The organism is Actinoplanes regularis (assembly GCF_900188005.1).
In the GTDB taxonomy this organism is placed as follows: Bacteria; Actinomycetota; Actinomycetes; order Mycobacteriales; family Micromonosporaceae; genus Actinoplanes; species Actinoplanes regularis.
The window spans coordinates 1-112,400 of sequence record NZ_FZNR01000020.1; the positions used below are offsets into that span (position 1 = coordinate 1).

Sequence of the window (112,400 nt, forward strand, 5' to 3'; positions counted from 1 at the left end):
GGGGCCCGGCCGCTGCGCCGCACGATCCAGCGGGAGCTGGAGGACACCCTGTCCGAGCAGATCCTCTTCAACGAGCTGCGCCCCGGCCAGATCGTCGTGGTGGACTGCGAGGGCGACCCGGCCAACGTCGAGAAGTCCAAGCTGGTCTTCCGCGGCGCCGAGAAGGCCAGTGCGGTGCCCGACGCGGTGCCGGCCGACCTGGGCGCGACCACCGGCGAGGAGTGACCCGTCGGCGGGCCGCGGTCCGCTGACAAGAACACCACGGAACGGTCCGGCTGCCGCGGCAGCCGGACCGTTCCGCGTCATGCCGTGGTGGGGTATATCGATCGCGGGATCGCCCGGCCACGGTCGATCATGTGGGGCATGCGCCAGATCCGGGCGGTCTACGACGCCCAGACCATCACCGTCTACCAGGCCTACTCGCCGGCCATCGCCGAGCCGGCGGTGCGTTCCGGGCGGTTCGTGCCGCCGTTCAAACGGGAGCGGATGACCTGGATCAAGCCGTCGTTCCTGTGGATGATGTACCGCTGCGGGTGGGCCGCGAAACCGGGCCAGGAGCGGGTGCTGGCGGTCTCGATCAGCCGGGACGGCTTCGAGTGGGCGCTGGAGCGGGCGGCGCTCAGCCACTACGTGCGCGGCGTGCACCCCGATCGGGTGGCCTGGCGGCGGGAGCTCAAGGCGGCGCCGACCCGGGTGCAGTGGGACCCGGAGCGGGATCTGCGGTTGCGGGAGCTGCCCTATCGGTCGCTGCAGGTGGGCATCGGGGGCGAGGCGACCTCCCGGTACGCGGACGAGTGGACCACCGGGATCGTGGACGTGACCGCGCTGGCACGGGAGATCCGCGGGCGGCTCGACGCGGGCGACGAGGCCGGGGCCGCCGCGCTGCTGCCCGTCGAACGGGTGTATCCGCTGCCGGCGGCGATCGGCGACCGGCTGGGCGCGACGGGCGGGGCGGTCGTGCAGGCGTAGGTCGTACCGTCAGAGGCTTTGAATCTCACCCTTCGGCGCGTCCCCGGCGAGGATGAAATCGCCGGAGCCGAAGCTCTCCACGAGGCCGTCGTCGACGAGCCCGGCGAGGGCGCGGGCGCGCTGCGGCTCGTCGGCCCAGACCAGGTCCAGGCGCTGGCGGGGGACCGGGCCGGTGGCGTGCCGGAGCACCTCCAGGAGCAGGCCACGGACCTGCCGGTCGGTGCCGGCGTAGCGCTGCGGTTTGCGGCTCGGGCCGGCCGGTAGCGGCTCTCCGGTCAGCCGCCAGGCGCAGGTCTCGTGGAACGGACAGTCCACGCACTTCGGGGAGCGCGCGGTACAGACGATCGCACCCAGCTCCATGAAGGCGATGCTGGCCCGGGCCGCGCGGGCCGGCTCCTCCGGCAGCAACTCCTCCATCGCGACCAGGTCGGCCGTGGTGGTGGCCGGGCCGGCGTCCGGCTTGCCCTCGACGACCCGGCAGACGACCCGGCGCACGTTGGTGTCCACCACCGGGTGCCGCTGGCCGTACGCGAAGGTCGCCACCGCCCGCCCGGTGTACGTCCCCACGCCGGGCAGCGCCAGCAACTGGTCGAGATCATCCGGCACCCGGCCGTCGTGCCGCTCGACGATCGCCACCGCGCAGGCGTGCAACCGCATCGCCCGCCGCGGGTAGCCCAGCCGACCCCACATCCGGACCGCCTCGGACTGCGGGTCGAGGGCGAGCGCGGCCGGCGTGGGCCAGCGGGTCATCCAGGAGCGCCAGGCGGGCTCCACCCGGACCACCGGGGTCTGCTGCAGCATCACCTCGCTGACCAGAACCCCCCAGGGGGTGGTTTCCGGCTGCCGCCAGGGCAGGTCGCGAGCGTTGCGGTCGTACCAGCTGATGGCTTCGTCGGCGAGAGTCATATCAGGACTTACTGTAAGCGAGTGCATGAGCTCGCCATCACCGTCATCGGCCCGGACCGGACCGGCATCGTCGCCGACGTGGCCGAGGCGCTCGCCGCCGTCGGCGCGAATCTCACCGATTCGACCATGACCCGGCTGCGCGGTCACTTCACGATGACCCTGATCTGCACCGGAGCGTCCGTCGATGAGGTCGAACGGGCGCTCTCGGCGCTGGGCGACGACGGGCTGCTCGCCACCGTGCGACAGGTCGAGGTCACCGCCGACTCGACCAGCGGAGAGCCCTACCTGGTCAGTGTGCACGGGGCGGACCGGCTCGGGATCGTCGCCGCGGTCACCCGGGTGGTGGCCGCCGCGGACGGCAACATCACCGACCTCACCACCCGGCTCTCCGGCCCGCTCTACCTGCTGGTCGCCGAGGTGGACCTGCCGCCCGGCCGGGCCGGCGAGCTGGCCGAGCGGCTCGCCGTGGCCGGTGCCGAGCTGGGCGTCGAGGTGAACCTGCGGCCCGCCGAGCCGGAGTTGCTGTGATCACCGTGGTGACCGCGCCGGCGGCCGTCCTGAGCACGGTCGCCGAGGAGGTCGACCCGACCGGCCCGGAGATCGTGCGGCTCGCCGCGGACCTGGTCGAGACGATGCGGGCCGCGCCGGGCTGTGTCGGCCTGGCCGCGCCGCAGATCGGCGTCTCCGCACAGGTGTTCTGTGTGGACGTGACCGGTCATCCCAAGGCGGTCACCACCCACGGCGCGTTCGTGCTCTGCAACGCCAAGATCGTTGAGGCGAGCCGGTGGCGGCCGGGGCGGGAGGGCTGCATGTCGGTGCCCGACCTGACCGGCGACGTGAAGCGGGCCGGCCGGATCGTGGTCGAGGGGCTGCGGCCGGGCACCGGGGAGGCGATCACTCTGGTCACGGACGCTTTCGAGGCCCGTGCCGTACAGCACGAAATCGATCACTGCGCCGGACGGCTGTTCCTCGATCGAGTGGCCGGCGCCCACGCGATTTTTCCGCGCAAGGTCTATCTCTAACGAGCGATCCGTGAGTTGGTGTCGGTTCTCCGGCGCGTCGCGCGCAATGATGGCGGCTGTCCGGGTTTACGGTGGGCCACATCATGCGTACGACGGTTGGTTCCCTCCCACCCGCGGTCTACTGGCGGCGGCGTGCGGTCGTGCTCGGCGCCCTGTTGCTGGGCATCATCGCGCTGTTCGTGGCGTGCTCCCACGACGACGACAACAAACCGAACACCAAGAACGCGTCGTCGCAGTACCCGACGCCCGGCCCGGCCTCGGCCGCCTCGACGCCGAGCGGCTCGCCGTCCCCCACCGACAACGGCCTGCTCGAATCGGCGCCGCCCGGTGGCCAGGCGTACCCGGACCCGGTGCAGTCGCAGCGGCCCGACGGGGACAGCGGCCTGCTGCCGACCAACGGCACCGGGACCGACACCAACGTCAACGGCCAGCCCGGCGGCGCCTGCACGGACAACGAGATCTCGGTGACGCCGGTCCCCGCCGCCACCTCGATCAAGCGCGGCGCGAACCTGCCGATCACGTTGCGGATCACGAACGTCGGCTCCCGTTCGTGTACGCGGGACGTCGGCGCCGACCCGCAGGAGCTGTACCTGGAGCAGGGCGCGCAGCGGTTCTGGTCGTCCGACAAGTGCAGCACCGCAGGGGGCAGCGACGTACGGACGTTCAAGCCGGGCGATCACCTCGACTTCAACGTCACCTGGAACGGCCGGCAGTCCACCGTGTGCGACGGGACGGCACCCTCCGGGCCCGCACCGGGAGCCGGGCAGTACGAGCTGCGCGGTCGGCTGGACAAGATCCGTAGCAACCCGGTCACCGTGACCCTTTCCTGAGATTGGTCGCGGCACTCGAGCTCTATCTGGACGTCGACGCCACGCGGCGGGTCCGGACGCTCTGGCGCGCCCTCGACTCGGAGGGGATCCCGACGCTCGGGTCGTTGCACCAGAAACACCGGCCGCACGTCTCGCTCGCGGCGGCGCGGACGATCGATCCGCACCTGGCGGCGGCAGCCCTGGAGGGCCTCGTCGTCGGGCGGGGCCTGACCCTGCGGCTGGATTTCGCCGGCCAGTTCGTCGGGCGGGTCCTCTGGCTCGGGGTGACCATGACTCCCGAGCTGATGGAGCACCACCGGTCGGTCCACGAACGGCTCTCGGCGGGCGGTGTGGAGGTCTGGGAGCACTACCGTCCGGGACTCTGGGTACCGCACTGCACGGTCTCGCTGCGGGTGCCGAACCCGATGATGGCTCCGGCGATCAGGCGGTGCCTGGAGATCCTGCCGCTCACCGCGACCGTGACCGGAGCCGCGATCGCCGACCACGCCAACGACATCGCCCACCCCCTCTGACTGCGGGCGGGGAGCGGGTCAGCTCAGACGTACCGCTCCAGGATCGAGGCCTCGGCCAGCCGGGACAGCCCCTCGCGCACCCCACGCGCCCGGGCGTCCCCGACCCCCTCGACGGCCTGAAGGTCCTCGACCGTCGCACCCAGCAGCCGCTGCAGGCTCCCGAAGTGGTCCACCAGCCGGTCCACGATCTGTCCCGGCAGCCGGGGCACCTTGGCCAGCAGGCGGAACCCGCGCGGGGACACCGCCGCGTCCAGCGCGTCGGAGGCGCCCTGGTAACCGATCGCCTTGGCGACCGCGACCAGGTCGATCATCTCGGTCGCGGTGAGCAGGTCGAGCTCGACCAGCGCCTCGTCCAGCGTGCGGGCCTTGCGACCGGTCGGCAGGTAGTCCCGGATCACCAGGGTGCGGTCCGAGTCGACGCCGGCCATCAGCTCGTCCAGCTGCAGGGCCAGCAGACGGCCGTCGGTGCCGAGCTCCACCACGTAACCCGAGATCTCGTCGGCGATCCGGCGGACCATCTCGAGCCGCTGCACCACCGCGACCGCGTCGCGGACGGTGACCAGGTCCTCGATCTCGAGCGCGGAGAGCGTGCCGGACACCTCGTCCAGCCGCAGCTTGTAACGCTCCAGCGTGGCCAATGCCTGGTTGGCCCGGGACAGGATGGCGGCCGAGTCGTCCAGGACGTGCCGCTGCCCGTTCACGTAGAGCCCGATGATGTGCATCGACTGGCTCACCGAGATCACCGGGAAGCCGGACTGCTTGGCCACCCGCTCGGCGGTGCGGTGCCGGGTGCCGGACTCCTCGGAGGGGATGGAGGGGTCGGGCATCAGGTGCACGGCGGCCCGGACGATCCGGGTGCCGTCGCTGGAGAGCAGCACGGCGCCGTCCATCTTGCACAGCTCACGCAGCCGGGTGGCGGAGAACTCCACGTCGAGCGGGAAGCCACCGGTGCAGATGGTCTCGACGACCGAGTCGTAGCCGAGGACGATCAGCGCACCGGTGCGGCCGCGGAGGATCCGCTCCAGCCCGTCGCGCAGGGCGGTGCCGGGCGCCATCAGGGCGAGGTTGGCGCGCAGCGGATCGCTGGCGAGGCCGGTGCCGCTCAACGGGGCCACCGCGCGGTTGCCCGCGCCGTTGACGCCGGGGCGCGGCGTTGAACTGGCGGCGGACTTGGAACCATCGCGGTCGAGCGGCACCGGTACAGTCTACGAACTGTCAAACGGAGCAACGAGGCATGGTTCGATGAATGCTCCGTAGCGTGATGATTCGTCACTCTGGGTTACTTTGTGCTGTGATCGGCCGAGGCCCGCGCCGCGCTCTGCAATGCCGACCGCAGGTCGCCGACCTCGATCACCTCCATGCCCTTGGGGAGGCTGACCTCGCCGTCGCGGCCGCTGCCCGGCGGCACCAGGGCCACCCGGAAACCCAGCCGCGCCGCCTCGGCCAGCCGCCGGTCGATCGCGCCCACCCGGCGGATCTCCCCGGTCAGCCCGACCTCGCCGATCGCCACCAGCGTCGGTGCCATCGCCAGGTCGAGCCCGCCGGACGCGACCGCGAGGGCCATCGCCAGGTCGGCGGAGGGCTCCACCAGCCGGATGCCGCCCACCGTCGCCGCGAACACCTCACGGTTGTAGAGCTTGATCTGCTTCGTCCGGCGCTCCAGCACCGCCAGGACCATGGCCAGGCGGGCGCTGTCGAGGCCGGAGACCGTCCGCCTCGGCGAGCCCTGCACCTCGGCCCCGATCAGCGCCTGCACCTCGGTGACCAGCGCCCGCCGGCCCTCCATCGCGACCGTCACACAGGTCCCGGGGACCGGCTCCTGATAGCGGGTGAGGAAGAGCCCGGACGGATCGGGCAGGCTGCTGATCCCGCCCTCGTGCATCTCGAAACAGCCCACCTCGTCGGCCGCGCCGAACCGGTTCTTCACCCCGCGGACCAGGCGCAGCGAGGAATGCTTGTCGCCCTCGAAGTGCAGGACCACGTCGACCAGGTGCTCCAGCACCCGCGGGCCGGCGACCTGACCGTCCTTGGTGACGTGGCCGACCAGGACGGTGGCGATGCCGCGCTCCTTGGCGATCGAGACAAGTGCCGCGGTCACCGCGCGGACCTGGGTCACCCCGCCGGGCACGCCCTCGGTGCCGGGCGCCGAGACGGTCTGCACCGAGTCGAGCACCAGCAGCCCGGGCTTGACCGCGTCGAGGTGGCCGATGACCGTACCCAGATCGTTCTCGGCGGCGAGGAAGAGTCGTTCGTGCAATGCGCCGAGGCGCTCCGCCCGCAGGCGGACCTGGCTCACCGACTCCTCGCCGCTGACCACCAGCGACGGGCTGCCGGCGCCGTTGGCCCACTGCTGGGCCACGTCGAGCAGCAGGGTCGACTTGCCCACCCCGGGCTCGCCGGCGAGCAGCACCACCGCGCCGGGGACCAGGCCGCCGCCGAGCACCCGGTCGAGCTCACCGACCCCGGTCGCCACGGCCCGCGCGGGCGCGGCGCTGATCTGCGAGATCGGGCGGGCCGGCTCGGCCGGCATCCGCGAGCTGACCACCCGGCCGGAGACTCCGACGGTCACCGTGGACTCGATGATCGAGCCCCACTCGCCGCACTCCGAGCAGCGGCCCAGCCATTTCGGCGGCTGGTGGCCGCAGGCGTCACAGACGTAAGCCGGCCGGGCTGCCTTGGAACTTGTCCGAGAGGTCGTCACCCGGCAAAGTTAGCCGCCGGGTACGACAACGTCACTCGTGCTCGCTGTCCTCAGCCGCATCGCCGGGCGCGCGGGACGCCGGCGACAGCGGGATCGCGACCGGCGCCTGGATGTTCAGGTCGGGCGCGCCGTTGCTGAACTTGAGCACCAGGTTGACCACCGTGCCCGGCTTCATGACGTCGCTCAGGCCGATGACCTGGAGCTGGTTGGCGTCGGTCGACCGGAACGTCGCCGAGCCGAACGGCTTGATCTTGATCTCCGCCGCGGTGACCGTGGGCGCCGCAGCGGTGGTGGCGGCCACCGTCGGGACCGCGCTGGACGCGCCGGCCTCCGGGGCCGACGCGGCGGCCGACGGCGTGGAGGTGGTGGCGGCCGGCGCCGTGGCGAGGAATCCGACCTGGCTCGCCGACACGACCTGCGGCCGGTCCGACTCCACCGGCGGCGTGACCGGCGTCGCGGGCAGCGGCCGAGCCGGTGCCGGCACGCTGGTGATCGAGACCGTGACCTCTTTTTCGGTCTGGTTGAAGAGGCTGAGCGTGAGCGGTGCGTTCGCGCCCTTCGCATACCCCTCGATGCCGTGGTACTCCACCTGGACGTCGCGCACGAGGACGCTGCCGTCGGCGGACTTGGCGTCCACACCGGCGATCGGCGTGTCCAGCAGGGCGGTCTCGGCGACCTGACCGGCCGAGCAGCCGGCCAGCGCGATGACCGCGGCCGTGGCGACACCCGTGACCAGGGCGGCGCGACGGGTTCCCAGCGTGCGCATCACGATCCTCCAAATAGCGACACCAAGGTGTGAGATCAGCCTAGTGGGCGGCAAACGGCCGCGTGCGCCGACCCATCCATCCGGCCTCCGGCGGTTCACACCGGTCCGCTGAAGATCAGCAAAAGGACGTCGATCAGGGCCACGACGATCACCGCGCGGAAGAGGGCGACCGGCCTCCCGCGGGCGCGCTGGGCCGCGTACCAGCCGATCGGCAAGACCACGACGGCGGCCGCGCCGGCCAGCCAACCGGACCACGACGGCGCTCCGGGCGGTCCGAGGACCAGGGCGGCCGTCGCGCCCAGCAGCAGCGCCGCGGCCGCGAGCCGGGAGTTGCCGGCACCGATCCGGTGCGGCAGCCCGCGCACCCCGGTCCTCGCGTCGTCGTCCAGATCGGGCAGCACGTTCGCGAAGTGCGCCCCGGCGCCGAGCAGGGCGGCCGCCGCGACCAGCCAGGCCGGCGGTGCGGGATGCGCGGGGAGCGCCACCACCACGAACACCGGCAGCAGCCCGAACGCCGCCAGGTAGGGCAGCACCGAGAACGGGGTGGACTTCAGTGGCCAGTCGTAGAGCAGGCCGCAGACCGCGGCCACGGCGATGGTCACGGTGGCGGCCGCGCCCAGCGGGAGGGCGGCCAGAGGCGCGGCCAGGGCCGCGAGCAAACCGGAGATCGCGACGGTACGGCGGGAGATCGCACCGTCGGCGATCGGCTTGTCCCGTCTGCCGGTGCGCCGGTCCCGATCCGCGTCGAGCCAGTCGTTCACCCAGCCGACGGCGAGCTGGGTGGCCGCCACGGCGAGGCCGACGCAGAGCAGGCGCCACCCGCGGTGCCCGGCGCCGAAAGCGAGCAGGGTCATCGCCAGCGTGACCGCGGCGCCCGGTTCCGGATGTGACGAGCGCAGCAGGGCGAGCGCACGGGACATGCCCAGCAGTCTGCAACTCCAGAGGCCGGCGTGCCAGGTGGTCGTCCACAGGGGCGGGTCGTCCACAGGCTGCGCGGTACCGGTGGTGGACGGGCGGCAACCGTGCCACGCTCGATCACATGTTGTCGATGCGGCGTAACGATCCGTGCCAGTACGACGACCTGGCCGGCGAGTGGTGGCGTCCGGGCGGCGGGTTCGAGCTGCTGCGCTGGCTGGCCGCCGCCCGTGCCGAGCTGATCCCACGGCCCGGCGAGCCCGGGCGGGTGCTGGTCGACGCGGGCTGCGGCGGCGGCCTGCTCGCGCCGCACGTCAGCGCCCTCGGTTACCAGCACGTCGGCGTCGACCTGCGTGCGTCCGGGCTGGTTCAGGCCGCTGAGCAGGGTGTCGTCCCGGTCGCCGCCGATGTGGCCGGGCTGCCGCTGGCCGATGGCTGCGCCGATGTCGTGGTGGCCGGGGAGATCCTGGAGCATGTTCCCGATCTGAGCGGCACCGTCGCCGAGCTCTGCCGGGTGCTGCGGCCCGGGGGCCGGGTGGTGCTGGACACGGTGAACAGCACCGCGCTCAGCCGGTTCGTCACGGTCACCCTCGGCGAGCGGCTGGGGGTCGCGCCGGTGGGGTTGCATGATCCGGCGCTGTTCGTGTCGCCGCGGCGGCTGCGGGCCGAGTTCGCCCGGCACGGTGTCCGGCTGGCGGTGCGAGGGGTCCGGCCGACTTTTTCGGGGCTGGTGCGGTGGCTCGTGGTGCGGCCCGCGTCCGATGGCCGGCCACTCGGCCAGATTGTTCCCACGTTCTCCACCGCCATCCTCTACCAGGGCATTGGCCACAAGGCCGCCGCGCCACCCTTCGCTGTTGGTCAGGTTGGTGCGTCGTCTTCCGGGAAGCGCGACGGTAGGTGACGGCCGTGACGGGGGCGGTGATGAGTGGGCTGGGCGTGGCGTTGCCGCCCTCCACGGTGCAGGACGAGCTCTGGGAGGGCTTCTTCGCCCACCACTACGCGGGCCGGCGGCGCGGACTGGCCCAGCGGATCTTCGCGAACTCCGGGGTGATCACTCGACAGGCCGCGGTGAGCCCGCTGCTCGAGGACGTGTCCGGCTGGTCCACCGAGCGCCGGATGCTCCGCTACCAGGCCGAGGCGGTGCCGCTGGGCAGCACCGCGGTGCGGCGGGCGCTGGCCGACGCCGGGCTCGCCGCGTCCGAGTTGGGACTTTTCGCAGTCTGTTCCTGCACCGGCTACGCGACACCCGGCCTCGACATCCTCCTCGCCCGCGACCTCGACATGTCCCCGGCCGTCCAGCGGCTCTTCGTCGGGCACATGGGTTGCTACGCCGCGTTGCCGGGACTGGGCGCGGCGAGTGACTTCGTGGTGGCCCGGGGCCGGCCCGCGCTGCTGCTCTGCACCGAGTTGACCAGTCTGCACATGCAGCCGGCCGGCACCGGCGGGCCGGACGTCCAGCAGATCGTCTCGCACGCGCTCTTCTCCGACGCGGCGGCCGCGGTGGTCCTCACCCCCAGGTCGAAATCCTTTCCGGGGTACGTGGTGAGGGAGGTCGCCGCGGTCACCGACACCACCACGGCCGGGCACATGACCTGGGAAGTCACCGATCTCGGGTTCCGGATGGGGCTGTCCCCGGAGGTGCCGTCGGTGCTCTCCGCACACGTCCGGGCGCTGGTCGGGGAGCTGCTCGGGCGGCACCGGCTGAGCATCGGCGAGGTGGACGGCTGGGCGGTGCACCCGGGCGGCCCGAAAATCCTCGACGTGGTGCGGGACCGGCTGGGCCTGGATGATCGGGCGCTCGCGGCGTCACGGGGCGTGCTCGCCGCGTACGGGAACTGCTCGTCGCCCACCGTGCTGCTGGTCCTGGACGCCCTGCGTCGTGAACCGCGGCCGCCCCGCCGGGTGGTGCTGCTGGCGTTCGGTCCCGGACTCACCCTCTACGGCGCGCTGCTCGAGTTCTCTACAGTCGCGGCGTGAACGAACGGGGACGTGGGGTGATCCTGCAGGGGTTGGCCGCCCTGCTCCTGGTGCTGGGCGGGGTCTGGTGGTGGCGGGCGGCGCCCCGCGACGACTCCGATCCGCGCCTGCTGGCCTGGCGGCTCACCGCCGAGCAGCTCCTGCCGGAGTCCGGTGATCAGGAGCTGGCGGACACCGTGGTGCTGCCCGCGGAAGGCGACTACGAGAAGGTCGCCGATCTGGACAGCGGCGTGTTCCAGGTCGCCGTGGTGTGCGCGGGGCCGGACAACAGCCGGGTCCGGATCAGCTTCGGCGAGGACGAATCGGGGCGGGGCCTGCCGTGTTCGGGAGAGCGCACGCCGGAGGTCTTCAGCGTCGGCGTGGGTACCCAGTTACGCCTGCGCATCGCGGCTGACGACCAGGGCCCGGTCATCTTCCGTTACGCCGTCCAGCGCGGTGCCTGATCCTGCGCGGTGCCTGATCCTGCGCGGTGCCTGATCCTGCGCGGTGCCTGAGCCTGCGCGGCGCCTGATCCTGCGTGGTGCATGGTCCAGCGTGGCGGCTGGTCCGCCGCAATGCTGGATTTGCCGTGGGCCTGGTCCGCCGTGGTGCCTGATCGGGGCGGTGCCTTGCCCTGCGTGGTGCATGGTCCAGCGCGGCGGCTGATCCGGCGGGGGACCCGCCGGTGTGAGGTCAGAGGCGTTGGAGGTCGGACAACATGGTCGTCGCCGACATGACGTGCTCGAACGTGCGCAGGATGGTGCCGGTCCGGCTGACCAGGATGGCGGCGGCGGTGCCGTCCTGAGCGGTGAGGCCGAGCTGCTCGCGGAGGGTGCCGGCCGGGTCGCGCAGGTGACGCACAGTCTTGCCGTCGGCCCGCGGGGTCTGGGCGGTGGTCAGCTGGCTGCGTGAGGTGGCGGTCGACGGTGTGGCGGTGGAGACGGCGTACACCGCGATCTCCGGCCGGGCCGCGGCGACCGTCTCCGCGACGAGATCGTCACAGTCGCAACCGTCGGTGAGCAGGACGACCAGCGGCAGCTGCCCACGCAGCGGCACGGCCGACCCGTCGGCGCCGACCAGCTCGAGCGCCGGAAGCGTCCTGCTCGGTGCCGGGGTGGAGCCGGAGGTGCGCTGGGTGGCCGCTTGCCGGGACGGCCCGGGCCACGCCGAGGCGAACAGGCTGGCCACGGTGACCATGATCGCCATCGAGACGATCAGAACCGGCGCACGCAGCATCAGGGTGCCCACCTTGCGCAGCCGCCGCATCGCGGGCCGGCGCGTGAAGCGTTGCCAGCGGGCCGCGGCCGGGGTCGGATGCAGCTCCGCGCGCACCGCCTCGACCTCGTCGGCCAATTCCGACAGGTCGTCGGGGATGACGATGACGCCCCACTCCTCAGGGAGGTCGGGCAGTTCATCCCAGGAACCGCCGTCGGGCGGCCAGCCGCCGTTGTCGCTCGCGCCTGCCATGACTCACCTCCCCCCTGGCCGACCAGATCTTGCTTCGGTCGGGGAACTTCCGTCCAGCGTCTCGCACGCTACGCCGCATCGCCAGTGATGGGGCGGCGTGGACCTCAGCGATACGCTTGATCTGGCAAAGCCATCAGGTCCGGAATTTCCGACTCATAGGCAAGAGCCGTAACGGCTCGGTCACTTTGTGTTACGCAGGCAGCTCGCTGCTCCGCTGTCAAGCGGTAGAAAGCCCCGTCACAGGGCCTCTGAGCTGCACTAACAGTAACCGCCAGGGCGAGACAGCGCCGCCTGAGCGTGTTACCCTAGACACAGCGAAAGGGGTTTCGAACCTATGGTTTTCAGTGTCGGCGAGACCGTTGTTTACCCCCACCACGGGGCCGCACTCATCGAGGCAATCGAGACTAGGGTCATCAAGGGCGTTGAAAGGCAGTATCTCGTTCTGCGTGTCGCCCAGGGCGATCTAACGGTCCGGGTGCCCGCTGAGAACGCCGAGGAAGTCGGCGTGCGCGAAGTGGTTGGCGAGGAAGGCCTGGGCAAGGTCTTCGACGTCCTCCGCGCCCCGCACACCGAGGAGCCGACCAACTGGTCGCGGCGCTACAAGGCCAACCTGGAGAAGCTCGCCTCCGGCAACCCGCTCAAGGTTGCCGAGGTCGTTCGTGACCTCTGGCGTCGCGAGCGGGAGCGTGGTCTCTCGGCGGGTGAGAAGCGCATGCTCGCGAAGGCCCGCGACATCCTGGTCGGCGAGGTGGCCCTCGCTGAGAAGAGCACCAAGGACGAGGCTGAGGTCCTGCTCGACAAGGTCCTTACCGAGGCCTGATCCAACCGACGCATCCCTCACATCACCGTGATCGCCGACCGCGACGTGACCGCGCAGCTTCATGCTCGCGGTGACGTCGCGGTCGTCGTTCCGGCTGCGGGCGCCGGTGTCCGGCTCGGGCCGGGTGGACCCAAGGCGCTGCGGTTGCTGGAGGGCGAGCCACTACTGGTCCACGCGGTGCGCCGACTCGCCGCGGCGCCCTCGGTCCGGCTGATCGTGGTGGCCGCCCCACCCGCTGACGTCGACGCGGTGCACGCCCTGCTCGCCCCGGTGGCCCCGGTCACCGTGGTGGCCGGCGGCGCGGAGCGGCAGGAGTCGGTGGCGGCCGCGCTCGCGGCCGTTCCCGAGGAGGTCGCGATCGTGCTGGTGCACGACGCGGCCCGCTGTCTCACCCCACCCTCCGTGATCGAGCGGGTCGCGGCGGCCGTCCGGGAGGGCGCCGACGCGGTGATCCCGGTCCTGCCGGTGGTCGACACGATCAAGGAAGTCGACGGCGACGACATCGTGCTCGGCACGGTCGACCGATCGGCGCTGCGTGCGGTCCAGACCCCACAGGGCTTCCGCGCGACGATGCTGCGCGCCGCCCACGCGGCCGCCGCCGACTCGCACACCGACGACGCCGGCGCTGTCGAAAAGCTCGGCATCCCGGTCCGCTGCGTCCCCGGTTCCGACCTGGCACTGAAGATCACCCGGCCTATCGACCTGGCACTCGCCACCCACCTCCTCGCCCTCCCCGACCCCGACCCCGACGCGGCCAGCGCCTGACGCGGCCAGCGCCCGCGTCTGCCGTCTCTGGCGCTCGTCCTGGCCGGGGGAACGCACCGGAGGGCGAAGCCGGTACCGGTGGGTCGTTAGGGTGACTGGGTGATCATTCCGAGGGTGGGTATCGGCACGGACGTGCACGCATTCGACGCTGAGCGGCCCTGCTGGGTAGCCGGACTGGAGTGGCCCGGTGAGCCGGGGCTGGCCGGCCATTCGGACGCCGACGTTGCCGCGCACGCCGCCTGCGATGCGCTTCTCTCCGCGGCCGGACTCGGCGATCTTGGCAGCAATTTCGGCACGAGCCGGCCGGAGTGGGCCGGCGCCGCCGGGGTCGCGCTGCTCGCGGAGACCGCCCGCCTGGTCCGGGCCGCCGGCTTTGCGATCGGCAATGTCTCGGTTCAGGTCATCGGGAACCACCCGAAGATCGGAAAACGCCGCGCAGAAGCCCAGGAGGTGCTCTCCGCCGCGATCGGCGCACCGGTGACGGTGTCCGGCACCACCACCGACGGGCTGGGGCTCACGGGGCGCGGTGAGGGGCTGGCCGGCATCGCGGTCGCCATGGTCCACAGCGCCACGACCGCTGGGTAACGCCCCGAAGGGCGGACCTGGATGTGCCGTTTTACCGCAGCCCATGTGATCTACAGCGTGATGACCGCCGAAGGGCGAGCCCGGATGGGCCGCTTTACTGCATCCATGTGATTTACAGTGCGACGGCCGCTGGGTGGTGGGTCGGAGGCGAGCCTGGGTGTGCTGATTCGCTGCAGCCCCTGTGGTCCACAGCACCACGGCCGCTGGGTAGCGGGCGTGGATGTGCTGTTTCGCTGCAGCCCGTGTGATCTACAGCGCGACGACCGCTGGACAGCGGGCCGGAGGGCGAGCCCGGGAGCTTCGCATCACCCCAGCCCATGTGATCTACAGGTAGACCGCCTACGCTCCGACTGTGCCCGCGCCTATGGAGCCTGACACCACGCCGGAGGAGCACCGCCAGCGTGCGCTGCTGCTCGCCGATCTCGGCCGCTACGACGAGGCCGCCGAGGAGATCGCGGCTGGCCTGAACGCCGGTCCCGAAGCCCCGCCCGGGCCGCTGACCGGCCCTGGGTCCGGGGCGCCGACTGGTTCTGGGCCCGGGGCTCCGACCGGCTCTGGGCCCGGGGCTTCGAGCGGCCCTGGGTCTGGGGCTCCGACCGGCTTTGAGTCCAGCGCTCCGACCGGCTTTGAGTCCAGTGCTCCGAGCGGCTCTGAGTCCAGCGCTCCGAGCGGCTCTGAGTCCGGGGCTTCGAGCGGCCCTGAGTCAGGGGCTCCGACCAGCTCTGGTTCGGGGACGCCGGGCGGCCCTAAGTCCGGGACGCCGAGCGGCACTGAGCCTGGGACGCCGGCCGGCCCTAAGTCCGGGACGCCGAGCGGCACTGAGCCTGGGATGCCGGGCGGCGCTGAGTCCGGGACGCCGGGCGGCGTTGAGCCCGGGTCCACGTCTGGTCTGGCGGGAGGCGCGAAACTCGGTCCCAAATCCGACGAGACCGCGCTTCTGGCCACGCTGGCCCGTATCCATCTGGCCGCCGACCAGCCGACCGAGGCGCTGGCCGCCGCCGACCGGGCCGCCGCGGCCGAGCCGGGCACGCTGCCGGCTCTGGTGGTGCGCGCGATGGCGCTGATCGACAGCCGACGGTTCGCGGAGGCCGCTCAGCTGGCCGGCGACATCCTGCGGGCGTGGCCGGAGGACGCGTACGCGCAACGCACCGGCGCCGCGCTCCTCAGCGAGTCCCGCAACGGTCAGGAGGCGCTGAACGCCGCGTGGAACGGGGTTCGGGTGGCGCCGGCCGAGGCCGAGGCGCACCTGGTGCTGGCCGTGGTCGCGGCCCGGCTGCGGCTGTTCGACCTGGCCCAGCGGGCGTACGCGGAGGCGCTGGATCTGGATCCGGCGATCGGCGACGCCGGTCAGGACGTCGGCGTTGTCCGGCTGGAGCGGCGCCGCTGGGCCCGCGCGCTGGAGGAGCTGGCCGAGGAGGCGTCGCTGGGGGTGCCCGCGGACGGACCGTCGCCGGAGGCCGCGCAACCGGAGCCGGCCGGGTCGAACTGGGCCGAGCCGCCGGCGGTCAGCCGCCCGCGTAAGCCGGTGCTGGACCTCTCCGCCGATTCGACCTCGGCGGTACTGGCGACGATCAGCTACGGCGCCAACGGGACCCTGATCGCCGCCGTGCTCACCGCCGGGATGAGCCTGATCAGCGCCGGCATCTCGCGAGCCTGGGCGGGCCTGATCGGCCTTCTGATCTTCGTCGCGGTGGTCTTCTGGTTCCGCAACCGCCTCTCCGAGCCGGTCGGGATCGTGCTGACCCGGCTCCGCTCCGGCAAGCGGGCGCTGGCCACCGCGGCCTACCTGACCTTCGCCGCGCCGCTCTTCCTGGTGGCCTACGCCGTGGTCGGCGGCCTGCCTACGCTCATCGCGGGCATGGTCCTGGCAGCCGTAGCCGAGATGGTGGTGCTGACCGGCCGCCGGTGATCTGGAGCGTTGGTGGTTCTGTCGCCTGCCGGTGATCCGGAGGGACGCTGATCGTGCGGGTCGCTGGTGATCCGGGGCGACGCTGATCGTGCTGGCCGCTGGTGATCCGGAGCGACGCTGATCCTGTTGGCCGCTGGTGATCCGGGGCGACGCTGATCCTGTTGGTCGCTGGTGACCCGAAGCGACGCCGATCCTGCCGCTCGCCCCAGCCCGCGCGATATATCTGCCCGGGCGGAAAACCGCTGCCCACCGGGCCTGACGGCCGAGACGGTGGTCCGGGTGGTTCAGGCACACTGTTGTCCGGCTCACACGTGGTCCGTTAGGTTCGGATCGTGTCGACGTTGGTGCCTCCGCTGTATGCCGGGCTGGTCGATGACGCGTCCCTACTGCCGCCCAGCCCGACCGGCCTGACCGAGGCCGAGACGAAATTCCGCGAGCACGCCGCCGCGTGGTACGCGGAGCTGATCGGTGCCCTGCTGGTCCCGGCCTCGGTGGTGGGCTCCGAGCCGGTGCTCAGGCTCGCGGCCGCGCTGATCGGCGACATCCCGGTCGGCGCGCTGTCGCCGACGGTGGAGAAGCTGCGCGCGGCCGGCATGGTGATCGAGCACGTGGAGGCCGCGGTGGCCCGGCGCGGCGAGGATCCACAGCCCGGCCTGGCGGTGCTGCGCACGTTCGCGCTGCACGAGGCCGGCCGGGAGTCGGGGACCCGGGTGTGGGCGGAGATCCCGCTGAGCTGGGGGCTGCTCGGCGCGCTGGACACGGTCGCCGAGGCGCGGCGGGAGGCGCTGCCGATCGCCCCGAAGTTCCGCATCGGTGGGCTCGCCGCCGAGCTCTTCCCGACGCCGGTCGAGCTCGCGGCGGTGATCTGTGCCTGTCGCGACCGTGAGTTGCCGTTCAAGCTTGCTGCCGGGCTGCGGCACGCCACCCGGCACACCGATCCGGAGACCGGGTTTACCCACCACGGTTTCCTCAACGTGCTGGTGGCCACGCTGCTGGCGGCGGACGGCGGCGAGGTGGCCGAGGTCGCCGAGGCGCTGGCCGCGACCCATCCGGTGCCGCTGGTCGAGCCGGCCCGGTCGCATCGGGACGATCCGCGCCCGCTCTTCGTCGGCTTCGGCGCCGCGAACGTGGTCGAACCGCTCACCGAGTTGGTCCGTCTCGGTCTGATCAACGGCGGGTACGAGTGATCGATCGGTACTGAGCCTGGAATACTTCCGGCCGTGACTCGGGTACTGCTGCGAGCCTCAGCGGTGGTGCTTCTGCTGCTGGCGACGCTTCTGGTCGGCTGGCGGATCTTGAAGCCGGCCGAGGTGCTGGCCACGTCGGACGAGCCCTATCCGCTGCTGGTGGTCTCCGCGCCCGGCGTGCTCGGGCGGATCAACCTCGCCCCACTGATCATCGAGGACCGGCTCCGGGTCTACGCGGCCAAGCACCAGATCCGCGCCGACGAGCCGGTCTACGGCAACTCCGTCTACACCACCCGCTGGTCGCTGCGGCGCTGGCCGGAGCAGCTCAGCGGGGTGGTGGCGAGCGGCGCCACGGTGATCAGCCGGTGGTCCGACGGCGAACTGGTGGCGGTCGACGGCCGTACCGGGAAGATCGTCTGGCGGCAGGAGAGCCTGGCGGCGCCGGACTACGCCGGGCACCGGACCGGCGCCGCGACGGTCTGGGATCCGCCGGGTCTGCGGATCGCCGCCGGCGCCGTCGTGGTCGCCGAGGGACAGACGCTTGCCGGGTACGACCTGAGCACCGGCGCCGAGCGCTGGCGCACCACGGTCGCGGCCGGTTGCACGGACGGCTTCACCACCATCGGTGGCGTGTACGTCTGCGCCACCGGCGCCTATGACGTGACCACCGGGCAGGCCGTGCCGAACTGGCCGGTCGGCCCGTTCACCGCCGTCGGCTGTTCGGTGGCGAACTCGGGCTGTGCCGGTTTCCGGGACGCCGCCGGCCGGGGCTGGTCGACCGCTTCGTCGTCGCCGCGCCGCACGTTCACGCTGGACCGGCCGGATTCCACGGTCGCGGACGGGCTGGTGGTGTCGACCGCGAACGGCGCGGTGACCGCTTACCGGGAGGACGGCACCGCGTTGTGGAGCCGGCCCGGCGAGGGGCGGGTGCTGGGCGGCGTGCCCGGGCGGGTGCTGGTGTTCACAGCGGATCACCATCTGGTCGGGCTGGCCACCGCCGACGGCCACGAGTTGTTCCGGTTCCGCCTCGCCTACAAGAAGGAGGACGACCTGTGGGACCTCGGCGGTCTCATGGTCTCCGACCACTATCTGGCGATCGAGCGGCGGCGCAAGGACGGACCCGACGATCCGGAGTCGCCGATCTACTACTACAACACCGACACGGTGCTGCTGGTCGGGCTGTAAAGCGGTCCGCGACGACGGCGACCGCCACCCGTTAGAGGGCAATATGCCTGCTCAGGGCGGGATCCGTGGGTTCGTACGGCTAACGTCTTCATCGGCCGCAAGGAGAGCCTGGCCGGACCGCGGCGGATTCGCGGACCGGCCAGGCTCGTAGCCGAGATCGAGCGGCTTGCGGATCAGGCGGCCAGCGCGGCCTCCGCCGCCGCCAGGAACGTGTCGTTCTCCTCCGGGGTGCCGATGGTGACGCGGACGCCGTCCGGGTGGAAGCCCCGCACGATCACCCCGCGGCTCTCGCAGGCCGCCGTGAACGCCGCGGTCCGGTCACCGAGCGGCAGCCAGACGAAGTTGGCCTGGCTGTCCGGAATGTCGATGGAGAGTTTCCGCAGCGCCTCGGTCACCCGCTCGCGCTCCGCGGTGACCAGGGCGCAACGCCGGACCACCTCCTGCTCCTGTGCCAGCGCGGCGAGCGCCGCGGCCTGCGCGACCAGGCTGGTGGAGAACGGAGTGACCACCTTGCGCACGGTGGCGGCCACCTCGGGCTGGGCGACCAGGTAGCCCATGCGCATGCCGGCCAGGCCCCAGGCCTTGCTCATGGTCCGCAGCACCACGATGTTGGCGCGGTCGCCGTAGGTCTCCAGGCCGTCCGGGACCGTCGGGTCGGTGACCAGCTCCCGGTACGCCTCGTCGAGCACCACCAGCACGTCCGACGGCACCGCCGCGAGGAACCGGTCCAGCTCCGGCCGGCGCAGCGCGGTGCCGGTCGGGTTGTTCGGGTTGCAGACGAAGATCAGCCGGGTGCGGTCGGTGATCGCCGCGGCCATGGCGGTGAGGTCGTGTCCGTGCGCCGCGGTGTTCGGAACCCGCACCGAGGCCGCGCCGGCCCCGGCCGCGATGATCGGGTACGCCTCGAACGAGCGCCACGAGAACATCACCTCGTCGCCCGGCAGGCAGGTCGCCTTGACCAGGGTCTCGGCGAGCGCGACCGAGCCGCAGCCGGTGACCACCCGGTCGGCGGCCACCCCGAAGCGCTCGGCAAGCGCGTCACGCAGCCTGAGCACGCCCATGTCCGGGTAGCGGTGCATCTCCCGGGCGGCCTCGGTGACCGCCTCGACCACGCCGGGCAGCGGCCCGTACGGCACCTCGTTGCTGGCCAGCTTGATCGCCTCGGCGATGCCCAGCTCCCGGGCCAGGTCGGCGACGTTGCGACCGGGCACGTAGGCGGGCAGTGCGTCCAGGTCGGCGCGGGTCAGCCGGGTCATTCTCGTCCTCCTGGGTTGTCGCCGCGGGGTGCGGCCTTGACGGTCGGTTGGGTGCCCGGCGGGACGGCGACGACGACGGTCCGTGCCACCTTGTCATGCCAGGCCTGCCGCAGGCGCGGATCGAAGGTGGGCGAGAGCGAGTCCAGGAGCTGGACCACGAATCCCACCAGGCACCACCACAGCAGCGTCCACGCGCCGAGCTGGGCCCAGCGGCCGAACGCGCGGCGGAAGCCGATCGGTTTGATGTTGTCCAGGTCGACCACCTTGATGCCCATCAGCATCTTGCCCAGGGTCTGCCCGCGGCCGGCGATCGCCGGGGCCTCGTAGAGCAGCCAGAGCAGGGTGGCGATCAGGATGATGGTCATCTGCAGGGACTGCATCCGCGGCGTCGGCTGCAGCATGTCCGGCTCGGTGCCGGCCATCACCTGGTCGAGATAGTGGCTGTACATCGGATAGAAGTCCTGCCACCACTGGTAGACGAACCAGCCGTTGATCACGACATTGAGCACCAGTACGACGGCGATGTCGATCAGCCGGGCGGCCAGGCGCTGGCCGAGGCCGGCGAGCGCCAGGCCGTGCGGGCGGGCCTCCGGCGTCGGGTACAGGTAGGCGTGCGGCGGCTGGGCCGTGGGCGGCGGTTGATACCAGTCCTGCGGGTGCTGGTGCCAGCCCGGTGCCGGCGGCTGCGTCCCCTGAGGCGGGGGCTGCTGCCAGCCGGGGTGCGGTTGCTGCCAGCCGGCCGGGGGCTGCGTCCCCTGGTGCGGGGGTTGTTGCCAGCCGGGGTGTGGCTGCTGCCATCCCGGCGGGGGTTGCTGCCAGCCGGCCGGAGGCTGAGCTCCCGGAGGAGCCCAGCCCGGGTGCGGCGTGGGTGGGGCGAAGGGCTGTGGCTGGGGTGCCGCGACCGGCGGCGCCGCCGTGGGTGGCTCCGCCTCCACCGGCGGCCCGTCCGGTGCGACCGCGTCAGCCGGGATGGCCTGGCCCAGCCAGCCCTCACCGTCCCAGTAGCGCTGGGTGCTGGTGTCGGCCGGGTCCTTGTACCAACCCGCGGGAAGGGAACTCATGCGCAAACCTTTACCACGAGTGTCTGACGGTTCCCTGCGCGCAGGTCACGTCACAGGTTGCCGCGCCGCTCCTGCTCCCGTTCGATGGCTTCGAAGAGGGCCTTGAAGTTGCCCTTGCCGAAACCGAGGGAGCCGTGCCGCTCGATCAACTCGAAGAATACGGTGGGTCGGTCCTGCACGGGAGCCGTGAAGATCTGCAGCAGGTATCCGTCCTCGTCGCGGTCGACCAGGATCTTACGCTTCTTCAGCTCCTCGATCGGCACCCGAACCTGGCCGATCCGGGCCCGCAGCTCGGGGTCGTCGTAGTACGAGTCCGGGGTGTTCAGGAACTCCACGCCCGCACCGCGCATCGCGTCGACCGTGGTCAGGATGTCGTTGGTGGCCAGCGCCACGTGCTGGGCGCCGGGGCCGCCGTAGAACTCCAGGTACTCGTCGATCTGCGACTTGCGGGCCGAGACGGCCGGCTCGTTCAGCGGGAACTTGACCTTGCGGGTGCCGTCCGCGACGACCTTGGACATCAGCGCGGAGTAGTCGGTGGCGATGTCGTCGCCGATGAACTCCGCCATGTTCGTGAAGCCCATGACCCGGCGGTAGAACTCCACCCACTCGTCCATCTTCCCCAGCTCCACGTTGCCGACCACGTGGTCGATGGCCTGGAAGAAGCGCTTCGGGCGGACCGCGACGATCGGGTCGCGGGCCACGAAGCCGGGCAGGAACGGGCCGTCGTAACCGGAGCGGTCGATCAGGGTGTGCACGGTGTCGCCGTACGACGCGATCGCCGCGAGCCGGACCGTGCCGTGCTCGTCCTTCAGGTCGTACGGCTCGGTCACGCCGCGCGCGCCGGCCTCGAGCGCGTGCTGGTACGCCGCGTCGACGTCCGGGACCTGCAGGGCGATGTCCGAGATGCCGTCGCCGTGCCGGGTCACGTGGTCGGCACCGGGCGCCCCGGCGTGCACCATGCCGGTCAGCACGAACTTCGCGCCCCCGCTGACCAGCACGTACTCGGCGTGATCGCGGAATCCCTGCTCGGGGCCGCGGTAGGCGACACACTTCATGCCGAACGCGGTGGAGTAGAAGTGCGCGGCCTGGCGGGCGTTGCCGACCAGGAAGCGCAGGTGGTCGACGCCTTTCACCGGGAAGACGTCTTTGGCTTCCGAAACCTCAGTGGGTTTCTCGGTTTCTGTGGCGAAGTCGCCGTGGAGGCTGGTCATGTGGCTGAGGATTGACCTTGATCACACCAGTGGGCAATAGTCGGAGTTTCGACTGGTCAATCTGTGCATTCAGTAGGGTGGTCAGCGGTTATGACTGAGCAAGGTGTCCAGCTCGACGAGCTCGACGCGAAGCTGATCGAGTTGCTGGAAGCCGAGCCCCGGATCGGGATCCTGGAGCTCTCCCGGCGCCTCGCGGTGGCCCGTGGCACGGTGCAGGCCCGGCTCGACAAGCTGACCACCCGGGGCGCGATCAAGGGCTTCGGGCCCGAGGTGGTGCCCGCCCGGATCGGCTTCGGAGTGATGAGCTTCGTGACCCTGGAGATCAGCCAGCGGTACGGGCACGACGCCGTCGCGAGCCATCTGGCCGAGATCCCCGAGGTTCTCGAGGCGCACACGATCACCGGCAGCGGCGACATCCTGTGCCGGATCGTGGCCCGTTCCAACGCCGACCTGCAGCGGGTAATCGACAAGATCGTCGGGTACGAGGGCATTCGCCGCGCCCACACGATCATCGCGCTGGCCGAGCTGATCCCGTACCGGACCGTGCCGCTGAGTCGGGCGGCAACTCGGGAATAACACCATGACACGGGCTTTCTACGCTCTCAGCTGTCCTGGATCGAGGTCACTAACCTGCCCGCATGGCGTCCTCGGGCACGTGGAAGGGAATCACGCTGGTCGCTGCCGTCACGGTCACCGTGCTGGCCTCGACCGGGGTGTGGAACCCGTTCCCGAAGCTCTGGGAGTGGGTCAACACGAGCGGGCCGGTCGCGCCCGGCACCCGCTGGCAGCAGCGCCTGGGCGGCACCCCGCAGAGCGTCTCGGTGATCGGCGAGTCGGTGATCGTCGAGTACCGCACGTCGGTGGAGGCGTACAACCTGACCACGGCGGTGAAGGTGTGGCAGTCCGACGCGGACTGGGCCACGATCGCCGGGCAGGGCGACGACGCCGTGGTGGTCACCGGCCGGCTGCTCACCAAGGGATACCAGGTGCTGGACGCGCGGACCGGCACGGTGCGCCGGGCCGACACCGAGGCGGGCGCGGTCTGGGCGTACCAGAACGGGATCGTCGATCTGCGCTGCTCGGGCGGTGACGACTGCCGGCTCACAGCATGGGAGCCGCGGCTCGGCTCACAGCTCTGGTCGGTCGCCACCGGCGGGATCGGCTTCGTGCTGCACGCCGCCAATCCGGATCTGCCGGACTCCCGCCGGCTTGGCACCGGGGACGTCGACGACGCCGCGAGCGGCCCGGCGATGATGCCCGGCCTGTTCGGGCTCCCGGACAACGGCCAGGTCCGGGTGATCGACACCGCCACCGGCCGCCTGGTGCAGACCGTGCGGGCCGGCCCGGAGCAGCGGATCGCGGTGGTCGGCGGGCGGGTGCTCACGATCACCGGGACGGCGCGGGACGGCACCTGCTACTACGGGGTGGTGGCCACCGCGCCGCCCGGCAACCGGACGGTGTGGAAGCGGGACGGCCTCAACCTGCGCACCGCGGAGAGCGACTGCAAGCAGGACCGGGACCCGGCCGGCGGGTACGACGTGGTGCTCGGCGTGGATCCGTACGGCCGGCAGGAGCTGATCAACGCCGCGGACGGGCGGAACCTCTGGTACGGCGACAAGACCGCCGAGGTGCTCTCGGTGGACGACCGATACGCGGTGATCCGCTCCGGGGACACGCTGCGCGGCTGGTCGTTCAGCCGGGGCAAGGCGGTGTGGCGGCAGAACGGGCGGGCCAAGGCGGGTGCGATGGTCACGCCGTACGCGGTGATCGTGGTCTCGTCCGGACGGGTGACGGCGCTGGCTCCGGAGAATGGGGCGGTACGTGCCGATGTGCGTACCGATGCGAAGGTCTTCGCCGCCACCTCGAAGGGTTTGATCTTGGTTTCCGGTCGGGACATGGCCTATTTGCCGTACGGCTGACACGCCCGCGAGCGCGTAGGCCGGGTGCCGGGTTCGCATCGGCCGCCCCCGCTGGCCTAGGCTTGCCGCTCATGAGCAGAGGCGCCGCTTTCACCTACTCGCCGCTCTTGCCCGCGGGCGACGACCTGACCGAATATCGCCTGGTCACGGACGAGGGCGTGGATGTCGTCGAGGGCCCGGGCGGGCGTCGTTTCCTGACCGTCGAGCGATCCGCGCTGACCATGCTCACGGCCGAGGCGATGCACGACATCGCCCACTACCTGCGCCCGGCGCACCTGGCTCAGCTGCGCTCGATCATCGATGACCCGAAGGCCTCGCCGAACGACCGCTTCGTCGCGCTCGACCTGCTGCGCAACGCGAACATCGCGGCCGGCGGCGTGCTGCCGATGTGTCAGGACACCGGCACCGCGATCGTGATGGGCAAGCGTGGCCGGCACGTGCTGACCGACGGGCTCGACGAGGAAGCCATCGCGCTCGGCGTGTACCAGGCGTACACGCGGCTCAACCTGCGCTACTCGCAGCTCGCCCCGCTCACCATGTGGGACGAGAAGAACACCGGGACCAACCTGCCGGCCCAGATCGAGCTGTACGCCGAGGACCCGAACGGGCACCCGGACGCCTACAAGTTCCTCTTCATGGCCAAGGGCGGCGGCTCGGCCAACAAGTCGTACCTGTACCAGGAGACGAAGGCGCTGCTCAACCCGCAGCGGATGATGCAGTTCCTGGACGAGAAGCTGCGCCTGATCGGCACCTCCGCCTGCCCGCCCTACCACCTGGCGATCGTGATCGGCGGGACCAGCGGCGAGCACGCGCTCAAGACCGCCAAGCTCGCCAGCGCGAAGTACCTGGACAACCTGCCCACCTCCGGCTCGATGCTGGCGCACGGCTTCCGTGACGTCGAACTGGAGGCCGCGGTCCTGGAGCTGACCCGGGACTTCGGGATCGGCGCCCAGTTCGGCGGGCGGTACTTCTGCCACGACGTGCGGGTGGTCCGGCTGCCCCGGCACGGCGCGTCCTGCCCGGTCGCGATCGCGGTCTCCTGCTCGGCCGACCGCCAGGCGGTCGCCAAGATCACGCCGTCCGGCGTCTGGCTGGAGCGGCTGGAGACCGACCCGGCCCGGTTCCTGCCCGACGTCACCGACGAGAACCTGGAGTCGGAGCAGGTCGTCCGGATCGACCTGAACCGGCCGATGGCCGAGATCCGGGCCGAGCTGAGCAAGTACCCGGTGAAGACCCGGCTGTCGCTGACCGGCCCGCTCGTCGTGGCCCGGGACATCGCCCACGCCAAGATCGCCGAGCGGCTGGACGCCGGCGAGCCGATGCCGCAGTACCTGAAGGACCACGCGGTCTACTACGCCGGTCCGGCGAAGACCCCGGAGGGCTACGCGTCCGGGTCGTTCGGGCCGACCACGGCCGGCCGGATGGACTCCTATGTGGAGAAGTTCCAGGCGGCCGGCGGGTCGATGGTGATGCTCGCCAAGGGAAACCGGTCGAAGCAGGTCACCGACGCGTGCAAGACCTACGGCGGTTTCTACCTCGGCTCGATCGGCGGGCCGGCGGCCCGGCTCGCCCAGGACTGCATCCGGCACGTCGAGGTGCTCGAGTTCCCGGAACTCGGCATGGAGGCGGTCTGGAAGATCGAGGTGGAGGACTTCCCGGCCTTCATCGTGGTCGACGACAAGGGCGAGGATTTCTTCGCCGAGGTGACGAAGCCCGTCCTGGGCATCGGCAAGCGGTAACGCCTGAAGAGGTCGGGAGCGGCCGGGTCCGGATCGCCGCTCCCGGCCCTCAGCCGCAGTAGCCGGCGACCGGGCTCATCCACTCCGCGAGCTGTGCCTTCAGGGTCTTGTCCAGATCCGCCGTGGTCTGGATCTTCTTGATGTACTTGTGGTCCTTCGCGCTCGCCTCGAACTTCTCCGCCGAGGTCGCCCCGGCCTCCTTCAGCTCGGGGTTCTGCGCGAGGGCGGTCTCCTGGCGGATCTGCGTGCCCGCAGACTGGAGCTCGGCCGCGGCCGACTTCTCGGCCTTGACGGCGTTCTCGGTCTGCTTGGCCTCCTTGTAGGCGATCATCTTGCCGATCGCGGTACCGAAGTCGTCCAGCTCGCCAGTGAAGATCTTGTCCAGCTTTCCGCAGACCTGCGCGGTGTCGGCCGAGTAGTCCGTCGGCGCGTCGGAGGCCGTGCTGGTGGCGGGGGCCGGCGCCTCGGCGTTGTAAACCTTCGCGTCGCTCTCGCAGGCGGCACCGGTCAGCAGCACGCCGCCGGCGAGCACGGCCAGGATGGCGGGTCGCATTCGTGGGTCCTCTTCGTCGGGAACAGGGCGAAACTTCGCCCGACGGTACGTTCCGTTTCCGGTCGCGTCCAACCGTGAGGGGCCGGCGAACTGCGAGCAGCCGGTGCCCGGTCCCCCCGATCCGCGGTGCGGACGTGGCGGCGCCGCTGATGAAACGGCGCTGAAGAGGACGCTCCGGCACCGTTTCCGCTCCACTGTGGATCAGCTGTCGGCGTAATCCGCGTCGATCGGCTGCTCGGGGTCACTGGACTCCGGGTTGTCGCCCGATCGGTGGAGCCCACGTGGCCGGCCGCGGACGGCGTTCCGGCGCCTCGCCTGTGATCCGGCCGGCCGTCTCCCGGATCACAGGCGAGGCGCCGCCGACCGGGAGAGGATGGTTCGGTGACGACCGATGAGAGTGGCTTCCGGATCGAACACGACACGATGGGCGAGGTGCGCGTCCCCGCCGAGGCCCTGTGGCGGGCGCAGACCCAGCGCGCGGTGGAGAACTTCCCGATCTCCGGGCGCGGCCTGGAACCGGCGCACATCCGCGCGCTGGCGCGGATCAAGGGCGCCGCGGCCCAGGTCAACGCGGATCTCGGGGTCCTGGACGGGGAACTGGCCGCCGCGATCGCGGTCGCGGCCGCGCACGTGGCCGACGGGGGTTACGACGACCAGTTCCCGGTCGACGTCTTCCAGACCGGCTCGGGCACCTCGTCGAACATGAACGCCAACGAGGTGATCGCCACCCTGGCGTCCCGTGCCCTGGACCGGCCGGTGCACCCGAACGACCACGTCAACGCGTCCCAGTCCAGCAACGATGTGTTCCCGTCCTCGATCCACCTGGCCGCCACGGAGGCGATCGACGCCGACCTGATTCCGGCGCTGGAGCACCTGGCCGGCGCCCTGCGGGCGAAGGCGCGGGACTGGTCCGGCGTGGTGAAGAGCGGCCGGACCCACCTGATGGACGCCACCCCGGTCACCCTGGGCCAGGAGTTCTCCGGGTACGCCCAGCAGGTCGCCAACGGCGCCGAGCGGCTCACGGCCACCCTGCCCCGGCTCGGCGAGCTGCCGCTGGGCGGCACCGCGGTGGGCACCGGAGTGAACACCCCGCCCGGCTTCGCCCCGGCGGTGATCGCCCTGTTGCGGGAGCGGACCGGCCTGCCGCTGAGCGAGGCCCGCGACCACTTCGAGGCGCAGGGCGCCCGGGACGCGCTGGTCGAGGCGTCCGGCCAGCTCCGGGTGGTGGCGGTGGGCCTCTACAAGATCGCCAATGACATCCGCTGGATGGGCTCCGGACCCCGGGCCGGGCTGCGCGAGCTGCGCCTGCCCGACCTGCAACCGGGCTCGTCGATCATGCCGGGCAAGGTGAACCCGGTGGTGCCGGAGGCGGTCCGGCAGGTCTGCGCCCAGGTGATCGGCAACGACGCGACCGTCGCCTTCGCCGGCACGCAGGGCGACTTCGAGCTGAACGTGATGCTCCCGGTGATGGCCCGCAACCTGCTGGAGTCGATCCGGCTGCTGGCCGCGGTCGCCCGCCTGCTCGCCGACCGCTGCGTGGCCGGCCTCGAGGCCGACGAGGAGATCACCCGGGGGTACGCCGAGGGTTCGCCGTCGATCGTGACCCCGCTCAATCGCGTTCTCGGCTACGACGAGGCGGCCGCGATCGCCAAGCAAGCGCTTTCCACTAATCGGACGATCCGTGAGGTGGTGATCGAACGCGGTCATGTGCGCGCGGGAACCCTATCGGAGCGGGAGCTGGACGAGGCGCTTGATGTTTTAAAGATGACAAGGCCGTGAAATAGGCAGTCCTTGACCTTGCTATTCGCGATCTTTCTCGATGAGATGCGGAGGACCATCTCCCAAAAGGAGCGCATTCCATGAGAAGACGTTTAACCGCCGGAGCCGTCGCCGCCGTGACGGGCCTGGCGTTGTTGACCGCGGCACCGGAATCCGCCGTGGCGGAGCCGACAGTCACGGTCGATTACACCGTGGTGGCCGCTGACGGAGTTTCCGCCGCGGACGCCACGGCCGCGATCAAGGCCGCCGGTGGCACCGTTGTCAGCGCCAACGATGCTGTCGGTGTGTACCGGGTGACCTCGACGGACGCCAAGTTCGAGAGCAAGGCGACCGCTTCCGCCGCGCTGATCGGGGCGAGCGAGCGCAAGGCCATCGGCTACGCGCCGAACGGCATGGAGAAGATCGAGCGGGGCCAGCGGTCCAAGGGTGGCAAGGGCCACGGCCCGGCCAAGGCCGACCCGCTGGACGACAAGCTCTGGGGCCTGGCCATGATCAAGGCTGACAAGGCTCGCAAGATCGAGTCGGGCGACAAGGGCGTCACGGTCGGGGTGCTGGACACCGGGCTGGACGCGTCGAACCCGGACCTCGCGCCGAACTACAACAGCAAGCTGTCCCGCAACTTCGCCCCGGACATCGTCGACATCGACGGCCCGTGCGAGGTGACGGGCTGCGTCGACCCGGCCGGCACCGACGACGGCGGGCACGGCACGCACGTGGCCGGCACCATCGGCGCCGCGCTCAACGGCAGCGGCGTCTCCGGCGTCGCGCCGAACGTGTCCCTGGTCGAGCTCAAGGGTGGCCAGGACTCCGGCTACTTCTTCCTCGACCCGGTGGTCAACGCGCTGACGTACGCCGGTGACAAGGGCATCGACGTGGTCAACATGTCGTTCTACGTCGACCCGTGGCTCTACAACTGCACGGCCAACGCGGCGGACAACCCCACCCAGCAGGCCGAGCAGCAGGCGATCATCACCGGCATGAAGCGGGCGCTGAACTACGCGCACGCCCGGGGCGTCACGCTCTTCGGCGCGCTCGGCAACAACCACGAGGACCTGGGCAAGCCCCGCACCGACATCTCCAGCCCGGACTACGGCAGCGACCCCTACTCGCGGCCGATCGACAACTCGTCCTGCTGGGACCTGCCGGTCGAGGGCCCGCACGTGATCGGCGTCTCGGCGGTCGGCCCGTCGACCCGTAAGGCGGACTTCTCCAACTACGGCCTGGAGCAGATCTCGGTCGCCGCTCCGGGTGGGTTCGCCCGGGACGGCTTCGGCACGGACACCTACAACACCGTGGGCAACCGCATCCTCTCCTCCTACCCGCTGAAGGTGCTGCAGGAGGAGGGCCTGGTCGACGCGGACGGCAACATCACCGCCGCCGGCACCGACACGGTTCTGAAGGACTGCACCAAGGCCGGCAAGTGCGGTTACTACACGTACCTGCAGGGCACCTCGATGGCCTCGCCGCACGCGGCCGGCGTCGGCGCCCTGATCGTCGGCCGGTACGGCGTGCCGGACTTCCGGCGCGGCGGCAAGACCCTGCTGCCCGCCGTCGTCGAGCAGATCCTGTACCGCACGGCGGCGAAGCACGCCTGCCCGACGCCGCGCCTGCAGAGCTACACGCAGGAGGGCCGCCCCGCCGAGTTCGACGCGCTCTGTGAGGGCGGGACGAACTTCAACGGGTTCTACGGCTATGGCATCGTCGACGCCTACGCGGCGGTCGGCGGTCGCTGACGTGTCGGACGACCGGGGCGGTCATCCGATCGCCCCGGTCGGTACCCTTGTACGGTGACCCTGCGCTTGTATGACACCGCGACCCGATCGGTCCGGGACTTCGTCCCGTCGACGCCCGGTCAGGTGGGGATCTACCTGTGTGGGCTCACCGTTCAGTCGTCACCACACATCGGCCACCTGCGTTCCGCGGTCAACTACGACGTGCTGCGCCGCTGGCTGCTGCACACCGGCCTGGACGTGACGTTCGTGCGCAACGTCACCGACGTCGACGACAAGATCCTCGAGAAGTCGGCCAAGCAGGGCCGCCCGTTCTGGGCCATCGCCTATGAGAACCGCCTGCTGCTGGACCGGGACTACCGCTCGCTGAACGTGCTGGCGCCCACCTATGAGCCGCTGGCCACCGGGCACATCACCGAGATGCACGCGCTGATCCAGAGTCTGATCGAGCGCGGCCACGCCTATCCCGCCGAATCCGGCAACGGCGACGTCTACTTCGACGTCCTCTCCTACCCGGAGTACGGCGCGCTCTCCGGCCAGAAGCCCGCCGACATGCGTGCTCCCGAGGACGCGCCGGTCTGGGACAAGCGTGACGGCCGCGACTTCGCCCTGTGGAAGGGCGTGAAAGAGACCGAGCCGACCGACGCGCACTGGTCCTCGCCGTGGGGCCGGGGCCGCCCCGGCTGGCACATCGAGTGCTCCGCGATGGCTCAGCGCTACCTCGGCGACGAGTTCGACATCCACGGCGGCGGCCTCGACCTGACCTTCCCGCACCACGAGAACGAGGTCGCCCAGTCGAAGGCCGCCGGGCTCGGCTTCGCCCGCTACTGGGTGCACCACGCGCTGCTCAACCTGGGTGAGTCCAAGATGAGCAAGTCGCTGGGCAACGTGATCGACCTGGACACGCTGGTCGAGGCCGGCATCCGCCCGGTCGAGGTGCGCTACTACCTGGCCAGCCCGCACTACCGCTCGCGGATCGACTACAGCGACGAGGCGCTGCGCGAGGCCGCCGTGGCGTACAAGCGGATCGAGGGCTTCGTGCGGCGGGCGGCCGAGTTGGTCGGCCCTGGCCGGCCCAAGGCGGTGCCGCCGGCGTTCGCCGACGCGATGAACGACGACCTGAACACCTCGGCGGCGCTCGCGGTCGTGCACGACACCATCCGGGAGGGCAACACCGCCCTGGCGGCCGGCGACGAGCCGGCCATCCGCGGCGCGCTGACCGCGGTCCGGGCCATGCTCGCGGTGCTCGGCATCGACCCGCTCGACACCGCCTGGGACGGCGGCGAGAGCGGCAACGACCTGAAGCCGGTGGTCGACTCGCTGGTCGCGCTGGCTCTGGAACAGCGGGCACAGGCCCGCGCACGTAAGGACTGGGCGGCCGCCGATCAGGTGCGGGACCAGCTCAAGAACGCGGGTATTCAGGTGGAGGACACTCCGGCCGGGCCGCGCTGGACGGTAGGAGAGCAGCACTGATGCCGGGTAATTCACAGAACGCGAGCAAGCGCGCGACCTCGAAGAAGGGCGCCGCCATGGGCTCCGGCGGCAAGAACCGCGCCGGGCTCAAGGGCCGGGGCAAGACCCTGCCGGCCGACGAGCGCCCCTGGCACAAGGGCTACTCGGGCACCGAGAAGCTGCCCGAGAAGACCGCTCGGAAGCAGGACAAGGAACGTCGCGCGGCGGCGGCCGAGGGCCGTGCGCCCAAGGTCGGCGTTCCCGGCAGCAAGGACACCACCTGGGGTCGCGGCGGTGGCCGCGGTGCCAGTGTCGGCCGGCCCGCCGCGCGTGGTGGCCGGGCGGCCGGCCCGCGTGGACCACGGGTCGCTCCCGGGCGTAAGTCGAACCCCACCAAGGAAGGGCCCGAGCTGCTGCTCGGGCGCAACCCGGTGGTCGAGGCGCTGCGCGCGCTGGTGCCGGCGACGGCGCTCTACGTGGCGCAGGGCATCGACATCGACGAGCGGGTCACCGAGATCGTCCGGACCGCCGGCGACCGGGCCATCCCGATCCTGGAGGTCAGCCGCAACGAGCTGGACCGGATGACCGGTGGCGTGCTGCACCAGGGCATCGGCCTGCAGGTGCCGCCGTTCGCGTACGAGGACTTCGACGACCTGGTCACGGCCGCGCTGGAGCAGACCGCGCCGCTGCTGGTCGCCCTGGACGGGATCACCGATCCGCGCAACGTGGGCGCGGTGATCCGGTCGGTGGCCGCGTTCGGCGGGCACGGCGTCTTCATGACCGAGCGGCGGGCCGCCGGCATCACCGCGACCGCCTGGCGCACCAGCGCCGGCGCGGCCGCCCGGGTGCCGGTTTCCCAGGTGGTCAACCTGACCCGGGCGATCAAGTCGGCGCAGAAGGCCGGCTTCACCGCGATCGGCCTGGACGCGGACGGCGAGACGGACCTCTACCAGTTGGAGGCCGCGATCGGTCCGCTGATCGTGGTGGTCGGCTCCGAGGGCCGGGGCCTGTCCCGCCTGGTCGGCGAGACCTGTGACCTGCGGGTCAGCATCCCGATGGCGTCCGACGTCGAGTCGCTGAACGCCAGCGTCGCGGCAGCGGTCACGCTCGCCGAGGTCGCCCGGCGGCGCTCGCAGGGCTAGTCGTCGTCATCGATCCGGCCGGTGCGGATGCCGGCCGGATCGATCGTTATCGCGTGTTCGTGCCACAGCTCTTCGTGTCGGATCCGCACGCCGCGACCGATCACTAACTTTCTCTCCAGTGGACGGGCGTCCACGCGGGACACGGGGAGAGAGTCATGAACACGAAGCTGCGCCGGGGCATTCTGGCCGCTGCGATCACGCTCGGGGCCACGCTCGGCGTCGCCTCCGCGGCCGCCGCGGTGACCGGGCCGGGCACCACGGCCGCGCCCGCGCCGGCGGCCGCCCAGCGGATCACAGTCGCCGAACCGGTCGCGCTGAACGCGTCCGTACCGGCTGAGCCGGCGGCCGCGGAGACCACCACCGAGGCGCCGGCGCCGGCCGGGACCGAAGCGGCGCCCGAGACCGCGGCCAGGCCCAACAAGGCCGTTCTCTCCGCCACCGCGACCGACCTGGTCTACGGACAGCCGGACGCCACCGGCCTGCGCGGCGGCAGCAACATCATCACGATCACCAACCGCGGCACCCAGCAGGTCGAGTTCCCCATGCTGACCTTCCCGGTGAACCAGCGCGACGTCCTGACCCAGAACGCGAACTGCACCTACATGGCCAAGCGGGGGACCGAGCTCACCTGCATCATCGACCCGCTGGCCGCCGGCGAGTCCCGGGAACTGGCCCTTCCGTGGCAGACCCGGCAGGAGTCCGGCCCTGTCGCCACCGTCCGGGCCCGGCTGCAGCAGGTCGCCGACCGTGAGGGCACCCCGATCGCCGGCACCGCGAGCAAGGTGAGCTGGAAGGTCTCGTTCGCCCAGCTGACCGGCATCTTCACGATCAAGGCGACGCCGCTGGCCTACAGCGCTCCGGACGAGGTCGGCGTCCGCCACGGCTCGACCCACGTCACGATCCGCAACGTGAGCACGGAGACCGTGCAGTTCCCGACGATCACCTTCCAGACCAACGGCGCCGCGGCCGTCTTCGCCGACTGGACCGGTTGCGTCCAGACGTTCAACGTGAGCTGGGACGCCGCCTGCGTCGAGGCGCCGTTGGCCCCGGGTGAGGAGCGCACCCTGGAGTTCCCGTTCCAGTCCGACGGACCGATGCTCGAGAACGACGCCTCGGTCCGGGTCGAAGCGGCCACCGACGTGAACGGCTCCGTGATCGCGGGCACCGCGGTCGGCACCACCTACCACGTCACCTCGCCCAGCGACAACTGATCCACGATCAAGCACGGCCGCCCTCCGCAGGGAGGGCGGCCGTCTTCGTATGCCCACGGGTCCTGCCTTGCGGGAGAGTGCCCGGCGACCCGTCGGGCAACAGAAGCCCGGACGGCCTCCCGGATTCGTGTCACCCATCGCCGAGGACCGTTCCGAGACCTGAGAATCTCTTAGGTTTCTCCCCCGTGGACAGCGGTCCACCACGGGGACATGGGGAGAGACCTATGAGCACGAAGCTTCGCAACGGCGTTCTGGTCGGCGTCGTCGCCGTCGGTGCCATCCTCGGCAGCGGTTCGGCCGCCACTGCGGCGGTCACCACCGGGACGGCCACGGGTGGCCTCGCCGGCGTCGCGACCAAGCTCGTCTACGGCCAGCCGGACCTCAACGGCTACCGCAGGGGCAGCAACGCCTTCACGATCACGAACAACGGGACCGAGGCGGTCGAGTTCCCGACGCTGACCTTCACATCGAACGGCCGCGACGACCTGATTCATGCCGAGGCGTCCGACTGCGAGCACATGCGAGGCAGCTCGACCTGGGTCAACTGCGTCCTCACGCCGCTGGCCGCGGGCGCGAGCCGGACCGTGTCGCTGCCCTGGGGGACCAAGTCGAGCGGCCCGGGCGGCACCGCTGAGGTGAGCCTGACGGAGTCCTCGGACGCCAGCGGCACGCCGGTCGAGGGCACCGAGAGCACGGTGCCCTGGAAGGTCAGGTTCGAGAAGCTCACCGGCACCTTCTCGATCAAGGCGACACCGCTCACCTACGGCCCGCTCGACGAAGCCGGCCTCTCACACGGCTTCACCAAGGTCACCGTCAAGAACCTGAGCTCCGCCACCGTGCAGTACCCACTGGTCACCTTCCCGTCCTACGACGGCACCGGCACCTACGCCAAGTGGAGCGGTTGCACCCAAATCATTCAGCACACCGACAACACCGCCTGCATCGAGCAGCCCCTCGCCGCCGGTGAGCAGCGCACCCTCAAGTTCTGGTTCGAGTCCGACTTCGTCCCGATCTGGGGCTTCGACGGCCACGTCCGCGTCGCCGCCGCCACCGACCCCTCCGGCACTGTGATCCCCAACACCGCCGCAGGCACGTCCTTCCCAATCCCCGGCACCGACGACTGACCTCCAAAACGCAGCCCGGCCACCCCTCCACCAAGAAGGCCCCGCCCCGCTCCACCACCACGGCCAAGCCGCAACCAACGCAACGCGGCAGCTCGGTGCTCCACCCCACCCGGCCCAGGAAGCACGCCCAGCCCGCGACCGAATGCAACGCGGCGGTTCGGGACTCCACTCCACCCGGCTTAGGAAGCACGCCAAGCCGCGACCGAATGCAACGCGGCAGTTCGGGGCTCCGCCCCGCCTGGCGCCAGCAACCACCACCAAACCGCGACCGAACGTAACGCGGGGGTCCGGGGGCTCGGCCCCCGGGCTAGCAAAGCGAGGAGGCCCAGTCCGCGCTCTCCGCGGACAGGACCTCCCCCGACGAGCCCCCGGTCGGACTCGAACCGACGACCTCGCGTTTACAAGACGCGTGCTCTAGCCATCTGAGCTACAGGGGCGATGGGGTCAGCATATCGTCCCGAATTGCGTTCGCCATCTTGGCAGGTGGGTCGAAACCAAATACGGTGGCGAGGCTGTTCCTTCTACTCGGATCGTCCGGCACGTTCCTGCCGGTGGAAAGGAAGTCGATTCACCATGGCTACCGTCACGTACGAGAAGGCCTCCCGGATCTATCCGGGTTCTGAGCGCCCCGCGGTCAACGAGCTCGAGCTCCAGATCGGCGACGGTGAGTTCCTCGTCCTGGTCGGCCCCTCCGGTTGTGGTAAGTCCACCAGCCTGCGCATGCTCGCCGGCCTGGAGGATGTCGACCGCGGTCGGATCCTGATCAACGACAAGGACGTCACCCACCTCCCGCCGAAGTCCCGCGACATCGCGATGGTGTTCCAGAACTACGCGCTGTACCCGCACATGACGGTGTACGAGAACATGGCGTTCGCCCTGAAGCTGCGCAAGACCCCGAAGGCGGAGATCGACCGCGCCGTCAAGGAGGCCGCCGCGCTGCTCCAGCTCGAGGAGTACCTGGCCCGTAAGCCGAAGGCGCTCTCCGGTGGTCAGCGCCAGCGTGTCGCGATGGGCCGCGCGATCGTCCGCCAGCCGCAGGTGTTCCTCATGGACGAGCCGCTGTCGAACCTCGACGCGAAGCTGCGTGTGCAGACCCGTTCGCAGATCGCCACCCTGCAGGCCAAGCTCGGCGTCACCACCGTCTACGTGACCCACGACCAGGTCGAGGCCATGACCATGGGTCACCGCGTCGCGGTCATGCTGGACGGCGTGCTGCAGCAGGTGGACACCCCGCGGGCGCTCTACGACACCCCCGGCAACGTCTTCGTCGCCGGCTTCATGGGCTCGCCGGCCATGAACATCAAGACCGTGAGCCTGACCGAGTCGGGTGCCACCTTCGGCGCGCTCAGCGTGCCGCTGACCCGTGAGCAGGTCGCGGCGGCGCAGGGCGGCGACGGCAAGGTCACCATCGGCTTCCGGCCGGAGGCCGCCACCGTCGTCACCGAGTCGGCCGACTCGCTGCCGATCGTCGTCGACCTGGTCGAGGACCTCGGCTCGGACGCGAACGTGTACGGCCACGCGGACCTGGGCGGCACCTCGGAGCGTTTCGTGGTGCGGACCGAGCGGCGCTACATGCCGCACATGGGCGAGACCGTCCACATCAAGCCGAACCCGGAGGCGATCCACGTCTTCCACGCCGGCACCGGCGTCCGGATCTGATCTGACGTTCAGTCGAATGGGCCGCCCGGCGACGGGCGGCCCGTTCGCGTTTTCGCGATCCTGGCCACGTCGGCGCTCACCCGCGCACGGATGTGAGCGATCAGTTTGAACAGGTCACGGCAGTAGACCGAGGGCGCGTCGAAGTCGCGGCCGGTGTAGCGATGCGGATAGTACCCAGCGCCACAAACCGCAACTAGCGGGCACTTACGGCAGGTAGCCGACAAATTCTTCAACCCGCCCTGCCGAGCACGGACCTCGGCGTGCCGGAGGGCGTCGTCGAAAGAGTTGTCGAAGACGTTCAGGGCGGTGTCGACGGCTCCGGCGTAAGTGGTGCGCAGCGCGTCGACCTGTTCGATCGCGCCGGACACGTCCACCACGATGACGCCGACCGGACTCAAGCCGATCGACTCGGAGCGACTGTCCCGCCCGAACAGTCCGAGAATGATCTCCTGGAAGAGCCGGATCGTGGTCTCCGCCCGGGGTGCCGAGTACCACCTCTCGAAGACCGCGATCAGCCAGTCCGCGTACGGCGTGCTGTCGTCGTTCGGGCGGCCCGGGGGCGGTGCCGCCCAGTTGCCGTGCGGAAGCAGGAGATCGAGGTGCGGCGGGGCGAACGCGATCAGTGATTCGTACGTCTCGACGGGGTCGTTCGCCAGATCGACGACGGCGAGGAGTCCGGCGTACATCTCCGGCTTCTCCCGCAGCAGGGCCAATCCGCGCGCGACGAGGTCGTGGCTGCCGCGCCCGCTGCGGAAGCGGCGGTGCCGGTCGTTCTGCTCGGCGCCGCCGTCAAGACTCACGCCGACCCGGATTCCGGCGCCGGCCAGGTGGGTCAGGGCCCGGTCGTCGAGGGCCAGCCCGTTGCTCTGGACGGTGAACTCCGGGTCCATGCCGGGGCCGAGTTCCCGGCGGATCAGCTCGGCGGCGCCGGCAAGCCGTGCCGGCCCGAAGAGCAGGGGCTCGCCGCCGTGGAAGACCACGCGGGGACGGGTGACGGCGTGCCGGTGCGCGTGCTCGGCGATGCGCCGGGCGGTCTGTTTCAGGACGGGCATCGGCATCGGCCGGGAGCGGGCGCTCCAGGCGTCGACGGACTGGTACATGAAGCAGTAATCGCAGGCCAGCTGACAGCCGCCGTGCACCTTGACCACGAACTCACGGAACGGTGCCGCCGCGGACTCGTCGTCCGCCGGTTGCCTGGCGACGAAAACGTCCACGGGGTGGCTTCCTCAGCGTAGGTTTCCCAGGTTCGGTATGACTCGGTCCGTGCGACCGTGCACAGTGGATCGCTGCTCTGGGCGGCAACCTACCGGCCGGCGGCGCGGCGCGGAAGTCCGCGCCGCGCCGGGCGGTCGGTTCGTGTGCCGAGCGGTCGGTTGCGCGTGCCAAGAGGACCAGCGATCGGTCGCGGTTGCCAAGAGGGCCAGCGGTCGGTTGCGGTTGCCAAGAGGGCCAGCGGTCGGTTGCGGTTGCCAAGAGGGCCAGCGGTCGGTTGCGGTTGCCAAGAGGGCCGACGGTCGGTTGCGCGTGCCGGGGTCAGCCGGCGAAGCGGGCGAGCACGAAGTCCTTGTCGGCCACGCAGGCCAGCACGGACGTGTTCCAGGAACAGGTGCCGCCACGCACGTCCTGGATCCGCCCGATCAGCGCCGGAGCGTCGCCCACGTGCACCCCGGTCAGGATCTGGTCGCCGGCCCCGGAGGAGAGCGGGTCCGAGAAACGCAGCACGTTGCCGCCGTCGAGCCGCACCGCGTCGCCCGGCTCGGACCACTGGGGCGTGCCGTCGCTCCCGAACAGCGTGGCCGATTTGCCGGTGGTGGCCAGCACCGCGTCACCGACCGGGATCAGCCGCTCGACCTGCGGTGCGGGCTTGCGCCACACCACTTTCCGCTCCTCCAGGTCGTAGGCGATGACCTCGGCCTTCTCGCGCTCGTAGCCGGGCGTCTCGACGAAGCAGATCCGGTCGTCGCCGCACGGCGCCAGGCCGCTCACGTCGGAGCCGTCCCGGGTCGTGTAGACCACCTCAGGCTCGGCGGTGTCGAAATTCTTCAGGTCGTAGGCGACCAGCCGGTCGGTGCTGGACTCCTCGACGAACAACCGGCCGTTGTGAGCCACCATCTCGTCGCTGGTGTAGGCGACGTTGCCGCGGGACTTGCCGGGCTTGCCGGTGGCCAGGTCGATGATCCGGGCCGACCGGTCGTTGGTGACCTGGACGATCCGGCCGTCGCCGGCCTCGGCCGCGAACGGCCACCCGTCGCCGTCGGCCGGCCCGGTCAGGCCGTCCGAGGTGGTGATGTCGAGGACGGTGCTGCCGGTCGAGCCGTCGGGGTTCGCGTTCCGCCACCGCTGTTTGCCGGTGGTCAGGTCCAGCCCGATCAGCTGTCCCGCCTTCCGGTCGACGATCAGCATCGTGCCGTTGCGGTAGAGCGCGGTGTCCGTACTGCCGAAGGGGTGTTCCCAGCGTTTGGTGCCGGTCTTTCCGTCCAGCACGACGAGACGGCCGGCGTCGGCGTCGTAGTCCGGGTCGGCGATCAGCGCCACCGCGCCCGGCAGGGCGGTCATCGAGCGCCAGCGCTTCTCGGCACCGGCCGCGTCGCTGCGCCAGATCTCCTCGCGGCTCGTTGTGTCGACCGCGACCACCCCGGCACGGCCCTGGTCGTCGACGGAGCCGAAGTAGGCCCGGTCGTCGAGGACCTCGGCGGCCGACCAGGTGTAGGAGACCGAGGTGACCGGCTTGAAGCGGGTCAACTGGTCCAGCGCGTGGTAGTCGAGGGCCGGGAAACCGGGCCGGAGCAGGATGGCGGCGGTCACCCCCAAGGCGACGGCCGCGGCCAGCGCCGCGCCACCCAGAATCCAGAACCCTTTCCGGTACGGCCTCCCGCCGCCGCCCGTCGTCGGGGTGACGGTCGTCGTCGGCGGCTCGACCTGGCCCGGCGTCGCGAACGAACTCGGTGCCGCGGGCGAACTCGGTGCCGCGGGTGAACCCGGTGCCGCGGGCGAGGCCGGCGGATAGACGGTGGAGTACGGCGACTGCCGGGCGGCCTCCGCCTCGGCGTCCGCCCACGGGTCGACCGGCGCCGAGAACCGGATCGACGGCTCGTCGGTGACCCGGCGCGCGCTCGACGCCCCGTCGACCGCGGTGTCGGTCCTGACCGGAGCCTCGTGCGGCGTGGTCGCCGGTGTCGCGGCGGCGCCCACGGCGTACCGCAAACTGTCTTGATCTTGATTTTGGGGGCGTGGAGCCGCCCCGGCGGCGTTTTCGGAGCCGTCATCCGGAGCTGGCATTTTGTCGCCTCCGCCGTCGTGGTTTCGGCCCGTCATTTTACCGAGCGCACGCGCGCCGTTCGCGCCGGTGGAAATCTGTCCGACTGGCAGAGATTGAATGCTGAAGCGTGACATGGCCGCCGCTAGGGTGGCGCCATGCGCATCGAACGCGTGACCTCTGCTGAGGAGATCAACCGCGGGGCCGACCTCTTCGACGCGCCGCCGATCCCCGAGGCGACCCACCGCTTCCTCGGCGAGCCCACCCACCATCTCCTGTTCGCTTACGACGACGCGGACTGCCCGGTCGGGATGATCTCCGGGGTCGAGACCACCCATCCGGACAAGGGCACCGAGATGCTCGTCTACGAGCTCGGGGTGGCGCCGATCGCCCGGCTGCAGGGGATCGGGAGCGCGCTGGTCACCGCGCTCGCCGAGCTGGCCCGCGACCGAGGCTGCTACGGCATGTGGGTGGCGACCGAGAACGACAACGCTGCCGCGCTGGCCACCTACCGGTCCGCCGGCGCGCTGGAGGAGACCACGTTCACGCTGTTGAGCTGGGATCTGCTGGCCGATTCGCCGACCGGCCCCGGACTGCTGGCCGACCGGTCCCGGACGGGACAGAAGTAATCGCTTGAAACGGCGGAGAGCGCGCACCGCGAGGGTGCGCGCTCTCCGGAGAACCGGGGGTCAGCGGCCGAGCGTCGAGCCGATCGGCTTCTCGAGCGTGCGCGGGCCGTTTCCCTTGGAGTAGGGGGCGACGGAGGCCGGCGCGGCCTTGGAGGGCGCGACGGCCGGAGCCGTCGCCGGGGCGAGACCCGGGCGGGCCGGGGCGCCGTACGGAGAGGTTGCCGGGGCCGGGTCGGAAGCCTCGGCGACCTGGCCGACGGGGGTGCTGGTCGGGCGCTCGTAGCGGGCGCCACCCAGCGCGGACACGTTCGTGATGCCGTCCGGCAGCAGTCCGCCGACCACGGAGAAGCCGCCGAGCAGCGGAAGGCTCCGCGTCAGGCCGGCGGCCGGGAGCCCGCCCGGGATGGTGCTCTCCTCGCGGCTCTCCCGGATGTTCCGGCGGAGCTCCGGCGGGCAGTCGTCCTGGTTGGACCCGGTCGGGAGGAAACGCCGCCCGCCCTGGCCGAGATCCAGCAGCGGCGGGTGGTCGATCAGGTCGATGCCGATCGGGTTGGCCTGGTGGAGGTCGTGCGCCTGGGACAGCACGTGGTCCAGGGGGTTCTCGCCGGCGACCGGCCCGACCCAGGTCAGGACGGGCAGGGCGGTGATGGCGGCGGGCTGGTTCGCCGCGGGCAGCGCCGGGATCGGGTTGTTCTGGGCCCCGGGGAGGTTCTGCTGGGGCACCAGGTCGTTGTTCTGGAGCCCGGGGGTGTTCTGCTGGGGCACCAGGTCGTTCTGCTGGGGCACCAGGTCGTTGTTCTGGAGCCCGGGGGTGTCGTTGTACTGGGGCAGCCAGTCGTTGTTCTGGAGCCCGGGGGTGTCGTTGTACTGCGGCAGCCAGTCGTTGTTCTGGATCCCGGTGTTGTTGAAGAGCGGGGACGGGTTGTCCTGCGCCCCGGGGATGTTCTGCAGCGGGGGAATGTTGTTCGGGGCCCCGGGGATGGTGTTCTGCGGGGACAGGTTGTTCTGGGTAACGGTCGTGTTGTGCTGCAGGTACCAGCTGTGCGGGGTCCCGACGCTGTGCGGGGACAGCAGGTCTTGCGAGTGGAACAGGTCGTGCAGGGGGTCGTGCATGGTTCCGCCGGTTCGCGCGGTGCCGCAGCACGTCCCTTCGGTGTTCCGGTTCGGCGACGCGACGTCGGCCTGGGCGGGTGCGGCCCCGGAGAGCATGAGCCCACCGGCGATCAGGCCGGCTCCGGCATACAAGAACTTACGCACTGAAAATTCTCCAGACCACTTCGGACGATGATGTTTATCTAATTTCTACCAATTCGGGCGAATGGTGTCGGATGAGGCAACGTGCGGCCCCATGGGCCGGTAACGGCTGGCTACGATTCCTGAACGTGAGCGCGGAAACCCCTTCAGGCCCCGATACCCGCCCCCACCTGGTCGTCTGTGGTTCCGACGCGCTGGTCTGGACGCTCGCCGACGAACTGGCGAATTCCCGTCATCGGATCCGGCTCACGGTGATCACCCCACGCGAGATCCGGCCGGACGTTCCCGATCTGCGGGTGCTCACGGAGCGCGGTGTCGAACTGAGACATGCCGATCGGCTGGACGAGCCGGCGTTCCGGGACGCGGGACTGGCCGGGGCCTCCGCCCTCGCCCTGGTGATGCCGGACGACATGGTCAACCTGCAGGCCGCCTTCTGCGCCCACGAGATCGAGGAGAAGCTGCGGGTGGTGGTCCGGATGTTCAATACCGGCCTGGCCGGCAGCGTGAGCCGGATCTTCCCGGACCACGTGGTGCTCTCCGACGCCGAGATGGCCGCGCCGGCGTTCGTCGCGGCGGCGCTCGGCGAGGTCGCGCCGACCCACTTCCGCCGCGGCGACCGTACGCTCTATGTCGCCCACCGTGCCGACGTGCCGGCCCGCAACGTGATGCTGAGCCTGGCCACCGAGGCCGAAGGCGAGGTGACGGTGCTGCCGCCGGAGCCCGCACCCGAGGCGGCCCGGCCGGACGACCTCGTGCTGGCCCAGGCGCTCGGCGGCTCGGCCGAGGGGGACGTGACCCGTCGGCTGCTGGCCCGGGCCGGCCGGCGGCGCCGCCCGCTGGCCGCCTTCGGCCGTGCGCTGCGCGCCGCGCTCAACCGCAAGCTCGGCATCGCGGTATTGATCACCATGATCACCACGGTGCTGGCCGGTGCGGTGCTGAACGCGTGGGACGAGACCGATCACAGTCTCTGGGAGTCGATCTACGTCACTCTGATGACCGCGGTCGGTGCGTCCGATGTGGAGGAGAAGCGCAACTCGATCGCCCAGGCCGCGCAGCTGGTGCTGACCATCGCCGGGCTGGCGCTGCTGCCGCTGATCACCGCGGCCGTGGTGGACGGCATGGTCAACGCCCGGCTGGCGCTCAGCCAGGGCCGGTTGGCCGGCGAGCTACGCGACCACATCGTGCTGGTCGGGCTCGGCAACGTCGGCACCCAGGTGCTGCGCCAACTGCACGATCTCGGGGTGCGGGTGGTCGCGATCGACCGGCACTCCGACGCCCGCGGCGTGAAGTCCGCCCAGCGACGCGGCATCCCGGTGATCGTCGGTGACGCCTCTCGTGAGGAGACCCTGCGAGCGGCCTCGATCGCCACCTGTCGCGCGTTGATCGTGGTCTCCACGAACGACCCGGTGAACCTGCAGGCCGCGCTGCACGCCCGGGCGATCCGGGAGGATCTGCGCGTGGTGCTGCGGCTCTTCGACGACGACTTCGCCCAGCGGTTCGGTACGGCGTTCGACATCAACGCGTCGCGCAGCGTTTCCCGGCTCTGCGCCCCGGCGTTCGCCGCCGCCCTGCTGGAGCGCAACGTGCACGCCAGCATCCCGGTCGATCGGCACGTCCTGCCGGTCGGCACGGTCACCGTGCAGGCCGGGTCCGAACTGGACGGTGTGCTGCTGAGCGAGATCGACCATCCGACGCAGGCCCGGGTGGTCGGCATGTCGTCCGCCGGGCAGGGGTGGATCGACTGGCGGCCGGATCCGCGCCGGGTGCTCACCGCCGGCGACGGGGTTCTGGTGGTCGCCCGTCAGCGGGCGCTCCGAGCCCTGGTGGAGCGCTCCAAGCCCTAGGGGACCAGCTCCTCCGCGTCGACGCCCAGCACGGCCTGCTCGTCCGGCTTGTTGACCAGCACCTCGGTCAGGTACGACTGCACGGCCGGGCCCATGCCCACGTCCCGCCCGGCCTTCTCGGAGAGCAGCCACTTGTGCTGGATGATCTGCGAGAAGATCTCCTGCGGCTCGAGCTTCCGGCGCAGGTTCACCGGGACGGCCCGGACCACCGGCTCGAAGACCTCGGTCAGCCAGCGGTGCGCGGCCTGCTGCTCCTCGATCAGCGCGCTCTCCGCGCGGTAGGCGTCCAGGTCGTTGAGGAGCTGGCGGGCCTGGTTCTCCTCGGCGTCCAGGCCGGTCAGGCGCATCAGGCGGCGGGTGTGGTACCCGGCGTCGACGACCTTCGGCCGCACCCGGTAGCCGCCGTCAACGGTGGACATCGACACCTCGGCGACGTCGAAGCCCATCTCGTTGAGCCGCCGCATCCGCCGCTCGATGTGGTGCCGGGCGTCCTTCGAGACCTCCTGCTCGTAGGTCACCTCGTGCCACAGCCGTTCATATCGGGCCACGATGTCGTCGACCACCGACTCCGGGTCGATCGATTCGTGCAGCAGCTCGGCGGCCTGCAGGTCGAGGCACTCGCCGAAGATGTTCAGCCGGAGGATCTCGATGTCCTCGCTGCGCTGCCCCTCGGACAGCTTCGGGTACAGATTGCCGGTCTCGGCGTCGACGAGATAGGCCGCGAACGCACCGGCGTCCCGGCGGAACAGCGTGTTGGAGAGCGAGCAGTCGCCCCAGGAGAACCCGGTCAGGTGCATCCGCACGATCAGCGCGGCCAGCGCGTCGAGCAGCCGGTTCATCGTGTCGGGGCGCAGCACGCGGGAGAAGAGGGCGCGGTAGGGCAGGGAGAACTGGAGGTGCCGGGTGACCAGCACGGTCTCCAGCGGCTCGCCGTCCGGCGTCTCCCGGTCGGTGGCGATGGCGACCGCCTGCACCGCCGGGAAGTCGATCCGCTCCAGCGCTCGGAGCAGGTCGTACTCCTTCTCGGCGATCCGCTCCCGGGTCTCCTTCATCGCGTAGACGACGTCGTTGAGCTTGACGAACCGCACCACGTGCCGCGAGATGCCCTGCGGCAGGGCGACCAGGTGATCGGCCGGCCACTCCTCGAGCGGCACGTGCCACGGCAGGTCCAGCAGCGCGGGGTCGATGAGGGCGGAGGTGATGCGCACCGACCAAGTGTGCCCGCTCGCCCTCCGCGTCGCGCTCGTACGTGGTTCGTTACACAGGTGCGAAAGCGCCGACGACGCACCGGGGAGTGGCATGCGACGTAAGACAGGATTGATCGTCGGAACGTGTGTCGCCCTCGTCCTGGCCGGAGCGGCCGGCTCGGCGGCGGCGACCGGTGGCGGCGATCATCCGGTCGGGACCTGGCATCCGGCGCCAGGGGTGTCGCGTACCCCGGTGGCGGTCGAGGGGACGCTGCCCGCCGCGACCACCGGCCCGTCCTCCCCGGGCGCCCCCGGTTCGGCGGCGACCTCGGCGGCACCGGCGGGCCCCGCGGCGAAGGCCGGCAGCGCGTCACCGGTGGCGGAGCCGCGGCGGGCCGGGCGCGCCCTGGAATCCGCCGCCGCACCGGGTCGCCAGCAGGTCGGCGTACTGCAGAACGTCGGCAAACTGCTCGGGTACCGGGCCGGGCCGCCCAAGGAGACCTTCCGATATCCCGGTGCCTCCTACGTCAAGCTGCACTTCTCCCGCATGGCGATGCTCCCCGGCGACTACCTGACCGTGTCGAACCCGGACCGCACCGAGTCGTACCGGTACGAGGCGGGCTCGAACAAGAAGTGGGCCATGTCGATCACCGGCGACACCGCGGTCGTCGAGGTGCACCGGGCGATCGACCCGTTCGGCGTGCGCTCGGCCCTCGACGGCCTGGGCGTCAACGTCGACCGGGCGGCCCGCGGGTTCAGCCGCGCCGAGCAGGCCAGGGTGCCCGAGCAGACGATGGTGCCGCCCGGCCGGACCGGCCGTGAGGAGTCGATCTGCGGCAAGGACAGCTCCGCCGACGCGATCTGCTACCAGTCGACCGACCCGGTCGCCTACGTCAAGTCGAAGGCGATCGCCCGGCTGCTGATCAACGGCACCGAGCTGTGCACCGGCTGGCGGGTCGGCTCGAACAACCGGATGCTCACCAACAACCACTGCCTGAGCACTTCGACCGAGGCGTACGAGACCGAGGCCTGGTTCAACTATCAGTGCGCCGCGTGCGGCGGCTACGACGTGTTCAAGCCGACCAAGGTCTGGGGCGACCAGGTCCTCTCCACCGACCACCTGCTCGACTACACGCTGTTCAGCGTCGAGGGTTTCGACTCGATCGGGAAGTTCGGGTACCTGACGCTGGACACCGCGCGCCCGGCCAAGGGCACGGAGCTCTACGTGCCGCAGCATCCGGCCGGTGAGCCGACGCGGATCGCCGGGGCCAAGGGGGACGAGGCCGGCAACTGCGTGGTCGACAACCCCGACTACACCGGCTACAGCGTGCACTCGGACGTCTCGTACCTCTGCGACACCGCGGGCGGCTCCTCCGGCTCCCCGGTGCTGTCCCGCAGGACCAACAAGGTGGTGGGGCTGCATCACTTCGGTGGCTGCCCGAACTCCGGGGTGCGGGGCGACCTGCTCGCCGCCAAGTTGCGCGCGTACCTCTAGTTTTGATGGATGACCCAGACGATCACCGTGCGCCGGACCCTGCCCTGGTGGCCTGATCTCCTGCTGCTCGCGGCGTTCGCGGCGCTCACGGTGGCGCTGATCAACGGCCACCTGCTGACGCTCGATCAGCGGGTGGCCGACTGGTCGTTCGGCCACCAGCCGCCGATCCCGTACTGGACCGCCCGGGTCTTCAACTATCTGGGCCAGGGCGGTCAGGTGCTGACGCCGATCGCCCTGATCCTGACGGCACTGCTGGTTTACCGCACCCGATCAGTGCGCGCCATCTTTCCCTTCATTGCCGCCTATATCGTGATGTATCTGACGATCGGCCCGATGAAGCTCTATTTCGACCGCGCCGCGCCGCGCTACAAGGGCCCGTTCAAGACCGAGATGTTCAACCCCGTCGCGAGCGGGGACGCGAGTCGCAGCTTCCCGTCCGGGCACGTGGGCAACTCGCTGGTCTGGTACGCCGTCCTCGGAATCCTGATCGCCGCACTGCTGCGCCGCGCGCTGACCCGGTGGGAGCTCTTCATGATCCGGGTCCTCCCGGTGGTGATCGTCTTCATCACGACGGTCTACACGGGCTTCCACTGGCTCACCGACTCGGTCGCCGGCCTCCTGCTCGGCCTCGTCCTCGCCCGCCTCGTCGAACGCGTCCCCTGGGACGCCATCCCGCTTCCCGCGCTACGCGGCTGGTCCCGCCCAGCCTTCCAGAATCAACCCCTTTAACCCCATTCGGCGGTACGACCTAGGAGTCCCGCCGACAGCCCTGCCGGGCCACGTCCCGTGCCGGGGAGCTCAGCTCACCCGGCCGCCGCCGCGAACGACGCCCTTGAGCCGCAGCTCGGCGTCGAGGACGACGAGATCGGCACGGAGGCCGGGGGACAGAGCACCACGATCGGCGAGGCCGAGCAGCCATGCCGGGGTGGTCGACGACATCGCCACCGCGTCCTGCAGCGGCAGCCCCGCCGCGACCGCGTTGCGCAGCGCGACGTCCATGGTCAGCGTGCTGCCCGCGATCGAGGAATCCCGAGTCAGCCGCGCCACCCGGTCCGTCACGACGACCGCCTGGCCGCCGAGCTCGTACTCCCCGTCCGGCATCCCGGTGGCGTCCATCGCGTCGGTGACCAGGATCGACCGCTCCGGACCGGCGCTGCGCGCGGCGAACGCCAGCATCCCCGGGTGCAGGTGGATGTTGTCCGCGATCAGCTCGACCGTCGCGGTGGAGGAGAGCAGGCCGACGACCGGCCCGGGCTCGCGGTGGTGGACCGGGCGCATCCCGTTGAACAGGTGGGTGGCCACGCTCGCACCGGCGGTCACCCCGGCGTGGGTCTGGTCGTAGGAGGCGTCGGTGTGCCCGATCGCCGCGAGCACCCCGGCGTCGCGCAGGATGGAGATCGCTTCCAGGGCTCCGTCCAGCTCCGGCGCGACGGTCATCATCCGTACCGCGCCCTCGCCGGTTCTGATCAGCTCGGTGATCTCGCCCGGAGCCGGGTCCCGCAGGTAGGCGGGGTTCTGCGCCCCGCACCGCACCGCGGAGAGATAGGGCCCCTCGAAGTGGATCCCGGCCAGCACCCCTTCGTCGACCAGCGGCCGGAACGCGAGGGTCGCCGACCGCATCAGCTCGAACGGCGAGCTGACCAGGCTGGCCAGCACGGTGGTGGTGCCGTGCGAGAGGTGGAACCCGGCCGCCCCGCGGGCCGCCTCCGGGTCACCGGTGGTGAACGTGTGCCCGCCGCCGCCGTGGCAGTGCAGGTCGACGAAGCCCGGCACGATCACGTCGTCGCCGGCGGCGCTGTCCGGGACGATCGCCGCGATGGTCGAGCCGTCGACGTCGAGGTGCCCGGTCACGATTCCGGATGGGGTGACGATCCGGCCGGAGATGCGCGTCATGCCAGGGTTCCCAGACAGTCGAGGGCGAGCAGTGCGGAGCCTAGGCAGCCGGCGGTATCGCCCAGCTCGGCCCGGACGATCTCGGGGGTGCGGTGGAAGGTGACCCGCCGGGCGAACGCCTCCCGGACCGGCGTCAGCAGCCCGTCGCGGGCCTCGGCCAGCCCGCCGCCGAGCACCACCACCCCGACGTCGTAGAGCGCCTGGGCGGTGAGCAGGCCGTCGGCGAGCGCCTCGATCGCGTCCCGCCACACCTGGGCGGCCAGCTGCTCGCCGGCCGCGGCTCGGGTCGCCACGTCGAAGGCGGTGGCGCCGGACTCGCCGGTTAGCTCGGCGTACCGTCGCCCGATCGCCCGGGCCGACGCCTCCGTCTCCAGGCAGCCACGCAGGCCGCAACCGCAGGGCTGCCCGCCGGGACGGACCGTCACGTGCCCGATCTCGCCGGCCGCGCCGTGCGCGCCGGAGTACCCGGCACCGTCCACCACCAGGCCGCTGGCGATGCCGGTGCCGATCGCGACGAAGAGCACGTGCCGGCGGCCGCGTCCGGCGCCGAGGCGGGCCTCGGCGAGGGCGCCGACGCGCACGTCGTGGCCGAGCGCCACCGGCAGTTCCAGGCGCCGTGCGGCCAGGTCGCGCAGCGGGACGTCGCGGAAGCCCACGTTCGACGACCAGACCGCGACACCGCTGGCCTCGTCGACCACCCCGGGCACCGCGATGCCGGCCGCGACCGGGGTGAGCCCGTCGGCGCGGGCCCGGCCGGCCAGCCCCTCGGCGATGCTCAGGATGTTCTCGGTGACCGTCTCCGGACCGCGCTCGGCCCGGGTCGGGTGCCGTTCCTCGTGGTGCACCGCGCCGTCCGGGCGGACCAGCGCGCACTTCATACCGGTGCCCCCGACGTCGAGGGCGATGACGACGGTTTCGCTCACGAGTGTTCGGGCAGCACGATCGAGCGGGGCAGGCCGCTCGGGTTGTCCGGGTCCATGCCCTGGGTGGTGGCCAGCAGCACGGCCACCCGCTGCGCGAGGACCAGGTCGGCCATCGGGTCGAGCGGGGCGCGGCCGCCGACCCAGCGCCCCAGGGAGGCGTACCCACCGTGGTGCCGGCTGTGCACGAACGCCGCGCCGCGGGCCTCCACCTCGTCGGCGAGGCCGGGCGGCACGTCACCGAACGCCCAGACCACCCGGCGCGGGCCGGCGATCGAGATCGGGCCGTGCCGGTAGTCCATGGCCGGGTACGACTCGGTCCAGAAGCCGGCCGTCTCCCGGCACTTCAGGGCGGCCTCCTCGGCCAGGCCGACGGTCCAGCCCCGGCCCAGGAACGTGATCTGATCGGTGAGCGCCGGGTGCACCGGCAGCGGGAGGCGGACCGCCACCTCGGCGTCCATCGCGGTGGCCTCGATGTCGTGGCCCAGGTGCGCCCGGAGCAGGGCCAGCACGCTGGTGGCGAAGCGGGTCTGCACCACCGACCTCTCGTCGGCGAAGTCCAGCACCACGGCGTGTCCGGCGATCTCCGCGGCCGGCTCGGCCGGGTCGGCGGTGAACACGGTGATCGGGGTCTCCGCGCGGACCGCCCGCATCACTTCGAGGGTCTCGGTGGTGGTGCCGGAGCGGGTGATCGCGAGGATGCGGTCGTAGCGGCGCCCGTACGGAAAGTCGGAGGACTGGAAGGCGTCGGTCTCACCGTGCCCGGCCTGCTCCCGCAGCACCGCGTAGGACTTCGCCATGAACCAGGAGGTGCCGCAGCCGATGACGGCCACCCGCTCCCCGTGGCTCGGAAGCCCGGGTGAGTCGGCCATTTTTGCCGCCTGCCGCCAGCAATCCGGTTGGCTGGCGATTTCCGCCTTTACGTGCGTCATGGCTCATCCTCAGCGGTTGTGCTGCGCATTCAAGCTCGGTACCCGGTTATTTCGCGCGTTATTGTGCTCACGACGCGAGCGCCGGGGCAAGTACCGCGCACGCGCCCTCTTTGCTTCATGGCCTTTCGCGCACTAATGTGCACACACTTATCATGGAACGTGCATCGGGGAGTGCGGGTGGACCGGTACGCGCGGTGGAATGCCCTGCTTGAGCTGCTCACGGACAGTGGCCGGGTGACCGTCGAGGAGGCTGCCGAGCGCCTGGACGTCTCCCAGGCGACCATCCGGCGTGACTTCGACCAGCTCGCACAGCAACAGATGATCACCCGAACCCGAGGCGGCGCGGTCGCCAACGGCGTCTCCTACGACCTTCCGCTACGGTACAAGAGCGCTAAGCACTCGGCCGAGAAACAGCGGATCGGTGAGGCCGCGGCGCGCCTGGTCACCCCCGGTACGGTCGTCGGGCTGAACGGCGGCACCACGATCACCGAGGTGGCCCGGGCCCTGGCGGTCCGCCCCGACCTGAACGTCGGCGGCGAGGGCTCCCAGCTGACGGTCGTCACCAACGCCCTGAACATCGCCAACGAACTTCTGGTCCGCTCCCGGATGAAGATCGTGGTGGCGGGTGGCGTGGTCCGCCCGCAGTCCTTCGAGGTGGTCGGCCCGCTCGGCGGGGCCCTCCTGAAGGAGGTCACGCTCGACATCGCGCTGCTCGGCGTCGACGCCCTCGACGTCGAGCTGGGCGCCGCCTCCCATCACGAGGGCGAGGCCGCCATGAACAGCCTGATGGTGGCGCGTGCCAAGCGCGTCGTGGTGATCGCCGACTCGTCCAAGCTGGGCAGCCACGCGTTCGCCCGGATCTGCCCGATCACCCAGATCGAAACGCTGGTCACCGACTCCGGGGCGCCGGCGTCCACGATCGCCGCGTTCCGGGAGGCCGGAGTCGATGTGATCTGCGCTTGACCTCCCGGGTTCGACGCTGATCACTTAAGGTGCGGCGATGACCGCCGTACTCGAGATATCAGGGCTGCGGAAGACGTATCGCGGCCGCAAGGGTGTCCGGAAGGCGCTGGACGGCTTCGACATGGTCGTGGAGGCCGGCCAGGTGCACGGCTTCCTCGGCCCGAACGGATCCGGCAAGACCACCACGCTGCGTACGCTGCTCGGCCTGATCAAGCCGAACGACGGCCGGATGACGATCCTCGGCCAGGAGGTCCCCCGCCACCTGCCGCAGGTCGCCGGACTCGTCGGCGCGATCGTGGAGAGCCCCCAGTTCTTCGGGAACTTCAGCGCCGAGACCACGCTGTCACTGCTGGCCGACGCCGGCGGGGTCAACCCGCACCGGGTGCCCGCGGTGCTCGAACTGGTCGGGCTGCGGGACCGGGCCAAGGACCGGGTGAAGACCTACTCGCTCGGCATGAAGCAGCGCCTTGCGGTGGCCTCCGCGCTGCTCAAGGAGCCGAAGCTGCTGATCCTGGACGAGCCGGCGAACGGTCTCGACCCGGGCGGCATCCGGGAGATGCGCACCCTGATGGCGGACCTGGCCGCGTCCGGGATGACCGTGCTGCTCTCCAGCCACATCCTCGGCGAGATCCAGCTGATCTGCGACTCGGTGACGATCATCTCGGCCGGTCGGCGGGTGGCCGCGGGCTCCGTCTCCGAGGTGCTGGCCAGCCACACCTCGGCCACCGTGAAGGTGCGCCTGGAGCCGGGGGTGGACCTGCCCGGTGCCGTGGCGATCCTGCGCGCGGCGGGCGCCGTGATCCCCTCCCTGGAGAAGGACCACTTCACCGTGGGAAACGCGACCAACCCGGCTCAGATCACCAAGCTGCTGGCCGAGAAGCAGATCTACGTCTCCGAGCTGACCCCGGTCTCGGCCGACCTGGAGGACGTGTTCCTCAAGCTCACCGGCACGGCGCCGGTCGACGGGGCGAACCGGCAGGTCGATCAGGTGGCGGCGGAGACGCAGGGCGGGTGGGGTCAGTGAGTCTCTACAGGGCGGAGACGCGCCGGCTCTCCAAGCGGCGGTTCACCAGGTTGTTCGTGGTGCTCGTGCTGCTTGTGCTGGGGCTGCTCGCGGCCGGCACGGCGTACAGCTACCAGAAGGTCACCCCGGCCGCGCTGGCCGCCGCACAGGCCGACGCCGAGCGCGACTTCCAGGAGCAGGTGAAGTTCGCCGAGCAGGAGAAGGAGCGGTGCGTCCAGGCACCGGCCGAGTTCGGCGGAAGCTGTGATGAGCTCTGGGTGCCGGTCCGGGAGGACTACCGGGCGGAGAACTACATGCCGTCGCCGTTCGACTTCCGGGAGAGCTTCCCGGACATGGTGATCACCTTCGCCGCACTGCTCGCGCTGGTCGCCTTCATTATCGGCGCGTCCTTCGTGGGGGCCGAGTGGAACAGCGGCGGCATGATGAACCTCCTGCTCTGGCGTCCACAACGGCTGCAGGTGCTCGCCACCAAGCTGTCCGCGCTGATTGTCTGGCTGTTCGGCCTGACCGTGCTCACCGGCGCGGCCTGGACCGGGCTGTTTTGGCTGATCGCGACGTTCCGCGGGACTACCGCCCGGATGACGCCCGGTGTCTGGCAGTCGATCGGCCTGACGGGTCTGCGCGGCCTGGGACTGGTGCTGGTGGCCGGCGCGATCGGGTTCGGTATCGCGTCGATAGGCCGGCACACCGCGGCGGCGCTGGGCGCGGTGCTCGCCGTGGCGGTGGTCTTCCAGTTCGGCCTGGGTGTGGTCCTGGAGCTGGCCAAGGTCAAATTCGCGCAGGCGTACCTGCTGCCGTACTGGATCCTGGCCTGGATGTACAAGTCGACGGAGGTCATCGACGACAATGCGCCGTGTGACTTCTCCGTCACCACCGGGTGCGAACAGCCGGTGTTCACCATTACCTGGCAGCTGGCCGGGGCGGTGTTCCTCTTGGTGACAACCATCATTGTGGGTGCCGCAATGTGGACGATCCGTAGGCGAGACATTACATGAGGTAGTTTACGCGGAGATCGCCGGCGGCGTTTAAGCTGGTGATCTCCGCGTATACATCCGTGCTCACGAATATCCTGCCGCCAGGGAGTGCCATGCAGCCCGCCGCCGAACCGACCGGTGACCAGCCGGTCGAGGAGCAGCAGCACATCCCCGTGCCCCGTGCCCCGGAGCCGGTCACCGACGAGGCCCCGGTGGAGGCGGCCACCGCCGAGGCTCCCGCGGAGCCGGCCCTGACCGAGCGGGACCAGCAGATCCTCGCCTTCGAGGCCAGGTGGTGGCGGCACGCCGGCGCCAAGGAGCAGGCGATCCGGGACACCTTCGACCTCTCCTCGACCCGCTACTACCAGCTTCTGAACACCCTGCTCGACAACCCCGCCGCGCTGGAACAGGATCCGGTGCTGATCGGCCGCCTGCGGCGGCTCCGATCGACGCGGGCCCGGACCCGCCGCCGCTAGGAACGACTCCGCGCGTACGCCTCCAGCCAGGCCACCTGGTCCGCGTCGAGAGAGGGCCGGACCCGCTCACGAGCGGCGTCCACGTTCGCCGCGGTGACCGTGGACGCGTCCAGCGAGTCGCGCATCGCGGCCAGCGCCGACTCCCGGATCAGTGCAGCGCAGTCCGCCGCCGAGAACCCCTCCAGCTCCGCCCCGAGCACGTCCAGATCGATCGCGTCGTCCAGCGGCACCGCCCGGGACGACGCACGCAGGATCGCCGTCCGCGCCGGACCGTCCGGCGGCGGCACGTAGATCAGGCGCTCCAGCCGGCCGGGCCGCAGCAGCGCCGGGTCGATCAGATCGGGCCGGTTCGTCGCCCCGATCACGACCACGTTGCGCAGGTCCTCCACCCCGTCCAACTCGGTCAGCAGCGCCGCCACCACCCGGTCGGTGACGCCGCCGTCGGTGCCCTGCCCGCGGGCCGGGGCCAGCGCGTCCACCTCGTCCAGGAAGACCAGGGTCGGCGCCGCCTCCCGGGCCCGGCGGAACAGCTCACGGACCGCCCGCTCGCTGTCACCCACCCACTTGCTGAGCAGCTCGGCGCCCTTGACCGAGAGCACGTTCGCCTTGCCCGTCCCGGCGATCGCCTTGACCAGGTACGTCTTGCCGCACCCGGGCGGACCGTAGAGCAGCACCCCACGCGGCGGGGAGACACCCAGCCGGGCGAAGGTGTCCGGATAGGTCAGCGGCCAGAGCACCGACTCGGTGAGCACCTGCTTCACCTCGGCCAGGTCACCGACATCGTCCAGGGTGACGGCGGCGACCTCCAGCGTGGAGTCGGCCATCGAGGTCGGCCGGACCACGTCGAGCGCCGCCTCGAAGTCGGCCATGGTCACGATCGGGGAGTCCGACTCCTTCTGCCGGAGCGCGGCGCGAACCCCGGCCTCACGCGCCAGCGCGCCGAGATCGGCCGCGACAAACCCGGGGGTGCGACCGGCCACGTCGTCCAGCCGCACGTCCTCGGCGAGCGGCATGCCACGGGTCAGCACGCTCAGCTGCTCACGGCGCATCGCGGCGTCCGGCAACGGCACGGTGAGCTGCACGGCGAGCAGGTCCGGTGCGCGCAGCGACGGGTCGACCGCCTCCGGCTTGCTGGTGGTGCAGACCACCGCCGCGCCGCCGGCCACCGTCTCGGCGAGCACCTGGCGGAACACGGTGGACAGCGGGCCCGGCTCGTCCCGGGGCGCGAGCGCCTCGACGTCCGAGACCAGCAGCACCGCGGGCCGGTCACCGCGCACCTCACTCGCCAGGGCACGCAGCCGCCGGGCCGCCGCGTCGTTGGTGAGGGCGGCCAGCTCCGGGGCCCAGACCGGGCGTACCTCCGCGCCGACGGTGGCCGCGACCGCCCGTACCAGCGCGGATTTGCCGGAACCGGATGGTCCGGAGAGCAGGATGCCGAGGCTCACCCTGGTGCCCAGCTTGGTCAGCACCTCGCGGTGGTGGAAGCCCAGGTCGAGCAGTTCCTCCAGCTCCTTGGCCTGGGCCCGGAGGCCGGGCAGGTCGTCGATGCTGGGCGGGGGCACCTCCGGATCGGTGGAGGCGGGCGCCTGCGGCGGCACGCCACGGACCGTGACCGTGCCGCCCGCCGCGGCCGCCACCGGCCCGTCCTGCCAGGCCACCACGGTGTCCATGGTCACCAGCGCGGTGGCCGCCTCCTCGACGGCGACGACGGCCAGTAGGGTGCTGGTCCAGGCGTAGCCGACCCGGTTGGCCAGGCTGCGCCGCGCCGCCTCGACCAGCGAGCGGTGCCCGGCCTCCGGCAGCACGTCCTGCGGCAGCAGCGACACATCGTCGCCGGCGGTCACCACCTTGCCGAGCAGCGCCAGTCGCAGCATCTCCGGGGAGACCACGGCGACGATCTCCGGAGCCCCGGAGAGGGTCACCCGCCGCGCCCCGGTGACCGCGATCGGGGTGACCGTGACCTGGCCACCGTCGCGCATGCCGAGGTTGCCGAGGGTTAGGTCGTCGGCGTAGAGCAGGGCCCGGCCGGCTCCGCCCTCGGCCCGGGCGACGATCCCGGCGGTGACCCGGGTCCCGGCCAGCCGCACCGGATCGCCGGGGTTCAGCGCGAGGGCCGCCATCACCTCCGGGTGCAGGCGGACGATGCCGCGCCGGGCGTCGAGGGCCGCCGGCCGCAGGGTCACGGTAAGCGTGAGTTCGTCTGCCACCGCGGATGCCTCCGATTGATCGTCTGGGGCGCTACGCCGTCCAAGCTATCCGCCACGGGGCAACCGGCAGGACCCCGGCGAGCGTGACCAAGCAGTTCAGCACCGGGCGGGGCTACCCGCGCGCCTTCACAGCCGCTGCTCAGGAGCGTCCGGCTAGGTTGTCGGCCATGTCTGCGTTCCCCCGGGTGACCCGGCGCCGGGCGGTCACCGCCGCGGTGGTGCTCGTGCTGATCATCGCTGCGGCGATCTGGGCGGTGCTGCCGGAGCGGGCCGACTGGACCGCGCAGGACCTGCGGATCACGGTGCGTTCCGGCCCCGGCGACGATCAGCCGGTCGATCTGGACGCCCGCTTCCTGCTGCCCGCGGGCCGCTCCGGCCGGGTGCCCGCGGTGCTGCTCGCACACGGGTTCGGTGGCACCAAGGACTCGGTCCGGTCGGACGCCGAGTCGCTCGCCGCCCGCGGCTACGCGGTGCTCACCTGGACCGCCCGGGGCTTCGGCCGCAGCACCGGTGAGATCCACCTGGACAGTCCCGACTACGAGGTCAAGGACGCCCAGCGCCTGCTCGACTGGCTGGCCCAGCGCCCCGAGGTGCGGACCGACGCGGCCGGCGACCCCCGGGTGGGCGTGGTCGGCGGCTCGTACGGCGGTGCCCTCGCCCTGCTGCTGGCCGGTCAGGACCGGCGGGTCGACGCGATCGTCCCGTCGATCACCTGGAACGACCTGAGCCGCTCCTTCCTCCCGCAGGCCGCGGAGACCGGCACCACCGGGGTGTTCAAGAAGAGCTGGGCCGGCCTCTTCTTCGGCAGCAGCTCCGGCGGTGACAACCCGGCCTGTGGGCGCTTCGCCGCCGACGTCTGCCAGGCGTACCTGTCGATGGCCACCACCGGCGTCCCCGACCAGGCCACCCTCGACCTGCTGCGGAAGTCCAGCCCGGCCACGGTGCTCGACCGGATCAAGGCACCGACGCTGCTGATCCAGGGCGCGGTGGACACGCTCTTCCCGCTCTCCGAGGCGGACGCCAACGCCAAGGGCATCGCGGCCGCCGGCACGCCGGTCCGGGTCGCCTGGTTCACCGGTGGGCACGACGGCGGCACCGGGCCGGGTTCCGACCAGGACCGGGTCAAGTACCTCACGATCCAGTGGCTCGACCACTACCTGAACGGGAAGGGCGCGGCGCCCGGCGACGACTTCACCTGGTCCCGGGTGGCCGGGTTCAGCGCGCTCGACCGGGACCTGGTCACCAACGGGTACTCGGCGACGGCGTACCCGGGAGTCACCGGAACCGGAAGCGCCCGCCTCGACCTCAGCGGAGCGGCGCAGCCGATCGCCAACCCGCCGAACGGCAACCCGGGTGCGATCTCCTCGCTGCCCGGCCTCGGCAGCCGGCTCACCTCTCTGCTCAGCGGCAACGTCGCCAGCGACATCCCGGGCCAGCACGCCACGTTCACCACCGCGCCGCTGGCCGCCGCGGTCGACGTGGCCGGTTCGCCCACGGTGCGGTTGCGGGCCGCCTCACCGACCGGCGAGGCGGTGCTCTTCGTCAAGCTCTACGACGTCGACCAGGGTGATGCGGCCACGCTCAGCGCCGGCCTGGTCGCCCCGGTCCGGCTCACCGGGCTGGCCAAGGACCTCAGCCAGGCGCAGCCGGTGACCGTCACGCTGCCGGCGATCGTCCGGCAACTCGCGGCCGGGCACACCCTGCGGGTCGTCGTCGCCACCTCGGACCAGGCGTTCCTCTCGCCGGCCGCCCCCGCCACCTACACCGTGGCGGTCGACGGGCAGCTGACGCTGCCGACCCTGGTGGGCAAGCCGATCGCCTCCCCAGCGGCGATCTGGTGGTACGTCCTCGGCGCGCTGATCCTGGTCGTGCTGCTCGGCCTCGCCGTGCTGCTGCTGGTGCGCCGGGCCCGCCGGCGTCGCCGGGTGACCACGGTGACCGCGGAGTACGCCGACACCCCGCTGGTCGTCACCGGCCTGCGCAAGGCGTACCAGGACGGGTTCGTCGCGGTCGAGGAGATCGGCTTCACCGTCGAGCGCGGCCAGGTCGTCGGCCTGCTCGGCCCGAACGGCGCCGGCAAGACCACGACGCTGCGGGTGCTGATGGGCCTGACCACCCCGACCGCCGGGGAGATCCACGTCTTCGGGCACCGGCTGGTCCCGGGCGCGCAGATCCTGTCCCGGGTCGGCGCGCTGGTCGAGGGCCCCGGCTTCCTGCCGCACCTGACCGGGCGGCAGAACCTGCGGGCGTACTGGCAGGCCACCGGCCGGCCGTGGGCCGACGCGCGCTTCGACGAGGCGCTGGAGATCGCGGGCCTGGGCGCCTCGGTGGACCGGAAGACCAAGAACTACAGCCACGGCATGCGCCAGCGGCTGGCCATCGCCCAGGCCATGCTCGGCCTGCCCGAACTGCTGGTGCTCGACGAGCCGACGGACGGCCTCGACCCGCCGCAGATCGCCGAGATGCGCCGGGTGCTCCAGCGGTACGCCACCGACGGCCGGGCCGTGCTGGTCTCCAGCCACCTGCTCGCCGAGGTGGAGCAGACCTGCACGCACGCGGTCGTGGTGAACAAGGGCCGGATCGTGGCGTCCGGCCCGGTCGACGAGATCGTCGGCGATTCGCCGACGGTGGCCATCGACGTCACCGACGTTTCGGCCGCCACCGACATCCTCACCGGCCTGGGCGTCCGCTCGGTCACCCCGGACGGTGCCACCGGCCTGATCGTGGACATGAACGGCACACCGCGTGCCGAAGTGGTGGCGTCCCTGGTCCGCGCCGGGGTCGGCGTGGACCGGGTGGTCCCGCGCCGCCGGCTGGAGGACGCGTTCCTGGCCCTGGTGGGCGACAACTCCCGGGGGAGTGGAGACCGATGACCGTAGGTTCCGCGGTGGGCTACCGACCCTCGCGCACGCTGCCGATCCGCGCGGAGATCCGCCGGCAGGCGTCCCGGCGCCGTACTCAGCTGGCGCTCGGCTTCATGGTGCTGCTGCCCCTGATCATCCTGCTCGCCTTCGAGTTCGGCGGCGGCGGTGACGACGACGACCGCAACCGCGGCACCGCCTTCAGCAGCCTGGTCGACCTGGCGACCTCGGGCGGACTCAACTTCGCCCTGTTCTGCCTGGCGGTGTCGGCCGGCTTCCTGCTCGTGGTGGTCTTCGCGCTCTTCGCCGGGGACACGGTGGCCAGCGAGGCGAGCTGGGGGAGCCTGCGCTACCTGCTGGCGATCCCGGTCCCGCGGGCCCGGCTGCTGGCGGTCAAGCTGGTGGTGGCGCTGGCGTACTCCTTCGTCGCGCTCTTCCTGCTCGCCGGGACGGGGCTGCTGGTCGGGACGCTGCGGTACGGCTGGCACCCGCTGGGCAGCACCATCGCCGCGCAGATCCCGCCCGGGCAGGGGGTGCTGCGCCTGCTCGGCATCCTCGCCTACCTCGCGGTGGTCCTGCTCGTGGTGGCCGGCCTGGCGTTCCTGCTGTCGGTGCTCACCGACGCCGCGCTGGGGGCGGTCGGCGGGGCCGTGCTGCTCTGGATCCTGTCCAGCATCCTGGACCAGATCACCGCCCTCGGGTCGATCCGGAACGCCCTTCCGACCCACTACAGCGACGCCTGGATGGGGCTGCTCTCCACCCCGATCCAGACCGAGGACCTGGCCAAGGGGGCGATCTCGGCGATCGTGTACGCGGTCGTGTTCTGGGGTTCGGCGTTTTTCCGCTTCACCCGTAAGGACGTCACGTCCTGACCGTCGTCGAACGCGTGCCGGAGAAGGAAGTCGCTCACACCTCGGGAACTCCATGCGGAGAAGCCGGAATCTCGTCGTAAGCTTCGGGAAACAACTGAATACCTCATCCAGAGGGGCAGAGGGAACGGCCCGATGAAGCCCCGGCAACCACCGCGCATGTCTCGATGACGAGGCCGCGTGCGGCAGGTGCTAATTCCGTCCCCCGTGGCAGGTCGCCGCCGGGGAAAGATGAGAGGGAAGGCCTCGATGACGACTACCGTCAGTGCACCCAGCGCTATCACCACCTCGCCCGCCCGCGGCCTGGTCTGCCGCGCCTGTGGCGCGGAATATCCGCTGGCCGCGCAGCACGCCTGTTACGAGTGTTTCGGCCCGCTCGAGGTGGCCTACGACGAGGCCGCCCTCGCGCGGGTGACCCGGGCCGAGATCGAGGCGGGCCCGCAGAACATCTGGCGCTACGCGGCGCTGCTTCCGGCCGGGCAGGACCCGGCGACCCGGGTGACCCTCGATCCGGGCCTGACTCCGCTGGTCAGCGCCCCGCTGCTGGCGGCGGAGCTGGGGATCACCGGGGCGCTCTGGATCAAGGACGACTCGCAGAACCCGACGCACTCGTTCAAGGACCGGGTGGTGTCGGTGGCGCTGACCGCGGCGAAGGAGCTGGGCTTCACCCGCTTCTCCTGCGCCTCGACCGGCAACCTGGCGAACTCGGTGGCCGCCCACGCGGCCCGGGCCGGCGTGCCCAGCATCGTCTTCATCCCGGCCGACCTGGAGCAGGGCAAGGTCGTGACGACCGCGGTCTACGGTGGCGAGCTGGTCGCCATCGAGGGGTCGTACGACGACGTGAACCGGCTCTGCAGCGAGCTGGTGGAGACCGACGAGTTCGAGGACACCGCATTCGTCAACGTGAACGTCCGGCCCTTCTACGCGGAGGGTTCGAAGACGCTCGGCTACGAGGTGGCCGAGCAGCTCGGCTGGCGGATCCCCGCGCAGGTGGTCATCCCGATGGCCTCCGGTGAGCTGCTCACCAAGGTGGACAAGGCGTTCAGCGAGCTGGTCGAGATCGGACTGGTCGAGGCGCCGGAGGACGGCTGGACGGTGTTCGGCGCGCAGTCGGCCGGCTGCAACCCGATCGCGGTCGCGCTGCACAACGACACCGACGTGATCACCCCGGTGAAGCCGACCGGCATCGCGAAGTCGCTGAACATCGGTGACCCGGCCGCCGGGCCGTACGCGATCGAGGCGGTCCGCCGGACCGGTGGCTGGATGGACTACGCGGACGACGCGGAGATCCGCGCCGGCATCCGGCTGCTCGCCGAGACCACCGGGATCTTCGCCGAGACGGCCGGCGGCACCACCATCGCGGTCCTGAAGAAGCTGGTGGAAAGCGGCAAACTGGACCCGGCCAAGGAGACGGTCGTCTACAACACGGGCGAGGGGCTGAAGACCCTCGACGCGGTCGCCGGCGAGGTCGGCCCGACACATCGGATCAAGCCCTCGCTGCGCGGCGCTCGCGAGGCTGGCCTGCTCGGATAACCCTTGGTAACCGGACATCTGCCGGTTGTCGAATATTCCTACCTCCGAGGACTTGCGCGCCGATCTCCGGATCGGCAGGATGCTTGTCGCGGGAGGACGCGACGCCGTACGAGGCCCCTCACCTGAGCTTGGCGACAATCTCCGAGGGACCCAACGACCCCATCGCTGACCCAATGGCTACGGCCGGAGGCGTTGTGCGTCCGTCCTCCCGACCAAATCATCGCCAGAGCCTTCCCAGCCAGGACCTCCGCAGCCACGGGCGCAGAGGCAGCTCCGGCGGATAACCTCCGTCCTCCAGCCCGGCGTGGCGTTCGAACCAGTTGTGGACGCCGTAGGACCCGGTCGCCAGGTAGGACCAGCCACAAGCGACCCAGTACGCCGGCCAGAAGAGCGGACCGAGCACCGCGTACTGCCCGGCGTGCCGGCTCTCGTGGGCGAACAGAACGGCCCGCTCCTCGGCCAGCAGCCACTCGGCGCTGCGCCGCGTGATGATCACCGAGCCGATCGTGAAGCAGGACGCCGGCGGCATGCGCAGCCGCCAGCCCTCGGCGATCAGCACCCCGTCGCGTCCACGCCGGATCCTCGTGCGGGTGACCAGTGCGAGCAGCAGCCCGGCGCAGGTGGTCCCGTTGGCGGCGGTGAGAACCGTCCGCGTGACGTGCCAGCGCCGGGGCGGCATCAGATCCGCCTGCGCATCCGCAACTCGGTGAGGACCGGCACCGTCGGGTGCGGCAGGCGCACGCCGGTGTCCTCGAAACCCAGCTTCTCGTACGCCCGGACGGCCCGCCCGTTGCCGGCCACGACCTCGAGCATCAACTCGTGCCGCCCGGCCGCGGTGGACCAGTCGGCGACCGCCTCGATCAGGCTGGCGAGCATCTTGCCGCCCCGGCACGCGGGCGTCAGGTAGACCGAGAAGACGACGGTGGCCAGCGGCTCGTCCGGGGCGACGGTGCCCCCGGCGTGCCCGAGCAGCGGTCCGTCGCCCGGATCGGCGACGAACTGGGCGAGCTCCGGGCCCTCCGCCGCCAGGCCGAGCCGTTGCCGGTATCCCTCGTGGGACCGGGCGGCCGCCTGGGCCAGCGTCTCGAGGAAGGCGAGGGGACTGTCGGCCAGCATCTCCAGCCGCAGGGCGCGCATCCGGCCGGCGTCTTTCGAGGTGATCCGGCGCACGGTCCAACTCTCCATGCCGTCCTCATTACTCGCCGGGGGCTGCGCGGGCAACCTTCTTGCCTCAAACGGGATCCGGCTCGCCGCCGGCGGGGGGTCCGGACGCCTGCCGCGAACGGGGTCCGGATGAGACGGGCGTGACTTCGCCCAGGGCTGAAGCCGGCCGTCCGTACCGCGCTGACCTGGGTGTTCAAGATCTTTTCGTCGGTTTCCGGGCCGGTATCGAGCTTTCGCGGGAAGATGGGGTTTCTTGCACTCGGTACCCGGGAGTGCTAAACAAGTGATTGGCACTCGCACCCTGTGAGTGCCAGCAGGTCGGGACGGTGGGGTTCCGGTCGCGGTGCCGCCATCGGTGCCGGGACACGAAACCGGTCGTCGCGGGCTATCCGGCTCGGCCTGAGGACGTCACATCGCCAGGTGGTGACGTCCACAGACTTCCTCAAATGTGCGGAGGGCGGGGCCGACGAGGCCCGGCACCGCGGATGTCCGGGAGGACAACGCCGTATGGCCAAGATCATCGCATTCGACGAGGAGGCTCGTCGGGGCCTCGAGCGGGGCATGAACCAGCTCGCCGACGCGGTCAAGGTGACCCTCGGCCCGAAGGGTCGTAACGTCGTTCTCGAGAAGAAGTGGGGCGCCCCCACGATCACCAACGATGGTGTATCCATCGCCAAGGAGATCGAGCTCGAGGACACCTTCGAGAAGATCGGCGCCGAGCTGGTCAAGGAGGTCGCCAAGAAGACCGACGACGTCGCCGGTGACGGCACGACGACGGCGACCGTCCTGGCGCAGGCGCTGGTCCGCGAGGGCCTGCGCAACGTTGCCGCCGGCGCGAACCCGATGGCCCTGAAGCGGGGCATCGAGGCCGCCGTGGCCAGCGTCTCCGAGGCCCTGCAGCAGCTGGCCAAGGACGTGGAGACCAAGGAGCAGATCGCCTCCACCGCGTCCATCTCGGCCGGTGACTCCACGGTCGGCGAGATCATCGCCGAGGCCATGGACAAGGTCGGCAAGGAAGGCGTCATCACCGTCGAGGAGAGCAACACCTTCGGGCTGGAGCTGGAGCTCACCGAGGGTATGCGCTTCGACAAGGGCTACATCTCGGCCTACTTCATGACCGACGCCGAGCGGATGGAGGCCGTCTTCGACGACCCCTACATCCTGATCGCCAACAGCAAGATCTCCGCGGTGAAGGACCTGCTCCCGATCCTCGAGAAGGTCATGCAGTCCGGCAAGCCGCTGGTCATCATCGCCGAGGACGTCGAGGGCGAGGCCCTGGCCACCCTGGTCGTGAACAAGGTCCGTGGCACCTTCAAGTCCGTCGCCGTCAAGGCTCCGGGCTTCGGTGACCGCCGCAAGGCCATGCTGGAGGACATCGCCATCCTCACCGGTGGCGCCGTCATCAGCGAAGAGGTCGGCCTCAAGCTGGACGCCGCCGACCTGACCCTGCTGGGCCAGGCTCGCAAGATCGTCATCACCAAGGACGAGACCACCATCGTCGACGGTTCCGGCAACGCCGAGCAGATCCAGGGCCGGGTCAACCAGATCCGCGCCGAGATCGAGCGCTCGGACTCCGACTACGACCGTGAGAAGCTGCAGGAGCGCCTGGCCAAGCTGGCCGGTGGCGTTGCGGTGATCAAGGTCGGCGCGGCCACCGAGGTCGAGCTGAAGGAGCGCAAGCACCGCATCGAGGACGCCGTTCGCAACGCGAAGGCGGCCGTCGAGGAGGGCATCGTCCCCGGTGGTGGCGTCGCGCTGGTGCAGGCCGGCAAGACCGCGTTCGACAAGCTGGACCTGGCCGGCGACGAGGCCACCGGTGCCAACATCGTCAAGGTCGCCCTGGACGCCCCGCTGCGCCAGATCGCCGTGAACGCCGGCCTCGAGGGCGGCGTCGTGGTGGAGAAGGTTCGCAACCTGGAGGCCGGTCACGGCCTGAACGCCGCGAACGGCGAGTACGTTGACCTGCTGGCCGCGGGCATCATCGACCCGGCCAAGGTCACCCGCTCGGCGCTGCAGAACGCCGCGTCGATCGCCGCGCTGTTCCTCACCACCGAGGCCGTCGTGGCCGACAAGCCGGAGAAGAACCCGGCCCCGGCCGGCGCCCCCGGCGGCGGCGACATGGACTTCTGAGTCCAGCCGTAACAAACAGAATCGGGCGGGTCGCTTTCGCGACCCGCCCGTTCCGTATTTTCCAGGCCCGTCCTGCCGCCCCGTGATCGGCAAGACAGGCCACGGCCTAAACCTTCTCGAGCACGGCCGGGACGTCGTCGGTGAGGTCGCGCAGGCCGCGAACCTTCGACGTCAGATAGATCACCGGCGAGATCGCGGTCAGCGCGCCGAAGAGCAGCAGCGTGGTGCGGGCGCCCAGCGGGCCGGCCAGCGCGCCCGCGATCAGGCCGCCGAGCGGGATCGCGCCCCAGGACACGAACTTCACCGTGGCGATCACCCGGGACAGCAGGTGCGGTGGGCTGGCCGTCATCCGGTACGTCCGGGTGGTCACGCTGAGCACCACCGTCGAGATCGCGAAGACGGTGTTCCCGGCGGCGAACGCGACGAACGCGGTCGTGCCGGTGCCCAACGGAATGATCAGTGCCCCGGCCACCCCGACGAACGCCGCGATGATCAGTGCCCGGGCGGTGCCGACCCGCCTGGTGAACCGGGTGGTCAGCATCGCGCCGACGAGCGTGCCGAGGCCGTCGGTGGCGATCAGCAGCCCGACCAGCCAGGGCGCCGCGTGCAGCTCGCGGAACAGGTAATACGGGAAGAGCGCGAGCATCGCGCCGCAGACCAGATTGGTCGCCGTGGCGTCCCACATGGCCGGCCCGATGATCGGGTGTCGGGTCACGTAGTGCCAGCCCTCGCGGATCAGCTCGGTCATCGGCGGCTGGTGACCGGCCGGCTCGGAGCGGCGTGCGGGCAGGGTGCGCAGCAGGGACGCCGAGAACAGGTAACTCGCCACGTCCACGAGCAGGGTCGGCACCGCCCCGAGCAGCTGTACGACCAGGCCACCCAGCGATGGTCCGCCGAGATCGTTGGCGGCGTGCGTACCGGAGATGAGGCTGTTGCGGGACTGGAGTTGCTCGGCCGGGACGATCTCCGGCAGGAAGGTCTGGTTCGCCACGTCGAACAGCACGTTGGCGAAGCTGATCACCAGGGCCACCACGAGCAGCTGCGCGATCGTCAGCAGCCCGGCCCACCAGGCCAGCGGGACCGAGGCCACCGCGAGCGCCCGGATCAGGTCGGCGCCGACCTGGATGCCGCGCAGCGGCAGGCGGTGCACGATCACCCCGGCCGGCAGGCTGATCAGCAGGTAGGCGAGGTAGGTCGCGGCGGTGATCAGACCCATCTCGAAGGCGGACGCGTGCAACACCGTGAGCGCGGTCAGCGGGAGCGCCATCCTGCCCACCGCCGAGCCGAGCTGACTGGTCGCACTCGCGGTCCACCAGCGCCAGAACGTAGTCAGTTTCATAATGGAACTGACTATAGTGGTGTTCGTGAGGCAGGTCGACCTGACGGACGTGGATTGCGGAATCACCCAGGCGCTGGGGGTGCTGACGGACTGGTGGACGTTCCTGATCGTCCGGGACGTCGCGGGCGGGGTGACCCGGTTCGACGCGCTGCAGAAAGAGCTCGGGATGAGCCGCCGCGCCCTGGCCGAGCGGCTCGCCGCCCTGGTCGAGCACGAGGTGCTGGAGCGGCGGCGGTACACGGACCGGCCACCGCGCCACGACTACGTGCTCACCGCCAAGGGCGAGGGGCTGCTCCCGGTGCTGCTCGCGCTGCAGGAGTGGGGTGACCGGTACGTGCTCGGCGACGGCTCGCTCACCGCCACCGCCGAGGCCGGGTCCGCCGAGCACCGCCGTGCCCACGCGCTGGTCGGCCGCCGACTCCCGGAGGTCACCCTGACCGGGCAGGACGGCGCGCCGGTGCGGCCCGCCGAGCCGGACCTCTGGACCGTGCTGTTCTGCTTCCCCGGCGCCTTCGCCCCACAGTCACAGGGCTATCCGCCCCGCTGGTCCGAGATTCCGGGCGCGCGCGGCTGCACCCTGGAGACGATGACCTATGCCGCCCGGGCCCACCTCTTCACCGCCGCCGGCGCCCGGATCCGTGGTGTCAGCACTCAGCGGCCGGACCAGCTCAGCGCCTTCGCCGAGCACGCCGGCGTGCCGTACGACCTGCTCTCCGACGCCGACGGCCGGCTCGCCACGGCGCTGCGCCTGCCCACCTTCCGGGCCGGCGGCGCGGACCGGCTCAAGCGGCTCACCATGCTGATCGACCCGGCCGGCACGATCCGCGAGGTCCAGTTTCCGGTGGCCGACCCGGCCGCCTCAGTCGACGAGATGCTGGCCTCGGTCCTCAGATCGAGTGGTCACACTTCCTCGACCAACGTCACCGGATAGCACAGCTAGCGCCGGTGGCGGGGCTGGTAGTGCCGTGCCGGGGCCGAGGTGCCGGTCCAGAGCAGGGCGCCGAGCATCGTGAGCAGAGCGGCGATGGCGAACAGCTTCGTCGAGGCCGCTCCGTACGGCAGGCCGGTCCTCGGCAGGGGCGGCGCGGGGCGTGCCGGGAGCGTGGGCGAACCGGGCGGTACCGCGGGCGACGGGGACGCGGGTGGCGGTTCCGGGGAACCCGGGAAGCCCGAGGTCGAGACGGTGATGAAGATCGTGCCCAGGGCGACGTTGCCGTCCGCGTCGACGATCTCGTAGTTGAACCGGTCCTCCCCGAGGAAACCCGGATCCGGCGTGTAGGTCACCGAGCCGTCCGCGTTGAGGCGGGCCGTCCCGTGCGACGGCTGGCTGATCCGGCGCTCCGCGACCGGCCGGCCGAGATCGTCCACACCCGGCAGCGGCAGCGAGACCGGCTGCCCGGGCCGCGTCTTCTCCGCCTTGTCCGGGACCGCCGGCGGGCTGCCGACGGTGATCGTCACGGTCGTCCCGGTACGGTTCCCGGCGTCGTCCACGGCGGTGTAGGTGAAGCGCGCGACGCCGGAGAAGCCGTCCGGCGGGGTGTAGGTGACCGTCCGCCCGGCGTGGATCACGGCAGTTCCGTGGTCCGGCGCGCCGACCGCGACGACCCGCAGGGAGCGGCTCGGATCGAGGTCGTTGGCGAGGACCGGGACGGTGATCGCCTTGAGGTACGGCGTGACCCGCGAGTCCGGCACGCCGCGCGGCGTGACGTCGTCGGTGACCGTCACCGTCACCGTCGTCCTGGCGGTGCCGCCCAGCGCGTCGAGCACGGTGTACCCGAAATCGACCCGGCCGGTCCAGGCGGCCGGAGCCGTGTACCGGATCGTGTCGCCCACCCGCGTCGCGGTGCCCCGCCCGGGCCTCCCCACCGAGCCGATCGTCAACCTGCCGGCGACCCGGCTGTCGTCGTTGGCCAGTACGTCCACGCCCACCGCCTGCCCGGTCAGCACGGCGGCGAAGTCCGGCCGGGCCACCGGGGCGTCCCGGACCAGCACCCTGACCCGGGCACGGGCGAGGTTCCCGAACGAGTCCCGCACGTCGTACGGGAACGTGTCGAACCCGGCGAAGCCGGCCGTGGGGACGTACCGGATCAGGCCGCCGGCCTGGAGCGACGCCGTGCCGTGCCCGGGCGGCCCGGCCGAGTGCACCGTCAGCGCGCCCCCGGCCGGGTCGGTGTCGTTCGCGGCCGCGTCGATCGTCACCGGGACACCCGACCCGGTCTCCGCGGTGTCGTCGACGGCGATCGGCGAGGCGCTCCGCACGACCACGGTGACGATCGCGGTGTCCGTCAGCGCGTGCGAGTCGGCGATCGTGTAGACGAACGTGTCGAGGCCGGTGAAGCCGGCAACCGGTGTGTAGACCACGGTGCCGGCCGGCCCGGCGGCGACCGTGCCGTGCACCGCCGTGCTCCAGGAGCGCAGGGTCAGCGGGTCGCCGTTGGGATCGTCGTCGTTTCCGGTCAGATCGATGGTGACCGGGGTGTTCATCGGGGTGGACGCGGTGTCCGGGCGGGCCGTCGGCGGCACGTTGGCCAGGCGGATCGTGACCGTCGCCCCGGACGTGCCGCCCCGCCCGTCGCTGATCGTGTAGTGCAGCGAGTCGGCGCCGGTGTATCCGGCGGCCGGCCGATAGGTGACCCGGCCGGCGGACACGGTCGCGGTGCCGTGCGACGGGGGCGTGCCGATGGTGACCGTGAGCGGGTCGCCGTTCGGGTCGTCGTCGTTGAGCAGCACGTCGATCGTCGAGGCCACGCCGGACGGCAGGGTCACCGCGTCGTCGCGGGCGGTCGGCGGCGCGTTCGCCACGACGATCGTGACCCTTCCGGTGTCGGTGCCGCCCTGCCCGTCGTCCAGCGTGTAGGTGAAGCCGTCCGTCCCGGACCAGCCGGCATCCGGGGTGTAGGTGAGCGTGCCGTCCGGGTTGCGCACCACGAGGCCGTGCGCCGGATCGCTCGCGCCGGTCACCCGCAGCACGTCGGCCGGGTTCGGGTCGGTCGCCCCGGCCAGCACGTCCACCCGCACCGGTGTCAGGTAGGGCGTGGTCGTCGAGACGTCCACCGCGGTCGGCGGCGCGTTCAGGACAGTGACGGTGACCTGCGCCGAGTCCTGTCCGCCGTGGCCGTCGTCGATCGTGTAGCCGAACAGGTCGGTGCCCGAGTACCCGGCTTCGGTCGCCTGATAGGTGACGACGCCGCCGGCGAGCGAGACGGTGCCGTGCGTGGCCGGGCCGGCCGCGACGACGGTCAGCGGGTCGTTGTTGATGTCCCGGTCGTTGGCGAGCACCGGGACGGTGACCGCGCCTCCGAAAGCCACGGTCACCTGGTCGTCGGCGGCGGTCGGGACGGCGTTCGCCACCACCACGGTCAGCGTGGCGGTGGCGGTGGCCTGGCCGTCGCTGACCGTGTAGGTGAAGGTGACCGGCCCGACGGTGGTGTTCAACGGGGTGAAGACGATCGAGTTGCCGACGATGGAGACGGCCCCGAGATGTGGGTCGCTGACCGCGGTCACGGTCAGCGGGTCGCCGTTCGGGTCGATGTCGTTGGCGGTGACCGGCACGGTGACGGTTCCGTTGGTCGCGACGGCCGCGGTGTCGTCGGCCGCGATCGGGGGAGCGTTCGGGGTGCGGACGGTCACCACCGCCCGGTCGCTGCCGCCGTCCGGGTCGGTGATCTCGTACGTGAACGTGTCGTCCCCGGCCCACCCCGGCGCCGGGGTGTACTCGATCGTCCCGTCCGCCAGCACGATCGCCGCCCCGTGCAGGGGCGGCGTCGGGATCGCGACGGTGAGCGCGGCGACCGTACCGTCCGGGTCGTCGTCGTTGGCCAGCACCGGGATGACCCCCGGCCCGGCCGTGTCCGCGACCGCGCGCGGCGCCGTGTTGACCGGGACGGTCACGCTGTCCGAATTGTTGCCGGGAACCGGATCGGGGTTCGTTCCGGAGGCCCGCAGGGTCGCGGGCCCGGCCACCGCCTGGACCGTCGCCGGGATCGTGACCGTGGCCCGGGTGTTCGCCAGCAGCGCGCCGAGCGGGCAGGTCACCACCGGGCCCCAGCCGGTGCAGCCGGCCGGCAGCGGGCCCGCGTCGATCCCGGGCGGCAGGGTCAACTCGGCCTGCGCGTCCGGTTCCAGGGCGCCGCCGTTGTTCGTCACGGTGGCCAGATAGGTGATCGCCGCGGGCAGTGCGGCCCGCTGCACCACAGCCGGCGACACCACGAGCGTGGCGGCCAGGTCGGACTGCGTCGGCGTCACCACGTTGACCAGCGTGCCGACCAGCCCGGAGATGTCGAAGCTGGTGGCGTGCGCGGTGTAGCTGAGACTGACCACGTCGGTGATCGCGGAGCCGGTCGGGGTGCCCGCGTCGATCCGCACGCGGAAGGTGAGGTAGGTGGATCCCTGGTACGGGATCTGTCCCAGCGCGACCTCGATCCGGTCGCCGGTGATCGAATCGGGGACGGACACCCCTTCGATCTGCATCGAACCGGGAATGTAGCTGGTGAAAGACGAGATCACGTTGGAGAGAACGGTGCTGTCCGCGGGGTCGTTGCCCTCGTTGCGGACCTCGATCCGGTACTCGAGGACGTCGCCCGGGGTCAGATCGCCGCCGTTCACGTCGGTGGTGTCGAGCGAGACGACCAGCTTCGGCGCGTAGAGGTCGATGGCGAACGTGACCACGCCCGGGTAGTAGGTGTCGCCGCTGGTCGTCAGGTGGAGGGTGGCCGAGGTGACCGCGTGGCCCAGCTTGTCGGTCGCGTCGAGCAGGTCGATGTCGACGCCGAACAGGTTCCGGAAACCGGGATTGCGGCCACCGACCGGCGCTCCGCCGCTGCTCACCGTGCTGTTGAAGAAGTTGTCCGCCGGGTTCTCGGCGTCCGACATCAGCTGGCCGTCGAGCCTCAGCGCGTCGCCCTTCTTGTTCAGGTCACCCTCGAACGTCACGGTGCCCACCTCGGCCCGCACCGGGCCCGAGTGCGGGGTCTCGAAGCCGCTCACCGGGATGTCCAGGGTGCCGGAGCCGCTGACCGAACCCAGCCCGTCGTAGACCCGCAGGGCGCGCAGCACCTCGGCCGGGTTCTGGTACGCCACCGCGAGCGCCCACCCGGCGTACCGGTCGACGCCGGTGCCGGCCTGGATGTCGGCGACCCCGTACACCCCGCTGCCGGAGCCCGCGACCAGCCCGGTCACGTCGGCGAAGCCCTGGTAGGGGGTGCCCGTGCCGTACACCGTGTCCGCGGTGATCGGCTGCCACGCCGTGCTCCCCGGGGTCTGGAACCGCACCTGGTTCCTGTTGGCCGGCGCGGGCGCCGCCGTCCCGCTGGCGCCGGCGCTGGTGTTGGCGCTCCAGTAGAGCCCGGCGAAGAGCACCGTGCTGCCCGGCGGCAGGGACATCGTGGCGGTGCTGTCGTCGACGGTCACCGGGTCGTTGTCCGCGTCCGCGTTGACCATGGCGAAGTCGTTGTTGTCCAGTTTGCCGCCGAGGCCGTTCCGGCCGTTGGAGCAATCGGTCACCGCGGGCGGGCAGACCAGGTTCGCGTTGCCGCGGATCAGGATCGAGCCGTTGGTGTTCGCTTCGAAACGGAGCCCGAACCCGGCCGAGGCGGCCACGCTCCGGTCGCCGGAACCGGCCATGAACAGGCCGGTGGTGATGACCAAGCACATCATCAGGACCGCGGCGGCGGTACGGTGCATGATCGCGACGCTAATGGCAGATGATGAGTCGTGTGGCCGGGACCACATTCCTCCGCATGGGTGACACCGGTGAGGACTAACCTGGGACGGGTGCGTGATCCCTCCGTCTCCCGCTACACGGCCGGCCGCCTCTCCCCGATCCGCCGCGCCGCCGATCTGCGGCGACTGCGTGACGAACAGTTCGATGTCCTGGTGATCGGCGGTGGGGTCACCGGCGCCGGCGCGGCGGTCGACGCCGCCTCCCGCGGCCTCAAGGTGGCCCTGGTCGAGGCGCGCGACCTGGCCGCCGGCACGTCCAGCCGATCCAGCAAGCTGATCCACGGTGGCCTGCGCTACCTGGAGCAGCTTGAGCTGCACCTGGTGCACGAGGCGCTCACCGAGCGCGGCCTGCTCGCCACCCGGATCGCCCCGCACCTGGTCCGCCCGGTGCCGATCCTGGTGCCGTTGCCGGCCGCCAACCCGGCGATGCGGGTCTGGCAGCGGGGTTACTACGGCCTCGGCGTCGCCGCCTACGACGCGTTCGCCGGCGTCTTCGGCGGCGGCCGCGGCATGCCGCTGCACCGGCACCTGAGCCGGGACGGCGCCCGGCACCTCTTCCCGAGCCTGCGCGCCGAGAAGATCACCGGCGCGATCCGCTACTACGACGGCCAGATGGACGACGCCCGCCTGGTGGTCAACCTGGCCCGGACCGCGGCGGCCCAGGGTGCCGCGGTGGTCACCAGCGCCCAGGTCACCGGCTTCCTGCGGGAGGCGCGCGAGGTGGTCGGCGTGCGGGTGCGCGACCTGGAGGCGCGCGGGTCCGAGGAGTTCGAGGTCCGCGCCCGTACGGTGGTCGCCGCCACCGGCGTGTGGAGCGACGACATGTCGGAGATGCTCCGCGACGTCGGCGTCCGCCCCGGCCTGCGGGTGCGGGCCTCCAAGGGCGTGCACCTGGTGGTGCCCCGCTCGGCGATCACCGGCGAGGCCGGGCTGATCCTGCGCACCGCCACCTCGGTGCTCTTCGTGCTGCCCTGGGGCGGGCACTGGATCATCGGGACCACGGACACCGACTGGCAGCTCGACCGGGCCCACCCGGCCGCCTCCGCCCGCGACATCCGTTACCTGCTGGACCAGGTCAACGAGGTGCTGGACCGGCCGCTGACCACCGACGACATCGAGGGCGTCTACGCCGGACTGCGCCCGCTGCTCTCCGGCGAGGCCGACTCCACCTCGAAACTCTCCCGCGAGCACGCCGTGGTCGAGCCGATGCTCGGGCTGCTGCTGGTGGCCGGTGGGAAGTACACGACGTACCGGGTGATGGCGGCGGACGTCGTCGACCAGGCGGTTCGTCGGCTGGGCGGCGAGTTCCGCGCGTCCCGGACCGACCAGCTGCCGCTGCTCGGCGCGGACGGCTACGCCGCCGCGTGGCGGGACCGGCAGGACATGGCCCGGCGGCACGGCGTCACCACCGGAGTGGTCGAGCACCTGCTGGAGAGGTACGGCACGCTCACCGTCCACCTGCTCGCGATGATGGCCGCCGACCCTGACCTGGCCGTCCCGCTCGAAGGTGCCCCGGAATACCTCGCGGCCGAGGTGGCGTACGCGGCGCTCGCCGAGGGCGCGCTGCACCTCGACGACGTGCTGACCCGGCGTACCCGGATCTCGATCGAGACCGCGCATCGCGGTGCCGAGTCGGCCGAGCACACCGCCCGGATCATGGGCGGGGTGCTCGGCTGGGACGAGACCGTCCGGGACAGTGAGGTGAAGCACTACCTCGCCCGGGTCACCGCCGAGCGGCAGTCCCAGACCATGCCGGACGACCTGGCCGCGGACGCCGCCCGGGTGGGCGCGCCGGACGTGCGCGGGCTGGCCGCCGACCGCCGCACCGCCGACCTGCTCGAAGCCGACCTCGGATCTCTGCCGAACCTTTGATACTCGTCGACGAACCGCGCTGGCCGGGTCGGGGCCGACTCTGGTCCCACCTGGTCAGCGACGTCTCCTATGCGGAGCTGCACGCCTTCGCGGAGATGCTCGGCGCGCCGCGACGCGCCTTCGAGCGGGACCACTACGACATCCCGGACGCCCGTTTCCGCACCGCGATCTGGCTGGGCGCGACCCTGGTCCCCTCCCGCGAGCTCGCGGCGCGCCTGCGGGCAGCCGGCCTGCGCCGCCCGAAACACCTCTCGCGCTAGGCCAGAATCTCGAGCTCCGTTTCGAGGTTGGCCCGGGCGCGGGCCTCCCACTGGTCGTGGATCGGCGCGAGACGGTAGATGGACGGAAGCTTCAGCAGCTCCTGGAGCACCCGGGTGCGGCCGGCCCGGAAGTCGCCGTCCGGCACGTGCGCGTACTCGCGGCGGATCGCGGCGCTGTACCGGGCGTAGCGTTCCTCGTCCGCGGCCAGGATCGCCAGGTCGGCGTCGCAGAGCAACTCGCCGTCCGGGTCGTTCTCCTCGGTCGCGTGCCCGGCGGTCAGCCCGACCAGTCGAGCCACCTCGGCCGCCACCTCGTCCGGCACGCCCAGCGTGTGCAGCAGCCCCTGGGCGAACTCGGCGCTGTCCCGCTCGTTCGCGTCACCGAGCGCCCGCGGGTCGTAGACCGCGTCGTGCATCCAGGCGGCCAGCCGGACCCGGTCCGGGTTCGGTGCCAGCTCCGCGAACCGATCCACCACCTCCAGTACCGCAGCGAGGTGGGTTACGTCGTGATAGTGGCGTTGCGGCTCGGTCCAGCGGCTGAGCAGGTAGTTTGCGGCGGAGTCGAGGTCGGCGTCGTCGGCGGTGGCGCCGGCGCCGCGCGCCGCCGCCCGGAACTGATCGGGCAGAACTGTCACGATGGACATCCTGGCACGAAGGGAACCCGCATGATCGGCGTCACGAGGGATCAGGTCGACGCCGTCGCGGCCCGGGCCAGGGCCGGCCTGATGCTCGCCGTGCAGGCCGGCCTCGCCGCCGGGCTGGCGTGGTACGTCGCCCACGACCTGAGCGGCCGCCCGATGCCGTTCTTCGCCCCGGTCGCCGCGGTGATCACCCTGGGCTCCTCGGTGGGTCAGCGGACGCGCCGCGTCGTCGAGCTGGTCTTCGGGGTCGCGGTCGGCATCGGCCTGGGCGACGTGCTGGTGGTGCTGATCGGCCGCGGCCCGGTGCAGATCGGGGTGATGGTGGTGGTCGCGGTGCTGGTCGCGACGACGCTGGGCGGCGGGGCCTCGCTGATCGTGCAGTCGGCCTCCTCGGCGGTGCTGGTCGCCACCCTCACCACGACCACCGGGCAGCCGTGGACCAGGTTCCTCGACGCGCTGGTGGGCGGCGGGATCGGGCTGGCGGTGATGACCGTGCTGCTGCCGCTCAACCCGCTCACCATGGTGCGGCGGGCCGCTGATCCGGCGCTGCGCGCCTTCACCGCCGGGCTGCACGAGGCCTCCCTCGGGCTCGCCGAGGGCGATCCCGATGTCATCCAGGCGGCCCTGACCAGGTTGCGGGAGGCGGAGGGGACGTTCACCGCCTTCGGTACGGCCATCGAAGCGGCCCGGGAGAACGTCGCGTTCGCCCCGGCGCGCTGGCGTAACCGTGGCGCCCTGGGTCAGTACGTCGGCGGCGCGCCCCAGCTCACCTACGCCCTGCGCAACGTGCGGGTGATGCTCCGCAGGGCACAGACCGCCCTGAACGACCGGGAGCGGGTGCCCGAGGTGCTGCCCGCCTCCATCCGGCACCTCGGGGACGCCGTCGACCTGCTCCGCCAGGAGTGGGCGCGCGGCGTCGAGCCGGTGGCCGCCCGAGAGCGGGCGCTGCGGGCCGCGGCCGAGTCGGGGCGGGCCTACGAGGCCGGCGTCGCGTACTCCGGCGGCGTGGTGGTGGCCCAGATCCGCACCTCGGTGGCCGACCTGCTGCGCGCCACCGGCGTCGAGTACGCCGAGGCCACCCGGCAGGTCCGGACCGCCGTGGGCTGGCACGGCCGGCCGCACGGCGCACGGCACCGGACCGCCCGCTCCCGCCCGGCGCCACCCCTGCCGCCGGTGGACCCGGCCTGATCGAGGGCGGCCTGATCGCTTCGGCGCTCCTCGGGCACGCCCCGCGTCGCTTCGATGACTACGCTGGCGGGCATGGTCGATGTTCCGCCGTCCGGGTCACCCGATCCGGTGTCACCCCCCGCCTCTTCTCCGCCGGCGCCGATCCCGGGTGCCCCGGAACAAGTGTCCGGCGGGGTGACGGCCGCAGAGGTCACGCCGGACGCCGTGCCGCCCTTCCCCGCCGAGCACGTGCAGACCGTCGCCCCGGTCCCGGGCCGCCGCTCCGCCCTGCGCCGCTGGCTCCCGCTCACCGGGGCGATCACGCTGATCGCGGCGGCCGCCATCGGCATGCTGGTCTTCCTGGGCTACAGCATGGGCCTGACCGGCCTGGCCATCGGGTTGACCGCGGCGATCCTCCCGGTCCCGCTGTTCGCCGGCGCGTTCGCCTGGCTCGACCGCTACGAGCCGGAGCCGGTGAAGTACCTGGTCTTCTGCTTCGCCTGGGGTGCGGCCGTCGCGACCGCGGTGGCGCTCGCGGTGAACACCGGCGCGTCCTGGCTGTTCGACCGCTTCGGCCTGCCCGAAGCGCTGGTCGCGGTCCTGGTCGCGCCGTTCATCGAGGAGTCGATGAAGGCGGCCGGCCCGATGCTGCTGTTCTGGCGGCGCCGCGCCGAGTGGTCCGGGATCACCGACGGCATCGTCTACTGCGGCCTCTCCGCGCTCGGCTTCGCCATGGTGGAGAACGTGCTCTACCTGGGCGGGCACGGCTACGCCGCGGGCGCCGAGGAGTACGGCCCGGCCACCGGCCTGACCAACGTCTTCATGATCTTCATCGTCCGGATCCTGTTCTCCGGCTTCGCCCACCCGCTCTTCACCGCGATGACCGGCATCGGCCTGGGCATCTCGGCGCGCTCCGCCGACCGGCACATGCGCTGGCTGGCCCCGATCGGCGGGCTGCTGCTCGCGATGATCCTGCACGGCACGTTCAACCTGCTGCCGACGCTCACCGAGGCCACCGGCGAATCGCTGATCATGCTGTACGGCTACCTCGGCTTCATGGTGCCGTTCTTCTTCGTCGTGGTCGGCTTCGCCATCGCGTTGCGCAGCTGGGAGGGGCGGCTGACCGAGCGGGTGCTGGACCTCTACGTGCGGACCGGCTGGTTCGCGCCGCCCGAGGTGGCGGCACTGGGCAGCCTGGGCCGGCGGCACTCGGCCCGGCAGTGGGCGAAGCGGGTCGCTGGTCCGGCCGGGGGCAAGGCGATGAGCAGCTTCCAGTTCGCCGCGACCCGGCTGGCCATCCTGCGGGACGGGATGCAGCGCGGGCTGGCCGGTGACCCACGGGAGATGGAGAAGGCGACGGTGGAGGAGCGCGAGCTGCTCGCCGCCGTCACCGGGTACCGCGCGGTCTTCGCCGGGCGCGACCCGCAGACCCCGCCGGCCTGGTGGGACGGGCAGATGTACCGGATCGCCTTCCCGGACGGGGTGGTGCACACGGTGGCGCCACCGGCCGAGCCGGTCATGCCGGTTCCGGTGCGGCTTCCGCCGCCGATGCCGGTGTACGCGGGTGTCTGGGGCCACCCCGGCTACGGCGCTCCGGGCGGCCCTTCCGGGTACGGCCAGCCGGGCGGACCGCCCGCTGGGCAGTCGCCTTACGGGCCGGTGCCGCCGCAGTACCCGGGGCCGCAGTACCCCGGGCACTACCCAGGTCAGCACTACCCCGGTCAGCAGTACCCGCCGCCGCCTCCGCCCTACAAGTAGAGGCCGGTGTCGTCCGGCTCGACCCGGTCGGCCGCGACCGCGTGCACGTCCCGCTCGCGGAGCAGCACGTAGTCCTTGCCGTGCAGCTCCACCTCGGAGCGGTCGTCCGGGTCGTAGAGGACCCGGTCGCCGACCACGATCGACCGGACGTTCGGGCCGACGCCCACTGCGGTGGCCCAGGAGAGCCGCCGCCCCATCGAGGCGGTGGCGGGGATGACGATGCCCGCGGTGGACCGGCGTTCTCCCTCTCCGCCGTCCTGACGGACGAGGACGCGGTCGTGCAGCATCCGGATCGGTAGTCCGGTGTCGGTGATACCGGCGGTGTCGCGACTCACGAACGCAGACGGTACGCCGCCTCCCGCCCGGCCGGTCCGAGTGGTCCGGATCGCGTCGGAGTGGGTCGAGGGGCGCGATTGCGGCGCGGGACCACTACCGTGATGGGCGCGTAACGCGACAGGGCGAGGGGGTAGGCGGTTGAACCGCTTCCAACGTGTCCAGGAGAACCTGCGAAAGGCCTACGACACGGGACGGGAGTCGGTCCGGATGGCGAGGGTCGAACGTCCACCGGAGCGCGAGCCGGAGGACGAGGAGTTCGTCCCGTCCGTTTCCGAGCCGGCTGTGGTGCACGGCTCGACGAGCAGCCTGGACGACGCTGACGTGCCACATTCGCTGCGGATCGCCGCGGCCTGGAGTTGGCGGCTGATCGTGGTCGGCCTGGTCGGCTACGCCGGGCTGCAGTTCATCGGCATGGTCAGCGTGGTGGTGATCCCGCTGGCCATCGCGCTGCTGCTCACCGCGCTGCTCGGGCCGGCGGTCGGCTGGCTGCTCAAGTTGCGCCTGCCGCGCTCGTTCGCCACCTTCCTGGTGCTGATCTGCGGGCTGGGCGCGGTGGCCGGCACGCTGACCCTGGTGGTCAACCAGTTCATCGACGGGCTGCCGCAGCTGACCGAGAAGGCCAGCGCCGGCGTCCGGCAGATCCAGGACTGGGCGCGGACCGGCCCGTTGCACCTGTCCGACAAGCAGGTCGACCATGCCATCGACTCGGCGCAGAACTGGGTGAACGACAACACCTCGGCGCTCACCTCGACCGGCATCTCCACCGCGGCGACCGTCTTCGAGGTGATCACCGGGCTGCTGCTGGTGCTCTTCGCGACCTTCTTCTTCCTGCGCGACGGGCGCAAGATCTGGCGGTTCATCGTCCGGCTGTTCCCGGTGAACGCGCGCTGGTCCCTGGCCGACGCCGGGGACGCGTCCTGGCGGACGCTGGGTGCATACGTGCGGGCGACCGTGCTGGTGGCGTTCATCGACGCGGTCGGCATCGGCCTCGCCCTGGTGATTCTGGACGTGCAGTTCCCGTTCCCGCTGGCCGCGCTGGTCTTCCTGGGGGCGTTCGTGCCGATCGTCGGGGCCAGCATCTCCGGGGCGGTGGCCGTGCTGGTCGCGCTGGTCGGGCAGGGCTGGGTGGTCGCGCTGATCACGCTGGGCGCGGTGGTCCTGGTCCAGCAACTGGAGGGCCATGTGCTCCAGCCGCTGATCATGGGCCGGGCGGTGGCGATACACCCACTGGCGGTGATCATCGGGATCGCCTGCGGCGTGGTGCTGGCCGGCATCATCGGGGCGCTGATCGCGGTTCCGCTGATCGCGGTCCTGAACACCGGTGTCCGGCGACTCTCCCGGCGACGGCCGGAGATCCCACCCGACGCCGTGGTGGTCACCGCCGGCGGTGAGACCTGACGTCTCCGCTGGTCACGGGGCTTGGCCCGAGAGGGCTGGGGGCGGGGCCCCACCGGTCGTACCGGAGAAAGGAATTTGATTTGCGGCAAATGAAAAGCGGGACCCCCGAAGGGGTCCCGCTTTCGCAACAGAGCGTGGGTCAGGCGGTGGCGACGCTGAGGGCGACCTCGTTGACGCCGCGAGCGGCGTCGACCGCGAGCTCGCCGTTGCCGAACCGGCTGAGCGCGCGCAGCGTCCAGGAGCCGGGGGCGGCGAAGAAGCGGAAGACGCCCTCGGGGGAGGTGACAACCTCGGCGGTGAACTCGCCGGAGGCGTCCAGCAGGCGGACGTAAGCGCCGCCCACCAGCTCACCCTCGGCGGTCGTCACGACGCCGGTGATGACGGTCTCCTTCTCCAGGTCCACGCTGGCGGGGAGGGGCGCGGACTGGTCCGGAGCGGCGCAGCCGGCCGCGATGTTGGAAGCAGAAGTCATGATCAGGCCTTTCCGGGCTCGTCGCCGAGGGCGATCGGCACGCCGATGAGCGAGCCGTACTCGGTCCAGGAACCGTCGTAGTTCTTCACGTTCTGCTGGCCGAGGAGCTCCTTGAGCACGAACCAGGTGTGCGAGGAGCGCTCGCCGATCCGGCAGTACGCGATGGTGTCCTTGCTGCCGTCCAGGCCGGCGTCGCCGTAGATCTTGGCGAGTTCCTCGTCGGACTTGAACGTGCCGTCCTCGTTGGCGGCCTTGCTCCACGGCACGCTGAGCGCGGTCGGGATGTGACCGGCCCGCTGCGACTGCTCCTGCGGCAGGTGCGCGGGGGCGAGCAGGCGGCCGGCGAACTCGTCGGGGCTGCGCACGTCGACCAGGTTCTTCACGCCGATGGCCGCGACGACCTCGTCACGGAAGGCGCGGATCTCCAGGTTGGGGGCCTTCGCCGCGTAGTTCGTCTTGGCGCGGGCGGGGACGTCCTTGGAGTAGACGCGGGCGTCCAGCTCCCACTTCTTGCGGCCGCCGTCGATCAGCTTGACCGACTCGTGACCGTAGAGCTTGAAGTACCAGAACGCATACGCCGCGAACCAGTTGTTGTTGCCGCCGTAGAGGATCACGGTGTCCTCGTTGCTGATGCCCTTCTCGGACAGCAGCGCGGAGAACTGCTCCTGGTTGACGAAGTCGCGGCGGACCGGGTCCTGCAGGTCGCGCTTCCAGTCGATCTTCACGGCACCCGGGATGTGACCACCGTCGTACGCGGTGGTGTCCTCGTCGACCTCGACGAAGACGATGCCGGGGGTGTCCAGGTTCTTTTCGGCCCAGTCGGCCGATACGAGTGCGGTGTCGCGACTCATCGATTCACTCCCTTTGATGGTGGGTGAGGGGAGAGTCAGCGCACGGAGGTGTGGTCGCACCCCGCGCGGACCCATTGGTTAGGTGGGATCACGGGCTGGTTGTGCGACGGCGCCACTGCCGGGCAGGGAATTTGCCCTGGGCTGAGAGCTCTGATCAGCTGAGCGAAGTGTGCTCAGCGAGGAGTGGCCCCGTCAGTTGACGGGGCGACACAGGCACGCGGCCATGCGGCACAGGTCGACCGCACGCCTTTTCGTGAGCAACAGGCTCATGGAACGGACCTTATCAGCGGTTCCAGACCACGGAACAGTACCGACCACGATCCGGGACGAGGCGACGGTCACAGGCCGCCGGAGCCGAGGCTGACGTCGCTCGCTCCGAAGGTCACCTTGAGGCCGTCCGCCTCCGGCGCCACGGCCTGCACCTTCAGCTTCAGCGGAAGCTTCGGAGCCGGGAGGTCCAGGGCCATCTTCGCGGCGTACGCGTCGACGGCGTTCTGGATGAACGGCACGTTCGGCAGGTTGGCCGCCTTCACCTCGGCGAAACGAACCCGAATCCCGCCGTTGACCACGGTCAGCTTGGCGGTGCCGGAGAGGTCGAGCTGCTGTCCGAGCGCGGTCATCCGGGCCGAGCCGACCAGCTTGCCGTCCTTCGCGGAGAGCTGCACGCCCTTCTGCCCGATCAGCTTGATGAGCTGCGGATAGTCGATGGTCCCGGTGGCGGTGACGTTCTGGACCGTGATGTCGCCCTGGCCGCTGCGCAGCGCGTCGAGCGGCGCCCGCACCGTCTTGGCGTGAATGTCGAGCAGCTCCAGGGCGGCCTTCCGGTCGCCGTCGATCGGCGCCGTCAGATGCGGCAGCTGGATCCGGATCTCCTGGTATTCCCCGTCGAGCACCTGGGTCACGAACGGGAAGCCCTCGATGGTCACCTCGGGGGTGTCACTGCTGGCCTTCTGCGCCCGCACCTGTTCGGCGACCTTGTCGCCGATGATCCCCTCGGCGAACGACTTGCCGAAGCTGTCCGCCACCACCAGGCCGCCCAGCAGCAGGAGCAGCAGCACCACGACGACGATCAGGAGCCCGCGGCCCCGGCGCCGGCGCGGGCGCTGGTCGGTCTCGTACACCTCGGCCACAGCGTTCCTTCCGTTCGCGAACTGCCCAGGACCGTACATGCCCAAGTCCACGGAACCCTGAAACGGATGGTTCAGGCGAGGTAGAAGTGAACGAGGGCGTACGCCGCGACGAAGGTCAGGGCGAACCCGCCGAGCGGGCCGGTCATGTGCCGGGCCAGCCAGAACGTCGGGGCCTCGCCGGCCAGCCGGCGACCGGCCTCGCCGAAGTTCACCGCCAGGTCGATCAGGAGCGCGGCGACCGCCGAGATCAGGCCGATCACCGCACCCTTGGCCGGGGTGAACGGCAGCACCAGCTGGCTGCCGAGCCAGGCGGTGGCGAACGTGCCGACCATCGCGCCGAGCACGATGCCGACCCCGCCACGGGGCACCTGGGCGGCGATCCGCGGCTGCGGGAACACCGCGTCGGTCAGCCGGGCGACGAGCACCGCCAGCCCGGCACCGGTGCAGCAGACCAGGATGGCCTGGCTGCCGAGCGACTGCCGGCTCAGCGTGATCGGGATCGCGTACGCCACCACGCCGATCACGATCAGCAACGTGGTCCGCCACGAGTCGCTGATCCGCTGCCGGTCCCGGGCCCGGATCGCCTGGCCGGCCATCGCGCCGACGAACCCGGCCACCGTCACGTAGAGGAGCGGTTTCAGGCCGGCCTCGTCGGCGGTGGCGGCGAGATAGCAACCGGCCAGGCCGGCGACGCCGACGACGGCCGCGGTCGCGGCGGAGGCCGGCGGGTTGAGCGCCATGGTCCAGGCGAAGAGGCCGAGCAGTTGGATGCCGGAGAGCACGACCGCGTACGGCATCCGCACGTCCGGGCCGGTGGTGAGGGTCCCGAGGATCAGCGCCGCCGCGAGCAGCGCCGCGAAGCCGCCGATCGCCACCGACAGCTTGGCCCGGACCGGGACGAACTCGATCTCCTCGAACTCCTCGTCGTCATCTTCGAGGTCCGGCGTGGAGGAGGGCGGTTCTTCGTCAGGCACGGCGCCGTACATCCCAGCTTTCGGGCGGCCCGGATTCAGGCGCGCGACGTCACGGGAGGCGTCGGCGTCCCAAGGGTCGTCCTGTGGCATGGAGGGAAACACGACAGCGATCGTGCCAGAATCCGGCTGGCGGCCCAATTCGCCGCCCGGCTTGCGCCCGCATCATGTAAAAGGCTCGTTACGAAATGGGCGTTAAGCCCACTTAGCAGGCGTTCATTGCATCACTTGGCGAACTGAATAGGTCGCGGCACCGGATGTATCGGTTAAGGTAACCGCAACCCACCCGTCGGTGACGCCGGGCCCCAGTCTCTCCGGTAGCGGAGCTCTGAGCTGCGCAGACCGGGTCACCCGAGCGGCCTCGAGCCGCGAGGACGGAGGTGAGTGTGGAGATCCTTCTGTTGGTGACGGCGCGTGCGGGTGAGCCATCCGCCGTTCTTCCCGCCCTGGACCTGTTGCCCCACTCGGTTCGTACCGCCCCGCGTGACGTTCGCACCCTGGTTTCCGGGCCGAGCCCGGATGCCGTGATGGTCGACGCCCGTTCCGAACTCTCCGAGGCACGCGCGACGTGCCGCATGCTGCACGCCACCGGGATAGGTGTTCCGCTGATCGCGGTGGTCACCGAGGCCGGTCTGATCGCGCTCAACGCGGACTGGGGCGTCGACGACGTCATCCTGGCGAGCGCGGGCCCCGCCGAGGTGGAGGCCCGCCTGCGGCTCTGCGTCGGCCGGCTCAACAACGCGACCGCCGGGGCCGGTGGATCGGTCCGGGCCGGCGAGCTCAACATCGACCCGGACACGTACGCCGCGAAGCTCAAGGGTCGTCCGCTCGACCTCACCTACAAGGAGTTCGAGCTGCTCAAGTTCCTCGCTCAGCACCCCGGCCGGGTCTTCACCCGTGACCAGCTGCTGCGCGAGGTCTGGGGCTACGACTACTTCGGCGGTACCCGCACCGTCGACGTGCACGTCCGGCGCCTGCGGGCCAAGCTCGGTTCGGAGTACGAGTCGATGATCGGCACCGTGCGCCAGGTCGGCTACAAGTTCGTGGTCCCGCCCTCCGGCCGCCAGCTTCCGGACAACAACCCGGTCTCGATCCCGGTCTGAACCGGTCATGACTGAGGTGCAGCCGGTCCGTGCTGCGGACCGGCTGTCCGCCGCGGAGATCGATGACGTGCTTGCCCTGGCCGACGCGGCGGCCCAGGCGGATGGCGTCTATCCCCTCTCCGAGGACGTGGTTCTCTGCATTCGTAACGGCGGAGCGGGTGTGCACCTGCGTACCTCCGCGGGTTACGCCTTTCTGGAGGACGGCGCCGGCGAGTTGGTCGTCCACCCGGCGCACCGCCGTCAGGGCCACGGCACCGCGCTGCTCGGCGCGATCGGCCCCACCGAGTTACGAATCTGGGCGCACGGGGACGACCCGGGTGCCCGCGCGTTCGCCGAGCACAACGGTTTCACCCGGGACCGGGTGCTCTGGCAGATGCGTCGCTCCCTGCTCGATCCGCTGCCGGACGTACCGCTGCCGGCCGGCGTGACGATCCGCGGCTTCCGTCCCGGCTTCGACGAGCAGGGCTGGGTCGAGGTGAACGCGAAGGCTTTCGCCCAGCATCCGGAGCAGGGTCGCTGGACCCTCGACGACCTGCTGGTGCGCGAGGCCGAGCCGTGGTTCGACCCGGCCGGCTTCCTGCTCGCCGTCGACATCGCGGACAGTCTGCTCGGTTTCCACTGGACCAAGGTGCATCCGCCGGCCGGGCTGGACCCGGCGCTCGGCGAGATCTACGTGCTCGGGGTGGAGCCGTCCGGGCATCAGCGCGGCCTGGGTGCCGCGCTCAGCGTGGCCGGGCTGCGGCATCTGGCGGCCGCCGGGCTTGAGTGGGCCAGTCTCTACGTCGACGAGTCGAACGAGGCTGCCGTGAAGCTGTACCGGCGGCTCGGTTTCGAGGTCCACAGCGCCGACATCAACTATCACCGCGGGTGATCCTCGCCGGAGCGTGAACCACACCGCGACACCCACCGCCCGTCCTCGTCTCGCGAGGGCGGGCGGCACTCGTTGTGCCCATAGATCGCGATGCATTACGCGCAGTCGCCGGGAGGTAACCCTCTCGATGCCGTTGGTAACGCCTCGGACAAGGCTCGGTCTCGCTGCGGTCACGAGAAACCCGATATATCAGATATGTCGGGTAGTGAGCGCGCAGTTCACTTAACGGACAACTGACCCTCAGGGGAAGGACACTTCCAAGGATCTATGTGTTCACCCCCAGTTCATCCATGCCCGGCTCGGCGGTCACCTATCGCTCTTAGCTTTCTCCTCGAGCCGGTGAGCGACCGGCTGCACTGAACCCGAAGGGGACAACAACCGTGAAGTTCCAGCGGTCCGGTCTTGTTGCCGGCATTGCTTTGACTGCGACGATCGCGCTCACCGCGTGCGGCTCGGACAACGACAAGGGCACGGACACGGTCGGTGCCCAGGCCCCGTCCGCCGGCTCCTGCGTTGGTGGCACCATCTCGGCTCAGGGCTCCAGCGCTCAGAAGAACGCGATGGACGAGTGGATCAAGGCGTACACCGCCTCCTGTGCCGACGCGAAGATCGACTACAACCCGAACGGCTCCGGCGCCGGCATCAAGGCCTTCACCTCCGGCCTGGCCGACTTCGCCGGCTCCGACTCCGCTCTCAAGGACGACGAGCAGAAGACCGCCGACACCAAGTGCGGCTCGCCGGCGCTCAACCTCCCGATGGTCGTCGGCCCGATCGCCGTGGTCTACAACGTTCAGGGCGCCGATGGCCTGCAGTTCTCGGCCTCCACCCTGGCGAAGATCTTCTCCGGCAAGATCACCAAGTGGAACGACCCGGCCATCGCCGCGGAGAACTCGGGCGCCAAGCTCCCGACCGCCACCATCGAGGCGGTGCACCGCGCCGACGAGTCCGGCACCACGGACAACTTCACCAAGTACCTGAGCAAGGCCGCCGAGGCGGACTGGACCTACGACCACGCCAAGGCGTGGGCGGCTCCGGGCGGTACCGGCGCGAGCAAGTCGGACGGTGTCGCGGCCAAGGTCAAGGGCACCCCGAACACCATCTCGTACGTCGAGCTCTCCTTCGCGGAGAACAGCAGCCTGCAGACCGCCAAGATCAAGAATGGTGCCGGCGAGTTCACCGAGCTGACCGGTGAGGCCGCGGGCAAGACCATCGAGGGCGCGACGGTCAAGGGCACCGGCAACGACCTGAAGCTGGACATCGACTACAACACCAAGCAGGCCGGCGCCTACCCGATCGTCCTGGCGACCTACGAGATCGTCTGCACCAAGTACGCGGACGCCGCCAAGGGCAAGGCCATCCAGGGCTTCCTGAAGTACACCGCCAGCGCCGAGGGGCAGGCCGCGCTCGGCAAGCTGGGCTACGCCCCGCTGCCGGAGGCGGTTCGCGCCAAGGTCGCGACCTCGGTCGACGCTCTCTCCTGAGCCCGGTTCGTTAATCCCTCCGAGACGACAGCGAGCGCGTAGATGGGTGACTACCCCTTCCGCTCGGAGAACGCCACCGCCGGTGACCTGGGTGTGACCTCCCGTCACGCTCAGGGCGCCGGCTATGGCGTACCCCCGAGCCGTTACGAAGAGCCCCCGATCGGCGGTGGCGGCGCCCTGCCGAAGAAGTCGCGGTTTTCGATGGAGACCGGCTTCCGCGGTGTCTCCACGGCCGCCGGCACCATGGTCCTGGTCATCATCGTCGCGATCGCCATCTTCTTGATCTCGCAGGCGATTCCGGCGATCAAGGCTGACAGCGAAAACTTCCTGACGTACAACCGTTGGAGCCCCAACGAGGCGGTCCCGGCCTTCGGTATCGCCGTCCTTGCGCTCGGCACCCTGCTGTCGTCGATCATCGCGCTTCTCGTCGCGGTGCCGATCGCGCTGGCCATCGCCCTGTTCCTGACGCACTACGCCCCGCGTCGGCTGGCCACCCCGCTCGGCTTCGTGATCGACCTGCTGGCCGCGGTGCCCAGCGTGGTGTTCGGTCTCTGGGGCCGCGATCTCCTCCAGGAGCCGGTCCGGGACTTCTCGGTCTGGCTGAACCACTACTTCGGCTGGCTGCCGATCTTCGGCGGCGAGGGCCCGTTCGGGCAGTCGATCATGCTCGGTGGCCTGGTCCTCTCGATCATGGTGCTGCCGATCGTCACCTCGCTCTCCCGTGAGGTCTTCCAGCAGACCCCGGGGATGAACGAGGAGGCCGCGCTGGCCCTCGGCGCGACCAAGTGGGAGATGATCCGGGTCGCGGTGCTGCCGTACGGCAAGCCCGGTGTGATCGCCGCGGTGATGCTCGGCCTCGGTCGCGCGCTCGGCGAGACCATCGCGTTGGCGCTGACTCTCGGCATCACCTGGGAGATCTCGTTCAACCTGATCCAGACCGGCGGTAACTCCATCGCCGCGAACATCGCCAACTCCTTCAACGAGGCGAACGACACCGGCCGTGGCGCGCTGATCGCCTCCGGTCTGGTGCTGTTCGCGATCACGCTGATCGTCAACATGACGGCGCGGGCGATCATCTACCGTCGTCGCGAGTTCCGGGACAGTGCCGCATGAGCGAGCTTGCGAGTGAATCAGTCAGCTCACCGGAGGTGGCGGCATGAGTGTTCTGGATCGTGAGATGCCGGGAGTGGCGATGACCCCGGACAACATCCGCCGTCGCAACCTCCCACTGGGGACCAACCTGCTAATCGTGGTGGCCGCGCTCGTGGTGTCGGCCGTCGTGGTGCTCGGTGCCGGCATCGGCAACTGGCTGCTGGTCGTCGTGCTGGCCAGCGTCATCTACCTGGTCGGCCTCAACGTCGTGGCCTCCCGTGTGGAGGGCAAGCGGGCCGCCCGCAACCGGATGTGGCAGACGCTCATCTACGCCGCCTGCGTGCTGGCGGTCCTCCCGCTCGCCTCGGTGGTCTGGACCCTGATCTCCAAAGGCGCGAGCCGGCTCGACGGCGACTTCTTCGGTTCGTCGATGGCCAACATCGGCGCCCGGGACCCGAACGGTGGCGCCTACCACGCCATCATCGGCACCCTGGAGCAGGTCGGCATCGCCGCCCTGATCGCCGTGCCGCTCGGCGTGCTCGGCGCGGTCTACCTGGTGGAGTACGGCCGGGGCAGGTTCGCGAACACGGTCCGCTTCTTCGTCGACGTGATGACCGGTATCCCGTCGATCGTGGCCGGCCTCTTCATCCTCTCCTTCTGGGTGCTGGTCGTCAGCAAGTGGTTCAACGACGGCAACCCGGAGTACTCCGGGTTCGCGGCGTCGCTGGCGCTCAGCGTGCTGATGCTGCCGACCATCGTGCGCTCCACCGAGGAGATGCTGCGCCTGGTGCCGGGCCCGCTGCGGGAGGGCTCGTACGCGCTCGGCGTTCCGCAGTGGAAGACGATCCTCAAGGTCGTGCTGCCGACCGCGGCACCCGGCATCGTCACCGGTGTCATGCTCGCCATCGCCCGCGCGGCCGGCGAGACGGCCCCGGTGCTGCTGGTCGCGGGGGGCCTCGCGCGGATCAACTTCGACCCGTTCAGCGGCGGGCAGGCCTCGCTGGCGCTCTACGTCTACCAGCAGGCCGGTGACGCCTCGAAGTACGCGCCGGCCCGCGCTTGGACGGCCGCGCTCACCCTGGTGGCGCTGGTCCTGATCCTGACCATCGCGGCCAAGCTGCTCGCCCGTCGCAACAAGTTGACCCGGTAAAGAAGGTTCTCCCATGGCCAAGCGCATCGAGGCGAGCAACGTCTCCTCCTACTACGGCTCCTTCAAGGCGATCGACAACGTCTCGATGACCGTCGAGCCGAAGACGATCACCGCCCTGATCGGCCCCTCCGGGTGCGGCAAGTCGACCTTCCTCCGGTCGATCAACCGCATGCACGAGGTCCTGCCGAACGCCCGGATCGAGGGCCGGCTCACCATCGACGACCAGAACATCTACGACGCGGACGTGGACATCACCGCCGTGCGTCGCATGATCGGCATGGTCTTCCAGCGGCCCAACCCGTTCCCGACCATGTCGATCTACGAGAACGCGGTCGCGGGTCTCAAGCTCAACGGCGTCAAGAAGAGGTCCGTCCTGGACGACGCCGCCGAGAAGTCGCTGCGCTCCGCGAACCTCTGGGACGAGGTCAAGGACCGGCTGGACCGGCCGGGCGCCGGCCTCTCCGGCGGTCAGCAGCAGCGTCTCTGCATCGCTCGCACCATCGCGGTCGAGCCGCAGGTCGTGCTGATGGACGAGCCGTGTTCCGCGCTCGACCCGATCTCGACGCTGGCGATCGAGGACCTGATGTTCAAGCTGAAGGACAGCTTCACGATCATCATCGTCACGCACAACATGCAGCAGGCCGCCCGGGTCAGCGACAAGACCGGCTTCTTCTCGATCGACAAGACCGGCGACCCCGGTCGCCTGATCGAGTACGACTACACGCAGAAGATCTTCAGCAACCCGTCCCAGAAGAAGACCGAGGACTACATCACCGGCCGCTTCGGTTAGGGCTGAGCTAGCTGGCCTCGCTCCGCTCGGCGGGCATTTCGCCCCTTGGGGTCGTTGTCGAGAGCACCGAAAAACGACTGCGCTTCGCTGGTTGTTTTTCGGCGCTCTCGACAACGACGGGCGAAATGCGTGCTGGTTGAGGCTAAAGCGACAGCGTGGCTGTGCCGTCGGGTTGTACCTCGATGCGGGGGGTTACCGGGGTGGCGGCGTCGCGGTGCGCCGAGGCGGCGACGACTTCGGGAATGGTGCGGCTGGCCGCGATCTGGTTCAGGGTGTGCCGGGTCGGGGGGAGCATCGGCAGCTCCGCAACGTCCGCGGGGTCGATCCATGCGGTGCGGTCGGCCTCGCCGGAGACGTCGCGGGCGGACTGCGCCTCGGGCAGCAGCGCGACGAAGAACCAGGTGTCGAACCGTTTCGGCTCGAACTCCGGGGTGATCCAGCGGGCCCACGGCAGCAGCAGGTCGTCACGCAGCCGCAGCCCTCGCCGGGCCAGCAGCTCGGCCATGGTCAGCTCCCGGCGCAGCACCGCGGCCCGGTCCGACTCCCAGGTCGGGTCGTCCGCGTCGGCGACCGTCCGGTCCGGCTCCGCGGTCGGGCCGGCCAGCACCACCCCGGCCTCCTCGAACAGCTCCCGGGCGGCCGCGCCGACCACGGCCCGCGCCTGTTCCTCGGGCACGCCCAGCCGGTCCGCCCAGTCGTCGCGCAGCGTCTCCGGCTGGTCCGACGGGTCGACGGTGCCGCCGGGGAAGGCGTACACCCCGCCGAAGGCCATCGTGGTCATCCGCCGCAGCACGTACGCCTGGAAGGTCGCGCCGGACGGTCTCAGCAGGACCACCGTCGCGGCCGGGCGGGCCGGGGCGGGCGGACCGGAGAATTCCCGGGCCCTTTTCATCATCGCGGGCGGAAGCGGCATCGGCTCGGTCACCGGTCGATCCTGTCACCACGACACGGGGTCTGTCCGGCAGGTCGCGGCGTGCTCTCCCGAACCGGGTCCGGGGCGCTAACGTACCGATCATGACCGGACAGAACGTTCGCTGGGGCATCCTCGGGCTCGGCGGGATCGCCGCGACCTTCGCCGCCGACCTCCCCCTGGTGCCGGGCGCCGAGCTGGCCGCGGTCGCCTCACGCGACCAGGCGACCGCCGACGCCTTCGCGGAACGGCACGGGTTCGCCCGGGCCCACGGTTCCTACCCCGCTCTCGCCGCCGACGACGAGGTGGATGTCGTCTACATCGCCACGCCGCACGCCTACCACCACGCCGGCGCCATGATGTGCGTCGAAGCCGGCAAGGCCGTGCTGGTCGAGAAGCCGATCACGCTGGATCTGGCGTCCGCGGCCCAGCTCGTCGAGGCCGCTCGCGACCGCGGGGTGTTCCTGATGGAGGCGATGTGGATGCGCTGCAACCCGGCCATCCGCAAGGCCGCCGAGCTGGTCGAGGAGGGTGCGATCGGCTGGGTGAGCTCGATCCACGCCGACTTCGGGCTGCAGGGCCCGTTCGCCGCCGAGCATCGGCTGCGAGCTCCCGAGCTGGGCGGCGGTGCGCTGCTCGACCTGGGCGTCTACCCGATCCACCTGGCTCACCTGATCATGGGAGTGCCGACCTCGGTGCAGGCGTGGGCGCACCTGACCCCGGAGCGGGTGGACGAGCACACCGGCGTGCTGCTCGGCTGGCAGTCCGGCGCGGTCGGCGCGCTGACCTGCAGCATCAACGGTGCCAGCAAGAACGGCGCGTCGATCACCGGGACCGACGGCCGGATCGACATTCCGCCGACCTTCATGGTGCCGCGCTCGTTCACGCTGGAGCGGCCGAACCGGGCGCCGGAGACGTTCGAGTTCGACTTCCCCGGCAGCGGTTACCAGTTCGAGGCCGCCGAGGTGCAGCGCTGCCTGGCCGCCGGCGAGCTGGAGAGCCCGTTGATCCCCCACGACACCACGCTGGAAGTGATGAACCTTCTCGATTCCATCCGCGAACAGATCGGCGTCTTCTACTAGCCGCCGGGTCCGCCGTCCTTCCGGTCCAACCCTTCGCCGGTACGACCGATGGAGCCCCGTGAGCGGGCCTCTCGGCCGCGTCCCCGGTCCTAGGCGAAGAGCGGGCCGACGATGTAGTGGAACAGACAGGCGATCAACGCGGCGGCGGGGAACGTCGTGACCCACGCGATCAGGATGTTCCCGGCGACGTTCCAGCGGACCGCGCTGAGCCGTTTCGTGGCGCCGACGCCCATGATCGCCGAGGTGATCGTGTGGGTGGTGGAGATCGGCGCGTGCAGCACGAAGGCGTTGAAGTAGAGCACCGAGCTGGCGACCGTCTCGGCCGCGAAGCCCTCGGCCGGGCCCAGGTCGATGATCTTCCGGCCCAGGGTGCGGATGATCCGCCAACCGCCGGTGTAGGTGCCGGCCGCCAGCATCGTCGCCGACGCCCAGAAGACCCATGGCGGAATGTAGGAGATGTCGTCCTGGTAGCCGCCGCTGTAGAGCGCCAGCACCACGATGCCCATCGTCTTCGCGGCGTCCTGGGTGCCGTGCCCGACCGCCATCGCCGCGGCCGAGACCGTCTGCGCGTACCGGAAACCGCGGTTCAGCTTGCCCGGGTTGCCGCGCCGGAACGTCCACATCAGCGCGACCATCGCGAGGAAGCCGAGGACCAGCCCGACCACCGGTGAGGCCACCATCGGGATGACGACCTTCTGCACGATGTTGCCCCACTGCACGCTGCCCATGCCGGCGACCATGGTGGCGCCGACCAGCCCGCCGAACAGCGCGTGCGAAGAGCTCGACGGCAGGCCGAAGTACCAGGTGATCAGGTTCCAGGAGATGGCACCGAGCACGCCGGCGAAGACGATGCCCAGGCTGGGAATGCCGATCGGCAGTTGGACCAGACCCTCACCGACGGTCTTGGCGACCTCCTTGCCCAGGTGGGCGCCGACGAAGTTGCCGACGGCGGCCATCGCCAGGGCGGCCCGCGGGGTCAGTGCCCGGGTGCTGACGCTGGTCGCGATCGCGTTCGCCGCGTCGTGGAAGCCGTTGGTGTAGTCGAACACCATCGCGGCGATGATCACCGCCAGGACGGCGACGAGTTCCGGTGACAACCTCAGGACTCCTTGACCGCGATGGTCTCGACCGTGTTCGCCACGTGCTCGAACGCGTCGCAGGCCGCCTCCAGCTCGTCGGCTACCTCCTTCATCTTCAGGACGGTCAGCGCGTCGTACTCCCCGGAGAAGAGCCGGACCAGCAGCATCCGGTAGGAGCGGTCGCCGTCGTTCTCCAGCCGGTTGATCTCGATCCAGTAGTCCTCGAGGTGCTTCATCGAGCGCAGCCGCGGCATCGCGTCCGAGGTGATCTTCGCCTGCTGGTCGAGGACCGTGATCAGCTCGTGCATCTCCCGGGGCAGGGAGGGCAGCTCGGTCAGTCCGTAGAGGTAGAGCAGGTTTCCGACGGCCTCGAGGTGGTCCATGACGTCGTCCAGCTGCGAGCCGAGCGAGTAGATGTCGGCTCGGTCGAACGGCGTGATGAAGGTCGAATTGATCTTCTTGTAGAGCTCGTGCGTGATCGCATCGCTGTCGTGCTCCACGTCGCTCAGTCGTTCACTGATCGACTGGACGTCGGCTCCGGGCAACGTCAGCTCGTTGAGCAGCTCGGTGCCCTTCACCAGGTTGAGCGAGGCCTTGGTGAAGAGATCGTAGAAGGCGCCCTCGACGGGACGGAATGAGAACTTCACGGTGCGGACCTCGATCGACGGGCTTTCGCTGGATCTTCGTGCACTCTATCGGTCCTCATCGGTTCACCCGTTGGACACGGGCTTACGCCGGGTGTGGCGTGCCGTGACGCCCGGCGATGACCGGCAGCTCGAGTTGCGGAGGCCGGCTCGCCGGGTGCCGTCGCAGATGTCTGGCCAGGCCCTGGAGATCCGTATCCGCGATCACATCCACGCCGGCGGCGCTCAGCTCGGTCCAGATCGCCACCCGGGCCTTGCGGGGGCCGTCGGGCAGCCCGCTGATCCGCACCGTGCGCCCGTCCTCGTGTGCGGCGCGGACCAGCGCGTGCAGTAGGTGCCGTTCCTCGGCGGCGATCGGCTCGTGGCCGTCCCAGCCGAAGCGCTGCGCCCACGGCTCACTGATCACCGGTGCCAGTTCCAGTGGGGCGGAGGAGGAGCCGAGGTCGTCGAAGCTGCCCTCGGCGAACGCGTACCGGACCTTCTGGGCGGCGAGCAGGTCGCGGACGTCCACGATGCCGGCCACCGTCACGGTCACCACGCCCGGCGTCAGCTTCCCGTCGCTGCTGCGGGTCAGCAGCGGCGCGTGGTCGCGCAGCTGCTGGTCCAGCATCCGATAGGCGCGCAGCAGCGACGAGGTGTCCCGGCTCGGCCCGGCGAACTCGACGACCAGTTGGAACGGCGCCTGCTGGTCGGACCAGAGCCGGCCGGCGGCCGCCCGGGCCCGGGCGAAGAGCGGGGCCAGCACGAGCCGGCGAAGGGTACGGCCGGGCTGCGGGTCGCCGGGGCCGAGGAACAGCTCGCCGTGCGGACCCGGAGCCACCCGCACGGTCATCCCGGTCAGGCCGAGGCGCAGCACCACCGGCAGCGGGTCGGTGAACCGGTCCAGGACCAGCGCGTGTCCGGAGGAGAGGCTGTGCCGGCGTCGGCGGGCCAGCGCCATCGACATGGCGCCGCCTGCACCGGCGAGTCCGGCAAGGCTACCCGCGAGAGTCGCCATGTCCTGCACGTGCGCACCACCCCTATTAGACGGAAATATCCCTTTTCTACTGTGGCACAAGTGATACCTCGCTCTGGGGATCACACGCAGAATTGCTCCATGCCATCGCCCACCGCGAGCGAGTTCGAGGTCCACCGTCCCTACCTGACGGCGGTCGCCTTCCGGATGCTGGGGAACCGGGCCGAGGCCGAGGACACGGTCCAGGAGGCCTGGCTGCGCTTCGCACAGCAGCAGGACGTCCGGGAGGCGCGCGCCTGGCTGACCACCGTCACCGGACGGATCTGCCTGGACCAGCTCAACTCCGCCCGGGTACGCCGTACCTCGTACCCCGGTGAATGGTTGCCCGCCTTCGTCGTGGACCCGGACGCCGACCCGGCCGTCCACATCGAGCGGGCCGACCAGGTCAGCATGGCGCTACTGGTGGTGCTGGAGCGGCTCACCCCCGAGCAGCGGGTGGCGTTCGTGCTGCACGACGCGTTCGGGGTGCCGTTCGAGGAGGTCGCCGCTGTGCTGGAGACGACGCCGGCCGCGGCCCGGCAGCACGCCTCGCGGGGGCGCAAGGCGGCCGCCGAGGGCGGGATCCGGCACACCGCCGACCCGGCCGAGCAGCGGCGGGTGCTGGCGGCGTTCCTGGCCGCGGCGCAGAGCGGCGATGTTCGTACACTCGCCGCGGTCCTGGCCCCGGACGTCGTCGCGATCAGCGACGGCGGCGGAGTGGTCCGCAGCGCGATGCGCGCGATCCACGGCCCGGACCGGGTGTCGCGCTTCTTCCTCGGTGTGTTGACGAATCAGCTGGCGGACGTGCACGACATGTCGGCCGAGCCGGTGCTGGTCGAGGGCGGCGCGGCGATGATGCTGCGCGGCAGCCGGCCGGACGGCAGCCGGCTGCTCGCCGTGTTCACCGTCGCCGTCGAGAATGGGCTGATCACCGGGATCTTCACCCAGCAGAACCCGGAGAAGGTCTTACTGGGTGACCTCGAGTAGGTGCTTGCGGTAGTGCGTGGCGAACGGCTCGGTGCCGTCGGCCAGCTTGCCGAGCAGCAGCTGCGCGGCCGCGTTCGCGTTCGTGACCAGCTCGTCCGGGTAGCCGAAGAGTGACCGGTGCTCCGCGAACTCGTCCTCGTCACGGAGTTCGACCAGGGCGGTCTCGCGGCGTCGCACCACGTCCAGGTCCAGGTCGATGATGTGCACCGTGTCCCCCTCCCAGCGGGCCGGGGTGGTGACGTCGCAGTAGACCTCGCTGGTCCGCGGCGGCGGGTTGAACATGCCGGTCCACCAGGCGTGGTGCGGGATGAGGAGCACGAACGGGATCTGCTCGACGGAGGGACGGCCGTGGTAGACCGACGCTGTACCGTGCGTCACGCCGACCCAGATGCCCAGGTCATCCTCGGCCAAGCGGCGGGCCGGGTAGTCGCGGTGAGCCGAACCGTCGTACTTCGTGTAGATCACCCGGACCATCTCGCTCGGCATGGGTGCACCCTAACGGTGACCGGGATATGTCGGTGGTGCCGGGTACCGTTCCTGCGTGCCCGTAGCAACCAAGAAGAAGGCGACCGCCGAGCAGCTCCTCACAGCCGCGGTCGGCGCCGTCCCCGGGGGCTCCGTCCGCCCAGGTCAGCAGGCCATGGTGGCGGCGATCGACAAGGCCGTCAAAGACCGTGAGCACCTGCTCGTGCAGGCCGGCACGGGCACCGGGAAGAGCCTGGGATATCTGACACCCGCGCTGCTCGTGGACGGGCCGGTGGTGGTCTCCACGGCCACCCTCGCGCTGCAGAACCAGCTGGTCGAGCACGACCTGCCCCGGCTGGCCACGGCGGTCGAGCCGGTGCTCGGGCGCAAGCCGACGTTCGCCGTGCTGAAAGGCCGGCACCACTACGTCTGCATGGCCAAGCTCGAGCACGTCGACGAGGAGGCGCCCACCGACACGCTCTTCGACGACGCGCCGGCGCCCCGGGCCGGGCAGTGGTTGGGCGAGGCGGGCCGGCTCGGCAAGCAGGTCGTCCGGATCCGCAAGTGGGCCGACAAGACCCAGACCGGTGACCGGGACGAGCTCGACCCGGGCGTCGACGACGGCGCCTGGCGGTCGGTCTCCATGCCGGCGCGGGACTGCGTCGGGGCGGCCCGGTGCCCCTACGGTCAGGAGTGCTTCGCCGAGGCGTCCCGGGTGCGCGCCCGCGAGGCCGACATCGTGGTCACCAACCACAGCCTGCTCGCCGTCGACATGCTCTCCGAGCGGCACATCGTCCCGCCGCACAAACTGCTCGTCATCGACGAGGCGCACGAGCTCGCCGAGCGCGTCTCCTCGGCCTCGCAGGCCGAGCTCACCCCGGAGGCGGTCGAGCGGGCCGGCCGTCGCGCCCGCACCCTGATCCCGCAGGCCGCCGCCGAGTCGCTCGCCGAGGCCGCCGACGCGCTCACCGTCGGCCTCGCCGACGTGCCGGCCGGCCGGCTCACCGCGGGCCTGCCCGACGCGCTCCGTCAGGCGGTCACCCTGCTGGAGGCGGCGACCCGCTCCGGGCTCACCGCGATCGGCGACGTCAAGTCCGACGACCCCGATCCGGTACGGAAACAGCAGGCCAAAGCGGTTCTCGACGAGCTCTCCACGACCGCCCAGCGGCTGCTCGAGGAGGACGAGTTCGACGTCGCCTGGGTGGAGAAGTCCGAGTTCGGTTCGGGGCGGCGGGCGCTCGTGGTCGCGCCGCTCTCGGTCGCCGGGACGCTCTCCCAGGCGCTGTACGCGGACCGTACGGTGGTGGCCGCCTCGGCGACGCTGACCCTGGGCGGGCGGTTCGACACCGTCGCCCGGTCGCTCGGCCTGCCGGTTTCGGCTTCCGAGGGCGAGGCGGCTTCCTCCGGCGACGGCTGGACCTCGCTGGACGTCGGCTCCCCGTTCGACTACCCGAAGCAGGGGATTCTGTACGTCGCGGCGCACCTGCCCAAGCCGATGGCCTCCGGCCTGCCCGACGTCGCCGGCGAGGAACTCCTCAAGCTCGTGCAGGCGCTCGGTGGGCGCACCCTCGGACTCTTCTCCTCCCGCAAGGCGGCCACCCAGGCGGCCGAACTGCTGCGCGCCAAGACCGACCTGCCGATCCTGCTGCAGGGCGACGAGACGCTGCCGATCCTGGTCCGCAAGTTCCGGGAGGAGAAGTCGAGTTGCCTGTTCGGCGTGATGTCGCTCTGGCAGGGCGTCGACGTTCCCGGTGACGCGTGCCAGCTGGTGGTGATCGACCGGCTGCCGTTCCCGCGCCCCGACGAACCCCTGGCCGCCGCCCGCTCGGCCGCCGCCGACGCGGCCCGGCCGGGTTCCGGCTTCGCCTCGGTGAGCGTGCCGATCGCCGCGGTCCGGCTCGCCCAGGGCGTGGGCCGGCTGATCCGTTCCACCGGTGACAAGGGGGTGGTCGCGGTCCTGGACTCACGCTTGGAGACGGCCCGCGGCTATGGCCCGTTCCTGCGCAGGTCCCTGCCCCCGTTCTGGTACACGACCAGTTCCGACGTCGCCCTCGGCGCCCTCACCCGCCTCGCCCAGAGCTGACCTCCACCTTGACCACGAGCGCGGGGTGTCAAGACGATCGATATGGCGTCGCGGGTGGCACTTGAGCTTTGAAGGGCCCGTGCCAACATGGCTGCCATGATGGCGCCGGGGATGGGATATGGGCCGCCGGTGGCTTCGAGGAAGCGGCACCGGTGGGTCGGCGCGGCGGTCGGTGGCTGGGTTCTGGTGCTGGCCCTGGTGTCGTGGTGGTCGATCCGGAACGATCCGGCGACCGTGCCGGAGCAGCAGGGTCTCGACCGGGCGATGCCCGCGTTGCGGAAGGCGACCGGCACGCTGCTCGCTGCGGCGCAGAGCGGGCCGTGGGTGGTGCGGCTGGGTGCGCCACGGGCTGACAAGTGCGCGTTGACGCCGGTGCGGGACGGGGTGAACGCCGGGCGCGACGTCTTCCTCTACGTGCCGGGGGACCGGGCGCGGGAGGCGCTCGACCAGGTCGCGGCCGCGCTGCCGAGCGGGTATCGCGCCTCGGTGGTGCCGACCCGGTCGGGCACGCGGTTGTCGCTGTTCGCGGACGCCGGGGACTTCATCGCGATCGAGGCCGAGGCCGGGAGGGCCGATCAGGTGCTCACGCTGTCGCTGGACACCGGATGCCGGCCGGGCGGACCGGCGAGCGGCGCCGGGGCCGATCCAGCGGCGGGCGCGGCGCCGGTGACGCTGGCCGAGACCGTGGTGGCGCTCGGCGGGCGGGCGGGCGCCGAGGTGTCGGCGTGGGCGGTGGCCTGCCCGGCGGGTGGTACGGCGGCGACGTTCCAGGCGGTGGCCGGGGAGAGCGGGAGCGGGCCGCGTGGGCTGCCCGGCGGCACGACGCCGGTGTGGTCCGGGGCCGGCGGATGGGCGTACCGGAAAGGCTCCGAATCGGTCGTCGTCGACGACAGCGGTGACCGTTCGCGGGTCAGCGTGACGACCGCCTGCCGCGTCTCCTGACGCGAGAGCCGGTCGAACGTCTTCCGGCCCGAGAGCCGGTCGCACGCCTCCTGACGCGAGCAGGTCAGTAGACGAGGGCCTGCGCGCCGTCGGACATGATCTCCTCGACGAAGACGGCGGCGCCGGCGATGCGGATGCCGGGGATCACGTCCTCGGCACCGATGCCGCGGCGGGCGGCGCACTGGGTGCACGCGGTGATCCGGCCCGCCTCCAGGAGCAGGTCGATCAGGTCGGGCAGCGGCGCGGCGTGCGGCAGCTCGAACTCGGCGGCCCGGCCGGGCAGGGCGAACCAGGTGGACTCGCCGGTCAGCCAGAACGACACGTCGACACCGGCGGTCGCGGCCGTGCTCGCCACGTTGAACGCCTGGTTGCAGCGTTCCGGTGCGTCCGCGCCGGCGGTGGCCTTGACGACCAGCAAACGTGCCATACCGGCCAGCATAAGATGGTCCGGTCATGGTTACGGAGATCGGGTTCGTGAGTCTGCTGGTCGCCGGGGTCGGTGCCCTGGCGGGCGGTTTCGGCTATCTAGCGATGCGTATTTCGAGGGGGCGTTGGTGAGCGGCGAGACGGAAAACCCATTGGGCCCGCCGCCGTGGCTGAACGCCCCGCCGGTCGGCGTCAGTCCCTATGAGGACACGCACGACCTGCGAGTCGGCCCCGACCTGCATCATTCGCTGCTCGGGCTGCTGCCGTTCATCGGTCTGTGGCGGGGGCGCGGGCAGGGTGGCTTCCCGGCGGAGGAGGACTACAACTTCGCCCAGGAGGTCCGGATCAGTCACGACGGGCGGGACTTCCTGCGCTTCGAGTCGCGCTCCTGGCTGCTCGACGACGAGTCGCAGCCGCTCGGCCAGGCGCTCACCGAGTCCGGTTTCTGGCGGCCGGTGCTGGTCGACGGCCGGCCCGGTGACGAGATGGAGGCCACGATGATCCGGCCGGACGGCGTCGCCGAGCTGTACCTGGGCAAGGCCGTCAGCACCTGGCTGGAGATGGGCACGGACGCGGTCGCGTACACGCCGTCCGGGCTGCACGTGACCGGCGGGCACCGGCTCTTCGGGGTCGTCGAGGGGGCGCTGCTCTACGCGCACGAGATCTCGATCGACAACAGCCCGCTGACCCCGCACATGTCCGCGCGCCTGATCCGCATCGGCGGCTGACCCGCCGAGCGGGCTCAGAAGCCGAGCAGGCTCAACAGGCGGGGAGTCCACGGCGACCGGCCGCGTGGCACGCCGTCGAGCGAGATCACTTCGGCGAGTCCGCGCACCGACGACGCCAGCCAGATCGCGTCGGCGGCGGCCAGCTCCGGCAGCGTGATCATGCGGAACGCGGGCCGCAGTCCCACCGAGCCGGCCACCGACAGCAGGTGGCCGGCCGTGATCCCGTCCAGGATGCCGGCTTCCGCGGGCGGGACCGTGCACAGCGTGTCGCCGCTGAGCCAGACGACGGACGAGGTCGGCGCCTCCAGGACGTACCCCTCGAGGGAAGTCCAGATCACGTCGTCGGCCTGCTGCCGCGCCGCCCAGCGCCGCGCCGCGAAATTGCTCGCGTAGGACAGTGACTTGGCCGCCGACAGCGACCACGGCGGACGCCGCCCGACGGAGACGCCGAGGTCGGCGCTGAGGACCCGGACGCCGTCCCGTCGCTCCCGGAGCACCTGCTCCGAGATCTCCGAGACGCTCACGTGCAGCAGATTCCGGGTGTAGACGATGCGCATCACCCCGGTCCGCCGGGCTTGGAGCCCGCCGAGATCGATGGGTGGGGGCGGCGGCAGGTCGAGCAGCGCCGCGGACCGGGCCAGCCGGTCGAGGTGCTCCGGCAGCAGCCACGGTCCCGACGGCCGCAGGTGCAGGGTCTCGAAGACCCCGTCGCCGAGGAGATCGCTCGGGGACACCAGGATTCGCTCGTCCATCAACGTGAAATTAGCGAACTATGCTCGTGGGGTGTCCGCCACTTCGCTTGCCGTCATGCTGCGTGAGCGCGGCCTGCGGCTCACCCCGCAGCGTCAGCTGATCCTGGAAGCGGTGCACGAGCTCGGCCACGCGACCCCCGAGACGGTGCACAACGCGGTCCGTGAGCGGGTCGCCGGGGTCAACATAACCACCGTCTACCGGACGCTGGAGCTGCTGGAAGAGCTCGGCCTGGTCAATCACACGCACCTGTCGCACGGCTCGCCGACCTACCACCCGGCCGGTGAGGGTCAGCACGTGCACCTGGTCTGCCGCTCCTGCGGGTCGATCGAGGAGATGGATCCGGCGGTGCTGCTCCCGGTCTGCGACCGGCTGCGGGACGAGCGAAATTTCCGCGTCGATGTCGGCCACGTCTCCCTCTTCGGTGTCTGCGGCAAGTGCAAGGAGTCCGAATGACCGTCGTCATGGTCGAGGAGATCGACCCGAGCTCGGCCGACGCCGGAGTGCCCGCGCACTTCGGCGATCCGGTGAAGGAGCAGCGCCTCCTGGAGACCGCGGTCGGCCTGGTCGACCGGTCCAACCGGGACGTTCTCGCGGTGCCCGGTGACGAGCGGGCGAGCTGGCTGCACACGCTGACGACCCAGCATCTCTCCGGGATCTCCGCCGACCAGGGCAGCGAGCTGCTGGTGCTGTCCCCGCACGGGCACGTGGAGCAGCACGCGTTCGTCACCGACGACGGCACGACGGCCTGGCTGGACACCGAGCCGGGCGCCGGTGCCGGCCTCCTGAAGTACCTGGAGATGATGCGCTTCTTCACCCGGGTGGAGCCGCGCGACGCCACCTCGGAGATCGCGGTGCTGTCGCTGGTCGGCCCGGCCGCTGCCGAGCTCTTACCGGAGCTGGCGGAGCCGCGGATCGGTGCGGTGCCGGGTCCGAAGTTCGCCGCCGGATCGGTTCCCCCCGAGGCCACCGCGATCTATTCGGTACGACCTTTCGAGGGCGGGCTGGCTCGTCGCGTTCCGCTCGGTGTGGACCTGCTGGTCCCGCGGGCGGCGAAGACGTCGGTGATCGAGAAGCTGGGCGTGCCCCGAGCCGGCCTGTCGGCGTACGAGGCGATCCGGGTCGCCGCCCGGGTCCCGCGGCTGGGCCACGAGACCGATCACAAGACGCTTCCGGCCGAGGCGGATTTCATGGCCGCCGCGGTGCACCTGGACAAGGGCTGCTACCGCGGGCAGGAGACCGTCGCCCGGGTGCACCACCTGGGCCGGCCACCGCGTCGCCTGGTCCTGCTGCACCTGGACGGGATCGCCACCGACCACCCGCCGGCGCAGGGCACACCGGTCGAGCTGGACGGCCGGGCGGTCGGCTTCGTCGGAACCGGCGTGCGGCACCACGAGCTGGGGATGATCGCGCTGGCCGTGCTCAAGCGGAACGTGGCCGACGACGCCCGCCTGACCGTCGGGGAGTCGACGGCGGCGATCGACGTCTGACCCCCGCGCCCGGGGGCCGTGCCGGAAGCGCCGCTGAGGGCGGCGGCGGTCGTGGCAGGATGACCGGCATGACCGGGACCTTGATCACCGTCGCCCCGACCGGCGCGGAGAGCAGCAAGGCGGACGTGCCGGCTCTGCCAGTGACCCTGGACGAGTTGGTCTCGACCGCGAAAGAGTGCGAGGCACTGGGCGCCTCGATCATCCATGTGCACATCCGGGACGAGGACGGCCGTCCGACCCTCGACCAGGGCCGGCTGCGGGCCACCGTGGCCGCGCTGCGCGAGTCGACCGGGCTGATCATCCAGCTCTCGTCGGGCGGCGCGGTGACCGATCCGGAGGCCAGTCGCCTGGCCGTGCTGGACGCCGCCCCGGAGATGGCCTCGTGCACCATGGGCACCGTCAACTTCGGCGACGACGTGTTCATGAACCGCTGGGACTTCATCGTCGATCTGCACACCCGGATGCAGGAGCGCGGCATCGTTCCGGAGTACGAGATCTTCGACCTGGGCCAGCTCACCACCCTGCAGCGGCTGCTCGGCAAGCACGGGCTGCCGTTCGGCGGTCACGTGCACGTCGACCTGGTGATGGGCGTGCCGGGCGGGATGCCCGGCACCGCGGCCGCGCTGGTCGCCTGCGAGCAGGCGATCCGTGACCTGCCGGCGGGCACCACGTTCTCGGCGACCGGCATCGGTCGCGGCACGATCCCGGTGATGCTGGCCGCCCTGTCGACCGGCGGCCACCTGCGGGTGGGCATGGAGGACACCGTCACGTACGCGAAGGGTCGCCCTGTCGAGTCGAACATGCAGCTGGTCGCCCGCGCCGTCGGGTTCGCCCAGCTCGCCCAGCGCCCGCCGCTGACCCCCGCCCAGGCGCGGGAGCTGCTCGGAGTGCCGGCTCGATGACCGTCGTCGCGGAGGTGGTCCGCTCCGGCTTCGTGGAGAGCGTGCACCACGGTGTCGTCGCGTTCACCGGCCGGGCCGGTGTCGGGGACATCAGCAGCCCGTTCTTCCCGCGTTCGTCGAACAAGCCGTTGCAGACGGTCGGCATGCTGCGCGCGGGGCTGGTCCCGCGCGAGGAGACCGACCTCGCGATGATCAGCGCCAGCCACGACGGCGAGCCGTTCCACGTGGAGCGGGTGCGGGGCATCCTGTCCGCCGCGGGTCTGGGCCTGGAGTCGCTCGGCTGTCCGGCGCAGTTGCCGGCGGGCGAGCAGCCGCGCAACGCCTGGCTGCGGGACGGCGGCTCCGCGGAGCCGATCCTGATGAACTGCTCGGGCAAGCACGCCGGGATGCTGGCCACCTGTGTGGTCAACGGGTGGCCGCTGGATTCGTACCTCGATCCCAAGCACCCGCTGCAGGTGGCGCTCGCCGACGCGGTCAGTGAGCTGGCCGGCGAGCCGATCGCCGCGACCGGGGTGGACGGCTGCGGTGCGCCGGTGCTGGCCATCTCGCCGGCCGGGCTGGCCCGGGCGTTCCTGCGGCTGGTCGCGGCGGATCCGGGCACTCCGGAGCGCCGGGTGGCGGACGCCATGCGGGCGCACCCCGCTCTGGTGGCCGGCACCGGGTCGCCGGACACCGTGCTGATGGCCGGTGCGCCGGGGCTGCTGGTGAAGAGCGGCGCGGACGGGGTGGTGGCGGCCGCGTCGCCGGATGCCGGCGGGGTCGTCGTGAAGATCTCCGACGGCTCGATGCGGGCCCGGATGCCGGTGCTGCTCGCGGCCTTGCAGCGGCTGGGTGTGGCGACACCCGTTCTGGAGGAGCCGGTGCTGGGCGGTGGCCGCCCGGTCGGCGAGGTTCGCGCGGTCTGGTGACTCGTCTCACGCTAGCTCTTGCAAGCGTTTTGCTTGCAAGAGCTAGCACTCCGCGCTACCTTCGGAGGCATGGCCACGCCCAAGGATCTGCCGCAGGACATCGGAACCTTCATCCGCGATCTGAGGCAGACCGCGAAGATCTCGCTGCGGCAGCTCGCCGACAAGGCCGGGGTGAGCAACCCCTACCTCAGCCAGATCGAGCGTGGCCTGCGTAAGCCCAGCGCCGAGGTGCTGCAGCAGATTGCCAGCGCCCTGCGTGTGTCGACGCCCGCGATGTACCTGCGGGCCGGACTGCTCGATGGTGAGGGCCAGCAGGGTGTGCTGGCGGCCATCGCGGTCGACCCGGAGCTCACGATCGCGCAGAAGCAGTCCCTGACGCAGATCTACGAGACGTTCCGCAACGAGAACGCTCGGAACGCGCCACCGGCGTCTGAAGCGGAGACGCCGTCCCCGGACGCCGAGAGCGCGCCCCGGACCACCCCGATCGCCGAGGAGACGAAATGACCGAGCAGACCAAGACCCGGATCCCGACCCCGCTGTACGCCGCCGCCGGCGCCGGTGACCTCGCCTACCAGCAGCTGCGCAAGCTGCCGGCGGTGCTCACCCAGCTGAGCGACCGGGCGGTCGCCTCGCTGCGCACCGCCAACGAGCAGGCCACCGAGCTGCAGCACAAGGCCGTCAACACCGACTTCGACGCGCTGCGGACCAACGCCACCACGGCGGCCACGGCGTTCGCGCAGGTCGCTCAGGAGCGTGCCGTCGCGGCGTACACCGCTCTGGTCGCCCGCGGCGAGAAGGTCGTCGGCACCGGCATCGTCGAGTCCGCCGAGGTTGTGAACGCCGACATCGAGGCCACCGAGCAGCCGAAGGCCGTTGAGGCCGCGGCCGCGCCGGCCGAGGCGGCGAAGCCGCGCCGGCGGCCCAAGGCCACCCCGGCCCCGAAGTCGGCCGAGTAAGCGTTTCGACATGCTTCGCGGGCCCCGGCATTGCCGGGGCCCGCGGCATAGACTCCCGACATGGCCTCTTCCGCGCCGATCTTCTATGACGACGTCCAGCGCTACATCGAGTTCGCGATCCTTCTGTTCGCCCTGGTGATCGAGACGGTGGCATTCGTCCACTGCCTCATCCAGCGTGGCGCGGCCTTCCAGGCGCTCGGCACCCTGCCCAAGGGCGCGTGGGCCGCGATCATCGGCGTCTGCCTCGTCATGACCTGGGCGGGCCGGGACGCTCTCGGCATCTTCGGCCTGATCGGCATCGCCGCCTCGCTGATCTACCTGCTCGATGTCCGTCCCGGTCTGAAGGACATCGCGGACGGCAAGGGCTTCTGGTGACCCTTCCGGCCGCCTCTCCCGGTCTTCCCGCGGCTCCTGGGGCCGGTGCGTGAGGGCTCGCTTCGGCCCACCGCCACCCGACGGCGGTCCGCGCCTGCGGCGCGTCGATCGGACCGGGCCGCGATCCGGTCGTCCGACCCTGCCGGGCCCGGCCACCGAGCTGATCACCCTGCCCTCCGGTGTACGGGTGGAGCAGCTGATCACCGGCGCCGGCGACCCGATCACGGTCTTCGCGCACGGGCTGGCCGGGGACATCCCCGGCACCCGCCCGCTCGGCAGCGCGGTGGCCGGCCGCCGGGTGTTCTTCCAGTTCCGCGGGCACGGCCGCTCGGACGCGCCGCCCGGCCCGTGGAGCTTCGGCGACCTGGCCGGCGATCTGCGTGGGGTGGCCGACCTGGCCGGGGCGACCCGGGCGCTCGGTGTGAGCATGGGTGCGGGCGCCCTGTGCCGGCTGCTCGCCGAGACCCCCGATCGTTTCGAGCGGGTGGTGTTCTACCTGCCGGCCCCGCTGGGCGGGGACCGTCCGGAGGCCGCGGTGCAGCGTCTGGACCGGCTGCTCGCCTCGGTCGAGTCCGGCGAGGCCGCGATGATCGCCGACGCGGTGGAGGCGGAGCTGCCCGCTGCGGTCCGTAACACCCCGGCCGGTTGGGGACACCTGCGGCAGCGGGTGGAGCAGCTCCAGCGGGACGGCCTGGCCGCCGAGCTCGCGACGCTCTGGTCGGCACCGGTGATCCCGGAGGAGTCCCTGCTGCGGGCGTTCCGTGGCCGGGCGTTGGTGCTCGGCTGCCGGGACGACGAGATCCACCCCGCCTCCTGGGCGGAGCGGCTGGCCGAGCTGCTCGATGCGGAGCTGCACATCTATGACCGGCCCGCGGTGCTCTGGACCAACCGGCCGGATCTGCGTGACCGCGTCTCCACCTTCCTGAACGACTAGCGGGCGTCGAGCTCCAGGCTCGGCTCGGTGGGCACCGGTCGGCCTCTCGGCCATGCCACGATTCTGCCTATTAGGGCGTAAAACCGTAACTTTCCCTGCGCGAGCCAGATGTAATTGACGTGCTCTTGTCCCCTAAATCCGTTTTTATCGGTGTGGTGGCGATCGGGCTGCCCTTCGCCGTCGTGGTCGGCTGGGCGCTTGGCACACCCGTAGCGCGTACCGCCGCGACCCAAGAGGCCGGCGGAGCCGGCGGCAGCGGTGTCCTCGGCCTGGCGCCGGCCCGGACGACGGCGCCGACCACCGGTCACGCGGCCCACCCGGCTCCGCCGGCGAGCGATACCCATTCGCAGGTCGTGGTGATCAGCAGCACGGTGGTGACCCGGACCGTCACGGTCGCCGCCTCGCCGTTCCCGGCCGGCACCTCGGCCTCCTCACCGTCGCCCATCCTCGGCATGCCCCCGGTGCCCACGCCGACCCAGATCACCGGCCCGCCGGAACCCATCCCGTCCCAGACGCCGATCCCGTCCGTGAGCGCCGCGCCGACCAGCAGCGCGGTCCCCTCCCCGGCGCCGACGTCAGCGTCCTGACAGCGGGGCCGGCACCGCAAGCACGTGTGGCCGCGCGGCGCACGAGACAGGCACCACTAAGCTCGCGGGTCGTGAAGGAAGATCCGAATCGGCCGATGGCCGCGATTCGCCAGTTCGCCACCGGTGCCGGTCTGCTCGGCCGTGGCCTGGGCCTGGTCCTGCGCAGTCCCCGGCTGCTCGGGCTGGGCCTGCTCCCCGCGCTCCTCTCCGGGGTGCTCTACACGATCGCGCTGGTCGTCCTGATCCGTTTCCTGCCGGCCCTCTCCGAGTTGGCCACCTGGTTCGCCGACGACTGGTCGAATTTCTGGCGCGACCTCATCGAGGTGCTGGCCGGCGCCGGGCTGCTCGGGCTGGCCCTCCTGCTCGGCATCCTCACCTACACCGCGGTCACCCTGCTGATCGGCGACCCCTTCTACGAGAAGATCTCCGAGCTGGTCGAGGACCGGTTCGGTGGTGTCGCGAACGGGGTCGAGGTCAGATTCTGGAGTGCGCTGCGCCGCAGCCTGGCCGACTCGCTGCGGCTGATCGGCCTCTCCATCCTGGTCGGCATCCCGCTCTTCCTGCTCGGCCTCATCCCGGTGGTCGGCCAGACGGTGATCCCGGTGCTGGCCGCCGCGGTCGGCGGCTGGCTGCTCGCCCTGGAGCTGACCGGCGTGCCGTTCCAGCGTCGCGGCCAGCGACTGCGCCACCGCCGCGTGGTGCTCGCCGGGAACGTGCCGCTCACCCTCGGCTTCGGCGCCGCGGTGTTCTGCGCCTTCCTGATCCCGCTCGGCGCGATCTTCCTGATGCCCGCCGCCATCGCCGGCGCGACCCTGCTGTCCCGTCGCGTCCTCGGCCAGCCCATCGACATCACCACCGTCGGCTCCCTGTGACCCCCGACCGGCTCCGGCCGGTCGGCGGGCCGGGTCAGGCGGAGTCGCGGATGATCAGCTCGGTGGGGAGGACCACCGACTCGGGCACCTCGGCTCCGCCGCCGATCATGAGCAGCATCTGACGGGCCAGCGTCTGCCCGATCTCGCCGATCGGCTGCCGGACGGTGGTCAGCGGCGGATCGCTGTACCGGCTGATGTCGAAGTCGTCGAAACCGATCACCGCGACGTCGGACGGTACCCGCCGGCCGCTCTCCCGCAGCGCCGTCAGCGCCCCGTGCGCCATCAGGTCGGACGCCACGAAGACCGCGTCCAGCGAGGGGTCCCGGGCGAGCAGCGCCCGCATCCCGTCGATCCCCGATTCCCGGGTGAAGTCACCGGTCACCACCGTCTCGGGCAGCCCGGCCGCGCGGAGCGTCGCCCGGTACCCCGCGAGCCGTTCGATCCCGGCGACCATGTCCTGCGGCCCGGCGATGGTGGCGATCCGCCGCCGGCCGCCGGCGATCAGGTGCTCGACCGCGGCGGCCACCCCGCCGGCGTGGTCGACGTCCACGTACGGCACCGGAGGCTCGGCGTTCATCGGGCGGCCGCTGCAGATGACCGGGATGCCGCGCCGGGCGAGCGCTCCGGGCAGCGGGTCGGCACCGTGGATCGAGGCGAACATGACGCCGTCGACGTGGCCGGCGACCGCATACCGTTCGACCCGGTGATGGCCGGCCTCGGAGCCGGTCATCATCAGCACCAGCTGCTTGTCGGCGGTCTCCAGCTCCATGCCGACGCCGCGGATGATCGCCGGGAAGAACAGGTCGTCGGAGAAGACCCGGTTCGCCGTCTCCGGCAGGATCAGGGCGATCGAGTCGGTCCGCTGGGTGACCAGGCTGCGGGCGGCCTGGTTCGGCACATACCCCAGCTCTTCCACCGCGTGGTTGACCGCCTCACGGATGGCGGCGGCGACCGAGGTCGAGCCGTTGACGACGCGGGAGACTGTCGCGCGGGAAACCCCGGCGCGCCGGGCCACCGCTTCGAGGGTGGGCCGCTCCCGCGTCGTCACAAACAGCTCCTAAATATGGGTCACTCCAGGCCGTTGCGCCGGATCACCTCGCGGTACCACTTCGCGCTGTCCTTGAGCACACGCTGTTGCGTCGTGTAGTCGACGTGCACGATACCGAAGCGCTTCGCGTATCCCTCGGCCCATTCGAAGTTGTCCATCAGCGACCAGAGGAAGTATCCCCGCAGATCCACTCCGGCGGCCAGAGCGTCGTGACAGGCGCGCAGGTGACCGTCCACATAATCGATTCGGCGCTGGTCGGGAACGGTGCCGTCGGCGGACGGGCCTTCCGGGAACGCGGCGCCGTTCTCGGTGATCATCAGGGGGGTGCCCGGGTAGTCCCGGTGGATCCGGGTGAGCAGCCGGGTCAGACTGGCCGGCTCGATCGGCCAGTTCATGTCGGTGACCGGGCCGGCCGGCGGGCGGAACGCGATGCCCTCGCTGCCCGGGTAGTCCAGGGCGCCGGGAGCGCCGGGCTTCGCGGAGACGTACGACGGGTTGTAGAAGTTGATGCCGAGCACGTCGATCGGCTGGTTGATGATCTTCAGATCGCCGTCCTGGAGGTACGACAGATCGGTGAGCCGGCCGATGTGCTCCAGAACGTCCGCCGGGTACTCCCCGCGCAGCAGCGGGTCCAGGAAGATCCGGTTGGCCAGCCCGTCGATCAGCCGGGCCGCGTCCCGGTCGGCCGGGCTCTCCGGGTCGACCGGGTAGACCTCGCACGGGTTGAGCGTGATGCTGATCCGCTGGGCTCCGGCGGCCCGCAGCGCCTGGGCGGCGAGGCCGTGGCCGAGGTTCAGGTGGTGCACGGCGGCCAGAGCCTTCGCCGGGTCCTTGACGCCCGGGGCGTGGATGCCGGAGCCGTAACCGAGGTAGGCCGAGCACCACGGCTCGTTCAGCGTGGTCCAGGTGGCCACCCGGTCGCCGAGCTTGCGGTACACCACCTCGGCGTAGTCGCCGAACGCCTCGGCGGTCTCGCGGTTGGCCCAGCCGCCCTTGTCCTCCAGCGTCTGCGGGAGGTCCCAGTGGTAGAGGGTGACGACCGGATCGATGCCCTTGCCGAGCAGCTCGTCGGTGAGCCGGTCGTAGAAGTCGAGGCCCTTGGGGTTGACCGGGCCGGTGCCGTCCGGGCGGACCCGAGGCCAGGCGATGGAGAACCGGTACGAGGCCAGGCCGAGGCCGGCCATCAGCGCCACGTCGTCGCGGTACCGGTGGTAGTGGTCGCAGGCGATGTCACCGGTGTGACCGGCGTACACCTTTCCGGGCGTACGGCTGAAGGTGTCCCAGATGGACGGGCCGCGACCGTCCTCCCGCGCCGCCCCCTCGATCTGGTACGAGGCCGTGGCCGCGCCCCAGACGAAGCCGTCGGGGAAGGTGATCCCCGCACGCGCCGGCTGCGCCGACGTGGACGTGACGGTTGCCGTCATGTCTTCACCACTTCCTGTTCCTGTTCCGCATGATCAGTCCGCTCAACTTAACCGGTTCATCTTACGAGACGGAACCGATACCGCGACGTCATCTGTATTCAGGCGGAGCGGGGCTCGCTTCGCTCGTGTCGATCGGCGGCGACCGGTGCGGGCCGGACTCAGCCTGTCCGCAGGGCCTGGAACAGGCGGGGGTCACCGCTGAGGGCGAGCTGATCCGGGCGCTTGCGGCCCATCAGGGTCAGTTGGAGGTCGCTCGTCGTCCCGATCGCCTTGGCCCGGGCGTGGTGATCGTCGGTGTCGAGGATCGTCCCGATGTCCAGCAGCGCGATCCCCGCCCCGCGCAGCCGGACGAACCACTCCTGCTCGGCGTCGGTCCCCACCAGGTGCACCACGCCGTGCAGGTCGGTCGGCCCCCGCCGTCTGCCGGCCGGCAGCCAGGTGTCCAGGATCTCGGCCACCCCGTCGGTGGCCAGCTTGGTCTCGATCGGGGTGGGCCGCCCGGCCGCCGCCTCGGCGTCCCAGCGGTGCACCGAGATCTCGTGCGCGATCCGGCGATCCCAGAAGGCGGCTCGTTTCGGCTGCGGGGCCCAGTTCCACGCCGGGAAGTCCGGGTCGAGCGCCTCGAGCGTCTCGATCGTCCCGGTCAGCTCCCGCCGGAGCTGGTCGAGCGTCTCGTCCCACTCCGGCCGGGTGTCCGGCGCGACAAGTGGCTCGGGCCGGTCGGTCACGCCGCGCGCCACCTCGGCCCGGACCCAGCGCAGCAGGTCGGTGACGTGGTAGGCCAGGTCGGCGGTGGTCCAGTCGGGGCAGTACGGCACGGCCGCGTCCGGCCCGGTCTCGGCGACGGCGTCCCAGAGGGCGGGGCCGTCGGCGCGCAGTGCCGCCAGCCAGAAGTCCTTCGTCGCGTGCAGCCTGTTCATCGCAGTCGTCTCCCGCTCGGCCGGACCGCCGGTGCAATCACTCCGTCTTATGAGCTTAGGGTGAACGTCGTGCCCGACGCATTCGCCGATCACCCGACTGACACATTCCCGGCTACGGACCGAGGCCTGGCGGCATATACGACGCTACGCCTCGGTGGCCCCGCCGGCACGATGACCACTGCGGTCAAGACGGACGAAGCCGTCGCTACGGTTCGAAAAGCCACTTCCGAGGGACGTCCGATCCTGGTCCTGGCCGGTGGCAGCAACGTCGTGATCGGTGACGCCGGCTTCGCCGGCGAGGTGCTGCTGCTGCGCAACCGCGGCGTCGAGGTGGTCGCGGAGGACGCCGGCGAGGTGGTGGTCCGGGTCGCGGCCGGTGAGCCCTGGGACGATTTCGTGGCGTACGCCGTGCGCAACTCCTGGTCCGGCGTCGAGTGCCTCTCCGGCATCCCGGGCTCGGCCGGCGCCACCCCGATCCAGAACGTGGGCGCCTACGGCCAGGAGGTCGCGCACACCGTCGAGGCGGTGCACGCCTACGACCGCCTCGCCGACGAGCAGCTGGTGATGACGCCGGAGGAGTGCCGTTTCGGCTACCGCGCGAGCGTGTTCAAGCACAACGACCGCTACCTGGTCACCGCGGTGGACTTCCGGCTGGCGCGGCAGGACCTGTCGGCCCCGATCCGGTACGCCGAGCTGGCCCGTCGGCTGGGCGTCGAGGCGGGTGACCGGGTGCCCCTGGAGCAGGCCCGCCAGACCGTGCTCAAGCTGCGCGCAGGCAAGGGCATGGTGCTCGACCCGGAGGACCGGGACACCTGGTCGGTGGGCTCCTTCTTCACCAACCCGGTGGTCTCCGCCGAGTTCTTCGCGGAGCTGACCGCGGCCAGGGGAGAGATCCCGAACTGGCCGGGCGTGGACGGCACGGTCAAGGTCCCGGCGGCCTGGCTGATCGAGCAGGCCGGCTTCTCCAAGGGCTTCGCCGGCACGGGTGTCGCCATCTCCACCAAGCACACGCTGGCGCTGACCAACCGTGGCGGCGGGGACACCGCGGCGTTGCTGGACCTGGCCCGGACCATCCGGGACGGGGTGCAGGAGCGATTCGGCATCGAACTGCACCCCGAGCCGGTGCTGGTGAACTGCGACCTGTGAGGCCGGCCCGGTGAAGAACCGGTTCAGCGCCAGCCGAACACCTGGGTGTAGTACGGCGTCCCGTCGGAGGCGTAGGCGATGGCCGCGCCCATCGACTTCGTCCCGCAGTTGAGGATGTTCGCCCGGTGCCCGGGGCTGGCCATCCAGGCCTTCATCACCTCGGGCGCGGTCGAATAGCCCCAGGCGATGTTCTCGCCGGCGGGCGAGCGGTAGCCGGTCCGCTGGATCCGCATGGCGAAAGTCGAGCCGTCCCGCCAGACGTGGCTGAACAGTCGGGTCCGGGCCATGTAGGCGCTCTGTGTCGCGGCCGCCACGATCAGTTCGTGGTCCACCCCGAGACGCGGACAGCCGGCCTCCGCCCGCTCCCCGTTGGTCAGCCGGATGATCTGGTGCATCAGGGTGCGGGCCCGGGCCTTCTCCGGGTCGGGGGTGGCCGCGCCGGCCGGCACCGCGGCGATCCGCGGTGTGATCCGTGCGGCCGGTCTGGAGATCGCCGCCCGACCGGGTGACGTCGCCGGGGCGGGACGTGCGGCGATGGGCCGACCTGCTGGCCGCTCCGGCACCACCGGTCCCTGGGCGTGGACCGTGAGCGGCAGGGCGAGCAATGCGACGGGCAGGGCGACGATCAGTGCGGGCGCGGCCGCTAGCGCGGACGCACGGCGTTTCACCTTGTCGAACACGGGTTTCCCCTCGGATGCGTGTGGACGCGATTCGTCCATCAGGCATATCGGACCCCGTAGTTCGTCTCCTGTCACATCTTTCACGGAATGGCTGAAACGCCGCATTCGTTATGAAATCCTGTTGGGATCAGCGAGCGGGCCGGGATTCGCCGGTTGCGCCCGCCGCCGGACGGGGTGGCCATGGGTTCTGTCTCCTGGACCGGCCCTTGGCCCGGCCCTCGGCCCGCTAAACTGTCACTGTCCGTATATAGGTGATGACATCACGCTATGGTGTCTTTGCGTCGTTGAATATCTCCCGCCCGCGGGTCGCGTGGGCGGTGCCAGCAAGACATCGAATCTCCGGCGTTTTCGCGCCCGAGGATCGATCGTGCCCGAAACTGGGCGCGAGCACGGGTTGGGGGCAGGGTGAACACACGATGAGTCGCCTACTCGTGGTCGAGGACGACCCGGACATCGCACTCGCCCTTCGGCTGCTGTTCAGCCGGGCCGGGTACGAGGTGGCCCACGCCGCGGACGGCCGTTCCGGTCTCAAGGAGGCGTACGCCGAGCACCCCGATCTCGTGGTGCTCGACGTGGGTCTGCCGGAGATGGACGGTTGGCAGGTGCTGGAGCGGCTGCGGGACGTCTCGGACGTGCCGGTGCTGGTGCTCACCGCGCACGGTCAGGAGGCCGAGAAGGTCCGCGGCCTGCGTGGCGGTGCCGACGACTACCTGACCAAGCCGT

Annotated in this window: 106 protein-coding genes, 1 tRNA gene, 2 pseudogenes and 1 riboswitch (1 of these 110 running past the window's edge); of the genes and pseudogenes, 66 read left to right on the plus strand and 43 right to left on the minus strand. The window is 71.0% G+C overall.

The window, feature by feature from the left end:
* A pseudogene (locus CHC09_RS34990) lies at window positions 1-225 on the plus strand (ATP-dependent Clp protease ATP-binding subunit ClpC); the annotation flags it as partial.
* Window positions 226-363: 138 nt separating this feature from the next.
* Window positions 364-969, plus strand: coding sequence for a DUF4291 domain-containing protein (locus CHC09_RS34995; RefSeq protein WP_089297562.1), 606 nt, complete (start codon window positions 364-366; stop codon window positions 967-969).
* A 9-nt stretch (window positions 970-978) separates the two neighbouring features.
* Here CHC09_RS34995 and CHC09_RS35000 read toward each other — a convergent pair whose 3' ends face one another.
* Window positions 979-1,875 (minus strand): HhH-GPD family protein, encoded by an 897-nt coding sequence (locus tag CHC09_RS35000; RefSeq protein ID WP_089297563.1) that lies wholly within the window; start codon window positions 1,873-1,875, stop codon window positions 979-981.
* 21 nt (window positions 1,876-1,896) lie between these two features.
* On the opposite strand from CHC09_RS35000, the gene CHC09_RS35005 reads away from it, so the two are divergent.
* From CHC09_RS35005 to CHC09_RS35020, 4 genes are all read left to right on the plus strand, one after another.
* Window positions 1,897-2,403, plus strand: a complete 507-nt coding sequence (locus tag CHC09_RS35005) for a glycine cleavage system transcriptional repressor (protein ID WP_089297564.1) — start codon at window positions 1,897-1,899, stop codon at window positions 2,401-2,403.
* The gene (gene def / locus CHC09_RS35010) at window positions 2,400-2,897 is read left to right on the plus strand and encodes a peptide deformylase (protein WP_089297565.1); all 498 of its coding nucleotides are present in this window, start codon (window positions 2,400-2,402) and stop codon (window positions 2,895-2,897) included. Before CHC09_RS35005 ends, def begins: the two co-directional genes overlap by 4 nt.
* Window positions 2,898-2,980: 83 nt before the next feature.
* On the plus strand, window positions 2,981-3,727 hold the full coding sequence (locus tag CHC09_RS35015) for an adhesin (protein WP_089297684.1): 747 nt from the start codon (window positions 2,981-2,983) through the stop codon (window positions 3,725-3,727).
* Window positions 3,728-3,729: 2 nt separating this feature from the next.
* Window positions 3,730-4,239 carry a 2'-5' RNA ligase family protein gene (locus CHC09_RS35020; RefSeq protein WP_089297566.1) on the plus strand — a complete coding sequence of 170 codons (510 nt, stop codon included), beginning with the start codon at window positions 3,730-3,732 and terminating at the stop codon, window positions 4,237-4,239.
* Between the two features lie 23 nt (window positions 4,240-4,262).
* On the opposite strand, the gene disA is transcribed toward CHC09_RS35020, so the two are convergent.
* The 4 genes from disA to CHC09_RS35040 form a co-directional block, all read right to left on the minus strand.
* Window positions 4,263-5,354 carry a DNA integrity scanning diadenylate cyclase DisA gene (gene disA / locus CHC09_RS35025; protein WP_373871993.1) on the minus strand — a complete coding sequence of 364 codons (1,092 nt, stop codon included), beginning with the start codon at window positions 5,352-5,354 and terminating at the stop codon, window positions 4,263-4,265.
* Between the two features lie 164 nt (window positions 5,355-5,518).
* Window positions 5,519-6,940, minus strand: a complete 1,422-nt coding sequence (gene radA / locus CHC09_RS35030) for a DNA repair protein RadA (protein WP_089297568.1) — start codon at window positions 6,938-6,940, stop codon at window positions 5,519-5,521.
* Between the two features lie 31 nt (window positions 6,941-6,971).
* Complete coding sequence (locus CHC09_RS35035; protein WP_089297569.1) at window positions 6,972-7,706, minus strand: hypothetical protein; 735 nt, start codon at window positions 7,704-7,706, stop codon at window positions 6,972-6,974.
* Between the two features lie 95 nt (window positions 7,707-7,801).
* Window positions 7,802-8,626, minus strand: coding sequence for a UbiA family prenyltransferase (locus CHC09_RS35040; protein WP_089297685.1), 825 nt, complete (start codon window positions 8,624-8,626; stop codon window positions 7,802-7,804).
* 119 nt (window positions 8,627-8,745) lie between these two features.
* Between CHC09_RS35040 and CHC09_RS35045 the strand changes: the two genes are divergently transcribed.
* From CHC09_RS35045 to CHC09_RS35055, 3 genes are read left to right on the plus strand one after another with little or no spacing between them, the layout of a single operon-like run.
* A complete protein-coding gene (locus CHC09_RS35045; RefSeq protein ID WP_089297570.1) occupies window positions 8,746-9,522 on the plus strand; it encodes a methyltransferase domain-containing protein in 777 nt (258 codons plus the stop codon).
* Window positions 9,523-9,542: 20 nt separating this feature from the next.
* Window positions 9,543-10,598: a type III polyketide synthase gene (locus CHC09_RS35050; protein WP_089297686.1), complete on the plus strand. Its 1,056-nt coding sequence runs from the start codon at window positions 9,543-9,545 to the stop codon at window positions 10,596-10,598.
* Window positions 10,595-11,041, plus strand: coding sequence for a DUF6023 family protein (locus tag CHC09_RS35055; protein ID WP_089297571.1), 447 nt, complete (start codon window positions 10,595-10,597; stop codon window positions 11,039-11,041). The genes CHC09_RS35050 and CHC09_RS35055 overlap by 4 nt, the downstream gene beginning before the upstream one ends.
* 229 nt (window positions 11,042-11,270) lie before the next feature.
* On the opposite strand, the gene CHC09_RS35060 is transcribed toward CHC09_RS35055, so the two are convergent.
* A complete protein-coding gene (locus tag CHC09_RS35060) occupies window positions 11,271-12,044 on the minus strand; it encodes a hypothetical protein (RefSeq protein WP_089297572.1) in 774 nt (257 codons plus the stop codon).
* A 334-nt stretch (window positions 12,045-12,378) separates the two neighbouring features.
* Between CHC09_RS35060 and CHC09_RS35065 the strand changes: the two genes are divergently transcribed.
* The 6 genes from CHC09_RS35065 to CHC09_RS35090 all read left to right on the plus strand — a co-directional run bounded on the left by CHC09_RS35065 (window position 12,379) and on the right by CHC09_RS35090 (window position 18,495).
* Entirely contained in the window at window positions 12,379-12,864 is a 486-nt protein-coding gene (locus CHC09_RS35065; protein ID WP_014447856.1) for a CarD family transcriptional regulator, read from the plus strand.
* Window positions 12,865-12,909: 45 nt separating this feature from the next.
* On the plus strand, window positions 12,910-13,629 hold the full coding sequence (gene ispD, locus CHC09_RS35070) for a 2-C-methyl-D-erythritol 4-phosphate cytidylyltransferase (protein WP_089297687.1): 720 nt from the start codon (window positions 12,910-12,912) through the stop codon (window positions 13,627-13,629).
* Between the two features lie 99 nt (window positions 13,630-13,728).
* A complete protein-coding gene (gene ispF, locus CHC09_RS35075; RefSeq protein WP_089297573.1) occupies window positions 13,729-14,214 on the plus strand; it encodes a 2-C-methyl-D-erythritol 2,4-cyclodiphosphate synthase in 486 nt (161 codons plus the stop codon).
* Between the two features lie 829 nt (window positions 14,215-15,043).
* Window positions 15,044-16,123, plus strand: coding sequence for a tetratricopeptide repeat protein (locus CHC09_RS35080; RefSeq protein WP_275407939.1), 1,080 nt, complete (start codon window positions 15,044-15,046; stop codon window positions 16,121-16,123).
* A 332-nt stretch (window positions 16,124-16,455) separates the two neighbouring features.
* A complete protein-coding gene (locus CHC09_RS35085) occupies window positions 16,456-17,310 on the plus strand; it encodes a hypothetical protein (protein ID WP_179277416.1) in 855 nt (284 codons plus the stop codon).
* 33 nt (window positions 17,311-17,343) lie between these two features.
* On the plus strand, window positions 17,344-18,495 hold the full coding sequence (locus tag CHC09_RS35090; RefSeq protein WP_089297574.1) for an outer membrane protein assembly factor BamB family protein: 1,152 nt from the start codon (window positions 17,344-17,346) through the stop codon (window positions 18,493-18,495).
* A gap of 173 nt (window positions 18,496-18,668) precedes the next feature.
* On the opposite strand, the gene hisC is transcribed toward CHC09_RS35090, so the two are convergent.
* The 3 genes from hisC to hppD are packed head-to-tail and all read right to left on the minus strand — an operon-like array spanning window position 18,669 to window position 22,023.
* Entirely contained in the window at window positions 18,669-19,751 is a 1,083-nt protein-coding gene (hisC, locus tag CHC09_RS35095; RefSeq protein WP_089297575.1) for a histidinol-phosphate transaminase, read from the minus strand.
* Window positions 19,748-20,812, minus strand: coding sequence for an RDD family protein (locus tag CHC09_RS35100; protein WP_089297576.1), 1,065 nt, complete (start codon window positions 20,810-20,812; stop codon window positions 19,748-19,750). The genes hisC and CHC09_RS35100 overlap by 4 nt, the downstream gene beginning before the upstream one ends.
* Window positions 20,813-20,862: 50 nt before the next feature.
* Window positions 20,863-22,023 carry a 4-hydroxyphenylpyruvate dioxygenase gene (gene hppD / locus CHC09_RS35105; RefSeq protein WP_239138731.1) on the minus strand — a complete coding sequence of 387 codons (1,161 nt, stop codon included), beginning with the start codon at window positions 22,021-22,023 and terminating at the stop codon, window positions 20,863-20,865.
* Between the two features lie 90 nt (window positions 22,024-22,113).
* On the opposite strand from hppD, the gene CHC09_RS35110 reads away from it, so the two are divergent.
* The 3 genes from CHC09_RS35110 to CHC09_RS35120 all read left to right on the plus strand — a co-directional run bounded on the left by CHC09_RS35110 (window position 22,114) and on the right by CHC09_RS35120 (window position 25,681).
* Window positions 22,114-22,599 carry an Lrp/AsnC family transcriptional regulator gene (locus tag CHC09_RS35110; protein WP_089297577.1) on the plus strand — a complete coding sequence of 162 codons (486 nt, stop codon included), beginning with the start codon at window positions 22,114-22,116 and terminating at the stop codon, window positions 22,597-22,599.
* Between the two features lie 62 nt (window positions 22,600-22,661).
* Window positions 22,662-23,942: a PQQ-binding-like beta-propeller repeat protein gene (locus CHC09_RS35115; RefSeq protein WP_089297578.1), complete on the plus strand. Its 1,281-nt coding sequence runs from the start codon at window positions 22,662-22,664 to the stop codon at window positions 23,940-23,942.
* A 71-nt stretch (window positions 23,943-24,013) separates the two neighbouring features.
* Window positions 24,014-25,681: a fumarate hydratase gene (locus CHC09_RS35120; protein WP_089297690.1), complete on the plus strand. Its 1,668-nt coding sequence runs from the start codon at window positions 24,014-24,016 to the stop codon at window positions 25,679-25,681.
* A 49-nt stretch (window positions 25,682-25,730) separates the two neighbouring features.
* Here CHC09_RS35120 and CHC09_RS35125 read toward each other — a convergent pair whose 3' ends face one another.
* Window positions 25,731-26,234, minus strand: coding sequence for a hypothetical protein (locus CHC09_RS35125; RefSeq protein WP_089297579.1), 504 nt, complete (start codon window positions 26,232-26,234; stop codon window positions 25,731-25,733).
* Between the two features lie 423 nt (window positions 26,235-26,657).
* On the opposite strand from CHC09_RS35125, the gene CHC09_RS35130 reads away from it, so the two are divergent.
* The 4 genes from CHC09_RS35130 (at window position 26,658) to rlmB (ending at window position 32,337) form a co-directional block, all read left to right on the plus strand.
* Complete coding sequence (locus tag CHC09_RS35130; protein WP_239138732.1) at window positions 26,658-28,013, plus strand: class II fumarate hydratase; 1,356 nt, start codon at window positions 26,658-26,660, stop codon at window positions 28,011-28,013.
* Between the two features lie 80 nt (window positions 28,014-28,093).
* The gene (locus CHC09_RS35135) at window positions 28,094-29,746 is read left to right on the plus strand and encodes a S8 family serine peptidase (protein ID WP_089297581.1); all 1,653 of its coding nucleotides are present in this window, start codon (window positions 28,094-28,096) and stop codon (window positions 29,744-29,746) included.
* 54 nt (window positions 29,747-29,800) lie between these two features.
* The gene (cysS, locus tag CHC09_RS35140) at window positions 29,801-31,216 is read left to right on the plus strand and encodes a cysteine--tRNA ligase (RefSeq protein ID WP_089297582.1); all 1,416 of its coding nucleotides are present in this window, start codon (window positions 29,801-29,803) and stop codon (window positions 31,214-31,216) included.
* Entirely contained in the window at window positions 31,216-32,337 is a 1,122-nt protein-coding gene (rlmB, locus tag CHC09_RS35145; protein WP_089297583.1) for a 23S rRNA (guanosine(2251)-2'-O)-methyltransferase RlmB, read from the plus strand. Before cysS ends, rlmB begins: the two co-directional genes overlap by 1 nt.
* Here rlmB and CHC09_RS46770 read toward each other — a convergent pair.
* On the minus strand, window positions 32,334-32,480 hold the full coding sequence (locus tag CHC09_RS46770; protein ID WP_179277417.1) for a hypothetical protein: 147 nt from the start codon (window positions 32,478-32,480) through the stop codon (window positions 32,334-32,336). The two genes, rlmB and CHC09_RS46770, sit on opposite strands and share 4 nt — an antisense overlap.
* 12 nt (window positions 32,481-32,492) lie before the next feature.
* Between CHC09_RS46770 and CHC09_RS35150 the strand changes: the two genes are divergently transcribed.
* Both CHC09_RS35150 and CHC09_RS35155 read left to right on the plus strand, forming a co-directional pair.
* The gene (locus CHC09_RS35150; protein WP_089297584.1) at window positions 32,493-33,548 is read left to right on the plus strand and encodes a hypothetical protein; all 1,056 of its coding nucleotides are present in this window, start codon (window positions 32,493-32,495) and stop codon (window positions 33,546-33,548) included.
* Between the two features lie 224 nt (window positions 33,549-33,772).
* Window positions 33,773-34,672, plus strand: coding sequence for a hypothetical protein (locus CHC09_RS35155; protein WP_089297585.1), 900 nt, complete (start codon window positions 33,773-33,775; stop codon window positions 34,670-34,672).
* Window positions 34,673-35,035: 363 nt separating this feature from the next.
* Here CHC09_RS35155 and CHC09_RS35160 read toward each other — a convergent pair.
* Window positions 35,036-35,109 (minus strand) — tRNA-Thr (locus CHC09_RS35160).
* A 136-nt stretch (window positions 35,110-35,245) separates the two neighbouring features.
* Here CHC09_RS35160 and CHC09_RS35165 point away from each other — a divergent pair.
* The gene (locus CHC09_RS35165; protein ID WP_089297586.1) at window positions 35,246-36,331 is read left to right on the plus strand and encodes an ABC transporter ATP-binding protein; all 1,086 of its coding nucleotides are present in this window, start codon (window positions 35,246-35,248) and stop codon (window positions 36,329-36,331) included.
* An 8-nt stretch (window positions 36,332-36,339) separates the two neighbouring features.
* Here CHC09_RS35165 and CHC09_RS35170 read toward each other — a convergent pair whose 3' ends face one another.
* Window positions 36,340-37,545, minus strand: coding sequence for an FxsB family cyclophane-forming radical SAM/SPASM peptide maturase (locus CHC09_RS35170; protein ID WP_089297587.1), 1,206 nt, complete (start codon window positions 37,543-37,545; stop codon window positions 36,340-36,342).
* Between the two features lie 319 nt (window positions 37,546-37,864).
* Window positions 37,865-39,535, minus strand: coding sequence for an outer membrane protein assembly factor BamB family protein (locus CHC09_RS35175; RefSeq protein ID WP_179277418.1), 1,671 nt, complete (start codon window positions 39,533-39,535; stop codon window positions 37,865-37,867).
* Between the two features lie 210 nt (window positions 39,536-39,745).
* On the opposite strand from CHC09_RS35175, the gene CHC09_RS35180 reads away from it, so the two are divergent.
* A complete protein-coding gene (locus CHC09_RS35180) occupies window positions 39,746-40,216 on the plus strand; it encodes a GNAT family N-acetyltransferase (protein ID WP_089297691.1) in 471 nt (156 codons plus the stop codon).
* A gap of 60 nt (window positions 40,217-40,276) precedes the next feature.
* On the opposite strand, the gene CHC09_RS35185 is transcribed toward CHC09_RS35180, so the two are convergent.
* Window positions 40,277-41,473: a hypothetical protein gene (locus CHC09_RS35185; protein WP_089297589.1), complete on the minus strand. Its 1,197-nt coding sequence runs from the start codon at window positions 41,471-41,473 to the stop codon at window positions 40,277-40,279.
* Window positions 41,474-41,598: 125 nt separating this feature from the next.
* Here CHC09_RS35185 and CHC09_RS35190 point away from each other — a divergent pair, with 125 nt between their 5' ends.
* A complete protein-coding gene (locus tag CHC09_RS35190; RefSeq protein ID WP_239138728.1) occupies window positions 41,599-43,314 on the plus strand; it encodes a potassium channel family protein in 1,716 nt (571 codons plus the stop codon).
* Here the strand turns inward: CHC09_RS35190 and CHC09_RS35195 are convergent.
* The gene (locus CHC09_RS35195) at window positions 43,311-44,522 is read right to left on the minus strand and encodes a DUF4032 domain-containing protein (RefSeq protein ID WP_089297591.1); all 1,212 of its coding nucleotides are present in this window, start codon (window positions 44,520-44,522) and stop codon (window positions 43,311-43,313) included. The genes CHC09_RS35190 and CHC09_RS35195 overlap by 4 nt on opposite strands.
* 91 nt (window positions 44,523-44,613) lie before the next feature.
* Between CHC09_RS35195 and CHC09_RS35200 the strand changes: the two genes are divergently transcribed.
* Window positions 44,614-45,996, plus strand: coding sequence for a trypsin-like serine peptidase (locus CHC09_RS35200; protein WP_089297592.1), 1,383 nt, complete (start codon window positions 44,614-44,616; stop codon window positions 45,994-45,996).
* A 9-nt stretch (window positions 45,997-46,005) separates the two neighbouring features.
* Window positions 46,006-46,725 carry a phosphatase PAP2 family protein gene (locus CHC09_RS35205; RefSeq protein WP_089297593.1) on the plus strand — a complete coding sequence of 240 codons (720 nt, stop codon included), beginning with the start codon at window positions 46,006-46,008 and terminating at the stop codon, window positions 46,723-46,725.
* Window positions 46,726-46,794: 69 nt separating this feature from the next.
* Here CHC09_RS35205 and nagA read toward each other — a convergent pair whose 3' ends face one another.
* The 3 genes from nagA to CHC09_RS35220 are packed head-to-tail and all read right to left on the minus strand — an operon-like array spanning window position 46,795 to window position 49,741.
* Complete coding sequence (gene nagA / locus CHC09_RS35210) at window positions 46,795-47,889, minus strand: N-acetylglucosamine-6-phosphate deacetylase (protein ID WP_089297594.1); 1,095 nt, start codon at window positions 47,887-47,889, stop codon at window positions 46,795-46,797.
* Window positions 47,886-48,812: an ROK family protein gene (locus CHC09_RS35215; RefSeq protein ID WP_089297595.1), complete on the minus strand. Its 927-nt coding sequence runs from the start codon at window positions 48,810-48,812 to the stop codon at window positions 47,886-47,888. The genes nagA and CHC09_RS35215 overlap by 4 nt, the downstream gene beginning before the upstream one ends.
* A complete protein-coding gene (locus CHC09_RS35220) occupies window positions 48,809-49,741 on the minus strand; it encodes an SIS domain-containing protein (protein WP_089297596.1) in 933 nt (310 codons plus the stop codon). The genes CHC09_RS35215 and CHC09_RS35220 overlap by 4 nt, the downstream gene beginning before the upstream one ends.
* Before the next feature lie 177 nt (window positions 49,742-49,918).
* Between CHC09_RS35220 and CHC09_RS35225 the strand changes: the two genes are divergently transcribed.
* The 4 genes from CHC09_RS35225 (at window position 49,919) to CHC09_RS35240 (ending at window position 53,178) form a co-directional block, all read left to right on the plus strand.
* Entirely contained in the window at window positions 49,919-50,704 is a 786-nt protein-coding gene (locus tag CHC09_RS35225) for a DeoR/GlpR family DNA-binding transcription regulator (protein ID WP_089297692.1), read from the plus strand.
* A 37-nt stretch (window positions 50,705-50,741) separates the two neighbouring features.
* Complete coding sequence (locus tag CHC09_RS35230; protein WP_089297597.1) at window positions 50,742-51,728, plus strand: ABC transporter ATP-binding protein; 987 nt, start codon at window positions 50,742-50,744, stop codon at window positions 51,726-51,728.
* The gene (locus CHC09_RS35235; protein WP_089297598.1) at window positions 51,725-52,723 is read left to right on the plus strand and encodes an ABC transporter permease subunit; all 999 of its coding nucleotides are present in this window, start codon (window positions 51,725-51,727) and stop codon (window positions 52,721-52,723) included. The genes CHC09_RS35230 and CHC09_RS35235 overlap by 4 nt, the downstream gene beginning before the upstream one ends.
* A gap of 92 nt (window positions 52,724-52,815) precedes the next feature.
* Complete coding sequence (locus CHC09_RS35240) at window positions 52,816-53,178, plus strand: DUF3263 domain-containing protein (RefSeq protein ID WP_089297599.1); 363 nt, start codon at window positions 52,816-52,818, stop codon at window positions 53,176-53,178.
* Here CHC09_RS35240 and CHC09_RS35245 read toward each other — a convergent pair.
* Window positions 53,175-55,385, minus strand: coding sequence for an AAA family ATPase (locus CHC09_RS35245; protein WP_089297600.1), 2,211 nt, complete (start codon window positions 55,383-55,385; stop codon window positions 53,175-53,177). The two genes, CHC09_RS35240 and CHC09_RS35245, sit on opposite strands and share 4 nt — an antisense overlap.
* Window positions 55,386-55,552: 167 nt before the next feature.
* Between CHC09_RS35245 and CHC09_RS35250 the strand changes: the two genes are divergently transcribed.
* From CHC09_RS35250 to thrC, 3 genes are all read left to right on the plus strand, one after another.
* Entirely contained in the window at window positions 55,553-58,258 is a 2,706-nt protein-coding gene (locus CHC09_RS35250; RefSeq protein ID WP_089297601.1) for an alpha/beta fold hydrolase, read from the plus strand.
* Window positions 58,255-59,118, plus strand: coding sequence for an ABC transporter permease (locus tag CHC09_RS35255; protein WP_089297602.1), 864 nt, complete (start codon window positions 58,255-58,257; stop codon window positions 59,116-59,118). The genes CHC09_RS35250 and CHC09_RS35255 overlap by 4 nt, the downstream gene beginning before the upstream one ends.
* A gap of 100 nt (window positions 59,119-59,218) precedes the next feature.
* Window positions 59,219-59,353: riboswitch (SAM riboswitch) on the plus strand.
* 11 nt (window positions 59,354-59,364) lie between these two features.
* The gene (gene thrC, locus CHC09_RS35260; RefSeq protein ID WP_089297603.1) at window positions 59,365-60,648 is read left to right on the plus strand and encodes a threonine synthase; all 1,284 of its coding nucleotides are present in this window, start codon (window positions 59,365-59,367) and stop codon (window positions 60,646-60,648) included.
* Between the two features lie 217 nt (window positions 60,649-60,865).
* Here thrC and CHC09_RS35265 read toward each other — a convergent pair whose 3' ends face one another.
* Window positions 60,866-61,327, minus strand: a complete 462-nt coding sequence (locus CHC09_RS35265) for a hypothetical protein (protein WP_089297604.1) — start codon at window positions 61,325-61,327, stop codon at window positions 60,866-60,868.
* Entirely contained in the window at window positions 61,327-61,833 is a 507-nt protein-coding gene (locus CHC09_RS35270) for a GNAT family N-acetyltransferase (RefSeq protein WP_089297605.1), read from the minus strand. The genes CHC09_RS35265 and CHC09_RS35270 overlap by 1 nt, the downstream gene beginning before the upstream one ends.
* Before the next feature lie 486 nt (window positions 61,834-62,319).
* Here CHC09_RS35270 and groL point away from each other — a divergent pair, with 486 nt between their 5' ends.
* Window positions 62,320-63,942 carry a chaperonin GroEL gene (gene groL / locus CHC09_RS35275; RefSeq protein WP_089297606.1) on the plus strand — a complete coding sequence of 541 codons (1,623 nt, stop codon included), beginning with the start codon at window positions 62,320-62,322 and terminating at the stop codon, window positions 63,940-63,942.
* 106 nt (window positions 63,943-64,048) lie between these two features.
* Here the strand turns inward: groL and CHC09_RS35280 are convergent, their stop codons facing one another.
* Window positions 64,049-65,281 carry an MFS transporter gene (locus CHC09_RS35280; protein WP_089297607.1) on the minus strand — a complete coding sequence of 411 codons (1,233 nt, stop codon included), beginning with the start codon at window positions 65,279-65,281 and terminating at the stop codon, window positions 64,049-64,051.
* Window positions 65,282-65,306: 25 nt separating this feature from the next.
* Here CHC09_RS35280 and CHC09_RS35285 point away from each other — a divergent pair, with 25 nt between their 5' ends.
* Window positions 65,307-66,212 (plus strand): winged helix-turn-helix transcriptional regulator, encoded by a 906-nt coding sequence (locus CHC09_RS35285; RefSeq protein WP_089297693.1) that lies wholly within the window; start codon window positions 65,307-65,309, stop codon window positions 66,210-66,212.
* A 5-nt stretch (window positions 66,213-66,217) separates the two neighbouring features.
* Here CHC09_RS35285 and CHC09_RS35290 read toward each other — a convergent pair whose 3' ends face one another.
* Window positions 66,218-70,963 carry an Ig-like domain-containing protein gene (locus CHC09_RS35290; protein WP_179277419.1) on the minus strand — a complete coding sequence of 1,582 codons (4,746 nt, stop codon included), beginning with the start codon at window positions 70,961-70,963 and terminating at the stop codon, window positions 66,218-66,220.
* A 90-nt stretch (window positions 70,964-71,053) separates the two neighbouring features.
* On the opposite strand from CHC09_RS35290, the gene CHC09_RS35295 reads away from it, so the two are divergent.
* Together CHC09_RS35295 and CHC09_RS35300 are read left to right on the plus strand one after the other, a co-directional pair.
* On the plus strand, window positions 71,054-72,874 hold the full coding sequence (locus CHC09_RS35295; protein ID WP_089297609.1) for a glycerol-3-phosphate dehydrogenase/oxidase: 1,821 nt from the start codon (window positions 71,054-71,056) through the stop codon (window positions 72,872-72,874).
* A complete protein-coding gene (locus tag CHC09_RS35300) occupies window positions 72,871-73,134 on the plus strand; it encodes a DUF4031 domain-containing protein (protein WP_089297610.1) in 264 nt (87 codons plus the stop codon). Before CHC09_RS35295 ends, CHC09_RS35300 begins: the two co-directional genes overlap by 4 nt.
* On the opposite strand, the gene CHC09_RS35305 is transcribed toward CHC09_RS35300, so the two are convergent.
* Entirely contained in the window at window positions 73,131-73,778 is a 648-nt protein-coding gene (locus CHC09_RS35305) for an HD domain-containing protein (protein ID WP_089297611.1), read from the minus strand. The two genes, CHC09_RS35300 and CHC09_RS35305, sit on opposite strands and share 4 nt — an antisense overlap.
* Window positions 73,779-73,799: 21 nt before the next feature.
* Here CHC09_RS35305 and CHC09_RS35310 point away from each other — a divergent pair, with 21 nt between their 5' ends.
* The gene (locus CHC09_RS35310) at window positions 73,800-74,963 is read left to right on the plus strand and encodes an FUSC family protein (RefSeq protein ID WP_089297612.1); all 1,164 of its coding nucleotides are present in this window, start codon (window positions 73,800-73,802) and stop codon (window positions 74,961-74,963) included.
* 72 nt (window positions 74,964-75,035) lie between these two features.
* Complete coding sequence (locus CHC09_RS35315; protein ID WP_089297613.1) at window positions 75,036-76,700, plus strand: PrsW family intramembrane metalloprotease; 1,665 nt, start codon at window positions 75,036-75,038, stop codon at window positions 76,698-76,700.
* On the opposite strand, the gene CHC09_RS35320 is transcribed toward CHC09_RS35315, so the two are convergent.
* The gene (locus tag CHC09_RS35320) at window positions 76,691-76,987 is read right to left on the minus strand and encodes a GroES family chaperonin (RefSeq protein ID WP_089297694.1); all 297 of its coding nucleotides are present in this window, start codon (window positions 76,985-76,987) and stop codon (window positions 76,691-76,693) included. The genes CHC09_RS35315 and CHC09_RS35320 overlap by 10 nt on opposite strands.
* 256 nt (window positions 76,988-77,243) lie before the next feature.
* Here CHC09_RS35320 and CHC09_RS35325 point away from each other — a divergent pair, with 256 nt between their 5' ends.
* Window positions 77,244-78,434 carry an AI-2E family transporter gene (locus tag CHC09_RS35325; RefSeq protein WP_239138727.1) on the plus strand — a complete coding sequence of 397 codons (1,191 nt, stop codon included), beginning with the start codon at window positions 77,244-77,246 and terminating at the stop codon, window positions 78,432-78,434.
* 139 nt (window positions 78,435-78,573) lie between these two features.
* On the opposite strand, the gene CHC09_RS35330 is transcribed toward CHC09_RS35325, so the two are convergent.
* From CHC09_RS35330 to CHC09_RS35345, 5 genes are all read right to left on the minus strand, one after another.
* Complete coding sequence (locus CHC09_RS35330) at window positions 78,574-78,906, minus strand: DUF1416 domain-containing protein (protein WP_089297615.1); 333 nt, start codon at window positions 78,904-78,906, stop codon at window positions 78,574-78,576.
* Window positions 78,907-78,908: 2 nt separating this feature from the next.
* Window positions 78,909-79,757, minus strand: coding sequence for a sulfurtransferase (locus CHC09_RS35335; RefSeq protein ID WP_089297616.1), 849 nt, complete (start codon window positions 79,755-79,757; stop codon window positions 78,909-78,911).
* Window positions 79,758-79,949: 192 nt separating this feature from the next.
* On the minus strand, window positions 79,950-80,027 hold the full coding sequence (locus CHC09_RS48750) for an Ms5788A family Cys-rich leader peptide (protein WP_342352366.1): 78 nt from the start codon (window positions 80,025-80,027) through the stop codon (window positions 79,950-79,952).
* Between the two features lie 68 nt (window positions 80,028-80,095).
* Window positions 80,096-80,887, minus strand: coding sequence for an LmeA family phospholipid-binding protein (locus CHC09_RS35340; RefSeq protein WP_089297617.1), 792 nt, complete (start codon window positions 80,885-80,887; stop codon window positions 80,096-80,098).
* A 71-nt stretch (window positions 80,888-80,958) separates the two neighbouring features.
* Window positions 80,959-81,861, minus strand: a complete 903-nt coding sequence (locus CHC09_RS35345) for a hypothetical protein (RefSeq protein ID WP_239138726.1) — start codon at window positions 81,859-81,861, stop codon at window positions 80,959-80,961.
* A 383-nt stretch (window positions 81,862-82,244) separates the two neighbouring features.
* On the opposite strand from CHC09_RS35345, the gene CHC09_RS35350 reads away from it, so the two are divergent.
* From CHC09_RS35350 to pstB, 6 genes are all read left to right on the plus strand, one after another.
* Entirely contained in the window at window positions 82,245-82,961 is a 717-nt protein-coding gene (locus CHC09_RS35350) for a winged helix-turn-helix transcriptional regulator (RefSeq protein ID WP_089297619.1), read from the plus strand.
* 7 nt (window positions 82,962-82,968) lie between these two features.
* The gene (gene mshD / locus CHC09_RS35355) at window positions 82,969-83,832 is read left to right on the plus strand and encodes a mycothiol synthase (RefSeq protein WP_089297620.1); all 864 of its coding nucleotides are present in this window, start codon (window positions 82,969-82,971) and stop codon (window positions 83,830-83,832) included.
* Between the two features lie 380 nt (window positions 83,833-84,212).
* Window positions 84,213-85,313, plus strand: coding sequence for a phosphate ABC transporter substrate-binding protein PstS (gene pstS / locus CHC09_RS35360; RefSeq protein ID WP_089297621.1), 1,101 nt, complete (start codon window positions 84,213-84,215; stop codon window positions 85,311-85,313).
* A gap of 42 nt (window positions 85,314-85,355) precedes the next feature.
* Complete coding sequence (gene pstC, locus CHC09_RS35365; protein WP_089297622.1) at window positions 85,356-86,426, plus strand: phosphate ABC transporter permease subunit PstC; 1,071 nt, start codon at window positions 85,356-85,358, stop codon at window positions 86,424-86,426.
* Between the two features lie 43 nt (window positions 86,427-86,469).
* Window positions 86,470-87,555, plus strand: a complete 1,086-nt coding sequence (gene pstA, locus CHC09_RS35370; protein ID WP_089297623.1) for a phosphate ABC transporter permease PstA — start codon at window positions 86,470-86,472, stop codon at window positions 87,553-87,555.
* Window positions 87,556-87,568: 13 nt separating this feature from the next.
* A complete protein-coding gene (pstB, locus tag CHC09_RS35375) occupies window positions 87,569-88,345 on the plus strand; it encodes a phosphate ABC transporter ATP-binding protein PstB (RefSeq protein ID WP_089297624.1) in 777 nt (258 codons plus the stop codon).
* A 142-nt stretch (window positions 88,346-88,487) separates the two neighbouring features.
* Here the strand turns inward: pstB and CHC09_RS35380 are convergent, their stop codons facing one another.
* Window positions 88,488-89,258 carry an NUDIX hydrolase gene (locus tag CHC09_RS35380; protein ID WP_373871992.1) on the minus strand — a complete coding sequence of 257 codons (771 nt, stop codon included), beginning with the start codon at window positions 89,256-89,258 and terminating at the stop codon, window positions 88,488-88,490.
* 101 nt (window positions 89,259-89,359) lie between these two features.
* On the opposite strand from CHC09_RS35380, the gene CHC09_RS35385 reads away from it, so the two are divergent.
* Window positions 89,360-90,337 (plus strand): Gfo/Idh/MocA family protein, encoded by a 978-nt coding sequence (locus CHC09_RS35385; RefSeq protein WP_089297625.1) that lies wholly within the window; start codon window positions 89,360-89,362, stop codon window positions 90,335-90,337.
* A gap of 89 nt (window positions 90,338-90,426) precedes the next feature.
* Here CHC09_RS35385 and CHC09_RS35390 read toward each other — a convergent pair whose 3' ends face one another.
* The 3 genes from CHC09_RS35390 to CHC09_RS35400 form a co-directional block, all read right to left on the minus strand.
* Entirely contained in the window at window positions 90,427-91,434 is a 1,008-nt protein-coding gene (locus tag CHC09_RS35390) for an inorganic phosphate transporter (RefSeq protein WP_089297626.1), read from the minus strand.
* 2 nt (window positions 91,435-91,436) lie between these two features.
* Complete coding sequence (locus CHC09_RS35395) at window positions 91,437-92,063, minus strand: DUF47 domain-containing protein (protein WP_089297627.1); 627 nt, start codon at window positions 92,061-92,063, stop codon at window positions 91,437-91,439.
* A gap of 82 nt (window positions 92,064-92,145) precedes the next feature.
* A complete protein-coding gene (locus CHC09_RS35400; RefSeq protein ID WP_239138725.1) occupies window positions 92,146-93,057 on the minus strand; it encodes a PI-PLC domain-containing protein in 912 nt (303 codons plus the stop codon).
* A gap of 99 nt (window positions 93,058-93,156) precedes the next feature.
* Here CHC09_RS35400 and sigJ point away from each other — a divergent pair, with 99 nt between their 5' ends.
* A complete protein-coding gene (gene sigJ / locus CHC09_RS35405; protein WP_089297628.1) occupies window positions 93,157-94,041 on the plus strand; it encodes an RNA polymerase sigma factor SigJ in 885 nt (294 codons plus the stop codon).
* On the opposite strand, the gene CHC09_RS35410 is transcribed toward sigJ, so the two are convergent.
* Complete coding sequence (locus CHC09_RS35410; protein ID WP_089297629.1) at window positions 94,021-94,527, minus strand: DUF402 domain-containing protein; 507 nt, start codon at window positions 94,525-94,527, stop codon at window positions 94,021-94,023. The two genes, sigJ and CHC09_RS35410, sit on opposite strands and share 21 nt — an antisense overlap.
* A 55-nt stretch (window positions 94,528-94,582) precedes the next feature.
* Between CHC09_RS35410 and CHC09_RS35415 the strand changes: the two genes are divergently transcribed.
* Together CHC09_RS35415 and CHC09_RS35420 are read left to right on the plus strand one after the other, a co-directional pair.
* Entirely contained in the window at window positions 94,583-96,589 is a 2,007-nt protein-coding gene (locus CHC09_RS35415) for an ATP-dependent DNA helicase (protein ID WP_089297630.1), read from the plus strand.
* Between the two features lie 129 nt (window positions 96,590-96,718).
* Window positions 96,719-97,531, plus strand: coding sequence for a hypothetical protein (locus CHC09_RS35420; protein ID WP_089297696.1), 813 nt, complete (start codon window positions 96,719-96,721; stop codon window positions 97,529-97,531).
* Between the two features lie 64 nt (window positions 97,532-97,595).
* On the opposite strand, the gene CHC09_RS35425 is transcribed toward CHC09_RS35420, so the two are convergent.
* Window positions 97,596-97,970: a DsrE family protein gene (locus tag CHC09_RS35425; protein WP_089297631.1), complete on the minus strand. Its 375-nt coding sequence runs from the start codon at window positions 97,968-97,970 to the stop codon at window positions 97,596-97,598.
* 14 nt (window positions 97,971-97,984) lie between these two features.
* On the opposite strand from CHC09_RS35425, the gene mtfM reads away from it, so the two are divergent.
* Together mtfM and CHC09_RS35430 are read left to right on the plus strand one after the other, a co-directional pair.
* Window positions 97,985-98,089, plus strand: a complete 105-nt coding sequence (mtfM, locus tag CHC09_RS48585) for a small membrane protein MtfM (protein WP_275407938.1) — start codon at window positions 97,985-97,987, stop codon at window positions 98,087-98,089.
* A complete protein-coding gene (locus tag CHC09_RS35430) occupies window positions 98,086-98,685 on the plus strand; it encodes a heme-binding beta-barrel domain-containing protein (protein WP_089297632.1) in 600 nt (199 codons plus the stop codon). The genes mtfM and CHC09_RS35430 overlap by 4 nt, the downstream gene beginning before the upstream one ends.
* Window positions 98,686-98,699: 14 nt before the next feature.
* Here the strand turns inward: CHC09_RS35430 and CHC09_RS35435 are convergent, their stop codons facing one another.
* Complete coding sequence (locus CHC09_RS35435) at window positions 98,700-99,437, minus strand: aminotransferase class IV (protein WP_089297633.1); 738 nt, start codon at window positions 99,435-99,437, stop codon at window positions 98,700-98,702.
* Between the two features lie 31 nt (window positions 99,438-99,468).
* On the opposite strand from CHC09_RS35435, the gene CHC09_RS35440 reads away from it, so the two are divergent.
* The 8 genes and pseudogenes from CHC09_RS35440 (at window position 99,469) to CHC09_RS35475 (ending at window position 105,000) form a co-directional block, all read left to right on the plus strand.
* On the plus strand, window positions 99,469-99,891 hold the full coding sequence (locus CHC09_RS35440) for a Fur family transcriptional regulator (protein WP_089297634.1): 423 nt from the start codon (window positions 99,469-99,471) through the stop codon (window positions 99,889-99,891).
* Window positions 99,888-100,925 (plus strand): CAF17-like 4Fe-4S cluster assembly/insertion protein YgfZ, encoded by a 1,038-nt coding sequence (ygfZ, locus tag CHC09_RS35445; protein WP_089297635.1) that lies wholly within the window; start codon window positions 99,888-99,890, stop codon window positions 100,923-100,925. Before CHC09_RS35440 ends, ygfZ begins: the two co-directional genes overlap by 4 nt.
* 68 nt (window positions 100,926-100,993) lie before the next feature.
* Window positions 100,994-101,827, plus strand: a complete 834-nt coding sequence (locus CHC09_RS35450; RefSeq protein ID WP_373871991.1) for a beta-keto acid cleavage family enzyme — start codon at window positions 100,994-100,996, stop codon at window positions 101,825-101,827.
* Window positions 101,824-102,735, plus strand: a complete 912-nt coding sequence (locus tag CHC09_RS35455) for an asparaginase (RefSeq protein ID WP_089297637.1) — start codon at window positions 101,824-101,826, stop codon at window positions 102,733-102,735. The genes CHC09_RS35450 and CHC09_RS35455 overlap by 4 nt, the downstream gene beginning before the upstream one ends.
* 69 nt (window positions 102,736-102,804) lie before the next feature.
* Window positions 102,805-103,215, plus strand: a pseudogene (locus tag CHC09_RS35460) (helix-turn-helix domain-containing protein); the annotation flags it as partial.
* A 20-nt stretch (window positions 103,216-103,235) separates the two neighbouring features.
* Window positions 103,236-103,691, plus strand: coding sequence for a hypothetical protein (locus CHC09_RS35465; RefSeq protein WP_089297639.1), 456 nt, complete (start codon window positions 103,236-103,238; stop codon window positions 103,689-103,691).
* A gap of 60 nt (window positions 103,692-103,751) precedes the next feature.
* The gene (locus CHC09_RS35470; protein WP_089297640.1) at window positions 103,752-104,066 is read left to right on the plus strand and encodes a DUF2516 family protein; all 315 of its coding nucleotides are present in this window, start codon (window positions 103,752-103,754) and stop codon (window positions 104,064-104,066) included.
* 49 nt (window positions 104,067-104,115) lie between these two features.
* The gene (locus tag CHC09_RS35475) at window positions 104,116-105,000 is read left to right on the plus strand and encodes an alpha/beta fold hydrolase (RefSeq protein WP_089297641.1); all 885 of its coding nucleotides are present in this window, start codon (window positions 104,116-104,118) and stop codon (window positions 104,998-105,000) included.
* Between the two features lie 304 nt (window positions 105,001-105,304).
* Here the strand turns inward: CHC09_RS35475 and CHC09_RS35480 are convergent, their stop codons facing one another.
* Window positions 105,305-105,607, minus strand: coding sequence for a hypothetical protein (locus CHC09_RS35480; RefSeq protein ID WP_089297642.1), 303 nt, complete (start codon window positions 105,605-105,607; stop codon window positions 105,305-105,307).
* A 75-nt stretch (window positions 105,608-105,682) separates the two neighbouring features.
* On the opposite strand from CHC09_RS35480, the gene CHC09_RS35485 reads away from it, so the two are divergent.
* The gene (locus CHC09_RS35485; protein ID WP_089297643.1) at window positions 105,683-106,459 is read left to right on the plus strand and encodes an EI24 domain-containing protein; all 777 of its coding nucleotides are present in this window, start codon (window positions 105,683-105,685) and stop codon (window positions 106,457-106,459) included.
* A gap of 34 nt (window positions 106,460-106,493) precedes the next feature.
* Here CHC09_RS35485 and CHC09_RS35490 read toward each other — a convergent pair whose 3' ends face one another.
* From CHC09_RS35490 to CHC09_RS35500, 3 genes are all read right to left on the minus strand, one after another.
* Window positions 106,494-107,507: a LacI family DNA-binding transcriptional regulator gene (locus CHC09_RS35490; RefSeq protein ID WP_089297644.1), complete on the minus strand. Its 1,014-nt coding sequence runs from the start codon at window positions 107,505-107,507 to the stop codon at window positions 106,494-106,496.
* 20 nt (window positions 107,508-107,527) lie between these two features.
* The gene (locus CHC09_RS35495; RefSeq protein WP_089297645.1) at window positions 107,528-108,931 is read right to left on the minus strand and encodes a GH1 family beta-glucosidase; all 1,404 of its coding nucleotides are present in this window, start codon (window positions 108,929-108,931) and stop codon (window positions 107,528-107,530) included.
* A 158-nt stretch (window positions 108,932-109,089) separates the two neighbouring features.
* Window positions 109,090-109,851: a maleylpyruvate isomerase family mycothiol-dependent enzyme gene (locus tag CHC09_RS35500; protein ID WP_089297646.1), complete on the minus strand. Its 762-nt coding sequence runs from the start codon at window positions 109,849-109,851 to the stop codon at window positions 109,090-109,092.
* Between the two features lie 69 nt (window positions 109,852-109,920).
* Between CHC09_RS35500 and CHC09_RS35505 the strand changes: the two genes are divergently transcribed.
* On the plus strand, window positions 109,921-110,997 hold the full coding sequence (locus CHC09_RS35505; RefSeq protein WP_089297697.1) for a UDP-N-acetylmuramate dehydrogenase: 1,077 nt from the start codon (window positions 109,921-109,923) through the stop codon (window positions 110,995-110,997).
* Between the two features lie 23 nt (window positions 110,998-111,020).
* On the opposite strand, the gene CHC09_RS35510 is transcribed toward CHC09_RS35505, so the two are convergent.
* Window positions 111,021-111,677: a CAP domain-containing protein gene (locus CHC09_RS35510; protein ID WP_089297647.1), complete on the minus strand. Its 657-nt coding sequence runs from the start codon at window positions 111,675-111,677 to the stop codon at window positions 111,021-111,023.
* 416 nt (window positions 111,678-112,093) lie between these two features.
* On the opposite strand from CHC09_RS35510, the gene CHC09_RS35515 reads away from it, so the two are divergent.
* Window positions 112,094-112,400, plus strand: partial view of a response regulator transcription factor gene (locus CHC09_RS35515; protein WP_089297648.1) — the 5' end (the start) only. 392 nt of this gene lie beyond the right edge of the window; 307 of the gene's 699 nt are visible here — the first part of the coding sequence; it begins with the start codon at window positions 112,094-112,096; the stop codon falls past the right edge of the window.

Coding starts and splice junctions, on each gene's coding strand:
- CHC09_RS34995 (WP_089297562.1), top strand. CDS start 364: ATGCGCCAGATCCGGGCGGTCTACGACGCCCAGACCATCACCGTCTAC.
- CHC09_RS35000 (WP_089297563.1), bottom strand. CDS start 1,875: ATGACTCTCGCCGACGAAGCCATCAGCTGGTACGACCGCAACGCTCGC.
- CHC09_RS35015 (WP_089297684.1), top strand. CDS start 2,981: ATGCGTACGACGGTTGGTTCCCTCCCACCCGCGGTCTACTGGCGGCGG.
- CHC09_RS35035 (WP_089297569.1), bottom strand. CDS start 7,706: ATGCGCACGCTGGGAACCCGTCGCGCCGCCCTGGTCACGGGTGTCGCC.
- CHC09_RS35040 (WP_089297685.1), bottom strand. CDS start 8,626: ATGTCCCGTGCGCTCGCCCTGCTGCGCTCGTCACATCCGGAACCGGGC.
- CHC09_RS35045 (WP_089297570.1), top strand. CDS start 8,746: ATGTTGTCGATGCGGCGTAACGATCCGTGCCAGTACGACGACCTGGCC.
- CHC09_RS35050 (WP_089297686.1), top strand. CDS start 9,543: ATGAGTGGGCTGGGCGTGGCGTTGCCGCCCTCCACGGTGCAGGACGAG.
- CHC09_RS35060 (WP_089297572.1), bottom strand. CDS start 12,044: ATGGCAGGCGCGAGCGACAACGGCGGCTGGCCGCCCGACGGCGGTTCC.
- CHC09_RS35065 (WP_014447856.1), top strand. CDS start 12,379: ATGGTTTTCAGTGTCGGCGAGACCGTTGTTTACCCCCACCACGGGGCC.
- CHC09_RS35080 (WP_275407939.1), top strand. CDS start 15,044: ATGCCGGGCGGCGCTGAGTCCGGGACGCCGGGCGGCGTTGAGCCCGGG.
- hisC (WP_089297575.1), bottom strand. CDS start 19,751: ATGACCCGGCTGACCCGCGCCGACCTGGACGCACTGCCCGCCTACGTG.
- CHC09_RS35100 (WP_089297576.1), bottom strand. CDS start 20,812: ATGAGTTCCCTTCCCGCGGGTTGGTACAAGGACCCGGCCGACACCAGC.
- hppD (WP_239138731.1), bottom strand. CDS start 22,023: ATGACCAGCCTCCACGGCGACTTCGCCACAGAAACCGAGAAACCCACT.
- CHC09_RS35110 (WP_089297577.1), top strand. CDS start 22,114: ATGACTGAGCAAGGTGTCCAGCTCGACGAGCTCGACGCGAAGCTGATC.
- CHC09_RS35115 (WP_089297578.1), top strand. CDS start 22,662: ATGGCGTCCTCGGGCACGTGGAAGGGAATCACGCTGGTCGCTGCCGTC.
- CHC09_RS35120 (WP_089297690.1), top strand. CDS start 24,014: ATGAGCAGAGGCGCCGCTTTCACCTACTCGCCGCTCTTGCCCGCGGGC.
- CHC09_RS35125 (WP_089297579.1), bottom strand. CDS start 26,234: ATGCGACCCGCCATCCTGGCCGTGCTCGCCGGCGGCGTGCTGCTGACC.
- CHC09_RS35130 (WP_239138732.1), top strand. CDS start 26,658: ATGGGCGAGGTGCGCGTCCCCGCCGAGGCCCTGTGGCGGGCGCAGACC.
- CHC09_RS35135 (WP_089297581.1), top strand. CDS start 28,094: ATGAGAAGACGTTTAACCGCCGGAGCCGTCGCCGCCGTGACGGGCCTG.
- rlmB (WP_089297583.1), top strand. CDS start 31,216: ATGCCGGGTAATTCACAGAACGCGAGCAAGCGCGCGACCTCGAAGAAG.
- CHC09_RS35150 (WP_089297584.1), top strand. CDS start 32,493: ATGAACACGAAGCTGCGCCGGGGCATTCTGGCCGCTGCGATCACGCTC.
- CHC09_RS35155 (WP_089297585.1), top strand. CDS start 33,773: ATGAGCACGAAGCTTCGCAACGGCGTTCTGGTCGGCGTCGTCGCCGTC.
- CHC09_RS35165 (WP_089297586.1), top strand. CDS start 35,246: ATGGCTACCGTCACGTACGAGAAGGCCTCCCGGATCTATCCGGGTTCT.
- CHC09_RS35180 (WP_089297691.1), top strand. CDS start 39,746: ATGCGCATCGAACGCGTGACCTCTGCTGAGGAGATCAACCGCGGGGCC.
- CHC09_RS35200 (WP_089297592.1), top strand. CDS start 44,614: ATGCGACGTAAGACAGGATTGATCGTCGGAACGTGTGTCGCCCTCGTC.
- CHC09_RS35205 (WP_089297593.1), top strand. CDS start 46,006: ATGACCCAGACGATCACCGTGCGCCGGACCCTGCCCTGGTGGCCTGAT.
- nagA (WP_089297594.1), bottom strand. CDS start 47,889: ATGACGCGCATCTCCGGCCGGATCGTCACCCCATCCGGAATCGTGACC.
- CHC09_RS35220 (WP_089297596.1), bottom strand. CDS start 49,741: ATGACGCACGTAAAGGCGGAAATCGCCAGCCAACCGGATTGCTGGCGG.
- CHC09_RS35230 (WP_089297597.1), top strand. CDS start 50,742: ATGACCGCCGTACTCGAGATATCAGGGCTGCGGAAGACGTATCGCGGC.
- CHC09_RS35240 (WP_089297599.1), top strand. CDS start 52,816: ATGCAGCCCGCCGCCGAACCGACCGGTGACCAGCCGGTCGAGGAGCAG.
- CHC09_RS35250 (WP_089297601.1), top strand. CDS start 55,553: ATGTCTGCGTTCCCCCGGGTGACCCGGCGCCGGGCGGTCACCGCCGCG.
- CHC09_RS35255 (WP_089297602.1), top strand. CDS start 58,255: ATGACCGTAGGTTCCGCGGTGGGCTACCGACCCTCGCGCACGCTGCCG.
- thrC (WP_089297603.1), top strand. CDS start 59,365: ATGACGACTACCGTCAGTGCACCCAGCGCTATCACCACCTCGCCCGCC.
- CHC09_RS35265 (WP_089297604.1), bottom strand. CDS start 61,327: ATGCCGCCCCGGCGCTGGCACGTCACGCGGACGGTTCTCACCGCCGCC.
- CHC09_RS35270 (WP_089297605.1), bottom strand. CDS start 61,833: ATGGAGAGTTGGACCGTGCGCCGGATCACCTCGAAAGACGCCGGCCGG.
- groL (WP_089297606.1), top strand. CDS start 62,320: ATGGCCAAGATCATCGCATTCGACGAGGAGGCTCGTCGGGGCCTCGAG.
- CHC09_RS35280 (WP_089297607.1), bottom strand. CDS start 65,281: ATGAAACTGACTACGTTCTGGCGCTGGTGGACCGCGAGTGCGACCAGT.
- CHC09_RS35290 (WP_179277419.1), bottom strand. CDS start 70,963: ATGCACCGTACCGCCGCCGCGGTCCTGATGATGTGCTTGGTCATCACC.
- CHC09_RS35305 (WP_089297611.1), bottom strand. CDS start 73,778: ATGTCCATCGTGACAGTTCTGCCCGATCAGTTCCGGGCGGCGGCGCGC.
- CHC09_RS35310 (WP_089297612.1), top strand. CDS start 73,800: ATGATCGGCGTCACGAGGGATCAGGTCGACGCCGTCGCGGCCCGGGCC.
- CHC09_RS35315 (WP_089297613.1), top strand. CDS start 75,036: ATGGTCGATGTTCCGCCGTCCGGGTCACCCGATCCGGTGTCACCCCCC.
- CHC09_RS35320 (WP_089297694.1), bottom strand. CDS start 76,987: ATGCTGCACGACCGCGTCCTCGTCCGTCAGGACGGCGGAGAGGGAGAA.
- CHC09_RS35325 (WP_239138727.1), top strand. CDS start 77,244: ATGGCGAGGGTCGAACGTCCACCGGAGCGCGAGCCGGAGGACGAGGAG.
- CHC09_RS35330 (WP_089297615.1), bottom strand. CDS start 78,906: ATGACTTCTGCTTCCAACATCGCGGCCGGCTGCGCCGCTCCGGACCAG.
- CHC09_RS35335 (WP_089297616.1), bottom strand. CDS start 79,757: ATGAGTCGCGACACCGCACTCGTATCGGCCGACTGGGCCGAAAAGAAC.
- CHC09_RS48750 (WP_342352366.1), bottom strand. CDS start 80,027: ATGAGCCTGTTGCTCACGAAAAGGCGTGCGGTCGACCTGTGCCGCATG.
- mshD (WP_089297620.1), top strand. CDS start 82,969: ATGACTGAGGTGCAGCCGGTCCGTGCTGCGGACCGGCTGTCCGCCGCG.
- pstC (WP_089297622.1), top strand. CDS start 85,356: ATGGGTGACTACCCCTTCCGCTCGGAGAACGCCACCGCCGGTGACCTG.
- pstA (WP_089297623.1), top strand. CDS start 86,470: ATGAGTGTTCTGGATCGTGAGATGCCGGGAGTGGCGATGACCCCGGAC.
- pstB (WP_089297624.1), top strand. CDS start 87,569: ATGGCCAAGCGCATCGAGGCGAGCAACGTCTCCTCCTACTACGGCTCC.
- CHC09_RS35380 (WP_373871992.1), bottom strand. CDS start 89,258: ATGCCGCTTCCGCCCGCGATGATGAAAAGGGCCCGGGAATTCTCCGGT.
- CHC09_RS35385 (WP_089297625.1), top strand. CDS start 89,360: ATGACCGGACAGAACGTTCGCTGGGGCATCCTCGGGCTCGGCGGGATC.
- CHC09_RS35400 (WP_239138725.1), bottom strand. CDS start 93,057: ATGGCGACTCTCGCGGGTAGCCTTGCCGGACTCGCCGGTGCAGGCGGC.
- sigJ (WP_089297628.1), top strand. CDS start 93,157: ATGCCATCGCCCACCGCGAGCGAGTTCGAGGTCCACCGTCCCTACCTG.
- CHC09_RS35410 (WP_089297629.1), bottom strand. CDS start 94,527: ATGCCGAGCGAGATGGTCCGGGTGATCTACACGAAGTACGACGGTTCG.
- CHC09_RS35425 (WP_089297631.1), bottom strand. CDS start 97,970: ATGCTGGCCGGTATGGCACGTTTGCTGGTCGTCAAGGCCACCGCCGGC.
- mtfM (WP_275407938.1), top strand. CDS start 97,985: ATGGTTACGGAGATCGGGTTCGTGAGTCTGCTGGTCGCCGGGGTCGGT.
- CHC09_RS35435 (WP_089297633.1), bottom strand. CDS start 99,437: ATGGACGAGCGAATCCTGGTGTCCCCGAGCGATCTCCTCGGCGACGGG.
- ygfZ (WP_089297635.1), top strand. CDS start 99,888: ATGACCGTCGTCATGGTCGAGGAGATCGACCCGAGCTCGGCCGACGCC.
- CHC09_RS35450 (WP_373871991.1), top strand. CDS start 100,994: ATGACCGGGACCTTGATCACCGTCGCCCCGACCGGCGCGGAGAGCAGC.
- CHC09_RS35455 (WP_089297637.1), top strand. CDS start 101,824: ATGACCGTCGTCGCGGAGGTGGTCCGCTCCGGCTTCGTGGAGAGCGTG.
- CHC09_RS35465 (WP_089297639.1), top strand. CDS start 103,236: ATGACCGAGCAGACCAAGACCCGGATCCCGACCCCGCTGTACGCCGCC.
- CHC09_RS35470 (WP_089297640.1), top strand. CDS start 103,752: ATGGCCTCTTCCGCGCCGATCTTCTATGACGACGTCCAGCGCTACATC.
- CHC09_RS35485 (WP_089297643.1), top strand. CDS start 105,683: ATGGCCGCGATTCGCCAGTTCGCCACCGGTGCCGGTCTGCTCGGCCGT.
- CHC09_RS35495 (WP_089297645.1), bottom strand. CDS start 108,931: ATGACGGCAACCGTCACGTCCACGTCGGCGCAGCCGGCGCGTGCGGGG.
- CHC09_RS35500 (WP_089297646.1), bottom strand. CDS start 109,851: ATGAACAGGCTGCACGCGACGAAGGACTTCTGGCTGGCGGCACTGCGC.